This window comes from Aureimonas altamirensis (genome assembly GCF_001463885.1).
Taxonomy (GTDB): Bacteria; Pseudomonadota; Alphaproteobacteria; order Rhizobiales; family Rhizobiaceae; genus Aureimonas; species Aureimonas altamirensis.
Window position 1 is genome coordinate 1 of sequence record NZ_BBWQ01000012.1, and the last position, 110,450, is coordinate 110,450.

The 110,450-nt window shown below is 65.8% G+C and carries 120 protein-coding genes, 1 tRNA gene and 1 riboswitch (1 of these 122 running past the window's edge); of the genes, 62 read left to right on the forward strand and 59 right to left on the reverse strand.

Going from position 1 to position 110,450, the window contains the following annotated elements; all coding sequences use genetic code 11:
- Positions 1-1,513 (reverse strand): signal recognition particle protein (ffh, locus tag AUL31_RS10010; RefSeq protein ID WP_060605441.1); only part of this gene is annotated, 1,513 nt, incomplete at its 3' end.
- 272 nt (positions 1,514-1,785) lie between these two features.
- On the opposite strand from ffh, the gene AUL31_RS10015 reads away from it, so the two are divergent.
- From AUL31_RS10015 to AUL31_RS10060, 11 genes are all read left to right on the forward strand, one after another.
- Positions 1,786-2,874: an endonuclease/exonuclease/phosphatase family protein gene (locus tag AUL31_RS10015; RefSeq protein ID WP_060605444.1), complete on the forward strand. Its 1,089-nt coding sequence runs from the start codon at positions 1,786-1,788 to the stop codon at positions 2,872-2,874.
- Between the two features lie 47 nt (positions 2,875-2,921).
- Positions 2,922-3,806, forward strand: coding sequence for a diaminopimelate epimerase (dapF, locus tag AUL31_RS10020; protein WP_060605447.1), 885 nt, complete (start codon positions 2,922-2,924; stop codon positions 3,804-3,806).
- Positions 3,806-5,104 carry a tRNA (N(6)-L-threonylcarbamoyladenosine(37)-C(2))-methylthiotransferase MtaB gene (mtaB, locus tag AUL31_RS10025; protein ID WP_060605450.1) on the forward strand — a complete coding sequence of 433 codons (1,299 nt, stop codon included), beginning with the start codon at positions 3,806-3,808 and terminating at the stop codon, positions 5,102-5,104. The genes dapF and mtaB overlap by 1 nt, the downstream gene beginning before the upstream one ends.
- Before the next feature lie 22 nt (positions 5,105-5,126).
- On the forward strand, positions 5,127-6,599 hold the full coding sequence (gene ftsY / locus AUL31_RS10030) for a signal recognition particle-docking protein FtsY (protein WP_060605453.1): 1,473 nt from the start codon (positions 5,127-5,129) through the stop codon (positions 6,597-6,599).
- An 18-nt stretch (positions 6,600-6,617) separates the two neighbouring features.
- A complete protein-coding gene (locus AUL31_RS10035; protein WP_060605456.1) occupies positions 6,618-7,271 on the forward strand; it encodes a septation protein A in 654 nt (217 codons plus the stop codon).
- Between the two features lie 63 nt (positions 7,272-7,334).
- A complete protein-coding gene (locus tag AUL31_RS10040) occupies positions 7,335-8,135 on the forward strand; it encodes a tellurite resistance TerB family protein (protein WP_060605459.1) in 801 nt (266 codons plus the stop codon).
- Positions 8,136-8,211: 76 nt separating this feature from the next.
- Positions 8,212-9,429, forward strand: a complete 1,218-nt coding sequence (locus AUL31_RS10045) for an MFS transporter (RefSeq protein ID WP_060605462.1) — start codon at positions 8,212-8,214, stop codon at positions 9,427-9,429.
- A complete protein-coding gene (locus tag AUL31_RS20800) occupies positions 9,426-9,557 on the forward strand; it encodes a hypothetical protein (RefSeq protein WP_280137902.1) in 132 nt (43 codons plus the stop codon). The genes AUL31_RS10045 and AUL31_RS20800 overlap by 4 nt, the downstream gene beginning before the upstream one ends.
- A 58-nt stretch (positions 9,558-9,615) precedes the next feature.
- Complete coding sequence (locus tag AUL31_RS10050; protein ID WP_060605464.1) at positions 9,616-10,389, forward strand: amino acid ABC transporter substrate-binding protein; 774 nt, start codon at positions 9,616-9,618, stop codon at positions 10,387-10,389.
- Positions 10,390-10,423: 34 nt separating this feature from the next.
- Positions 10,424-11,104, forward strand: coding sequence for an amino acid ABC transporter permease (locus tag AUL31_RS10055; RefSeq protein ID WP_060605467.1), 681 nt, complete (start codon positions 10,424-10,426; stop codon positions 11,102-11,104).
- On the forward strand, positions 11,101-11,862 hold the full coding sequence (locus AUL31_RS10060) for an amino acid ABC transporter ATP-binding protein (protein WP_060605470.1): 762 nt from the start codon (positions 11,101-11,103) through the stop codon (positions 11,860-11,862). Before AUL31_RS10055 ends, AUL31_RS10060 begins: the two co-directional genes overlap by 4 nt.
- A 40-nt stretch (positions 11,863-11,902) precedes the next feature.
- Here AUL31_RS10060 and AUL31_RS10065 read toward each other — a convergent pair whose 3' ends face one another.
- From AUL31_RS10065 to ccmA, 6 genes are all read right to left on the reverse strand, one after another.
- Positions 11,903-12,487, reverse strand: coding sequence for a DsbE family thiol:disulfide interchange protein (locus AUL31_RS10065; RefSeq protein ID WP_060605472.1), 585 nt, complete (start codon positions 12,485-12,487; stop codon positions 11,903-11,905).
- A complete protein-coding gene (gene ccmD, locus AUL31_RS19990; RefSeq protein WP_073469129.1) occupies positions 12,484-12,624 on the reverse strand; it encodes a heme exporter protein CcmD in 141 nt (46 codons plus the stop codon). The genes AUL31_RS10065 and ccmD overlap by 4 nt, the downstream gene beginning before the upstream one ends.
- Positions 12,625-12,628: 4 nt before the next feature.
- Positions 12,629-13,384 (reverse strand): heme ABC transporter permease, encoded by a 756-nt coding sequence (locus tag AUL31_RS10070; RefSeq protein WP_060605476.1) that lies wholly within the window; start codon positions 13,382-13,384, stop codon positions 12,629-12,631.
- A gap of 69 nt (positions 13,385-13,453) precedes the next feature.
- On the reverse strand, positions 13,454-13,888 hold the full coding sequence (locus AUL31_RS10075) for a GNAT family N-acetyltransferase (RefSeq protein WP_060606033.1): 435 nt from the start codon (positions 13,886-13,888) through the stop codon (positions 13,454-13,456).
- A gap of 11 nt (positions 13,889-13,899) precedes the next feature.
- On the reverse strand, positions 13,900-14,556 hold the full coding sequence (gene ccmB / locus AUL31_RS10080; protein WP_060605479.1) for a heme exporter protein CcmB: 657 nt from the start codon (positions 14,554-14,556) through the stop codon (positions 13,900-13,902).
- The gene (gene ccmA / locus AUL31_RS10085; protein ID WP_060606036.1) at positions 14,550-15,206 is read right to left on the reverse strand and encodes a heme ABC exporter ATP-binding protein CcmA; all 657 of its coding nucleotides are present in this window, start codon (positions 15,204-15,206) and stop codon (positions 14,550-14,552) included. Before ccmA ends, ccmB begins: the two co-directional genes overlap by 7 nt.
- A gap of 324 nt (positions 15,207-15,530) precedes the next feature.
- Between ccmA and acnA the strand changes: the two genes are divergently transcribed.
- The 3 genes from acnA (at position 15,531) to AUL31_RS10100 (ending at position 19,669) form a co-directional block, all read left to right on the forward strand.
- Positions 15,531-18,287 (forward strand): aconitate hydratase AcnA, encoded by a 2,757-nt coding sequence (gene acnA / locus AUL31_RS10090; protein ID WP_060605481.1) that lies wholly within the window; start codon positions 15,531-15,533, stop codon positions 18,285-18,287.
- Positions 18,288-18,417: 130 nt separating this feature from the next.
- Positions 18,418-19,212: a DUF1223 domain-containing protein gene (locus tag AUL31_RS10095; protein WP_060605484.1), complete on the forward strand. Its 795-nt coding sequence runs from the start codon at positions 18,418-18,420 to the stop codon at positions 19,210-19,212.
- Between the two features lie 88 nt (positions 19,213-19,300).
- The gene (locus AUL31_RS10100; protein ID WP_060605488.1) at positions 19,301-19,669 is read left to right on the forward strand and encodes a DUF2794 domain-containing protein; all 369 of its coding nucleotides are present in this window, start codon (positions 19,301-19,303) and stop codon (positions 19,667-19,669) included.
- A 6-nt stretch (positions 19,670-19,675) separates the two neighbouring features.
- On the opposite strand, the gene AUL31_RS10105 is transcribed toward AUL31_RS10100, so the two are convergent.
- From AUL31_RS10105 to AUL31_RS10120, 4 genes are all read right to left on the reverse strand, one after another.
- The gene (locus AUL31_RS10105; RefSeq protein WP_060605491.1) at positions 19,676-20,230 is read right to left on the reverse strand and encodes a GNAT family N-acetyltransferase; all 555 of its coding nucleotides are present in this window, start codon (positions 20,228-20,230) and stop codon (positions 19,676-19,678) included.
- Positions 20,231-20,365: 135 nt separating this feature from the next.
- Positions 20,366-21,145 (reverse strand): Bax inhibitor-1/YccA family protein, encoded by a 780-nt coding sequence (locus tag AUL31_RS10110; RefSeq protein ID WP_060605494.1) that lies wholly within the window; start codon positions 21,143-21,145, stop codon positions 20,366-20,368.
- Positions 21,146-21,352: 207 nt separating this feature from the next.
- On the reverse strand, positions 21,353-23,941 hold the full coding sequence (locus AUL31_RS10115; protein ID WP_082646894.1) for an ABC transporter permease: 2,589 nt from the start codon (positions 23,939-23,941) through the stop codon (positions 21,353-21,355).
- A complete protein-coding gene (locus AUL31_RS10120) occupies positions 23,938-24,624 on the reverse strand; it encodes an ABC transporter ATP-binding protein (protein WP_409359960.1) in 687 nt (228 codons plus the stop codon). Before AUL31_RS10120 ends, AUL31_RS10115 begins: the two co-directional genes overlap by 4 nt.
- A gap of 88 nt (positions 24,625-24,712) precedes the next feature.
- On the opposite strand from AUL31_RS10120, the gene AUL31_RS10125 reads away from it, so the two are divergent.
- The 7 genes from AUL31_RS10125 to AUL31_RS10155 all read left to right on the forward strand — a co-directional run bounded on the left by AUL31_RS10125 (position 24,713) and on the right by AUL31_RS10155 (position 29,727).
- Positions 24,713-25,375, forward strand: coding sequence for an arylesterase (locus tag AUL31_RS10125; protein WP_060605500.1), 663 nt, complete (start codon positions 24,713-24,715; stop codon positions 25,373-25,375).
- An 87-nt stretch (positions 25,376-25,462) separates the two neighbouring features.
- On the forward strand, positions 25,463-26,041 hold the full coding sequence (thpR, locus tag AUL31_RS10130; RefSeq protein ID WP_060605503.1) for an RNA 2',3'-cyclic phosphodiesterase: 579 nt from the start codon (positions 25,463-25,465) through the stop codon (positions 26,039-26,041).
- A gap of 80 nt (positions 26,042-26,121) precedes the next feature.
- Positions 26,122-26,517, forward strand: a complete 396-nt coding sequence (locus AUL31_RS10135; protein ID WP_060606043.1) for a YkvA family protein — start codon at positions 26,122-26,124, stop codon at positions 26,515-26,517.
- A gap of 196 nt (positions 26,518-26,713) precedes the next feature.
- Positions 26,714-27,217: an invasion associated locus B family protein gene (locus AUL31_RS10140; protein WP_060606048.1), complete on the forward strand. Its 504-nt coding sequence runs from the start codon at positions 26,714-26,716 to the stop codon at positions 27,215-27,217.
- Between the two features lie 157 nt (positions 27,218-27,374).
- Positions 27,375-28,580, forward strand: a complete 1,206-nt coding sequence (gene rlmN / locus AUL31_RS10145; protein ID WP_060605506.1) for a 23S rRNA (adenine(2503)-C(2))-methyltransferase RlmN — start codon at positions 27,375-27,377, stop codon at positions 28,578-28,580.
- 6 nt (positions 28,581-28,586) lie between these two features.
- A complete protein-coding gene (locus AUL31_RS10150; protein WP_060605508.1) occupies positions 28,587-29,021 on the forward strand; it encodes a hypothetical protein in 435 nt (144 codons plus the stop codon).
- A 43-nt stretch (positions 29,022-29,064) separates the two neighbouring features.
- A complete protein-coding gene (locus AUL31_RS10155; RefSeq protein WP_060605510.1) occupies positions 29,065-29,727 on the forward strand; it encodes a glutathione S-transferase in 663 nt (220 codons plus the stop codon).
- 4 nt (positions 29,728-29,731) lie between these two features.
- Here AUL31_RS10155 and AUL31_RS10160 read toward each other — a convergent pair whose 3' ends face one another.
- A complete protein-coding gene (locus AUL31_RS10160; RefSeq protein ID WP_060606051.1) occupies positions 29,732-30,370 on the reverse strand; it encodes a LysE family translocator in 639 nt (212 codons plus the stop codon).
- Between the two features lie 134 nt (positions 30,371-30,504).
- Between AUL31_RS10160 and AUL31_RS10165 the strand changes: the two genes are divergently transcribed.
- Complete coding sequence (locus AUL31_RS10165; RefSeq protein WP_060605515.1) at positions 30,505-31,722, forward strand: argininosuccinate synthase; 1,218 nt, start codon at positions 30,505-30,507, stop codon at positions 31,720-31,722.
- Between the two features lie 62 nt (positions 31,723-31,784).
- Here the strand turns inward: AUL31_RS10165 and AUL31_RS10170 are convergent, their stop codons facing one another.
- A complete protein-coding gene (locus AUL31_RS10170) occupies positions 31,785-33,500 on the reverse strand; it encodes an L-lactate permease (RefSeq protein ID WP_060605520.1) in 1,716 nt (571 codons plus the stop codon).
- A 166-nt stretch (positions 33,501-33,666) separates the two neighbouring features.
- Between AUL31_RS10170 and AUL31_RS10175 the strand changes: the two genes are divergently transcribed.
- Positions 33,667-34,674, forward strand: coding sequence for an LLM class flavin-dependent oxidoreductase (locus AUL31_RS10175; protein ID WP_060605523.1), 1,008 nt, complete (start codon positions 33,667-33,669; stop codon positions 34,672-34,674).
- Here the strand turns inward: AUL31_RS10175 and AUL31_RS10180 are convergent.
- Positions 34,649-35,851 (reverse strand): multidrug effflux MFS transporter, encoded by a 1,203-nt coding sequence (locus AUL31_RS10180; protein ID WP_060605525.1) that lies wholly within the window; start codon positions 35,849-35,851, stop codon positions 34,649-34,651. The genes AUL31_RS10175 and AUL31_RS10180 overlap by 26 nt on opposite strands.
- A gap of 5 nt (positions 35,852-35,856) precedes the next feature.
- Positions 35,857-36,360: a MarR family winged helix-turn-helix transcriptional regulator gene (locus tag AUL31_RS10185; protein WP_060605528.1), complete on the reverse strand. Its 504-nt coding sequence runs from the start codon at positions 36,358-36,360 to the stop codon at positions 35,857-35,859.
- A 139-nt stretch (positions 36,361-36,499) separates the two neighbouring features.
- Here AUL31_RS10185 and AUL31_RS10190 point away from each other — a divergent pair, with 139 nt between their 5' ends.
- The 6 genes from AUL31_RS10190 to ppa all read left to right on the forward strand — a co-directional run bounded on the left by AUL31_RS10190 (position 36,500) and on the right by ppa (position 43,872).
- Positions 36,500-38,554 carry a M3 family metallopeptidase gene (locus tag AUL31_RS10190; protein WP_060605531.1) on the forward strand — a complete coding sequence of 685 codons (2,055 nt, stop codon included), beginning with the start codon at positions 36,500-36,502 and terminating at the stop codon, positions 38,552-38,554.
- 152 nt (positions 38,555-38,706) lie between these two features.
- Positions 38,707-40,539, forward strand: a complete 1,833-nt coding sequence (gene typA, locus AUL31_RS10195; RefSeq protein ID WP_060605534.1) for a translational GTPase TypA — start codon at positions 38,707-38,709, stop codon at positions 40,537-40,539.
- A 185-nt stretch (positions 40,540-40,724) separates the two neighbouring features.
- Positions 40,725-41,540, forward strand: a complete 816-nt coding sequence (locus AUL31_RS10200) for a MetQ/NlpA family ABC transporter substrate-binding protein (protein WP_060605537.1) — start codon at positions 40,725-40,727, stop codon at positions 41,538-41,540.
- The gene (locus AUL31_RS10205; protein ID WP_060605540.1) at positions 41,534-42,589 is read left to right on the forward strand and encodes a methionine ABC transporter ATP-binding protein; all 1,056 of its coding nucleotides are present in this window, start codon (positions 41,534-41,536) and stop codon (positions 42,587-42,589) included. The genes AUL31_RS10200 and AUL31_RS10205 overlap by 7 nt, the downstream gene beginning before the upstream one ends.
- Positions 42,586-43,245: a methionine ABC transporter permease gene (locus tag AUL31_RS10210; RefSeq protein WP_060605543.1), complete on the forward strand. Its 660-nt coding sequence runs from the start codon at positions 42,586-42,588 to the stop codon at positions 43,243-43,245. Before AUL31_RS10205 ends, AUL31_RS10210 begins: the two co-directional genes overlap by 4 nt.
- 90 nt (positions 43,246-43,335) lie before the next feature.
- Positions 43,336-43,872: an inorganic diphosphatase gene (ppa, locus tag AUL31_RS10215; RefSeq protein WP_060605547.1), complete on the forward strand. Its 537-nt coding sequence runs from the start codon at positions 43,336-43,338 to the stop codon at positions 43,870-43,872.
- A gap of 6 nt (positions 43,873-43,878) precedes the next feature.
- Here the strand turns inward: ppa and AUL31_RS10220 are convergent, their stop codons facing one another.
- Both AUL31_RS10220 and AUL31_RS10225 read right to left on the reverse strand, forming a co-directional pair.
- Positions 43,879-44,442, reverse strand: a complete 564-nt coding sequence (locus tag AUL31_RS10220; protein WP_060605551.1) for a hypothetical protein — start codon at positions 44,440-44,442, stop codon at positions 43,879-43,881.
- Positions 44,443-44,476: 34 nt separating this feature from the next.
- Positions 44,477-44,773, reverse strand: a complete 297-nt coding sequence (locus AUL31_RS10225) for a YggT family protein (protein ID WP_039188140.1) — start codon at positions 44,771-44,773, stop codon at positions 44,477-44,479.
- A 133-nt stretch (positions 44,774-44,906) separates the two neighbouring features.
- On the opposite strand from AUL31_RS10225, the gene AUL31_RS10230 reads away from it, so the two are divergent.
- The 4 genes from AUL31_RS10230 to AUL31_RS10245 all read left to right on the forward strand — a co-directional run bounded on the left by AUL31_RS10230 (position 44,907) and on the right by AUL31_RS10245 (position 46,505).
- Positions 44,907-44,982, forward strand: a tRNA-Ala gene (locus tag AUL31_RS10230).
- 270 nt (positions 44,983-45,252) lie between these two features.
- On the forward strand, positions 45,253-45,522 hold the full coding sequence (locus tag AUL31_RS10235; protein ID WP_060605554.1) for a type II toxin-antitoxin system ParD family antitoxin: 270 nt from the start codon (positions 45,253-45,255) through the stop codon (positions 45,520-45,522).
- Positions 45,515-45,805: a type II toxin-antitoxin system RelE/ParE family toxin gene (locus AUL31_RS10240; protein ID WP_060605559.1), complete on the forward strand. Its 291-nt coding sequence runs from the start codon at positions 45,515-45,517 to the stop codon at positions 45,803-45,805. The genes AUL31_RS10235 and AUL31_RS10240 overlap by 8 nt, the downstream gene beginning before the upstream one ends.
- A 181-nt stretch (positions 45,806-45,986) precedes the next feature.
- Complete coding sequence (locus AUL31_RS10245; protein ID WP_060605562.1) at positions 45,987-46,505, forward strand: YciE/YciF ferroxidase family protein; 519 nt, start codon at positions 45,987-45,989, stop codon at positions 46,503-46,505.
- Between the two features lie 66 nt (positions 46,506-46,571).
- Here AUL31_RS10245 and AUL31_RS10250 read toward each other — a convergent pair whose 3' ends face one another.
- A complete protein-coding gene (locus AUL31_RS10250; protein WP_060605566.1) occupies positions 46,572-46,817 on the reverse strand; it encodes a hypothetical protein in 246 nt (81 codons plus the stop codon).
- Between the two features lie 170 nt (positions 46,818-46,987).
- Between AUL31_RS10250 and AUL31_RS10255 the strand changes: the two genes are divergently transcribed.
- The 3 genes from AUL31_RS10255 to AUL31_RS10265 all read left to right on the forward strand — a co-directional run bounded on the left by AUL31_RS10255 (position 46,988) and on the right by AUL31_RS10265 (position 50,030).
- Positions 46,988-47,791, forward strand: a complete 804-nt coding sequence (locus tag AUL31_RS10255; protein ID WP_060605569.1) for a Crp/Fnr family transcriptional regulator — start codon at positions 46,988-46,990, stop codon at positions 47,789-47,791.
- Positions 47,792-47,936: 145 nt separating this feature from the next.
- Entirely contained in the window at positions 47,937-48,818 is an 882-nt protein-coding gene (locus AUL31_RS10260) for a manganese catalase family protein (RefSeq protein ID WP_060605572.1), read from the forward strand.
- A gap of 39 nt (positions 48,819-48,857) precedes the next feature.
- Complete coding sequence (locus tag AUL31_RS10265; protein ID WP_060605575.1) at positions 48,858-50,030, forward strand: zinc-dependent alcohol dehydrogenase; 1,173 nt, start codon at positions 48,858-48,860, stop codon at positions 50,028-50,030.
- Positions 50,031-50,092: 62 nt separating this feature from the next.
- On the opposite strand, the gene AUL31_RS10270 is transcribed toward AUL31_RS10265, so the two are convergent.
- The 7 genes from AUL31_RS10270 to hemC form a co-directional block, all read right to left on the reverse strand.
- Positions 50,093-50,848, reverse strand: coding sequence for an alpha/beta fold hydrolase (locus AUL31_RS10270; RefSeq protein WP_244489374.1), 756 nt, complete (start codon positions 50,846-50,848; stop codon positions 50,093-50,095).
- Between the two features lie 65 nt (positions 50,849-50,913).
- Complete coding sequence (locus AUL31_RS10275) at positions 50,914-51,696, reverse strand: glutamine amidotransferase (RefSeq protein ID WP_082646897.1); 783 nt, start codon at positions 51,694-51,696, stop codon at positions 50,914-50,916.
- Positions 51,689-52,153 carry a tellurite resistance TerB family protein gene (locus tag AUL31_RS10280; RefSeq protein ID WP_060605581.1) on the reverse strand — a complete coding sequence of 155 codons (465 nt, stop codon included), beginning with the start codon at positions 52,151-52,153 and terminating at the stop codon, positions 51,689-51,691. Before AUL31_RS10280 ends, AUL31_RS10275 begins: the two co-directional genes overlap by 8 nt.
- A 76-nt stretch (positions 52,154-52,229) precedes the next feature.
- Positions 52,230-53,714 (reverse strand): heme biosynthesis protein HemY, encoded by a 1,485-nt coding sequence (locus AUL31_RS10285; protein WP_060605584.1) that lies wholly within the window; start codon positions 53,712-53,714, stop codon positions 52,230-52,232.
- A 9-nt stretch (positions 53,715-53,723) separates the two neighbouring features.
- A complete protein-coding gene (locus AUL31_RS10290) occupies positions 53,724-55,328 on the reverse strand; it encodes a COG4223 family protein (RefSeq protein ID WP_060605586.1) in 1,605 nt (534 codons plus the stop codon).
- Positions 55,329-55,468: 140 nt separating this feature from the next.
- Positions 55,469-56,176, reverse strand: coding sequence for a uroporphyrinogen-III synthase (locus AUL31_RS10295; RefSeq protein ID WP_060605588.1), 708 nt, complete (start codon positions 56,174-56,176; stop codon positions 55,469-55,471).
- On the reverse strand, positions 56,176-57,111 hold the full coding sequence (hemC, locus tag AUL31_RS10300) for a hydroxymethylbilane synthase (RefSeq protein WP_060605591.1): 936 nt from the start codon (positions 57,109-57,111) through the stop codon (positions 56,176-56,178). The genes AUL31_RS10295 and hemC overlap by 1 nt, the downstream gene beginning before the upstream one ends.
- 198 nt (positions 57,112-57,309) lie before the next feature.
- Between hemC and tsaD the strand changes: the two genes are divergently transcribed.
- The 5 genes from tsaD (at position 57,310) to AUL31_RS10325 (ending at position 60,971) form a co-directional block, all read left to right on the forward strand.
- Positions 57,310-58,380 (forward strand): tRNA (adenosine(37)-N6)-threonylcarbamoyltransferase complex transferase subunit TsaD, encoded by a 1,071-nt coding sequence (gene tsaD, locus AUL31_RS10305; protein ID WP_060606058.1) that lies wholly within the window; start codon positions 57,310-57,312, stop codon positions 58,378-58,380.
- Entirely contained in the window at positions 58,377-59,366 is a 990-nt protein-coding gene (locus tag AUL31_RS10310) for an NAD(P)H-dependent glycerol-3-phosphate dehydrogenase (RefSeq protein ID WP_060605594.1), read from the forward strand. The genes tsaD and AUL31_RS10310 overlap by 4 nt, the downstream gene beginning before the upstream one ends.
- Before the next feature lie 27 nt (positions 59,367-59,393).
- Positions 59,394-59,681 carry a YciI family protein gene (locus tag AUL31_RS10315; protein ID WP_060605598.1) on the forward strand — a complete coding sequence of 96 codons (288 nt, stop codon included), beginning with the start codon at positions 59,394-59,396 and terminating at the stop codon, positions 59,679-59,681.
- Positions 59,681-60,118: an EVE domain-containing protein gene (locus tag AUL31_RS10320; RefSeq protein ID WP_060605602.1), complete on the forward strand. Its 438-nt coding sequence runs from the start codon at positions 59,681-59,683 to the stop codon at positions 60,116-60,118. The genes AUL31_RS10315 and AUL31_RS10320 overlap by 1 nt, the downstream gene beginning before the upstream one ends.
- Before the next feature lie 190 nt (positions 60,119-60,308).
- Positions 60,309-60,971, forward strand: a complete 663-nt coding sequence (locus AUL31_RS10325) for a class I SAM-dependent methyltransferase (RefSeq protein WP_060605606.1) — start codon at positions 60,309-60,311, stop codon at positions 60,969-60,971.
- Here the strand turns inward: AUL31_RS10325 and AUL31_RS10330 are convergent.
- Entirely contained in the window at positions 60,959-63,280 is a 2,322-nt protein-coding gene (locus tag AUL31_RS10330; RefSeq protein ID WP_060605610.1) for an FdhF/YdeP family oxidoreductase, read from the reverse strand. The two genes, AUL31_RS10325 and AUL31_RS10330, sit on opposite strands and share 13 nt — an antisense overlap.
- A gap of 66 nt (positions 63,281-63,346) precedes the next feature.
- The gene (locus tag AUL31_RS10335; protein ID WP_244489375.1) at positions 63,347-63,871 is read right to left on the reverse strand and encodes a L,D-transpeptidase family protein; all 525 of its coding nucleotides are present in this window, start codon (positions 63,869-63,871) and stop codon (positions 63,347-63,349) included.
- Positions 63,872-63,999: 128 nt separating this feature from the next.
- Here AUL31_RS10335 and AUL31_RS10340 point away from each other — a divergent pair, with 128 nt between their 5' ends.
- Together AUL31_RS10340 and AUL31_RS10345 are read left to right on the forward strand one after the other, a co-directional pair.
- Positions 64,000-64,683, forward strand: a complete 684-nt coding sequence (locus AUL31_RS10340) for a response regulator transcription factor (protein ID WP_060605616.1) — start codon at positions 64,000-64,002, stop codon at positions 64,681-64,683.
- A gap of 123 nt (positions 64,684-64,806) precedes the next feature.
- Positions 64,807-65,262, forward strand: coding sequence for a Crp/Fnr family transcriptional regulator (locus tag AUL31_RS10345; protein WP_060605619.1), 456 nt, complete (start codon positions 64,807-64,809; stop codon positions 65,260-65,262).
- A 41-nt stretch (positions 65,263-65,303) separates the two neighbouring features.
- Here the strand turns inward: AUL31_RS10345 and AUL31_RS10350 are convergent, their stop codons facing one another.
- The 7 genes from AUL31_RS10350 to AUL31_RS10380 form a co-directional block, all read right to left on the reverse strand.
- Complete coding sequence (locus tag AUL31_RS10350; RefSeq protein ID WP_060605622.1) at positions 65,304-66,926, reverse strand: FGGY-family carbohydrate kinase; 1,623 nt, start codon at positions 66,924-66,926, stop codon at positions 65,304-65,306.
- A gap of 4 nt (positions 66,927-66,930) precedes the next feature.
- A complete protein-coding gene (locus AUL31_RS10355) occupies positions 66,931-67,707 on the reverse strand; it encodes an SDR family NAD(P)-dependent oxidoreductase (RefSeq protein ID WP_060605625.1) in 777 nt (258 codons plus the stop codon).
- Between the two features lie 29 nt (positions 67,708-67,736).
- Positions 67,737-68,738 carry an ABC transporter ATP-binding protein gene (locus AUL31_RS10360; RefSeq protein WP_060605628.1) on the reverse strand — a complete coding sequence of 334 codons (1,002 nt, stop codon included), beginning with the start codon at positions 68,736-68,738 and terminating at the stop codon, positions 67,737-67,739.
- A 10-nt stretch (positions 68,739-68,748) separates the two neighbouring features.
- Entirely contained in the window at positions 68,749-69,579 is an 831-nt protein-coding gene (locus AUL31_RS10365; protein ID WP_060605631.1) for a carbohydrate ABC transporter permease, read from the reverse strand.
- A 5-nt stretch (positions 69,580-69,584) separates the two neighbouring features.
- The gene (locus tag AUL31_RS10370; RefSeq protein WP_060605634.1) at positions 69,585-70,457 is read right to left on the reverse strand and encodes a carbohydrate ABC transporter permease; all 873 of its coding nucleotides are present in this window, start codon (positions 70,455-70,457) and stop codon (positions 69,585-69,587) included.
- Between the two features lie 129 nt (positions 70,458-70,586).
- On the reverse strand, positions 70,587-71,903 hold the full coding sequence (locus tag AUL31_RS10375) for an ABC transporter substrate-binding protein (protein WP_060606062.1): 1,317 nt from the start codon (positions 71,901-71,903) through the stop codon (positions 70,587-70,589).
- Between the two features lie 120 nt (positions 71,904-72,023).
- Positions 72,024-72,980 (reverse strand): sugar-binding transcriptional regulator, encoded by a 957-nt coding sequence (locus tag AUL31_RS10380; RefSeq protein WP_060605637.1) that lies wholly within the window; start codon positions 72,978-72,980, stop codon positions 72,024-72,026.
- Positions 72,981-73,115: 135 nt separating this feature from the next.
- Positions 73,116-73,221, forward strand: a riboswitch (SAM-I-IV-variant riboswitch).
- 37 nt (positions 73,222-73,258) lie between these two features.
- On the opposite strand from AUL31_RS10380, the gene AUL31_RS10385 reads away from it, so the two are divergent.
- The gene (locus AUL31_RS10385; protein ID WP_143190171.1) at positions 73,259-73,567 is read left to right on the forward strand and encodes a hypothetical protein; all 309 of its coding nucleotides are present in this window, start codon (positions 73,259-73,261) and stop codon (positions 73,565-73,567) included.
- Between the two features lie 4 nt (positions 73,568-73,571).
- On the opposite strand, the gene AUL31_RS10390 is transcribed toward AUL31_RS10385, so the two are convergent.
- The gene (locus AUL31_RS10390; RefSeq protein WP_409359961.1) at positions 73,572-73,829 is read right to left on the reverse strand and encodes a hypothetical protein; all 258 of its coding nucleotides are present in this window, start codon (positions 73,827-73,829) and stop codon (positions 73,572-73,574) included.
- A 194-nt stretch (positions 73,830-74,023) separates the two neighbouring features.
- Between AUL31_RS10390 and hemF the strand changes: the two genes are divergently transcribed.
- Positions 74,024-74,932 (forward strand): oxygen-dependent coproporphyrinogen oxidase, encoded by a 909-nt coding sequence (gene hemF, locus AUL31_RS10395; RefSeq protein WP_060605644.1) that lies wholly within the window; start codon positions 74,024-74,026, stop codon positions 74,930-74,932.
- Here hemF and AUL31_RS20480 read toward each other — a convergent pair whose 3' ends face one another.
- From AUL31_RS20480 to AUL31_RS10425, 6 genes are read right to left on the reverse strand one after another with little or no spacing between them, the layout of a single operon-like run.
- Positions 74,933-75,208: a DUF1289 domain-containing protein gene (locus AUL31_RS20480; RefSeq protein ID WP_073469127.1), complete on the reverse strand. Its 276-nt coding sequence runs from the start codon at positions 75,206-75,208 to the stop codon at positions 74,933-74,935.
- A 38-nt stretch (positions 75,209-75,246) separates the two neighbouring features.
- Positions 75,247-75,519, reverse strand: coding sequence for a DUF1289 domain-containing protein (locus AUL31_RS10405; protein WP_060605651.1), 273 nt, complete (start codon positions 75,517-75,519; stop codon positions 75,247-75,249).
- Positions 75,520-75,524: 5 nt separating this feature from the next.
- Entirely contained in the window at positions 75,525-75,956 is a 432-nt protein-coding gene (locus tag AUL31_RS10410) for a DUF1178 family protein (protein ID WP_060605654.1), read from the reverse strand.
- Positions 75,953-76,807 carry a carbon-nitrogen hydrolase family protein gene (locus AUL31_RS10415; RefSeq protein ID WP_060605657.1) on the reverse strand — a complete coding sequence of 285 codons (855 nt, stop codon included), beginning with the start codon at positions 76,805-76,807 and terminating at the stop codon, positions 75,953-75,955. Before AUL31_RS10415 ends, AUL31_RS10410 begins: the two co-directional genes overlap by 4 nt.
- Positions 76,808-76,810: 3 nt before the next feature.
- Positions 76,811-77,077, reverse strand: coding sequence for a glutaredoxin 3 (gene grxC / locus AUL31_RS10420; protein WP_060605660.1), 267 nt, complete (start codon positions 77,075-77,077; stop codon positions 76,811-76,813).
- Positions 77,007-77,816: a ComF family protein gene (locus tag AUL31_RS10425; protein ID WP_073469125.1), complete on the reverse strand. Its 810-nt coding sequence runs from the start codon at positions 77,814-77,816 to the stop codon at positions 77,007-77,009. Before AUL31_RS10425 ends, grxC begins: the two co-directional genes overlap by 71 nt.
- Before the next feature lie 131 nt (positions 77,817-77,947).
- Here AUL31_RS10425 and AUL31_RS10430 point away from each other — a divergent pair, with 131 nt between their 5' ends.
- Complete coding sequence (locus AUL31_RS10430; protein ID WP_060606070.1) at positions 77,948-78,838, forward strand: class I SAM-dependent methyltransferase; 891 nt, start codon at positions 77,948-77,950, stop codon at positions 78,836-78,838.
- 40 nt (positions 78,839-78,878) lie between these two features.
- Here AUL31_RS10430 and AUL31_RS10435 read toward each other — a convergent pair whose 3' ends face one another.
- The 5 genes from AUL31_RS10435 to AUL31_RS10455 form a co-directional block, all read right to left on the reverse strand.
- Positions 78,879-79,169 (reverse strand): hypothetical protein, encoded by a 291-nt coding sequence (locus AUL31_RS10435; RefSeq protein ID WP_039188076.1) that lies wholly within the window; start codon positions 79,167-79,169, stop codon positions 78,879-78,881.
- A gap of 119 nt (positions 79,170-79,288) precedes the next feature.
- Entirely contained in the window at positions 79,289-79,696 is a 408-nt protein-coding gene (locus tag AUL31_RS10440; RefSeq protein WP_060605670.1) for a (deoxy)nucleoside triphosphate pyrophosphohydrolase, read from the reverse strand.
- Positions 79,693-80,475 (reverse strand): GNAT family N-acetyltransferase, encoded by a 783-nt coding sequence (locus AUL31_RS10445; protein ID WP_244489376.1) that lies wholly within the window; start codon positions 80,473-80,475, stop codon positions 79,693-79,695. The genes AUL31_RS10440 and AUL31_RS10445 overlap by 4 nt, the downstream gene beginning before the upstream one ends.
- Entirely contained in the window at positions 80,456-81,688 is a 1,233-nt protein-coding gene (gene argJ / locus AUL31_RS10450) for a bifunctional glutamate N-acetyltransferase/amino-acid acetyltransferase ArgJ (RefSeq protein ID WP_060605675.1), read from the reverse strand. The genes AUL31_RS10445 and argJ overlap by 20 nt, the downstream gene beginning before the upstream one ends.
- 155 nt (positions 81,689-81,843) lie before the next feature.
- Positions 81,844-82,815, reverse strand: coding sequence for a peptidylprolyl isomerase (locus tag AUL31_RS10455; protein WP_060605678.1), 972 nt, complete (start codon positions 82,813-82,815; stop codon positions 81,844-81,846).
- A 242-nt stretch (positions 82,816-83,057) separates the two neighbouring features.
- Between AUL31_RS10455 and secA the strand changes: the two genes are divergently transcribed.
- On the forward strand, positions 83,058-85,739 hold the full coding sequence (gene secA / locus AUL31_RS10460; RefSeq protein WP_060605681.1) for a preprotein translocase subunit SecA: 2,682 nt from the start codon (positions 83,058-83,060) through the stop codon (positions 85,737-85,739).
- A 339-nt stretch (positions 85,740-86,078) separates the two neighbouring features.
- Positions 86,079-86,450: a hypothetical protein gene (locus AUL31_RS10465; protein ID WP_060605683.1), complete on the forward strand. Its 372-nt coding sequence runs from the start codon at positions 86,079-86,081 to the stop codon at positions 86,448-86,450.
- Between the two features lie 9 nt (positions 86,451-86,459).
- Here AUL31_RS10465 and AUL31_RS10470 read toward each other — a convergent pair whose 3' ends face one another.
- The 5 genes from AUL31_RS10470 to AUL31_RS20485 form a co-directional block, all read right to left on the reverse strand.
- Positions 86,460-86,654, reverse strand: a complete 195-nt coding sequence (locus tag AUL31_RS10470) for a hypothetical protein (RefSeq protein WP_060605686.1) — start codon at positions 86,652-86,654, stop codon at positions 86,460-86,462.
- A gap of 286 nt (positions 86,655-86,940) precedes the next feature.
- Positions 86,941-87,945 carry a L,D-transpeptidase family protein gene (locus AUL31_RS10475; protein ID WP_073469120.1) on the reverse strand — a complete coding sequence of 335 codons (1,005 nt, stop codon included), beginning with the start codon at positions 87,943-87,945 and terminating at the stop codon, positions 86,941-86,943.
- A gap of 130 nt (positions 87,946-88,075) precedes the next feature.
- Positions 88,076-89,035 (reverse strand): acetyl-CoA carboxylase carboxyltransferase subunit alpha, encoded by a 960-nt coding sequence (locus AUL31_RS10480; RefSeq protein ID WP_060605692.1) that lies wholly within the window; start codon positions 89,033-89,035, stop codon positions 88,076-88,078.
- 143 nt (positions 89,036-89,178) lie between these two features.
- The gene (locus tag AUL31_RS10485; RefSeq protein ID WP_060605695.1) at positions 89,179-90,099 is read right to left on the reverse strand and encodes a site-specific tyrosine recombinase XerD; all 921 of its coding nucleotides are present in this window, start codon (positions 90,097-90,099) and stop codon (positions 89,179-89,181) included.
- On the reverse strand, positions 90,096-90,290 hold the full coding sequence (locus AUL31_RS20485) for a hypothetical protein (protein ID WP_060605698.1): 195 nt from the start codon (positions 90,288-90,290) through the stop codon (positions 90,096-90,098). The genes AUL31_RS10485 and AUL31_RS20485 overlap by 4 nt, the downstream gene beginning before the upstream one ends.
- A gap of 142 nt (positions 90,291-90,432) precedes the next feature.
- On the opposite strand from AUL31_RS20485, the gene AUL31_RS10495 reads away from it, so the two are divergent.
- Positions 90,433-91,017 (forward strand): shikimate kinase, encoded by a 585-nt coding sequence (locus tag AUL31_RS10495; protein WP_060605701.1) that lies wholly within the window; start codon positions 90,433-90,435, stop codon positions 91,015-91,017.
- Positions 91,014-92,153, forward strand: coding sequence for a 3-dehydroquinate synthase (aroB, locus tag AUL31_RS10500; RefSeq protein ID WP_060605704.1), 1,140 nt, complete (start codon positions 91,014-91,016; stop codon positions 92,151-92,153). The genes AUL31_RS10495 and aroB overlap by 4 nt, the downstream gene beginning before the upstream one ends.
- Here aroB and AUL31_RS10505 read toward each other — a convergent pair.
- Together AUL31_RS10505 and AUL31_RS10510 are read right to left on the reverse strand one after the other, a co-directional pair.
- Entirely contained in the window at positions 92,125-92,841 is a 717-nt protein-coding gene (locus AUL31_RS10505) for a YoaK family protein (RefSeq protein ID WP_073469119.1), read from the reverse strand. The genes aroB and AUL31_RS10505 overlap by 29 nt on opposite strands.
- Entirely contained in the window at positions 92,838-93,137 is a 300-nt protein-coding gene (locus tag AUL31_RS10510; RefSeq protein ID WP_060605707.1) for a BolA family protein, read from the reverse strand. Before AUL31_RS10510 ends, AUL31_RS10505 begins: the two co-directional genes overlap by 4 nt.
- Before the next feature lie 103 nt (positions 93,138-93,240).
- Here AUL31_RS10510 and AUL31_RS10515 point away from each other — a divergent pair, with 103 nt between their 5' ends.
- The 4 genes from AUL31_RS10515 (at position 93,241) to AUL31_RS10530 (ending at position 97,849) form a co-directional block, all read left to right on the forward strand.
- Complete coding sequence (locus AUL31_RS10515) at positions 93,241-93,846, forward strand: J domain-containing protein (RefSeq protein WP_060605710.1); 606 nt, start codon at positions 93,241-93,243, stop codon at positions 93,844-93,846.
- Positions 93,847-93,940: 94 nt separating this feature from the next.
- Positions 93,941-94,927, forward strand: coding sequence for a cobaltochelatase subunit CobS (cobS, locus tag AUL31_RS10520; RefSeq protein WP_060605713.1), 987 nt, complete (start codon positions 93,941-93,943; stop codon positions 94,925-94,927).
- A gap of 7 nt (positions 94,928-94,934) precedes the next feature.
- Positions 94,935-96,833: a cobaltochelatase subunit CobT gene (gene cobT, locus AUL31_RS10525; protein WP_060605716.1), complete on the forward strand. Its 1,899-nt coding sequence runs from the start codon at positions 94,935-94,937 to the stop codon at positions 96,831-96,833.
- A gap of 44 nt (positions 96,834-96,877) precedes the next feature.
- Positions 96,878-97,849 (forward strand): esterase-like activity of phytase family protein, encoded by a 972-nt coding sequence (locus AUL31_RS10530; RefSeq protein WP_159439793.1) that lies wholly within the window; start codon positions 96,878-96,880, stop codon positions 97,847-97,849.
- Here AUL31_RS10530 and AUL31_RS10535 read toward each other — a convergent pair.
- Positions 97,819-98,514, reverse strand: coding sequence for a queuosine precursor transporter (locus AUL31_RS10535; protein ID WP_060605720.1), 696 nt, complete (start codon positions 98,512-98,514; stop codon positions 97,819-97,821). The genes AUL31_RS10530 and AUL31_RS10535 overlap by 31 nt on opposite strands.
- Before the next feature lie 140 nt (positions 98,515-98,654).
- A complete protein-coding gene (gene rpmB, locus AUL31_RS10540; RefSeq protein ID WP_060605723.1) occupies positions 98,655-98,954 on the reverse strand; it encodes a 50S ribosomal protein L28 in 300 nt (99 codons plus the stop codon).
- Between the two features lie 250 nt (positions 98,955-99,204).
- On the opposite strand from rpmB, the gene AUL31_RS10545 reads away from it, so the two are divergent.
- Positions 99,205-99,981, forward strand: a complete 777-nt coding sequence (locus AUL31_RS10545) for a DUF3108 domain-containing protein (RefSeq protein ID WP_060605727.1) — start codon at positions 99,205-99,207, stop codon at positions 99,979-99,981.
- An 11-nt stretch (positions 99,982-99,992) separates the two neighbouring features.
- Here the strand turns inward: AUL31_RS10545 and gloB are convergent, their stop codons facing one another.
- Positions 99,993-100,763: a hydroxyacylglutathione hydrolase gene (gene gloB / locus AUL31_RS10550; protein ID WP_060605730.1), complete on the reverse strand. Its 771-nt coding sequence runs from the start codon at positions 100,761-100,763 to the stop codon at positions 99,993-99,995.
- 57 nt (positions 100,764-100,820) lie between these two features.
- Here gloB and AUL31_RS10555 point away from each other — a divergent pair, with 57 nt between their 5' ends.
- The gene (locus AUL31_RS10555) at positions 100,821-101,657 is read left to right on the forward strand and encodes a class I SAM-dependent methyltransferase (RefSeq protein WP_306302612.1); all 837 of its coding nucleotides are present in this window, start codon (positions 100,821-100,823) and stop codon (positions 101,655-101,657) included.
- Between the two features lie 63 nt (positions 101,658-101,720).
- A complete protein-coding gene (locus AUL31_RS10560) occupies positions 101,721-102,704 on the forward strand; it encodes an aldo/keto reductase (protein WP_060606082.1) in 984 nt (327 codons plus the stop codon).
- 35 nt (positions 102,705-102,739) lie between these two features.
- On the opposite strand, the gene metW is transcribed toward AUL31_RS10560, so the two are convergent.
- A complete protein-coding gene (gene metW, locus AUL31_RS10565) occupies positions 102,740-103,402 on the reverse strand; it encodes a methionine biosynthesis protein MetW (protein ID WP_143190169.1) in 663 nt (220 codons plus the stop codon).
- Positions 103,399-104,589 carry a homoserine O-acetyltransferase MetX gene (metX, locus tag AUL31_RS10570; protein WP_192842521.1) on the reverse strand — a complete coding sequence of 397 codons (1,191 nt, stop codon included), beginning with the start codon at positions 104,587-104,589 and terminating at the stop codon, positions 103,399-103,401. Before metX ends, metW begins: the two co-directional genes overlap by 4 nt.
- Positions 104,590-104,726: 137 nt before the next feature.
- On the opposite strand from metX, the gene AUL31_RS10575 reads away from it, so the two are divergent.
- The 4 genes from AUL31_RS10575 to AUL31_RS10590 are packed head-to-tail and all read left to right on the forward strand — an operon-like array spanning position 104,727 to position 108,812.
- Positions 104,727-105,497, forward strand: coding sequence for a chorismate mutase (locus AUL31_RS10575; protein WP_060605741.1), 771 nt, complete (start codon positions 104,727-104,729; stop codon positions 105,495-105,497).
- A gap of 28 nt (positions 105,498-105,525) precedes the next feature.
- Positions 105,526-106,629 carry a pyridoxal phosphate-dependent aminotransferase gene (locus AUL31_RS10580; RefSeq protein WP_060605744.1) on the forward strand — a complete coding sequence of 368 codons (1,104 nt, stop codon included), beginning with the start codon at positions 105,526-105,528 and terminating at the stop codon, positions 106,627-106,629.
- Entirely contained in the window at positions 106,626-107,591 is a 966-nt protein-coding gene (locus AUL31_RS10585; protein ID WP_060605747.1) for a prephenate/arogenate dehydrogenase family protein, read from the forward strand. Before AUL31_RS10580 ends, AUL31_RS10585 begins: the two co-directional genes overlap by 4 nt.
- Positions 107,592-107,618: 27 nt before the next feature.
- Positions 107,619-108,812, forward strand: coding sequence for an MFS transporter (locus AUL31_RS10590; RefSeq protein ID WP_060605750.1), 1,194 nt, complete (start codon positions 107,619-107,621; stop codon positions 108,810-108,812).
- A 3-nt stretch (positions 108,813-108,815) separates the two neighbouring features.
- On the opposite strand, the gene AUL31_RS10595 is transcribed toward AUL31_RS10590, so the two are convergent.
- Positions 108,816-109,886 (reverse strand): NAD/NADP octopine/nopaline dehydrogenase family protein, encoded by a 1,071-nt coding sequence (locus AUL31_RS10595; protein ID WP_060605753.1) that lies wholly within the window; start codon positions 109,884-109,886, stop codon positions 108,816-108,818.
- 112 nt (positions 109,887-109,998) lie between these two features.
- Here AUL31_RS10595 and AUL31_RS10600 point away from each other — a divergent pair, with 112 nt between their 5' ends.
- Positions 109,999-110,450, forward strand: partial view of an extracellular solute-binding protein gene (locus AUL31_RS10600; protein ID WP_060605756.1) — the start only. 655 nt of this gene lie beyond the right edge of the window; 452 of the gene's 1,107 nt are visible here — the first part of the coding sequence; it begins with the start codon at positions 109,999-110,001; the stop codon falls past the right edge of the window.

Sequence of the window (110,450 nt, forward strand, 5' to 3'; positions counted from 1 at the left end):
AGCCCGGGAAGCCGCTACCGAGGCCGGGCAATCCGCCGGCCCCGCCGAGGCCGGGTGGCAGGCCGCCCGGCCCGCCGCCCGCCTGCATGGCCTTGGCCATTTCCTCGAGTTGCTTGGGGTCCATCTTGGACAGGTCCGGCATGCCGCCGCCGCCCGGCATGCCCATCTTGGCGCCGAGGCCACCCATGAGCTTGCCCATCATGCCGCCGCCCTTGCCCTTGCCGACCGACTTCATCATGTCGGCCATCTGCCGGTGCATCTTGAGCAGCTTGTTGATGTCGGCCGAATCGGTGCCGGAGCCGAGCGCGATGCGCTTCTTGCGGCTGTGCTTGAGCAAATCGGGGTTGGCGCGCTCGGCAGCCGTCATCGACGAGATGATGGCAAGCTGGCGCTTGAGAAGCGTATCGTCCAGCCCCGCCGCCGCAACCTGATTCTTGATCTTGCCCATGCCGGGCATCAGGCCCATCAGCCCGCCCATGCCGCCCATCTTCTGCATCTGGCGGATCTGGTCGGACAGATCGTTGAGGTCGAACTTGCCCGAACGCATCTTCTTGGCCATCGCCGCGGCCTTTTCCGCGTCGATGTTTTCGGCTGCCTTCTCGACCAGGGAGACGATGTCGCCCATGCCGAGGATGCGGTCGGCGATGCGCCCCGGGTGGAACTCCTCCAGAGCGTCCATCTTTTCGCCGACGCCGATCAGCTTGATCGGCTTGCCGGTGACGGCGCGCATCGAGAGCGCGGCGCCGCCGCGGCCGTCGCCATCCACGCGCGTCAGGACGATACCGGATATGCCAACCCGCTCATCGAAGGAGCGGGCCAGGTTCACGGCATCCTGACCGGTGAGTGAATCGGCCACGAGAAGAATTTCATGCGGGTTCGAGCGCGCCTTGATCTCGGCCATCTCGACCATCAGCGGCTCGTCGATATGGGTGCGGCCGGCGGTATCCAGAATAAGGACGTCATAGCCGCCCAGGCGCGCCGCCTGCGAGGCGCGAGAGGCGATCTCGACCGGCCCCTGACCTGCGATGATCGGCAGGGTGGCGACACCTGTCTGCTCGCCGAGGATACGAAGCTGCTCCTGCGCGGCGGGCCGCCGCGTATCGAGCGAGGCCATCAGCACCTTCTTGCGCTGGCGCTCGGTCAGCCGCTTCGCCATCTTGCCGGTGGTGGTGGTCTTGCCCGAGCCCTGCAGGCCGACCATCATGATGGTCACCGGTGCGGGGGCGTTCAGATCGATCGCGACCTGCTCCGAACCCAGCATGGCGACAAGCTCGTCATGGACGATCTTGACCACCATCTGGCCGGGCTTGATCGATTTCACGATCTCGGCGCCGACGGCCTTCTGGCGTACATTGTCGGTGAAGTCGCGCACCACCTCGAGGGCGACGTCCGCTTCCAGCAAGGCACGGCGCACCTCGCGCAGCGCAGCCGACACGTCTTTGTCGGACAGGGCGCCGCGGCCGGTAAGGCCGTTCAGGATGGACCCAAGGCGGTCCTGGAGGGATTCGAACATCGATTTCCTTTCCATTCATCTCGTACGGCATGGTGCCGAACGCCAGAATGGGGATGGACGGCAACCTCTCCAACCGGTAGCAACCAAAACGAAACGCATCCGCGGGCGAAACTCGCTGGCGGATGGTGACCTCCACGTGGCTTCCGCAAGGAAGGGGCGTGGTCGGTTGCTCGCGGACGGAACTGTCGCGGATCGCGCAGCTTTAAGCCTGTCTTCGCGCTTATGTCAACCTGGGGGCCAGTCATGTCCGAACCTACCAACAGCAGGCCGCGATGAGCTGGGGCATCGTGCTCGCCTGCCTGACGATCGTGCTCGTCATCGCCACCGCCCTGTCGTTCCTGCGGGTGGCGCATGGCTTCGTCCGCGTCTTCTCGTTTCCCCGCCTGCAGATACTTCTGGCGACTCTGGTGCTTCTGGCCTTTTCCATCGTCCTGCCCGCCGATGGCTGGATAAGCCCGGTCGCGTCCGCCTCCCTGGTCGCGGTCGCCATAGCGCAGATCGTGCCCATCGTGCAGTTCACGCCGCTGAGGAAAGCGCAGTCGCTGGCGTTCGACGGGCCGGACGACGATCCGTCCGTCGTCTCGATCCTGTCCTTCAACGTCAAGCAGTCGAACCGGCACTACGACAAGGCCCTGGCCGTCGCCGCGGCCGCCGATGCCGACATCGCGCTCTTCATGGAGGTCGATTCCGGCTGGGCGAAGGGGCTGGAGCCCCTCGCCGACCGGTATGAGCATGTGGTTTCCCATCCGCTCGACAACAGCTACGGGATGATCCTCTATTCCCGCCTGCCGCTCGTCGATGTCGCGGTGCGCGATCTGGTGATGGACGACATCCCATCCATCACCGCCACGGTGAGCCTGCGCAACAAGGACCGCTTCCGCCTGTATTGCGTGCACCCGGAGCCCCCGGTCCCGGTCGTGGATTCCTACGGACGCGACGCCGAACTGGTGACGGTGGCCGGGCTCGTCCGCGAGGATACGTTGCCCTGCATCGTCACGGGCGATCTCAACGACGTTGCCTGGTCGCATACGACGCGGCTGTTCCAGCGCATTTCCCGGCTGCTCGATCCGCGCATCGGGCGCGGCTTCTATTCCACCTTCGACGCCCGTTTCTTCTTTATACGCTGGCCGCTGGACCACCTGTTCCACGATGCCCGCTTCCGCCTGGCCGGCATCAAGCGGCTGGACCGGGCAGGCTCCGACCATTTCCCCATCCTGTTCCGACTGGCGCTGGGCAAGGGCGACATCGCCGCGGAAGAGCCCGAACAGATGGACGAAGCGGACCGGCAGGAGGCACGCGAGCTGCGCCGGGAAGGCGTGAAACTCGAGCGTGACCCGGTCGGCACCGACTGGGAAGGCTGAACCCCCGGCGACTGGCAATCCAAGCAGAAAGACGGCATATAGCGGCCATGGCACTCGACGTCCCCTTTTCCCGCATGAACGGGCTCGGCAACGAAATCCTCGTCGCCGACCTGCGCGGGCGTTCGGACCGCATCACGCCGGCGGCAGCGGTGGCGCTGGCGGGCAAGGCCGAGACCCATTTCGATCAGATCATGGCGATCCACGATCCGAGAACCACCGGCACCGATGCCGACATCGTCATCCTGAACGCCGATGGCAGCGAGGCCGGGGCCTGCGGCAACGGCACGCGCTGCGTGGTCCTGTATCTCGGGCGGCAGACGGGTGCGCAGGAATACCTCCTGCAGACGCGGCGCGGCATACTGGAGGCCCGGGCCCTGCCCGGCGGCCTCATCAGTGTCGACATGGGCGTGCCGCTGTTCGACTGGCAGGATATCCCGCTTGCGCATGCCATCGACGACACGAACGACGCCCCGGTGGACAGCGGACCGGAGGGCGCGCCGGTCCTGTCGCGGCCCGCGCTGGCCTCGATGGGCAACCCCCATGCGGTCTTCTTCATCGACCGCGGCGTGCAAACCGTCGACTTGGCCCGGCACGGCGCAGAGGTGGAGCATCACCCGCTGTTTCCCGACCGGGTCAATGTCAGCATCGCCCAGGTGACCGGGCCGACGGCGTTGACCATGCGCACCTTCGAGCGCGGCGTCGGCCTGACGCAGGCCTGCGGCTCTGCCGCCTGCGCCGCAGCCGTGCTTGCCGCGCGCACCGGCCGCGCCGGCCGCCGCCTGACCGTGACCGTGCCCGGCGGCGACCTGATCGTCGAATGGCGAGACGATGGCCATGTGATGATGACCGGGCCCGCCGAACTGGAATGGGATGGTTTCCTGGATCCCGTCACGGGCGATCATCGCCGCGCCGCGCAGGAGAGCGCAGCCTGATGACCGGCAAGCCTGCGATCGACGTGATATCCTTCGGCTGCCGCCTCAACACCTTCGAGGCGGAGATCATGAAGCGCGAGGCGGCGGCGGCCGGCCTTGGCGCTGCCGACGCCGTTCCCGCCATCATCATCAACACCTGCGCCGTCACCGGCGAGGCGGTGCGCCAGGCGCGCCAGGCGGTGCGCCGCGCCCGCCGCGACAACCCGTCCGCACGCATCATCGTCACCGGCTGCGCCGCGCAGACCGAGGGCGAAACCTTCGCCCGGATGGACGAGGTGGATGCCGTCATCGGCAATGACGACAAGTTGAAGGCCGACAGCTACAGAAGCCTGCCCGATTTCGGCGTGTCCGCCGAAGAGAAGGTGCGCGTCAACGATATCATGAGCGTCCGCGAGACGGCGGGCCATATGGTGGACGCCATCGAAGGCCGTGCCCGCGCCATCGTGCAGGTCCAGAACGGCTGCGACCATCGCTGCACCTTCTGCATCATCCCCTTCGGACGCGGCAACTCCCGTTCGGTGCCCATGGGCGCCGCGGTGGCGCAGGTGCGCCGCCTGGTGGATGCCGGTTACCGCGAGGTGGTTTTGTCCGGCGTCGACATGACGAGCTGGGGTGCCGACCTGCCGGGCGCGCCGCGCCTGGGTACGCTGGTGCAGGCCATCCTTCGCCATGTGCCCGACCTGCCCCGCCTGCGCCTGTCGTCCATCGACTCCATCGAAGCCGACCCGGCCCTTCTGGACGCCATCGGCACGGAGATGCGGCTGATGCCGCATCTGCACCTGTCGCTGCAGGCCGGCGACAACATGATCCTGAAGCGCATGAAGCGCCGTCACAGCCGCGAAGACGCCATCGCCTTCTGTGTCGACATGCGGTCGCGCCGGCCCGACATCGTCTACGGCGCCGACATCATCGCAGGCTTTCCGACGGAAACGGACGCGATGTTCGAAAATTCGCTCCGCCTCGTGGAAGAGTGCGGGCTGACGCATCTTCACGTGTTTCCCTTTTCGCCGCGCAAGGGCACCCCTGCGGCCCGCATGCCGCAACTGCCCAAGGCCGTCGGCAAGGAGCGAGCCGCGCTTCTGCGTGCGCGGGGCGAGGCGGCGCACGCGGCACATCTGGCGCGGCTGGTGGGCACGCGGCAGCGCATCCTGGTCGAGCGCGAGGGCCTTGGCCGCGCCGAAGACTTCACCCTTGCCGACATCGCGGTCGGCGCCCCCGGCGAAATCGTCGAGGCCGAGATCATCGGCCAGACAGGCGAACGCCTGGTTGCGCGGCCTCTGATGGCCGCCGCCGCCTGACCCCTATCGAACTGGAGACTTCATGGCAGAGCAGAAAGGCTTCTTTCGCCGCATCTTCACTTTCGGCCAGGACGATTCCGCCGCTCCGGCAGAGTCTGCCCCGACGCAGGTGGTGCCGGCGGACGTTGCGCCGCGCGAAGCCGAGCCGATCGAGCCCCTGGTTGAAGAACCCCTGGTCGACGGGCCCCTGGTTGCCGACGCGCCTGCCCCGGCCGATGGCGACGATTTCGCCTTCCTGGAAGAGCCGGGCGTACCCGACACCGAGCCGGATGCCGACTTCGACTGGCTTAAGGAGGACGCGCCGGACGTCGAGGCCATCGAGGAAGCCGAAGCGACCCTGATCGAAGAGGATGGCGGCCTGCCCGCGCCCGAGCCGGTCGTGGAAGCTGCCGCCGAAAGCATCCCCGTCGAAGAGATCGAGCTGCCGCCGGAAGAAGAGGAAGACGACGATTCCTTCGCCTGGCTCGACGAGCCGGTCGAGCCGGAGCCGGACGCCGAGGAAACCGATCAGCCCGGCTGGCGTGTCGTCGAGGCCAAGCAGGCCGCTGCCGGCGCGGCATTGGCGGCCGAGCCCGCGCGAAGCTGGTTCCAGCGGCTGCGCGATGGTCTTTCGCGCTCGTCCGGGCAATTGTCGGGGCAGATCACCTCTCTCTTCACCAAGCGCCGCCTCGACGAAGAGACGCTGCAGGATTTCGAGGACGTGCTGATCCAGGCCGACCTTGGGGTAGAGACGGCAACCCGCATCACCGAACGTCTGTCCGAGGGGCGTTACGGCAAGGAGATTACCGGAGAGGCGGTGCGCGCCATCCTGGCCGAGGAGGTCGAGCGTTCGCTGGCGCCCGTCGCCCGGCCGCTGGAGCTCGATCTTTCGGTCAAGCCGCATGTGATCCTGGTGGTCGGCGTCAACGGCACCGGCAAGACGACCACGATCGGCAAGCTGGCCGCCAAGCTGACGCGCGGCGGCCTGAAGGTCACGCTGGCGGCCGGCGATACGTTCCGCGCCGCTGCGGTGGAGCAGTTGAAGATATGGGGCGAGCGCACCGGCTCGGCTGTCGTTGCCCGCGACATCGGCGCCGACGCGGCGGGACTGGCCTTCGAAGCCTATGACGAGGCATTGCGAAACGGCTCGGACGTGCTCATCATCGACACCGCCGGCCGGCTGCAGAACCGCACCGAACTGATGGCCGAGCTGGAAAAGATCGTGCGCGTGCTGCGCAAGCGCGCGCCCGATGCGCCGCATACCGTGCTGCAGACACTGGATGCCACGACGGGACAGAACGCCATGAGCCAGGTGGAGATATTCCGCAACGTCGCCGGAGTGAACGGACTGGTGATGACCAAGCTCGACGGTACGGCACGCGGCGGCATCCTGGTGGCCATCGCCACGCGTCACGCCTTGCCGGTCTATTTCATCGGCGTCGGTGAAGGCATAGACGATCTGGAACCGTTCAAGGCACGCGATTTCGCCGAGGCGATCGCCGGCCACGCGGCCTGAGCACCGAAGGAGCACGAGATGTCCGAACGCATCGTCGAGGAAGCCCCCAACAGGCCGGGTCGCAAGGAAATGAACCCCATCGTCAAGTTCGCGCTCGAACTTGGACCTCTGGTGGTCTTCTTCTTTGCCAACAACAGGGGTAAGGCCATTGCCGAGGCGGTGCCCGCGCTGGGCGCGCTCGGGGGACCGCTCTTCGTCGCAACGGCGCTCTTCATGCTGGCGACGGTGGTTTCGCTGACCGTGTCCTGGATCATGGTCCGGACGCTGCCGATCATGCCCATCGTATCGGGTGTCGTCGTCGTGGTGTTCGGCACGCTGACGCTGTGGCTGCAGGACGAAGTCTTCATCAAGATGAAGCCTACCATCGTCAACGGCCTGTTCGCCGCCGTTCTCTTAGGCGGGCTGGCTTTCGGCAAGCCGCTGCTTGGCTATGTCTTCGACCAGGCCTTCAAGCTCGACAACGAGGGCTGGCGCAAGCTGACGCTGCGCTGGGGGCTGTTCTTCGTTTTCCTTGCCGTGCTGAACGAAGTGGTCTGGCGCCTGTTCTCCACCGACTTCTGGGTGGCGTTCAAGGTCTGGGGTACGATGCCCATCACCATCGCCTTCATGCTGGCGCAGTTTCCCCTGTTGAAGCGCCACGCCACGGAGCCGCTCTTCGATACCAAGAAGTAGCGCGTTGCAAATCCTCTTCAGGCTCCCACCTTTCCCATCGAAGGTATTCAAGGAGCGCTGAGCATGATCGACGCACAAAAACTTCTCGACCAGTTTCTCGGCACGGGGCGCGGTGCGCCCAGGGCGGGTGCGGGCCAAGGTGGCATGCAGACGGGCCAAAGCGGGCTCGGCGCCGGCCTGCCGGGCGGGCTCGGAGACCTCGTGGGCAGCGTCCTCGGGGGCAGAAGCGGCGGTGGCCGGGGTGGCGGTATCGGTGGCGGCATGGGCGGCGCGCTCGGCCCCGTGATCGCCGGCGGCCTCGCCTCCTATCTCCTGCGCGGCAAGAATGCCAAGAAGCTCGGCGGCTCTGCCCTCAGGCTCGGCGGCCTGGCCCTGGTTGCCGGCCTCGGCTACAAGGCCTGGCAGAATTATCAGGCGCAGCAGGCCGGCAATACGGCCAATCGCATCGCCCCCGGCGAGATTCCGGACGCGTCGGATACTGCCTTCATCCCGCCCCCCGGCGAAGAGCAGGAATATGCCCGCCTGCTTCTGTCGGCCATGATTGCCGCCGCCAAGGCGGACGGCAGCATCGACAGCGGCGAAGAGGAAGCGATCTTCGGCAAGATGGACGGGCTCGAACTCGATGCCGAAGAAAAGTCGCTGGTGATGGACGAGCTGCGCCGCCCGATGCCGGTGGAAGATCTTGCCGCGCAGGCCCGCACACCCGAGGCCGGGGTTGAAGTGTATCTCGCCTCGCTGATGGCCATCGACGCCGATACGCCGGCCGAACGCGACTATCTGCAAAGGCTTGCCGCCGCGCTGCGCCTCCCCCCGGACCTCGTCGCAGAGATCCACGATGCGCATGAGAACGCCCTGCAGGCATGATACGGTGGCATTGACCGCGCGCCCGCCGCTCCCTTACTGAGGGTGTGCGCGGGGTCTCGCGCGGAGGAATGTCGACATGCGGACAGGGTCCCGTCTCGGATACGCAAGGCCGGCCATCGTGCTGGCCTGCGGCGCGGCGATCGTCACCATCTCCATGGGTCTGCGCCAGTCCTTCGGCCTCTATATGCGCCCGGTCGAGCTGGAGCTGGGCGTCAGCCGCGAAGCCTTCGGTCTTGCCATTGCCGTCCAGACACTGATTCTCGGCCTGGCTCAGCCCTTCGTCGGCGCGCTGGCGGACAAGCATGGGTCCGGCCGTGTCGCAGCCGTGGGCGGCCTCCTCTATGCGCTGTCGCTGGCGCTGGCCGGCATGGCCGGCAGCGCCCTCGGGTTGAACCTTTCGCTGGGTCTTCTGGCCGGCGTCGCCATGACGGGCATCACATTCGTGGTCATTCTGGGCGCCGTCGGCCGCGCCGTGCCCCCGGAAAAGCGCGGGACGGCCATCGGCATCGCGACGGCCGGCGGCTCTTTCGGACAGTTCATGGTGGTGCCGCTGACGCAGGGGCTGATCACCAGCTTCGGCTGGCGTGAAACCATGCTGCTCGGTGCGGCGCTGGCGCTTGCCATCGTCGTGCTGGCGCGCGGCATAGCCGGCCTTCCGGCCGGCGGGCCGACAAGCGCCGCCCGGCAGCAGAGCCTCAAGGAGGCGCTGGGCGAGGCATCCCGCCATCCGGGCTACTGGCTTCTGAACTTCGGCTTTTTCGTCTGCGGCTTCCACGTCGCCTTCATCTCCACCCACCTGCCTGCCTTCCTGGCCGATCAGGGACTGGACCCTGCCATCGGGGCGCGGGCGCTGGCGCTCATCGGCCTGTTCAATATTCTCGGCTCCTATGTCTTCGGCCTCAGCGCCGACAAGCTGCGCAAGAAGTATGTCCTGTCCGCGCTGTACTTCGCCCGGTCGGCGGTCATCGTCGCCTTTCTGGCGGTGCCGTTCACCCCGCTCAGCGCAACGCTCTTCGCCTGTGCCATCGGTTTCCTGTGGCTCGGCACCGTGCCGCTGACCAGCGGGCTCGTCAGCCAGATCTTCGGCGTGCGGTACCTGGCCACGCTGTTCGGCATCGTGTTCATGAGCCATCAGGTGGGCGGCTTCTTCGGGGCATGGCTGGCAGGCCGCTTTTTCGAGGGCACCGGCAGCTACGATCTTGCCTGGCAGGTATCCATCGCGCTCGGCCTTCTGGCCGGCGTGGTCAACCTGCCGATCCGCGACCGGCCCATCCTGCGGGCGCAGGCGGCATGAGCGGCAGGCTCGCCCTCAGGGCCGCGACGGCGGCCGGCATCCTCGTGGCGCTGGCGGGCGGATTATGGCTTTGGGAGGCGCATGGCCTTGCCATATGGACGGGCTCGGCCTTCATTTTCTGCCTCTAGGCATTACCTGTGCAGGCAAGGGAGCTCCGCCCCCGCACGACCAAGACAGGATTGTCCCATGAAGTGGTTCAGCACGATACTCGCCGCAACGCTGGTGGCCGCCGGCCTCGGCGCGCCTGCGCAGGCCCAGACAGACCTTGAGCGGATCAAGGCGGACGGCGTTATCCGCATCGGCACCGAAGGCACTTATGCCCCCTTCACCTTTCACGATGCCAGCGGCGCACTCGTGGGCTTCGATGTCGAGATCGGCCGCGCCGTCGCCGAGAAGATGGGCGTACGGGCCGAGTTCCTGGAAGGAAAATGGGACGGTCTCATCGCCGGGCTCGACGCCAACCGCTACGACGCCGTCATCAACCAGGTCGGCATCACCGAGGCGCGGCAGCGCAAATACAGCTTCTCGGACCCGTATATCGCATCCAAGGCCGTGCTGATCGTCAAGGCCGACAACGAAGCAGTCAAGGCGTTCGGCGACCTGAATGGCCTTCGTGCGGCACAGTCGCTGACCAGTAATTTCGGGCGTCTGGCACAGGAAAACGGCGCCGAGCTGGTTGCCACGGACGGTTTCGACCAGTCGATCCAGCTAGTCCTGCAGGGCCGGGCCGACGCGACGATCAACGACAGCCTGTCATTTCTGGATTTCCGCAAGAAGCAACCGAATGCACCCGTGCAGGTTGCCGCCGAACTTGAAGACGCGGAATATTCCGGCATCCTGATGCGTCAGGGGCAGGACGATCTCGTTGCCGCGGTCAACGCCGCCCTTGCAGACATCAAGACCGATGGCACCTACCAGGCCATCGCCGACAAATATTTCGGCGCGGACGTCTCGCAATAAATAGCGACGGCGAAGCCTGAAGGCGGAGTATGACATGCCCTTCTGGCTGCAACTCATGTGGGATTCGCTGGGGCCGCTGCTGTGGGCGGCCCTGAAATTCACGGCCCCGCTGACGTTGATATCCTTCGTACTGGGCCTGTCGCTCGGCCTCGTGACCGCGCTGGTGCGCATGTTCGCGCCAAAGCCTTTCGCGCTCATCGCGCGCTTCTATGTCTGGATCTTCCGCGGCACGCCGCTGCTGGTGCAGCTATTCCTGATCTTCTACGGCCTGCCCAGCGCCGGCATCGTGCTGGATGCCTTCACCGCGGCCGTAATCGGCTTCACGCTCAATGTCGGCGCCTATACGTCGGAGATCATCCGGGCGGTGATCGCTTCCGTCCCGCGCGGGCAGTGGGAGGCGTCCTATTCCATCAGCATGAGCTGGTTCCAGACCATGCGCCGCACGATCCTGCCCCAGGCCGCCCGCACCGCCGTACCGCCGCTGTCCAACACGTTCATCTCGCTGGTCAAGGATACGTCCCTGGCTGCCGCCATAACCGTGCCGGAACTGTTCCAGCAGGCACAACGGATCGTGGCGGTGACCTACGAGCCGCTCATCCTCTATGTCCAGGCGGCGTTGATCTATCTTCTGCTGTCGTCCGTCCTGTCATCGCTGCAGGCCTGGATGGAAAGGCGCCTGAACCGGTATGGCGGTTTCATGGAGACGCGGTCATGATCACCATGCAGGACCTCCACAAGAGCTTCGGGACGAACGAAGTGCTGAAAGGCATTTCGCTCAGCTTTGCGGAAGGCAGCGTCACCGCGCTGATCGGCCCTTCGGGCAGCGGCAAGAGCACGCTGCTGCGCTGTATCAACCTTTTGGAAATGCCGGATCGCGGTCACCTGCAGGTGGGCGACGCGGAGGTGGATTTCCAGCCGGGCCGAAAGCTGCCCTGGCGGCAGGTTCAGGCCGTGCGGCGCCAGACCGGAATGGTATTCCAGAATTTTCAGCTATTCCCGCATCGGACGGCCGTGCAAAACGTGATGGAATCCCTTGTGACGGTGCTGAAGTGGCCGCAGCCGAAGGCCCGCGAGCGGGCCATGCAGTTGCTGGACAGGGTCGGCCTTGCGGACAAGGCGGATGCCTGGCCCTCGACACTGTCGGGTGGGCAGCAGCAACGCGTCGCCATTGCAAGGGCACTGGCCCCCTCGCCCCGTGTCCTGCTCTGCGACGAGCCGACATCGGCGCTGGACCCGGAACTGTCCGACGAGGTGGTAGAGGTTCTGGCAGGGCTGGCGCGCGATGGCACGACGATGGTGATGGCCACCCACGATCTGCGCCTCGGCTCGCGCATTGCAGGGCATGCCGTTTTTCTGGATGCGGGCGTGGTTGTGGAGATGGGGCCCTCCGGCACGCTGTTCGGCGCACCGAGGGAAGAGCGCACCCGGCGCTTCCTGGCATCCCTGACGGCGGCGACCACCCCGGTTGCCTGACGCCAGCGGACGGCCCGGCCAGCGGTTTTGAACCGCCCGATCAGGAAAGCGGGCTGCCGGCCTCCAGCCGGGGCAGCAGCTCTTCCCGGATGATCGCCGGCGTCAGCGGGCCGGTCGCCTTCCAAAGCACCGTGCCCTCGGGCGACACCAGGAATGTTTCCGGCACGCCATAGACACCCCAGTCGATGCCGACGCGGCCGTCTTCGTCGGCCCCGATCTGGGCATAGGGGTTTCCGAGTTCTTCCAGGAATCCCGACGCCTGCTCGGGCTTGTCCTTGTAGTTGATGCCGATCAGATCGAAGCGCGGATCGGCCGCCAGCCGCATCAGCAACGGATGCTCGGCACGGCACGGCGCGCACCACGAGGCGAAGACGTTCACCAAAGCGGGCCGCCCCGTGCCCCCGGCCGGAAAGGTCAGCCCCGGAACAGGGCTCCCATCCGCCAGCCGCGCGCCTTCCAGCGGCGGCAGGCTGGTTGCCGGAGCTGCCCGGCCCTGGAGCGCCGATGGCAGGGCCTGCGGATCGCGGCCCGATTCCAGCGCAAAGAGAAAGATGCCGCCCATCCCCACGAACAGGATCAGCGGTATTGCCGCCAGCGCAAGACGGCGCGTTTTTCCCGGCGTCATCGGCGCTTGCCTTCCAATGCCTCGAGGCGCCGTGCGGCGGACCGTGCATCCAGCATTATGAACAGGCAGAGCGCCGCCAGGACGAGAGCCGATATGCCGTAGGCTGCGGCGATGTAGCCGAAATAGTCACCGGTCATGGCGTCAGGCCTCCATACGCGCGGCCGACCGCCGGCCCAGAGCCACGATGCGCCGGCGTCGTATCTCCGTGCGCATCGCCGTCAGATGCAGGGCGAAGAACAAGAGCGAGAAGCCCAGCGCCGACAGAAGCAGCGGCCAGAGATAGACCGCCGCCATGGACGGCCCGTCCACCCGCACCACGCTGGCCGGCTGATGCAGCGTGTTCCACCAGTCGACGGAGAATTTGATGATCGGGATGTTGATGAATCCAACCAGCACCAGGATGGCCGAGGGCTTGCCCGCCTTGCCCGGATCGTCGAAGGCGCGGGTCAGCGCGATAAGGCCGAGATACATGATGAACAGCACGAAGACGCTGGTCAGCCGGGCATCCCACACCCACCACGTGCCCCACATGGGGCGGCCCCAGACCGAGCCCGTCACCAGAGCCAGAAGGGTGAAGGCCGCGCCGATGGGCGCCGCCGCCTTGATGGACACCTCTGCGATCGGGTGCCGCCAGACCAGGGTGCCGAGCGCCGACACCGTCATCACGGTCCACACCATCATCGACAGCCAGGCAAAAGGTACGTGGATGAACATGATGCGCACCGTCGCGCCCTGCTGGTAATCGTCCGGCGCGGCAAAGCCGAGCCCAAGCCCCACGGCGATGCACGCGATGGCAGCCGCATAGACGTAAGGTTGCACCCTGCCGGAAAGCTGCAGGAAGCGCGTCGGGTTGGCCAGCGCCGAAAAGCGCGATTGTCTGACGGCGATGTCGTTCATGAGAGGCAATCTAAATGCGCGCCGCCGCCATCGCAAATGGGCGATGCGCTGCGATGCAACATGCGGCGCTCAAAGTCCTTTGGAGGGTCGCCCGCCGATCCATACCGCCATGCCGATCGACGCCGGCATGACCGGTTCGAAGCCGAATTTGGCATAGAGATGCTTGGCGTCGCCATCGGCGATCAGGCTGACATAGGCCGAGTCCGGAGCGCGCTCCGTGAGATCGTCCATCAGCCGGGCAAAGATGCGCTTGCCGAGACCGCGCCCCTGATGCTCCGGCTCTACTGCCATATCGCAGACCTGGAAGAAGCAGCCGCCATCGCCGATCACCCGGCCCATGGCCACGACGCGGCCTTCATGCCGCACGACAACCGCCGACCAGCTATTCGGCAGCCCGCGCTGCGCCGCCTCCTCGGTCTTGCCCGAAAGGCCGGCAACCGTGCGCAGGCGGCGGTAATCCTCGACGGTGGGTATCTCCATGGACAGGGTATAGGCTTCCTGCATCGTCACATCCTTCAATCGGCCAGCATCCGCAGCGCAAGGGCCGCCGCGACGGGCCCGAGCACGGCGAAGAAAAGCGACAATCCGCACAGCACAAGGAACGGCTCGCGGAAGGGGGCGGGGTCGTTGACGGCGCCATAGGCGGCCGTAACCCCGAAGATCAGGATCGGGACCGTCAGGGGCAGCACCAGAACCGACACCAGCACGCCGCCGCGCGGCAGCGAAATCGCGATGGCCGCGCCCACGGCCCCGACAAGCACGATTGCGGGCGAGCCGACCAGAAGGGTGGCGGCCACGGCCCCCAGTGCCGCCGGCTCCACCGCAAGGAACAGGCCCAGGATGGGCGCGGCCACCACCAGCGGCAGGATGGCCGCGCACCACAAGGCGGCGCATTTGGCCAGAACCACCAGCGGCATCGGAACCGGCCCGAGAATCAGCGCGTCGAGCGTCCCGTCCTCGCGGTCGGCCTGGAAAAGGCGGTCGAGCGACAGCAGCGTCGCCATGAGCACGCCGATCCACAGGATGGCCGGCCCGATCCGCGACAGAAGGGCAAGATCGGGCCCGATGCCGAAGGGAATGGTGACCACGAGGGCCAGGAAGAAGATAAGCCCCGTGGCAAAGCCGCCGCCCCGGGCAAACAAGGCCAGATCGCGCAGGAACAGGCTCACCATTGCCAGTCCTCCACCGGTTGGGCCTCGCCCGTGCCGGCCCGGGGCGCGGCCAGGACCAGTTCACGCACGGGACCGATCTCCAGCGGCTGGTGGGTTGCCGCGACCACCATGCCCCCCTTGGACAGGTGCGATGCCACCGCCCGCGCAAAAAGCGCCTGCGACGCGGTATCCAGCGCATTCGTCGGCTCGTCCAGCAGCCACAGGGGCCGCCATGCCGCCAGAAGACGGCACAGCGCCGCGCGCCGTTGCTGGCCGGCGGACAGGTAGCCGGCCGGTATGGCGGCCAGTGGCTGCAGGTCGAAGGCGGCCAGCGCCTCATCCACGCCGGTTCGGTCCCCGGCAAGGTAATCGCGCCAGAAGGCCACGTTGCGCGCAAGCGTCTCCAGCGGCTTCAGTCCGTTGCGATGGCCGATATAGTGGCACACCTGCCCCGGATGGGAGGCCGGCTCTCCATCGGGTGCGTTCAGCCCATGGATGCTGACACGGCCGGCAAGCGCGGGCGTCAGGCCCGCAAGCGTTCTCAGCAGTGTGGATTTTCCGGCTCCGTTGGGGCCGCTGACGACGAGCGCCTCGCCGCCGCGAAGCGCCAGGCTGAGCGGAGGGCCGAGCGCACGGGCCTGACGGCCGATCACCACGCCTTCGAGCCTCAGTTCACCCACATCGCCCCCGCCAAACCCGCTTATGCCTTGTCCTGTCCCGTGGCTGCCAACAATGCAAGGGGTGCTGCAAAAATAGCATCCGGACGCGTCTTGCCCCTTTATAGCGATTACAAACTTGCCTATAAGGGCGCCAACCACACCAGCGACCGGCGTGGATCAACAGCGCCGATCTCATGCTTCCTGCCGTTTCAGGCAGGCGCGGAGGCGGACGAGCGGAAATGGTCGTACCCGCAGTACCAAACGCGCTCAATTCCGCGGGCGCGACTGGCGTTCGCCTTTCGGACATCACTTTGGTTCGAGAAGGAACGAGAGCCCGTGTCCCATCCCGATACATTCAAAAGCCGCCGTACACTGACTGTCGACGGCAAGGACTATGTCTACTACGACCTCAAGGAAGCCGAAAAGAACGGCCTGGAGGGGGCGTCGCGACTGCCCTTCTCCATGAAGGTTCTGCTGGAAAACCTGCTGCGCAACGAAGACGGGCGTACCGTCAAGGCAGACGACGTCCGCGCCATCGTGAACTGGCTGGACGACCGCGGCAAGGCCGGCCATGAAATCGCCTACCGCCCGGCCCGCGTGCTGATGCAGGACTTTACCGGCGTTCCGGCCGTCGTCGATCTGGCGGCCATGCGCGACGCCACCGAGAAGCTCGGTGCCGACGCCAACAAGATCAACCCCCTGGTCCCAGTGGATCTCGTCATCGACCACTCGGTCATGGTGGATTTCTTCGGCAGCAAGGACGCCTTCGAAAAGAACGTGACGGTCGAGTACGACCGCAACGGCGAGCGCTACACCTTCCTGCGCTGGGGCTCCAAGGCGTTCCGCAATTTCCGCGTCGTGCCTCCCGGCACGGGCATCTGCCACCAGGTGAACCTCGAATACCTGTCGCAGACAGTCTGGACTCGTGAAGAGGACGGCGAAACCGTCGCCTATCCGGACACGCTCGTCGGCACCGATTCGCACACCACGATGGTCAACGGCCTTGCCGTCCTCGGCTGGGGCGTCGGCGGCATCGAGGCCGAGGCCGTGATGCTGGGACAGCCGATCTCCATGCTGATTCCCGAAGTCATCGGCTTCCGCCTGACGGGCAAGCTGCCCGAAGGCACCACGGCGACCGATCTGGTGCTGACCGTCACCGAGATGCTGCGCAAGAAGGGCGTCGTCGGCAAGTTCGTCGAGTTCTTCGGACCCGGCCTTGCCAACCTGACGCTGGAAGACCAGGCCACCATCGCCAACATGGCGCCGGAATACGGTGCGACCTGCGGCTTCTTCCCGATCGACAAGGACACCGTCGCCTATCTGGAGGCGACCGGCCGCGACAAGCACCGCATCGCGCTGGTGGAAGCCTATGCCAAGGCGCAGGGCATGTTCCATGGCCTGTCCGAGGGCGAGCCCGTCTTTACCGATACGCTCGAACTGGATCTTAGCACCGTCGTACCATCGCTTGCCGGGCCCAAGCGCCCGCAGGACCGCGTTGCGCTGACCGACGCCGCACGCAAGTTCGACATCGCGCTGACCGAAATCCATGGCGGCCGCAAGAAAAGCGACAAGCCCGAATCGGTGGGCGATGCCCGCTACATGGACGAGGGCGCCGGCCAGGCCGGCCAGACGCCGCAGACCGTGCGCCACCCCGTTGCCGGCACCGATCACGGCATCTCCGACGGCGACGTCGTGATCGCCGCGATCACCTCCTGCACCAACACCTCCAACCCCAACGTTCTCGTCGCGGCCGGCCTTCTGGCCCGCAAGGCGCATGCGAAGGGCCTGAAGGTGAAGCCGTGGGTCAAGACCTCGCTCGCCCCCGGCAGCCAGGTCGTGACCGAGTACCTCGAAAAGGCCGACCTGCAGAAGGATCTCGACGCGCTCGGCTTCAACCTCGTCGGCTATGGCTGCACCACCTGCATCGGCAATTCCGGCCCGCTGCCGGAAAACATCTCCGACGCCATCAACAAGCATGACCTCGTCGCCTGTTCGGTGCTTTCGGGCAACCGCAACTTCGAGGGCCGGGTCAATCCGGACGTGCGGGCCAACTACCTGGCCTCGCCGCCGCTGGTGGTGGCCTATGCGATTGCCGGCTCGCTCTTCGTCGACCTGACGAACGACCCGCTCGGCCAGGATGCCGACGGCAAAGACGTCTTCCTGAGGGACATCTGGCCGACGACGCAGGAGATCGCCGAAATCGTCCGCAAGACCGTCACGCGCGACCTGTTCGAGACGCGCTATTCGGACGTCTTCGCAGGCGACGAGCATTGGCAGAAGATCAACGTCTCGGGCGGGCTCACCTACGACTGGGACGACCGCTCGACCTATGTGCAGAACCCGCCTTACTTCGACGGCATGAGCATGACGCCGAAGCCGGTGGAAGATATCCAGGGTGCCCGCATCCTGGGCCTGTTCCTGGATTCGATCACCACCGACCACATCTCGCCGGCCGGCTCCATCAAGGCCAGCGGCCCGGCGGGCGAATATCTGGTCAGCTATCAGGTGCGCCCGGTGGACTTCAACTCCTATGGCGCGAGGCGCGGCAACCACCAGATCATGATGCGGGGCACCTTCGCCAACATCCGCATCAAGAACCAGATGGTGCCGGGCATCGAGGGCGGCATCACCAAGCACTACCCCTCGGGCGAAGACCTGCCGATCTACACGGCGGCGATGCGCTACAAGGACGAAGGCGTGCCGCTGGTGATCTTCGCCAACAAGGAATACGGCACCGGCTCCTCTCGCGACTGGGCGGCAAAGGGCACCGTCCTGCTGGGCGTCCGCGCCGTGATCGCGCAGAGCTTCGAGCGTATCCACCGGTCGAACCTTGTTGGCATGGGCGTCGTACCGTTCGTCTTCGCCAATGAGGGCGAGAGCTGGCAGACGCTCGGTCTGAGGGGCGACGAGAAGGTGACGATCACCGGTCTTGCCGACGTCAAGCCGCGCCAGATCATGGACGCCACCATCGAACGTGCCGACGGGTCCAAAGAGGTGGTCAAGCTTCTCTGCCGTATCGATACGCTGGACGAGCTGGAGTATTTCCGCAACGGCGGCATCCTGCACTACGTGCTGCGCCAGCTCGCCGCCTGACCCAGACGGCCCATCGACAGGAACGCGAAGGGGCGGCCTTGCGGCTGCCCCTTTTCTTGTTATGCGAGGGTCAGGGCGTTTCACCCCGATTTGACTGGTGGGTGTCGCCGCCCACCAGTAGGTTTCGCGCATGAAGACGACATTTCGGCCCTCCTTACGGACGCTACTGGCGGCTGCCGGCCTTGCGGGAACGCTGGGTACGGGCCCGGCCCTGGCGCAAAGCGCGTCCTCCGACGATTTTCGCGGGGTGGTCGAGTTGTTCACCAGCCAGGGCTGCGCCTCCTGCCCGCCGGCCGACGATGTCCTGGCGCGGCTGTCCGACGAAAGCGGGATCGTCGCCCTGTCCTACAATGTCGACTACTGGGACTATATCGGCTGGAAGGACCAGCTAGCGACGCGGCAGAACACCGAACGCCAGCGCTCCTATGCCAAGGCGTTCCGCACGAGCTCGGTCTATACGCCGCAGATCGTCGTCAACGGCACGGGCGACTTCATCGGCTCGCACCACAAGGAAATCTCCCAGGCGTTGGACGAGTCGCCCTTCGCTACGGGGCCGGACGCGCTCGCGCGGGTCGCGATGGACGTCGTCGACGAGACACTCCAGGTCCGCGCGAAACTGCTCAGCCCCGTTGCGGAGCATCCACCGATCCTGGTTCTCGTGACCTATCAGGACCGGATCGAGACGCCGGTCCTGAAGGGCGAGAACAGCGGCCACCATATCGTGAACCGGCATGCCGTATCCGACTTCAAAGTGGTAGGGACGGTCTCGGCCACGAAGCCGCTGGAAATCGATATCCCCGTTTCCATGCTGCAGGAGGGCGCACGCGGGGCCATCGGCGCCGCTGTCCTGCTGCAGGCCGTCGACGCCTCCGGTACGCCGGGCCGCATCTTGGCGGCCGCGCAACTGGAGTTTGACGACAACTGACGATTGCCGGTTTGCATCGTGCGTCTTTTGGTGAGACGATCACCCTTCGGGCCGGTCGCAGGGTTTTGCGATGGCCCCTCGACAGGGGATGATTTTGGACGATCAGACGTCACGGCACTCCGCGGACCTTCTGACATTTCCGATGGCCCGGCCCGCCAGCACGCTTCCAGTGGTTTCCTTCGACCGGCGTGAGCTTTCCGAGATCCTGCGTATCTACGGCCGCATGGTCGCTGCGGGCGAATGGCGCGACTATGCCATCGACACCCTCAAGGACCGGGCCGTCTTCTCGATCTTCCGCCGCACCAGCGAGATGCCTTTGTTCCGCGTCGAAAAAGACCCGCGCCTGGCGCGTCGCCAGGGCGCCTACAGCGTCATCGGCGCAGGCGGCACGGTGCTGAAGCGGGGGCACGAACTGTCCAACGTGCTGCGCGTCTTCGACAAGGCATCGAAGGGCTGAAAGGCGCTACATCGTGCCGGGATAGCGGTGCTCGTCGGGCAGGGAATGCCGGCCATCGCCAAGGCGCATCTGCATGAAGACGGTATCGATCCAGCGACCGAACTTGAAGCCGGACCCTTCGAACACGCCGATCATGGCGAAGCCGGCCCGCTCGTGCAGGCGGATGGACGGTGCATGGTCCGAACCGCCGATCACGGCGATCATCTGGCGGAAGCCCTTTTCGGTGCACAGTTCCAGAAGACGGGTCAGCAAGGCGCGCCCGATGCCTTTGCCGTGGTGGCCGGGGTCTATGTAGATGGAGTCTTCCACCGACCAGCGATAGGCCGGGCGCGTCCGGAATGGGCCGGCATAGGCATAGGCGACGACCTCTCCGGCCGCCGAAACCGCGACGATGTATGGATAGCCCTGTGTCAGGAGCGTCTGCATCCGTGTGGCCATCTCCGCCTCGTCCGGCGGCGTCACCTCGAAAGTCGCCGTGCCGTGCAGAACCGCATGGCGGTAGATCGCGGTGATGGCCGGTATGTCGGCCGGGCCGGCGTCGCGGAGGGTAAAGGCGCTCATCGATCGAATCCCCATCGGTGTCGCCACGCTTCTACGCCCGCGCGCACCGGCCTTTCAATCTGCATCCCTTGCCTCGGCACGAAAAAGGGCGGCCCTTGCGGGCCGCCCCTCGATCGAGCCGTGATGCGCGCTGCGTTATTCGCGGTTGCCGAAAAGCTGCAGCAGCATCATGAACATGTTGATGAAGTTGAGGTACAGGCTGAGCGCGCCCATGACGGCCTTGCGGCCACCGGCCAGCACGTCGTCACCCTCGTAGTACATCTCCTTGATGCGCTGCGTGTCGTAGGCCGTCAGACCCGCGAACACCAGCACGCCGATCACCGACACGGCGAAGCCGAGTGCCGACGAGGCAAGGAAGATGTTGACGACCATGGCGATGACCACGCCGATGAGGCCCATGAACAGGAAGGAGCCCCAGCCGGAGATGTCACGCTTGGTGGTGTAGCCCCACAACGAAAGCGCACCGAAAGTCGCCGCCGTGATGAAGAAGACCTGGACGATCGACTCCTGCGTGAAGACGAGGAAGATCGTCGACAGCGACAGGCCGACAAGCGCCGCATAAGCCCAGAAGGTCGCCTGCGCCGCGCCAACCGACATGCGGTGGACACGGAACGACAGGAAGAAGACCAGCGCCAGCGGTGCCAGCATCAGCACCCAGCGCAGCGGCGAGGTGAAGACGGCGACGCCGAGCGGCGTCAGCCAGAGATCGGGGCGCACCTGCGCGCCGCCCTCGACGGGCGCGCCGCTGGTGGCCATCATGAACAGGCCGTAGGCCGCCACACCCGTGATCGCCAGACCCATCGCCATAAGGTTGTAAACCTTGAGCATGTAGGCGCGCAGGCCCGGGTCGATCGTGGCATCGGCGCGGCTACCGGCAGCGGGAACGCGTGCCCCGTAATTCCGATAATCAGCCATGGGTTTCCTAATTCCTTTCTGCGTGTTCCGTCCGGTGTCGGGCGCGAAACGCGTTCGCACACCGAGGCGCCGCTGGCGGAACCCCCAGCAGTCCTGCGTGAAATATGCGGAACCTTGCTTCTCTATACAAGGGTATCCAAGGTTGCAGACGGGCTGCCGGGCCCCTCCGGGCGATTAAATTTACGTTATCTAGGGCTTTCGCCGGTCCTACAGCGTCCGCAACACGGGGGCGGCCTTGCGTCCCAGCACCCGCCATGTGCCCGCAAGGCCAAGACCGATCGTCAGGAGAAGCGAGACCAGAAGCGTTGCAAGTCCCACGCCCCAGTCGAAACGGTAAGGCAACTGCATGATGGTGGAGACCACGAAGGACGAGGCGAGCGCGCCGGCCCCGATGGCGAAGACCGCCGTGCCGACACCCAGCAGCAGATACTCCGTGACATAGGCGCGGATGAGCGTTGCGCGCGTCGCGCCCAGCGTCTTCAGCACGACGGCGTCGTGCACCCTGCCGCGATTGCCGGCGGCCAGCGCCCCGGCCAGCACGAAGATCGAGGCCACCAGCGCCACCGCCGCAGCCGCACGGATGGCGAGGGCAAGTTGCGCGATGATCTGGTTGACGGCATCCAGGGCGTCGCGCACGCGCACTGCGGTCACCGCCGGGAAATCGTCACCCAGCCCGCGCAGCACCGCCTGCTCGGCCTCGGGCGTATCTTCGCCCATGCGCAATGTCGCCAGTGCGGTGTGCGGTGCACCGGCAAACGTATTGGGCGAGAAGACCATGACGAAATTGATCGACAGGCTTTGCCACTCGACACGGCGCAGATTGGCAATGCGTGCGGTGACGTTGCGGCCGAGCACGTTGACGGTGACCGTATCGCCGATCGTCAGGCCCAGTTGCCCGGCCTCCTCGGCCGCGAAGGACACGAGGTTTTCACCGGCATAGTCGGCCGGCCACCACTCGCCCTGCGTCAGGGTGGAGGCTGGCGGCATCTGCGTGGAATAGGTCAGGCCCCTGTCGCCGCGCAGCACCCAGGCGCCCTCCGCCGGCACGACCATGTCCCGGACATTGGTGCCGTTCAACTCCACGATGCGCCCGCGCAGCATCGGCACGGATTCCAGCTCGCTTCCGGGCGCCAACGCCAGCACCGCATCGCCGAAACGGTCCGCATCGGCCGACTGGATATCGAAGAAGAAGAAATTGGGGGCGCGTTCGGCCAAATTGGTGCTGATTTCGTTGCGCAGATTATTGTCGATGGTTGCCAGCGTGACCAGCAGCGTCAACCCGAGCCCCAGGGACAGCACCACCGAGGATGTCAGCGCCCCCGGGCGATGGATGTTGCCGATGGCAAGCCGCAGCGCGGTCGAGCGTACGCGCGGTGCGGCGCGGGCCAGCCACTGGATCGCCAGCGCCACCACGCGCAGGATGACGAAGGCGACGGCCGTGGATGCCAAAAAGACGCCGGCGATCCGCCTGTCGTCGGCCATGAACAGCGCGATGGCGGAAACCAGCAGGGCAAGGCCCACCGCCCCGGCCAGAAACGGCCAGTGCATCCGCAGCCCGCCACCGGCGCCGCTATCGCGGAACAGGGCGGCAGCGCCGACGTCGCGCGTGCGGCCAAGCGGCAGGAGAGCGAAGGCAAGGGCCGTCATGTAGCCGAACGCCGCCGCAACCAGAAGCGCCACCGGATAGACTTCCGGCCGCGTCTCGACCGGAATGGCCGCCTCCAGGAAGCCGGCGGCGACGAAGGGAGCGATCGCGCCCAGGACAAGGCCGAGACCGACGCCGATACTGGCCAGGGCCATGACCTGGATGAGGTAGATGGATACGACGAAATTGCCGCCGCCGCCGAGGCTCTTGAACGTGGCAATGACGGTGCGCTTGGAGTCCAGATAGGCGTTGACGGCGTTGGCAATGCCGACACCACCGACGATCAGGGCCGTTAGCCCCACCAGCGTCAGGAATTGCGAGAAACGCTCGATATTGCGCTGCAGGGCGGGTGCGGCACGGTCGTAGGGCCGAATGCTCCATCCCGCTTCCGGAAACTGCGCCTCGGCCTGCTCCGTCACCTGTGCGGCGTTGAGGTTTTCGGGAAGCCTGACCTTGTAGTCGTACTCCACGAGGCTGCCGGGCTGCACGAGGCCGGTGCGCTGCAGGGCATCGAGGCCGATCATCAGACGCGGTGCGAAGACGAAGCCGTCCGAGAGCTGATCCGGCTCCGTCACAAGGCGGGCGCGCAGCTCGAATTCCTGCGACCCGACGCGTATGCGCGCTCCCGGAGCCACGTCCAGCCGCGTGAACAGCTCGGGTGCAGCCACCGCGCCGGCGATGCCGTCCCGGTCGGCCAGAAGCTCGGCAAGCGAAGCATCGGAATCGGTCTCGACCGCGCCGTAGAGGGGATAGGCGCCATCGACTGCCTTGACCTCGCTGATGGTCTGGTCGCTGCCATCGGCCAGCCGCGCCATGGACCGCAGTTGCGCACTTTCGCCCACCGGCCCGGTCGCTTCCAGGTAGGCCCGCTCTTCTTCATTTGCCTGGCGCTGCGGCAGGCTGAAACGGATATCGCCGCCGAGGATGATGCGGCCCTCGCGCTCGATGGCCTCGGTCATCATGCGGGAAACGGAATTGACGGCGGCGATGGAGGCGACGCCCAGCGTCAGGCAGGCCAGAAAGATGATGAAGCCCGACAGGCCACCGCGCATTTCCCGCAGGGCGAAGCGCAGCGCCAGCCGAAGATTTCCCGCCGGGCGCGCCGGTGGACGGACGGCCCCTGCCGCTTCGTTGCCGGCCAGCGCGCTCATGCCGCTTCTACCGGCATTTCCGTGGCCTGGATGCGCCCGTCGCGGACCGAGACCTGCCGGGCACAGCGCGCTGCCAGCGCGGCATCATGCGTGACGAGAACCATCGTCATGTGTCGTCGCCTGACTTCGGAGAACAGAAGGTCCGCCACGAGGCGGCCGGTTTCCGCGTCCAGATTGCCGGTCGGCTCGTCGGCGATCAGGATGGCCGGCTCCGGCGCAAGGGCCCGGGCCAGCGCCACGCGCTGTTGCTCGCCGCCCGAAAGCGCCCCCGGATAATGATCGAGGCGATGGCCGAGGCCGACAGCCTCCAGTTCCTGCGCCGCCCGGGTGAAGGCATCCGCCGCGCCCGCCAGCTCCAGCGGTACGGCGACGTTTTCGATGGCCGTCATGTTGGGAATGAGGTGAAACGACTGGAAGACGATGCCGATATTGCGTCCGCGAAAAGCTGCCAGCCTGTCTTCGGAAAGGCCTTCGAGCGACTGGCCGGCCACTTCGACAAGGCCCGAATCGGCGCGCTCCAGCCCGGCCAGGACCATCAGAAGCGTCGATTTACCGGAGCCCGAAGGGCCAACGACGCCAAGCGATTCGCCCCGCCCGACCGTCAGCTCCATTCCCTTGAGTACATGGACGGCGCTGCCGCCGGCGCCCAAGGTCAGTTGAACATTTCGTAACCGGATCGCCATTTCAGCCAAGACGCCGTCATCCTATATGCCTGCGGACCATGGGGGATAACGCCAGCAAGGCGCCTCGAAAACGGGATATGGGCATCGAATGCGGCAAAAACACTTCCTGATCCCCGTGCTGGCCGCCCTTTTGCTGCTGCCCGCTCACTTTTTCGCGACTGCGAAGGCGCAGGAGCCGGGCCCGGTGGAGATCGTCGCCTTCGGCGACAGTCTTTCGGCGGGCTACGGCGTGGGCCCGGGCGAGGCATTTCCGGACCAGCTCGAGGCGGCCTTGCGGGAAAAGGGATACGACGTGCGGGTGGCCAATGCCGGCGTATCGGGCGACACCACCACCGGCGGCCTCGCCCGGCTGGATTGGTCGGTGCCGGACAGCGCCGACATCGTCATCGTGGAGCTGGGGGCCAATGACGCGTTGCGCGGCATCCAGCCGGACATCACCCGGGCGAACCTTTCGGACATCGTCGAGCGCCTGAAGGCGCGTGCCGATACGAGCGTGCTGCTGACCGGCATGCTGGCGCCGCCGAACATGGGCGAAGAGTTCGCCAGCGCCTTCAACCCGATCTTTCCGGATATCGCGCGGCAGTACGATGTGCCGTTCTATCCGTTCTTTCTGGATGGGGTGGCGGGCGTCACGCGGCTGAACCAGGCCGACTACATGCACCCGACCGGCGAAGGCATAGCCGAAATCGTGCGGCGTATTTTGCCGAGCGTCGAACCGCTGGTGGAAGAGCATCGCAGGATTTCCCCATGATATCGCAGTGCGGTGCTTGCGGTGAAACCGATTGAGTGATTCCCTCCCGATAGTGCGAGACATGCTCGAAGCAGAAGGAACCACTTCATGCCGCGACTGTTCACTGCCATCGAGATCCCGCGGGATGCGGCGCTATGTCTATCCTTCCTGCGGGGCGGGCTGCCGTCCGCCCGCTGGATCGATACCGAAAACTACCATCTGACCCTGCGCTTCATCGGCGACGTCGATTGCCACACCGCCGACGAGGTGGTCGCCGAACTCGACCGCGTCGCTCGGCCAGGCTTCGAGCTGACCTTGCGCGGGGTCGGCGCCTTCGGGTCCAAGAAGCCGCACTCCATCTACGCCGGGGCTGTCCCCTCGCCCGGGCTCGAGGCGCTGCAGGCCGACGTCGACAGGGCATGCCGGCGGGCCGGCATCGCGCCGAACCCACAGAAATTCGTACCGCATGTGACACTTGCGCGGCTGCGCCATCCGAAGGGCGAGGACGTCGCGCATTACCTGTCCGGACGCGGCAATTTCCGCTCGCCATCCTTCCATGTGGGTCGCTTCGTGCTCTACTCGTCGCGTGATTCCGTCGGTGGCGGCCCCTATCTCCTGGAAGAGGCCTTCACGCTGAGGGAATCGGTCTCGCGCCGTACGCCGGAGCATATTGCCGTTCCGGCATGATAGGGGCATCGGCTCTTGGTCGGCGCCCGGCACTTCCTATCTAACGTCTCATGAAACGACCGAGCCTTCCCGCCCTGCCGCTGAACCGGCAGAAGATCGCAGAAATCCTGCGTCCGGCCGATGCCGGGCAACAGGCGCGGCAGAAGCGGCGCGTGATGCGCTCGTTTCTGTCGACCGTGCGCCGTGCCGCAGGCGCGATCCCCTTCACCCGGGATCTTGCCGCCTCCTATTACTGCGCGATCGACCCGAATACGCCGCTTGCCTCGCGCGGCATCCTCCTGGCGGCTTTGGCCTACTTCGTCATGCCGGCCGATCTGGTGCCCGACCTGATGCCCTTGATCGGCTTCACCGACGACGCCGCGGTGCTGATGGCCGCGATCACGGCTGTGCGCGCCAACATCCAGCCCGAGCATTACGACCGCGCCCGCGCACTGCTGGACAGCGAGGCGGACAAGGCCGACGCCAGAACACCTTGATGCGAGGCCATGATCTGGACACGGTCTCGCCGCTTTCTTCGGTTTCGTGCGTCCCGATGCCCCGGAGATTCCAATGGCCGCCGAACCGATGTTTACGGTCCGGAAAGGCTCTTGGAATTAATTTCCGGGCAGATCGCGTTACGACGCGGAGTCGCGCCTCGGCGCGAGCCAATCGAAATTGATCATGCGGGGAACCATGTCCTTGAAGAAAGTCTTGACGGCAGCCAGCGCCCTTGTCGTCCTTTCCACCGCCGCCGTTGCCCAGACTCCGAACCGCCTGGAGCAGTTCAACGACTGGGGCACCTATTCCTACACGGCCGGCGGCAACAAGGTGTGCTACGTCCTGTCGACGCCGAAGACGAAGGAGCCGGCCAGCGTCAACCATGGCGACATCTTCTTCCTCGTCTCCCAGAAGCCGGGCCAGGCCACCGCGTACGAGCCGCAGGTCGTCATGGGCTATCCCATGCGCGAAGGCTCCAAGGTCACCGTGACGGTCGATGCGCGCAAGTTCACCCTGTTCACGCGGGGCGAGTCGGCCTGGGTCGAGAACCCGTCCGAGGAGCCGCAGCTCGTGGCGGCAATGCGCAATGGCCGCTCCATGTCGGTGGACGCGACCTCGGCCCGCGGAACCAGCACCAAGTACAGCTATTCGCTGTCCGGCATCACCGCCGCGATCAACTCCATCGGCAACTGCCGCTGACGGCAGTCGGCGGACGGCAAACCCGTTGGAGCGCAAAGGAATTTTGCGCTCCTTCTTGCGAAATTGTGCCAAAACGCGCATGTGAGTGTCCATTCGTTAGACACTAGAGACCGATGAAGGCGTGGCTGGCCACAGGCCGACGCCCGAAAGCGAGCCCATGAGCGTGAGCATCGACCTGGCCGGGCACAATCGTCCGACACCGGAAAAAGCGCCCGAACGCCAGTCCCTGCTGGGCCTGTCGCGCGACAGCCTGGCCGAGCGCCTGCGCGGCATCGGCGTGCCGGAAAAGCAGCTCCGCATGCGGGCAGGCCAGCTCTGGCATTGGCTCTATGTCCGCGGCGTCGACGATTTTTCCGCCATGGCCAACATCTCGAAGGATCTGCGCACGGCGCTGGCCGACAATTTCGAGATCGCCCGTCCGGAAATCGTGGAAGAGCAGATTTCCGTCGACGGCACCCGCAAATGGCTGTTCCGCTTTCCGGCGCGCGGCGCAGGACGCCCTGTCGAGATCGAAACCGTCTATATCCCCGAAGAGGGGCGCGGCACGCTGTGCGTATCGTCCCAGGTCGGCTGCACCCTCACCTGCACCTTCTGCCATACGGGCACGCAGCGCCTCGTGCGCAACCTGACCGAGGGCGAGATCGTCGGGCAGATCCTGACCGCGCGAGAGCGGTTGGGCGACCTGCCGGAAGCCGACACGCCGATGGGCGCCATCGTACCGTCCGATGGGCGGCTCGTGTCGAACATCGTGATGATGGGCATGGGCGAACCGCTCTACAATTTCGACAACGTCAAGCAGGCGCTGGCCGTCGCGTCCGACGGTGACGGCCTGGCGCTGTCCAGGCGCCGCATCACCCTGTCCACCTCCGGCGTCGTTCCGATGATCGGGCGGACCGGTGAAGAGATGGGCGTGATGCTGGCCATCTCGCTTCATGCCGTGCGCGACGATCTGCGCGATGTCCTTGTGCCGATCAACAAGAAGTACCCGCTGGACGAACTGCTGGCCGCCTGCCGGGCCTATCCCGGCCTGTCCAATGCACGGCGCATCACCTTCGAGTACGTGATGTTGAAGGGCGTCAACGACAGCCTTGCCGATGCGCGCGAACTCGTGCGCCTTCTGCGGGGCATTCCGGCCAAGATCAATCTGATACCGTTCAATCCCTGGCCGGGCACGGACTACGAGTGCTCCGACTGGGACCAGATCGAGCGGTTCGCCGATCTCGTCAACGATGCGGGCTATGCCTCTCCCATCCGCACACCGCGTGGCCGGGATATCTTCGCCGCCTGCGGCCAGCTCAAATCGGAGTCGGAGCGGATGAAGAAAGCCGACAGGCTAGCCTTGGCAGCGGCGGTGGCCGGCTGACGATCCATGCGGGCGGTGCTACGCTTCCTGTTCGTCATTCCGCTCGGCTTCGTCTTCGCCTGCTACGGCGCGGCCTTCGCGCTTCTCTGGCCGTTCATCGAGGTTCCGGCGACCATCGGCGACGATCCCTTCCGCATGGTCGAGATGTTCTTCGTCTTCACGGCGCAGGCCGCCCAGGTGGGCTCCGCGGCACTGCTGCCCTGGGCCATCTTCATGCTGGTCACCGAGATCATGGGGTGGCGCTCGCTTCTGCTGCATGCCGCAATCGGGCTCGCATCCGGCTTCGTCGCCCTGCGCCTGGCCTATGAGGGGGCAATGCCGCCCATCTCCATCCAGACGGCCATCTTTCTGGCAGGCCTGGCGTTCGGCATGATCTACTGGATCATCGCCGGACGGGCGGCCGGACTCTGGCGACGCAGGGCCAGCCCACCCGTCGATTGACCTGCCTCTTGCCGATCGGGCGACGCGCCCGATCTTCATCGTCATGTTGACAATCCATCACCTGAACAATTCCCGCTCGCAGCGGGTCCTGTGGCTTCTGGAGGAGCTCGAGCTCCCCTACGAAATCCGCCATTACCAGCGCGGCGCGGACATGCAGGCGCCTGCGGAGCTGCGCCAGTTGCACCCGCTAGGCAAGTCGCCCATCCTGACGGAGGGGGCCTTCACGCTGGCGGAGACGGGCGCCATCGTCACCTACATCCTGGAAACGCACGCACGCGGGCGCATGATTCCGGCGCAAGGCAGCCCCGATTACTGGCGCTACCAGCATTTCCTGCACCATGCGGAAGGAACGGCCATGCCGCCGCTGCTTCTGAAACTCGTTCTGGCGACGGTGACGAAGAAGACGCCGGCCCTGGTGCGGCCGGTGGTGGGCAAGGCGATGCAGGCGACGGACGAGGGCTTCGTGACGCCGCAGATCGAAAGAAACCTCGCCTACTGGGAAAAGTCCCTTGCCGATACGGGCTGGTTTGCCGGGCCGGATCTCAGCGCCGCCGATATCATGATGAGCTTTCCGGTGGAGGCATCCGCCTCGCGCGCCGACCTGTCCGGCTACGGCAACCTGACGGGCTTCCTGTCGCGGATCCACGCCCGCCCCGCCTATCGCGCGGCGCTGGACAAGGGCGGTCCCTACGCCTTCGCCGAGTAAGGCTTCAGGCGCGCGCCAGCATGAGCTTGACGGCGAATGCCGAGAACACCGAGGCAAAGAGCCAATCGAGCGCACGGGACGCCTTGGGGCTGCGGCGCAGCAGCAGCGCCACGCGGTCGGCCATCAGGATGACGCCGATGCAGACGCACAGTCCGATGGCAACGAACATGAGGCCGAGAAAGGCCAGCTTCGCGGCGGCGTGCGGATCGCTGGCAGCGACGAACTGCGGCAGGAATGTCAGGAAGAACAGGATGACCTTCGGGTTGAGAAGGTTGACCGCAAGGCCGGCACGCCAGTTGCGGCTGAAGCCCAGATAGGTCGATCTGCCCGATGCGATGGCCGGAGCCGATCCGTTGCGCACGGCCTGTACCGCCAGGAAGATCAGATAGGCGACGCCCGCCAGCTTCAGCACGGCAAACGCCTTGGGCGAGGCCGCCAGCAGGGCCGCAAGGCCCAGCGCCACAAGGGCCGTATGGATCATGATTCCGGTGAGGGCGCCGAACATGCAGGCGAAGCCGGCCTTGCGCCCCTGTGCGATGGTGCGCGACAGGAACAGGACCATGTCCGGGCCGGGCGTAACGGCCAGCACGAAAGAGGCGACGGCAAAGCTGGCAAGCGCGGTTGCATCGGGAATGAAGGTCATGACGGCGTGGTCCATCGGCTGTGACGGCGCCCTTGTAGACCCTTCATCGCCCGCACTCCACGGCTTTCCTCCGGCCCGCATCTCCTGTAGAGCGCATGGCCATGATCTGCGACGACACAAGGAAAGTGAGCAGCATGGCCGCGCATCGCGATGTCAAGAAAGTCGTTCTCGCCTATTCCGGCGGTCTCGACACCTCCATCATCCTGAAATGGCTGCAGACGGAATACGGTGCGGAGGTCGTCACCTTCACCGCGGATCTCGGCCAGGGCGAGGAACTGGAACCGGCCCGCAAGAAGGCCGAGCTGATGGGTATCAAGGATATCCGCATCGAGGACGTGCGAGAGGAATTCGTCCGCGACTTCGTCTTTCCGATGTTTCGCGCCAACGCCCTGTATGAAGGCACCTACCTTTTGGGAACCTCCATCGCCCGCCCGCTGATTTCCAAGCGGCTGGTGGAGATCGCGGAGGAAACCGGCGCCGACGCCATCGCCCACGGCGCCACCGGCAAGGGCAACGACCAGGTCCGCTTCGAGCTGTCGGCCTACGCCTTGAACCCGGATATCAAGGTGATCGCGCCGTGGCGCGAATGGGAATTGAAGTCCCGCACGCAACTCATCGACTTTGCCGAAAAGCACCAGATCCCCGTGCCGAAGGACAAGCGCGGTGAAGCGCCCTTCTCGGTGGATGCGAATCTTCTGCACTCCTCGTCCGAGGGCAAGGTGCTGGAAGACCCGAACGAAGAGCCGCCGGCCTATGTCTTCCAGCGGACGGTGAGCCCGGAAGAGGCGCCCGACACGCCCACCGTCGTCAAGATCGGTTTCAAGCGCGGCGATGCCGTGTCGATCGACGGCAAGGCGCTGCCGCCGCATGAAATTCTTGCCGCTCTCAACGATCTTGGCCGCGACAACGGAATCGGCCGTCTGGATCTCGTGGAAAACCGCTTCGTCGGCATGAAGTCGCGCGGCATCTACGAGACGCCGGGCGGCACCATTCTCATCGCGGCGCATCGGGCCATCGAAAGCCTGACGCTGGACCGCGGAGCGGCGCACCTGAAGGACGAGTTGATGCCCCGCTATGCGGAGCTGATCTATAACGGCTTCTGGTTCTCGCCCGAGCGCGAGATGCTGCAGGCGCTGATCGACAAGAGCCAGGAGCATGTCGAGGGCACCGTGACGCTGAAGCTGTACAAGGGCAACGTCATCGTCATCGGCCGGGAAAGCGACAAATCGCTCTATTCCGACGCGCTCGTCACCTTCGAGGACGATCACGGCGCCTACGACCAGAAGGACGCCGCCGGCTTCATCCGCCTCAACGCCCTGCGCCTGCGCACCCTGGCCAAGCGCGACCGCTGAACGGCATAAGCCCCTTATGCGATGGGCCCGGCGCCAGCCGGGCCCATCGACAGCACGGCCGGTCAGTGAGCCGGCGCCGCCTCGATGATAACGTCCGGCACCAGCGCGGTGAACGGCGGCACATAGGCCTGCAACGTCACCAGAAGCCCCACAAGCACGGCCAGCACGATCGAGTGCATGAAGACGTAGCGCAGGATGGGCCCTTCGCCGTTCTTCCAGCCGGTAGCGGTCGACGCGACGACGATGGACTGGGCATCGATCATCTTGCCCATGACGCCGCCCGACGAATTGGCCGAGGCCATCAGGACGGGGTTGAGGCCAAGCTGCTCCGCCGTGATGCGCTGCAGCCCGCCGAACAGCACGTTGGATGCCGTGTCGGACCCTGTCAGCGCCACGCCCAGCCAGCCGAGCATGGTGCCGAACAGCGGATAGAAGACGCCCGTATGCGCGAAGGCCAGGCCCATCGTGGCGTCGAGGCCCGAATAGCGGGTCAGGTATCCGAGCGCGAGCATGATGGCGATGGTCAGAAGCGAAAAGCGCACGCGCCAGATCGTCTGGAAATAGATGCCCACCAGCCGCGCCGGTGAGAAGCCCATCGCGAAGCCGCCGACGATGGCAGCAAGTAGAATGCCCGTTCCCGTCATCGACAGATAATTGAGGTTGAAGATTGCCGGCTCGATCACCGGGGCCGCCACGACCGGCGGAACCTTCTGGATGGTATTGTGCAGGCCCTCGAACGGCACCTTCACGATATGCATGCCATCGAGGGCGGCCTTGACCGACGGGATGCCCCACAGAAAAACGAAGACGGTCAGGACGGCCCAGGGCATCCAGGCGCGCAGGACGGCCGGGCGGTCGTAGCTTTTCGTCGTGTCGATGGCCGCTTCCGGGCCGATGCCGGCCGCGACGCGTGCATCTTCCTCGGCCTTGGCATGGCCGAGAAGCGCCGTCGACGTCCAGATGCGCTTCGGCTTCCAGACCCGCAAAAACAGCACCAGCGCAACCATGGAGCAGATGGCCGCCACGATATCGACCAGCCAGGGGCCATGGAAATTGGAAACGAGATATTGCGGTACGGCGAAGGAAACGCCGCAGACCAGGATGGCGGGCCAGATCTCCATCATGCCGCGCCAGCCGGCAAAGGCCCAGATGAGCCAGAACGGAACGAGCAGCGAAAAGAAGGGAAGCTGCCGCCCAATCATGGCCGACAGCTCCAGGAGATCGAGCCCGGTGACGGCCGACAAGGCGATCACGGGCGTCCCGAGTGCGCCGAAAGCCACCGGGGCGGTATTGGCGATCAGCGATAGGCCCGAGGCCGCAAGCGGCGAAAAGCCGAGGCCGATCAGCAGCGCGGCGGTAACGGCGACCGGTGTGCCGAAGCCGGCCGCGCCCTCGAAGAAGGCGCCGAACGAGAATGCGATCAGCAAGAGCTGCAGCCGCCGGTCATCGCTGACACTGGCGATGGAATTCTGCAGCACCACCGACGACCCGTTCTCGACCGTCAGGCGGTGGAGGAAGATGATGTTGAGGACAATCCAGCCGATGGGCATCAGGCCGTAGGCGGCGCCGAAGCCGGCGGCCAGCGCGGCCTTCTCGGCCGGCATGCCGAATGCCAGTATCGAAATGGCCAGGGCGGCGATCAGGCCGCACCCTGCCGCGATATGGGCGCGCAGATGAAAGACGCCGAGCCCGACGAGCATCACGACGACCGGTATGGCCGCCAGTATGAAAGAAATCGGCAGGCTGCCGAACGGATCGTAGTTCTGATCCCAGATCATGTCCCCTCCCCAAGGTTGCGGCAAAAACCACCGCCACAATTTGGTGGAATGGAATGACGTTTTAGTCAACGGGCCGTGACCGACATGTCATCCCGTTCGCGACCCCGCTTCAAACCGGCGGCCGGCATGCCCACATATCGGGAAAGATAAATCCAAGGTTGAAGCGATGACTGTCTACTCGATGCTGGATCTGGCGCCCGTGCCGGAGGGCTCAACCGTTGCGCAGGCGCTGGGGCGCTCGGCCCGCCTGGCGCAGCATGCGGAAGCCCATGGCTACCATCGGTTCTGGCTGGCCGAGCACCACAACATGCCCGGCATCGCCAGCGCGGCGACTGCGGTGGTTATCGGCCATGTCGCGGCCCATACGAAGACGATCCGCGTCGGTTCGGGCGGGATCATGCTGCCGAACCATGCGCCCCTGGTGATCGCCGAGCAGTTCGGCACGCTGGCCGAGTTGTATCCGGGCCGCATCGACCTGGGGCTCGGGCGGGCGCCCGGCACCGACATGCTGACGGCACGCGCCCTGCGGCGCAATCTGGAGTCCTCCGACAACTTCCCGCAGGATGTGGTGGAACTGCTGCACTATCTGGACGACGCGGACGAGGGGCAGAAGCTGCGCGCCATTCCAGGCGCCGGGACTCATGTTCCGGTATGGATCCTCGGGTCCAGCCTGTTCGGCGCGCAACTGGCGGCGCATCTGGGCCTACCCTATGCCTTCGCATCGCATTTCGCGCCGGCCGCGCTGGACGATGCGGCGGAAGTCTATCGCCAGACCTTCCGCCCCTCTGCCTTCCTGGACAAGCCCTATTTCATGCTGGCCGCCAATCTGTTTGCCGCAGCGACAGATGCCGAGGGCAGGAAACTGAAGACATCCATGCAGCTTGCATTTGCCCAGCTACGCACCGGCAAGCCCGGCAAGCTGCCGCGGCCCATCGACGATATCGACGCCGCGCTGGAGCCGCCCGCCCGCGCCATGGTGGACGAGGCGCTGCGCATCTCCGCCACGGGCAGCCCGCAATCGGTGCGGGATCAGTTGGCCGGGCTGATCGCGCGCTACCAGCCGGACGAGATCATGTTGAACGGCCAGATCCACGACGAGGCCGCACGGCTGGAATCGTTCCGCATCGGCGCGAAGGCGATGCAGGCGCTCAACGCCGAACGGCAGGCGGCGTAGCCGAGGGACTGCGCAGGGCAAGATAGGCGGCGATGGCCACGCAGGCGAAGGCCGGGATGATGGTGCGCACGGCCAGGACAGGGTCGGGTATGGCGGCCGCGATCAGGCCGCCGAGCAGCCCTGCGCCCATCTGCATGAAGCCCATCATGGCGGCGGCGGAGCCGGCGATCCCCGGAAACGGGGCCAGCGCCGCCGTCGTCATGGCGGGCATCACGAAGCCGATGCCGAAGGCATAGAGGCCGATGGGTATCATCACCTCGATGTAACCCGGCGCGCGCAGCGACAGGACCAGCAGCAGCAGCAACCCGCCGAGGCCGATGGCGAAGAGACCGGGCGCAACGAGCCGCTCCGCCGGCATCCAGCGCATCGACAGCCGCGTCAGCGACGAGCCGAGGAAGAACATTCCGGATTGGGCCAGCATGCCGATACCGAACTGCTGCGGCGTCAACCCCGCATGGTCGATCAGCACGAAGGGCAGGATCGTCGCCCAGGTGTAGAGCGCCCCGACAGATCCGCCGAGGACGAGGCAGCAGCACAGGAAGGTGCGGCTGCTTATCAGCTCGCCATAGGCAGACAGGATGGCGCGGGGCTGCAGCATGGCGGGGTTGGGCGTTGTCGTCTCGCGCATGGCGCCGAGCACGATGCCGATGACGGCAATGCCGAAGAACAGCATGACCACGAAGATGGCGTGCCAGCCCGCCAGCGCCAGGGTAAAGCCGCCGATGGTGGGCGCGATGGCGGGGCCCAGCGCCAGGATCATGCCGATGGTGCTCATGATGCGCGAAGACGCCTCGCCGGTGAACTGGTCGCGCACGATGGCACGCGCCGTCGCAACCCCGACGGATGCCCCCACCCCCTGCAGCAGACGCGCCGCAAGCAACCATCCGATGGTGGGCGCCAGTACGGCGACGAGCGCTCCGGCGATATAGAGGATCATGAAGATGACGGTTGTCCGGCGGCGCCCCAGCGCATCGGACAGCGGCCCGCAGACAAGCTGGGTGACGGCGAAGCCGGCGAAATACAGCGTCAGGGACAGCTTCACCAGGGCCGGGTCGGTGCCGAAGGCGCGCACCAGCTCCGGCATGGCGGGCGTATAGAGCGCCATGGAAATGGGGCCGATGGCTACCAGAAGCGCGCCGATGACACTCGTCCGCGCCTCGGACATGCGGCCTTTCATGCTGGTCAGGCGTCCGGGCGTCCGGTCAGGTCTTCCGGTTTCGACAGGTCGAGGCTGCCCAGCAGATCCGGGTCGCTCGTCAGGTTCGAGCGAATGCCGATCAGCGCCTTGACGCAGGCGCGCATGGTTTCTTCGTCGATATCGCGGGTCGCTTCGTCGTACACCCTCTGAAACAGCGGGCTCAGTTGCTCCATCAGCCGGGCCGCCTCATCCGTCGGATGGATGATCTTGGCGCGCCGGTCGGTGCGGTCGACCTCGCGGCGGATCAGGCCGCGCGCCTCCAGCCTGTCGAGATAGGCCGACAGCGTCATCGGCTCTATGCCCATCCGCTCCGCCAGCACCGCCTGCCTGGACCCGCAATACCGCAGCGCGTGGCCCAACGTGCGCACTTCCCCCGGCGTCAGCCCGCTGCCGCTTTCGGCGATGGTGCGTTCGAACGCCTGCCGATAAAGCCGCGCACCATCCGATAGAAGGAAGGCTAGGGTGTTGCCGGAGGTAAAATGAGTCACGAGCGACCTTTCCTGTGTTTGCCCGACCGGCCCGTCGAACCACCGGCCGATCGCCGGCAGGTCTTTCCACTATCCATGGCCATCCCTAACTGATAGCGCAAATGCAGCCTGTGCAGGAACTATCATTTCGAGGCCACCCTTGAACACACCACACGCCTTAAGTCCATTCGACGCGTCCGCCTTCGATTTCGATGGGGCAGCCGGCCTCCCGGACTTCTCGAAGCTTGCCGCCGATCGCTTCGAACCGGCCTTTGAAGCTGCCATGGCCCGCCATGCCGACGAGATTTCCGCCATCGCCGATGCGGACGCACCGGCCAGCTTCGACAATACCGTCGCGGCCATGGAGCGCGCCGGCGGTCTCTTGCGGCGCGTATCGGCCACCTTCCATGCGCTGGCCGGCGCCAATACCGACGATGCACTGCAGGCGGTGGAGCGCGCCGTGTCGCCCCGCCTCTCGCGCCATTTCTCGGCCATCTCGCTGAACGCGGCGCTGTTTGCGCGGATCGACGCGCTTTACGAGGCACGCGATACGCTGGGCCTCGACGCGGAGTCGCTGCGGCTGCTGGAGCGGATGCATCTTAGCTTCGTGCGCAGCGGCGCGCGGCTGGTCGGCGGCGACCGCGACCGGCTGGCCGCCATCAACGCACGGCTGTCGGAGCTCGGCACCGCCTTTTCGCAGAACGTCCTTGCCGACGAGAAATCCTACGCCTTGCCCGTACCGGACGCGGCGCTGGACGGCCTGCCGGCCTGGCTGGTGGCCGCGATGGCCGAGGCCGCCGAAGAGCGCGGGACCACCGGTCACGTCGTGACGCTGTCCCGCTCCCTGATCGTGCCCTTCCTGACCTATTGCCGCGACCGCGCCTTGCGCGAAACGGCCTTCGCCGCCTGGACGGCCCGGGGCGCGCATGACGGCCCGCACGACAACCGGCCGATCATGGCCGAGACGCTGCGCCTGCGCGCCGAAAAGGCGCATCTGCTGGGCTATGACAGCTTTGCGGCCTTCAAGCTGGCGGACAGCATGGCCAAAACGCCGGATGCCGTGCGCACGCTGCTGACGAGCGTGTGGGACAAGGCGCGCGTCCGCGCGCAAGCGGATGCGCAGGCACTGGCCGCGCTGGCGGCGGCGGAGGGCGACAACGCCGCCCTCGCCCCATCCGACTGGCGCTATTATGCGGAGCGGCGGCGACAGGCGGAATTCTCCTTCGACGAGGGCGCGTTGAAGCCCTACTTCCAGCTCGACCGGATGATCGAGGCGTCGTTCGACGTTGCCAACCGGCTGTTCGGCCTGACATTCGAGCGCGTCGAGGATGCGCAAGCATGGCACCCCGACGCGCGCGTCTGGCGGGTGCTGCGCGCCGATGGCTCGACGCTCGGCATCTTCATCGGCGACTACTTCGCCCGTTCCTCCAAGCGGTCCGGCGCCTGGATGAGCGCGCTGCGCGGCCAGGACAAGCTGGATGGCGGGCATACGCCCATCATCTACAACATCTGCAACTTCGCCAAACCGGCGAAGGGCCAGCCGGCGCTTCTGTCGATGGACGACGCGCGCACCCTGTTCCACGAATTCGGCCATGCGCTGCACGGCCTCCTTTCCGACGTGACATGGCCATCGCTGGCTGGAACGGCCGTCTCCCGCGATTTCGTAGAACTGCCTTCGCAACTCTACGAGCATTGGCTGGGCGTGCCGCAGGTGCTGGAAAAGCATGCCCTGCATGTCGACACCGGTCAGCCGCTGCCCGCCGACCTGTTGAGCCGCATGGAGGAAACGCGCAATTTCGACGCCGGCTTCGACACGGTGGAGTTCACCGCCTCGGCGCTGGTGGACCTTGCGCTCCACGAATTGCCGGAGGCCCCGCAGGACGCGGTCGCGGCCGAGGCCGAGGTGCTGGCACGGATCGGCATGCCGGACGCCATCGTGATGCGCCACCGGTCGCCGCATTTCGCGCATGTCTTCTCGGGCGACGGCTACGCGTCGGGCTATTATTCCTACATGTGGTCGGAAGTGCTCGACGCCGACGCCTTCGAGGCGTTCACCGAAACGGGCGACCCATTCGACCCCGAAATGGCGCAAAGCCTGCTGCGGAACATCTACTCGGCCGGCAACAGCCGCCCGGCGGACGTGCTGTATCAGGCCTTCCGGGGGCGCATGCCGGATGCCGGCGCGCTGATGCGCAAGCGGGGCCTTGCGGCCTGACAGCATCTCCTTGGCGGCGACCCTTTCGCGGCTGCGAAAGATAGTGTATAGGGACCGCCAAAGAATAGCGGCACAGTCTTGTCGAGGGTGCTTTCCCAGTGCGGGGAAGTGCCTTTGGTGTGCTTGAACCCCTTTTATCCGAGCGAGATCACATGAAGCTCCGCAATATCGCGATCATCGCGCACGTCGACCATGGAAAAACCACCCTCGTCGACAAGTTGCTCGCACAGTCCGGCTCCGTCCGCGAGAACCAGCGCGTCGAAGAGCGTGCGATGGACTCCAACGACCTCGAAAAAGAGCGCGGCATCACCATTCTCGCCAAGGCGACCTCGGTGGAGTGGAAAGACACGCGCATCAACATCGTCGACACGCCGGGCCACGCCGATTTCGGCGGCGAGGTCGAGCGTATCCTGAACATGGTGGACGGCGCGGTCATCCTGGTCGACGCATCGGAAGGCCCGATGCCGCAGACCAAGTTCGTGCTGTCCAAGGCGCTCAAGGTCGGTCTCAAGCCCATCGTGGCGATCAACAAGATCGACCGTCCGGACGAGCGCCACGAAGAAGTGCTGAACGAAATCTTCGACCTGTTCGTCAATCTCGACGCAACGGAAGAGCAGCTCGACTTCCCCGTCCTTTACGGCTCGGGCCGCGGCGGCTGGATGGCCGATGCGCCCACCGGCCCGCAGGACCAGGGCTTGGCGCCGCTGTTCGACCTGATCCTCAAGCATGTTCCGGAGCCCAGCACGGCCGGCAAGGACGAGCCCTTCGAGATGATCGGCACCATCCTCGAGGCCAACCCGTTCCTCGGCCGCCTCATCACCGGGCGCATCCAGTCCGGTTCGATCCGCCCCAACCAGGCCGTCAAGGTTCTGGACCGCGAAGGCAAGCAGCTTGAAAGCGGCCGCATCTCCAAGATCCTGGCCTTCCGCGGCCTCGACCGCCAGCCCGTCGATTACGCCGAGGCAGGCGACATCGTCGCCATTGCCGGCCTGCAGAAGGGCACCGTCGCGGACACGTTCTGCGACCCGTCCGTGACCACCGCCCTGGAAGCCCAGCCGATCGACCCGCCGACCGTGACGATGTCGTTCATCGTCAACGACAGCCCGCTGGCCGGCACGGAAGGCGACAAGGTCACCAGCCGCGTCATCCGCGACCGCCTGTTGAAGGAGGCCGAGGGCAACGTGGCCCTGAAGATCGAAGAGTCGGAAGACAAGGACTCGTTCTTCGTGTCCGGCCGCGGCGAGCTGCAGCTCGCGGTGCTGATCGAGACGATGCGCCGCGAAGGCTTCGAGATCGGCGTTTCGCGCCCGCGCGTCGTGATGCAGAAGGACGAGGCCACGGGCGAGACGCTGGAGCCGATCGAGGAAGTCGTCATCGACGTCGACGAAGAGCATTCCGGCATCGTCGTGCAGAAGATGAGCGAGCGGAAGGCCGAGATGGTCGAGCTGCGCCCCTCGGGCGGCGGCCGCCAGCGTCTGGTGTTCCACGCGCCGACGCGCGGCCTGATCGGCTATCAGTCGGAGCTGCTGACCGATACGCGCGGCACCGCGATCATGAACCGCCTGTTCCACTCCTATCAGCCGTACAAGGGCCCGCTGCCGGGCCGCACGAATGGCGTGCTGATCGCCAACGAGGCGGGCGAGGCCGTGGCCTACGCCATGTTCAACCTCGAGGATCGCGGCCCGATGGTGATCGACCCGGGCGTCAAGGTCTATGAGGGGATGATCATCGGCATCCACTCGCGCGATAACGACCTCGAGGTCAACGTGCTGAAGGGCAAGAAGCTCACCAACATCCGCGCCGCCGGCAAGGATGAAGCCGTGAAGCTGACCCCGCCCATCCGCATGACGCTGGACCGCGCCTTGTCCTGGATCCAGGACGACGAGCTGGTTGAAGTGACGCCGAAGAACATCCGCCTGCGCAAGCTGTATCTCGACCCGAACGAGCGCAAGCGCTTCGAGAAGAGCCGCAAGGCCGCTGCCTGACATCCCAACGGCCCGGCTGCCTGAACGCAGCCGGGCCCTTTCGGCCTTGTGATCGCAATTCAGGCATCCGGAGCCTGTTTTTTGCGCAGAATTTCGCAAATGCGAAATGCCATGCTTTGCGTTGCGAATGCGCCATCGTCAGATTGGCCCGGAACGCAGACGCAACGGCAACCCGGAATCACCAGATGACCGCACTCTCCCTGACCCGCCGCACCCTTTTCGCCACTTTGGCCGCGCTGTCGGCCGCCGCGGCCATGCCGCTGTCCGCCGCGCAGGCGCAGGACGCCATCCGCATCGGCGTCATGGCAGGCGAGACCGAAGAGGTGTTCAAGACCGTCGCCGAGCAAGCTGCCAAGCAGGGCCTGACGCTGACGATCGTACCCTTCTCGGACTATATCCAGCCCAACGAGGCGCTGGCCAATGGCGAAATCGACGCCAATGCCTTCCAGCACGGCCCCTATCTGGAAGCGCAGATCCAGCAGCATGGCTATGCCATCGAGCCGGTCGGCTACACGCTGATCCAGCCCATCGGCCTCTACACCCGCAAATACGGCAGCGTTGCCGAAATTCCGGACGGTGCGCAGATCGGCATCCCGAACGATCCGTCAAATGGCGGGCGGGCGCTGAAGCTGCTGGAACATGAAGGTCTCATCAAGCTGCGGCCCGATGCCGGCGTTCTGGCAACGGCCATCGACGTGGAAGAGAACCCGAAGAACATCCGGATCCAGGAGCTGGACGCCGGTATCGTCGGGCGCGCCATCGACGATCTCGACGCCGCCGTGGTCAACACCGACTGGGCCTTCAAGGCCGGCCTGACCGCCGAAGGCGACCGGATCGCCATCGAGCCGCTGGAAGACAATCCCTACCGCAACTTCATTGCCGTGCGCAGCGAGGACAAGGACAAGCCCTGGGTGAAGACGCTCGTCTCCTCGTTCCAGAACCAGCCCGTCGCCGATGCGCTGGAAACGGTCTACAAGGGCACCACGCTTCCCGCATGGTGAGCCCGGGTCACTCCGACCAGACATCGCACGCCCGGCCGATCCTGCGATTGGCCGGCGTCTCCAAGCGTTTCGGCACCCATGCCGCCATCAGCGATATCGACCTGGCGGTCGGCAAAGGCGAGATCGTCGGGATCATCGGTCGCTCCGGCGCCGGAAAATCGACCTTGATCCGCTGCATCAACGGGCTCGAGAAGCCCGACAGCGGCACGGTCGAGGTTGAGGGCCGCGCCATCGAAGGCCTGTCGGAAACGGGGCTGCAGCCGGTGCGCCGGCGTATCGGCATGATCTTTCAGCACTTCAACCTGCTTGCCAACAAGACGGTCGCCGAGAATGTTGCCCTGCCTTTGAAGATCGGCGGCCACGGCCGCGCCGCCCGCCGGCAGCGCGTGGCCGAGCTTCTGGACCTCGTCGGCCTGACCGGCCGTGAAGACCGCTACCCGGCGCAGCTTTCCGGCGGGCAGAAGCAGCGTGTCGGCATTGCCCGCGCGCTCGCGGCAGACCCTGTACTGCTTCTGTCGGACGAGGCGACTTCGGCCCTCGACCCGGAGACGACCGAGCAGATCCTGAGGCTTCTGGCCGACATCAACCGGCGGCTCGGCCTGACGATCGCGCTGATCACGCACGAGATGGATGTCATCCGCCGCATAGCCGGCCGTGTCGTCGTGCTGGATGGCGGGCGTATCGTGGAACAGGGCGAGACCTGGCGTGTCTTCGCGGCGCCGACCGCGCCCGAAACCGTCGCGCTGTTGTCGTCCGTCATGCCGGAAGCACCACTTGGCGACGGCGGCGCCTTGCCTGCGCTGACCGAGGGAGAAACGCTTCTGCGGCTGGACCTCGGCGGCGAGAATGCCCGAAAGCCCTTCCTGTCGGAAATCGCGTTGCGCCATGGCGCCTCGGCGCGCATTCTTGGCGGCGGCGTGGAAGACGTTCAGGGCCAGCCCGTGGGGCGGCTCTTCATCGGCGTGACGCCGCGTGCGGCGGCCGAGCTGCCGGACGTCATCGCTTCCCTGTCCGCCTATGCCCTGCGGGTCGAGGTGATCGCGCGATGAACCAGGCGCTGTACGACCTGTTCCTGCGTGCGACATGGGAAACGCTGCTGATGACCGGCGCTTCCGGCGCGGCATCGCTGGTGGTCGGCCTGCCCATCGCCCTGGTGCTGACGCTGACGGCGCGGGGCGGCATCATGCAGAACCGCGGCGTCAACTGGGTGCTGGGCGGCATCGTGAATGCGCTGCGCTCGGTGCCCTTCATCATACTTCTGGTGGCGCTGATTCCCTTCACGCGCTTTGTCGTCGGCACGTCCATCGGCACGTGGGCGGCCATCGTGCCGCTGTCCATCGCCGCCATTCCCTATTACGCCCGCATGGCCGAGGTTTCGCTGCGGGAGGTGGACCCGAACCTCGTCGAGGCGGCGCGCGCCATGGGTGCGACACGCTGGACCATCGTCCGCGAGGTCCTGGTGCCGGAGGCCCTGCCGGGCCTTGTCGCCGGCTTCGTGGTTACCCTGGTCACGCTGATCGGCGCGACGGCCATCGCCGGGGCCATAGGCGCCGGCGGGCTGGGCGACCTTGCCATTCGCTATGGCTACCAGAGGTTCGAGACGAACGTCATGATCGCGGTCGTGCTGGTTCTGGTGGCCATGGTGTGGCTGCTCCAATGGGGTGGCGACCGGCTCGTGGCGCGGCTCGACCATCGCAAGTCGTAAGCCGGGCGCGCTGTTGGCGATTTCCCTTCGTCGCGAAATGCGCTAGTGGCCAAGGCCGAGAAACAGTTTCCAATTTCAAGGATGTGCCCAATGAAGATCGAGGCGATCCCGCGCGGCAAGAACCCGCCGGAAGACATCAACGTCATCATCGAAGTTCCGGTAGGCGGCCAGCCCATCAAGTACGAGATGGACAAGGCGTCAGGCGCGCTCTTCGTCGACCGCTTCCTCTATACGCCGATGGTCTATCCCGGCAATTACGGCTTCATGCCGCATACGCTGTCGGACGACGGAGACCCGATCGACGTGGTCGTCTGCAACACGCGCCCGCTGCTGCCGGGCTGCGTCATCGCCGTGCGCCCCATCGGCGTTCTGGTGATGGAAGACAACAAGGGCCAGGACGAGAAGGTGATCGCGGTTCCTTCGGCCGACATGACCCTGCGCTACGAGAAGGTGCGCGAGCACACCGACCTTCCGGAAATCACCCTGAAGCAGATCGAGCACTTCTTCCAGCACTACAAGGATCTGGAGCCCGGCAAATGGGTGAAGATCGGCGAATGGGGCGGCTCCGAGCATGCACGCCGGCTGATCCTCGAGGCTATCGAGCGCTACGAGGCTTCGAGCAAGTAACCGGCCTCACTTGAGGGCGGGCATCAATTCGTCGCGTGTCCGGGCGGACACGCGGCCGACCGCCTCCAGCGTATCGACGCCACAGCGAAAGCGCGGGGCCACCGCATCGGCGGCCTCGCGCGCCAGTTCCATCGCCGCGCTGTTGGCTGCGACATCCACGAAGGCGGCCAGGCACCCCGGACCGGCAACGCCGCCGGCTTTCACCACTGCCAGAAGATCATCCGTACCGCTGCCCGAAGGCCTCGGAAAACGATAGCGCACGATGCCGGCCAGCGGCCGGTTGCCGGCGATGCGCCATTCCATGGTGCGGCCCAGAATATGCGGCAGACGGAATGTCGGCGATCTGCCTTCCGGGACACCCACCGCGACGCGCCAGCTCCCCTTCTCTTCCTCGGACACGAAGACATCCGTACCCGGCAGCCCGGCGCATCGCCATGCCGCTTCCGAAAGGGCCTCGCACCGGTTCAGGAACAGGGGCGTGGCGGCGGTGGTGATGCTGTCCCGCGCGGGAGGCGCCTGCCCGCCGGCTGCCGTCATGGCCAGAAGCGGGACAAGCAGCCAGTGCATCATCGCAAACGCCTCCTATGCGCCCATGGCGCCAGGGTCACATGCCGAGCAGGACCGGCGCAATGGAGTATATGATCAGTTGCTGCAGGAAGAAGATGCCCAGAAGGACGACGAGGGGCGACAGGTCGATACCGCCGAGATCGGGCAGCACGCGACGGATGGGCCGGTAGATCGGCTCGGTGACGCGATACAGGAATTCACCGATCATGCCCACGAACTGGTTACGCGGATTGACGATATTGAAGGCGAAGAGCCAGGACAGCACGGCGGACGCGATGATGATCCACCAGAGGATATTGAGGATAAGCAGTACGAGCTGAATGACTGCGAGCATGGGGATGTAAGCCTCGTGGAAACGACGGCTCTCCTGTAGCGCATCGGGACCCGTGTCGGAAAGCACCGCTTCGTGACATCGCGCTTGACAGCCGGCGGGCCAGCGCACTAGAAGCCCACTCGAACAGGTGGACGGGGCTGTAGCTCAGTTGGGAGAGCGCGTCGTTCGCAATGACGAGGTCAGCGGTTCGATCCCGCTCAGCTCCACCAGTTCCTCCCCATGACAATGCTCTCCGAATCTTCCGATTTTGCGGTTCGACCCTCGTTGGTCCGGTGAGATCGAATCCGCCTGCAAAGGCCTGCCGAAACACGATCCTCCTATCCTTCAGTCGAACATAACTCCGAAACGCGTGAGGGCTTGCGAGGAAGTCGAACTCCGTTCGATGCCTGCCCTCGGCCTGCAACCGACCGGTCTTTGTGATAAGAATATTTGTGAAATATTCTTATCTTCGCTATGATCGCGGGAGACAGGAGGCTGCGATGGCAACCATGACTATCTCCCTGCCCGATCCGATGAAGGACTGGATCGAGGCTCAGATCAAACAAGGTGAATATGCCAGCACGAGCGATTACGTGCGCGATCTGGTCCGAAGGGACCGTGAGCGCCGTTCACATCCCGAGCTGACGCTGAACGATCTCAAACGCATCGTGATGGAATCCCGTGAGAGTGGTGTCAGCGATCAATCAGTATCGAGCATCATCGCCGACGCCAGGAAAGCGGCGCGGGAAAAAGGCTTGCTGAGTGAGTAATTATGGCCTCACCAAACGGGCCAGAGATGATCTCTTCGACATCTTTCTCTTCGGGTACGGAAAATTCGGCGAGCGGCAGGCCGAAGCATATGCCGCCGACCTCGAGCATGTTTTCCAGCTCCTTGCCGAGAATCCCCGACTGGGGCGCAATGCCGACGTTATCGCAGCAGGCGTTCGCCGTTACGAGCATCAGTCCCACATCCTCCTGTACCAGGAGATGCCGTCCGGCGTGCTGATCCTCGCCGTCGTACACAAGAGCAGCGTCCGACGGCTCTCACTGTAGACTCTCCGTACAACCACCGCAGTACCAAGCCCGGCGGTTTCCAACCGTATTGCCATGGGCCGCACAGTCGCAGCCGAAATTGCTAGCCTCGACCGTTAATTTTGCCGGAACCTGCGTCTGTCCGCGCACTTTCTCTCGCATGGATCGGCCACCCGGCCGGATCAGGTGAAGGGATCATCACATGGCTACGGAAAAGACGCTCGCGGATGCGTTCCACGAGACCTTGAAGGACGTCTACTACGCCGAGAAGCAGTCGGTGAAGGCGCTGAAGAAGTCGGCCAAGGCCGCCGAGGCGCAGGAGCTGAAGGACGCATTCACCAAGCACGGCGAAGAAAGCGCCGAACAGGTCGAGCGGCTCGTTCAGGTGTTCGAGATCATCGGCAAGACGCCACGGGCAAAAACCTGCGAAGCGATGCAGGGCATCACCTCCGAGATGGAGGAAGACCTGGAGGATTTCGCCGGAACGGACGCCGCCGATCAGGTGCTGATCGGCTGCGCACAGGCGGTCGAGCATTACGAGATCGCCCGCTACGGCCTTCTTAAGACCTGGGCCGAGAAACTCGGCTACACCGACGCCGTGCCGCTTCTGGAGCAGACGCTCGAAGAAGAGAAGGCAACGGATGCACTGCTGAGCGAGATTGCCGACGGCCTGTCCTACGGAGACACCGAAAAGCCGGCCGCCAAGCGCAAGTCGGCCTGACGGCAGTTCAGACAGGATATGCTGCAAGCGGGAGGGGCCTTTGGCCCCTCCTTTCATGTATGCGTTCTATTTTCTGGGCGTCGGCGACAGCGGCGTGATGCCGCCTTCGTCCGACGCGCGCGGATCCGCGCCGGCCTCCGTATCCGTATCGGTAGAAGCGGCCGCAGGATGATGTGCATCGTTGTCGGGAGAGCCTTGCGTCCTGGCGCCGATATCGGGCGCTGCCACAAGATCCTCCTTCTCGGCACGGCGGTCCGCCTCGGGCGACTGGCCGAATGAGAAGATACGATTGAGTAAGCTTCGCTTGGCCATCGGCTATGTCGATCCAATCTTGTCGGTTGCTGATGAAGCGGGAGCCACTGGACCACGCCGTCTCACAGTTCATATACGACCACCTTACCCGATCGTTCCCGAAACGCTCGGGCGCTCCCAGGTGGAGCGAAGGCCCGGCAACCGAAGAGCCTGTAAACAGGGAGGCAGAATTGGTTTCACCAGTCGTCGCAAAACTCCTTCGTGGAAACACGCTGCCTCAGGCGGATTGCGATCTTCTCCACGCCGTCGTCGGTGCGGGACGCCGCCTGCCCCCCGGCACCGAGATCATCAACCAGGGCGATGCGGCCGAGTTCGTGCATCTCGTGCTCGAAGGCCTCGCATATCGCTACAAGCTGCTGCCGAACGGCAAACGGCAGATCATCGGGTACCTCGTGCCGGGTGATTTCTGCGATCTCTACACCTTCGTCCTGGAGCGGATGGACCACAGCATCGCGGCACGCAGCGAATGCGTCGTGGTCAGGCTGAAGGAAGCGGACATAGCGATGCTGACGGAGCGGCCGGCACTGGCGCGGGCTTTGTGGTGGTCGTCGCTTGTCGATGAAGCGATCCTGCGGGAATGGCTTTTGAACGTCGGGCGCCGCGAGCCCGACCGCCGGGTGGCGCATATCGTCTGCGAACTGTTCTTCCGGCTGCAGGCCGTGGGCCATGCCAGCGGCAACAGTTTCCAACTGCCCGTGACGCAATCCGAACTCGCCGATACGGTGGGGCTGACGACGGTATCGGTCAATCGCGCGCTGCAGATGATGCGCCGAGCCAACCTGATCACCCAGGTGGGCCGTATCATTACGATCCCCGACATTCCGGCGCTGACGGCCTTTGCCGATTTCGACCCGGCCTACCTGCATTTCAAGACCGCCGGAAAGCGGCTGGAGAATCCCTCTCAGGGCCGTTCGCTGGCGACGGCCGGGCTCGGAGAAACCCCCGCCCGCAACCGGGAACATAAAGCGGTATAACGGAATTTGCCCGGTACCGGCGGTATTTTGCCTTTGGTGGCGATTACCCGCCGCGAAGGCGGAACGGCCCATCCGTGACGACGTAGCCCCTTGTAAGGCGCTCCTGCAAAACGCGGGCGGGCGCCCCCATCCGAAGGGGATTTTCATGTTCTACACTGACGGTAAACTTCAGTTTCCGGTACGCGTCGAGAAGCCGAACCCGCTCTTCGCCAAGGCGCTCCAGCAGGCGATCGGCGGCGTTGAAGGCGAAATCCGCGTCGCCATGCAGTACATGTTCCAGGCGTTCGGCGCCCGGGGCCCGGCCAAGTACCGCGACATGCTTCTGAATACGGCCACTGAGGAACTCGGCCACATCGAGATGCTGGCGACCGCGGTTGCGCTCAACCTCGAGAAGGCGCCGCTGTCGCTGCAGGAAGACGTTTCGGCGGATGTCGCCGGCGGCGCGGTGCTGAACGGCATGGACATGCGCCATATCCTGTCAGCGGGCCTTGCCGCGATGCCGGTAGATGCGAACGGCATTCCGTTCGACATGTCGCATGTCTACGCCTCGGGTAATATCGCCGCCGATATGTATGCCAATGTCACGGCGGAAAGCTCGGGCCGCGCCCTTGCGGTGCGCCTCTACAACATGACCGACGATCCCGGGATGAAGGAGATGCTCTCCTTCATGATCGCGCGGGACACGATGCACCAGCAGCAATGGCTGGCAGCCCTTGAGGATATGGGCGGCGAGACGGCAAACCTGCCGATCCCGAACTCCTTCCCGCAGTCGGAAGAGAACCAGAAATACTCCTACGCCTATTTCGGCCACATGGTCGACGGCTCCATCCCGGAAGGGCGCTGGACATCCGGACCTGCGATGGACGGCAAGGGCGAGTTCTCGGCCATGCAGTCCGAGGCGATGGGCGGCAAGCCTTCGCTTGCACCGGCCCGCCCGGACGGAGGAGCGCAGACCGGCCAAACCTCGAAGTCGGGCACCGAGGGCATCATCGGAAGGGTCGAAGGCGCGATCGAACGGAACTTTTAAGGCGGCGACGCCGAGCAAACGAAGACAAGGAGGCTTCCTATGAAAGCTTTATGCTGGCACGGAACCAACGACATACGTTGCGACACGGTCGACGACCCTTCGATCGAAGATGCGCGTGACGTGATCATCAAGGTCACGAGTTGCGCCATCTGCGGCTCGGACCTGCATCTGATGGACGGGCTCATGCCCGAAATGCACAGCGGCGACATTCTCGGGCACGAATTCATGGGCGAGGTGGTCGAGGTCGGCTCGCCTAACCATCCGCTGAAGAAGGGCGATCGCATCGTCGTCCCCTTCAACATCAACTGCGGCGAATGCCGCATGTGCAAGATGGGCCTCTACTCCTGCTGCCAGCGGTCGAACCGCAATGGCGACAAGGCGGCCGAGATGTTCGGCTACCCGATCGCCGGGCTGTTTGGCTACTCGCATATTCTCGGTGGCTACTCCGGCGGACAGGCCGAGTATGTCCGGGTGCCGATGGCCGACTTCGCACCGATCACGGTGCCGGAGGGGATGAGCGACGACGACGTTCTGTTTCTCACCGACATCTTCCCGACCGGCTACCAGGGCGCGGAACAATGTGACCTGAAGGGCGGCGAAACGGTTGCCGTGTGGGGCTGTGGCCCGGTTGGCTTCTTCGCGATCCAGTCGGCCAGGCTTCTGGGCGCCGAACGGGTGATTGCGATCGAGACGGTGCCGGAGCGTATCCAGCTTGCGCGACGGGCCGGGGCGACCGACATCATCGACTTCGAGAAGGAGGATGTCTTCGAACGGATTAGGGAGATCACCCGCGGCGAAGGCGCCGACGCGGTGATCGACTGCGTGGGCATGGAGGCCGATGCCGGCCATGGGCAAGGCGGCATCCTGTCGACCATCAAGGAGAAGGTCGCACCCGCCGAGCGGCAGTTCGCGCTGTCCCAGGCGATCCAGTCCGTGCGTCCCGGTGGCGTGGTGTCGATACCCGGTGTCTACGGTGGTCCGCTGTCGATCAATATGGGCCAGGTGGTCCAGAAAAGCCTGACGCTCCGCAGCGGACAGACGCATGTCAAACGCTACCTGGAGCCGCTGACGAAGCTGATCCGGGAGGGCAAGGTCGACATGACCTCTTTGATCAGCCACCGAAGCGCCGATCTGGCCGACGGTCCGGACCTCTACAAGGCGTTCAAGGAAAAGCGCGACGGCTGCACCAAGGTCGTCTTCAACCTCAGTTGAACGATGGGGGCGCCGGCAACGGCGCCCCCTCGGACGCTTGATACCGAACTGTCCGCAACGGCTCAGGCGATCCTGTTCAACACCGCCGCCACGATGGCCTCGGGCCGGTCTTCCTGCACGAGATGGCCGGCACCCGGTATCGGAATGCAGGGTCCATCCGAAATGAGGCCGGCCAGCGCCTCGCCCTGCGCAAGGGGGAGCCATGCATCCTCCTCGCCCCACAGCACCGTGACGGGGCAATCCATCCGCGCATAGGTTGCCTGAACCGCGTCCGTGAACGACTGATCCATCTGCGCGATCTGGCGGTAGAATGCCGGCTGCCCGACCGGACCCAACCAGGGCGCGCAGTAGATGTCCATTACTTCGCCCGCCAGCGGCAGATGCGCGGCCGTCTGGAGGTACGCTTCCAGCAAAGCGCGGTGCATATAGGTGGGCATGGTTGCGAAGGCGGTCTCATGCCGACGCACATGCTGCACGAAGGGCGAGCCCCAGGGCGCGAGAGCGACCGCGTCGAAGATCGTTAGCGAGGCATAGCGCAACCCATCGAGATAATATGCGCGCAAACTGGTGGCGCCGCCGAAATCATGCGCCAGCATGTCCGGACGATCCAATCCCCACTCGTGGAACAGGCTCGCCAGAACCAGGTTCTGAACGCCGAGGGAGACATCCTGCCCGTCACGCATGTCCGATTGGCCGTAACCCACCAGGTCGAAATAGTAGGTGGTGCGATGGGCGGCGAGATGCGGCACGATCCGCCGCCAGACCTGCGATGAAAAGGGCGTGCCATGGACGGCGACAAGGGGTGGCCCGCTACCCATCCGGCCCCATCGTACCGCGTTCCCGGTGATGAACGATGTATGTGGCAACGGTAGCGGAGCGCATGTCATGTCCGCACCGGGCCACCGAAGATCATTGCCAGCATCTGTTCAAGCCAGCGGCGGACGGGCGCATCGTAGATGGCACGGCCAGTGAAATGCGCACCGCGTGCCTGTGCGCCCGGCAGCGTCAACCGTTCATGACCATGCGTCGTCCAGCGATGCATCATCGCCAGCGTCAGCTCTGCATGGAACTGCACGCCGAAGGCCTTGCCGCCATAGCTGAAGGCCTGGTTGGGAAAGGTATCGCCCTCCGCCAGCAGACGGGCCCCCGCCGGCAGGTCGAACCCCTCCCGGTGCCACTGGTAGACCATGCCCGGCCAGTGCGGCAGCAGGCTGCGCCCCTCGAATGTCGAGCGCACCGGATAATATCCCACCTCGACCAGCCCGTCCGGATGCGGGCCGACCCTGGCACCAAGATGCTTGGCAAGCATCTGTGCGCCGAGGCAGATGCCGAGAAACGGCCTTTCCTCACGCAGGGGAACCGACATCCAGTCCACCTCCGCCCGCAAATGCGGCTCGGCGTCGTTGGCGCTGGGCGGACCGCCGAAAACGATGGCCCCGCGATGCTCGTCCAGCGTCGGTGGGAGAGCTTCTCCCATAACGGGGCGGCGGATATCGAGGCCGACGCCGGCCGCGTCCAGCAACTGCCCCACACGGCCCGGCGTCGAGGTTTCCTGATGCAGCACGACAAGGATGGGGCGTGGATCGTCGATCGCGTCCAACGCGTAACGCCGCTCGGCATCCGCCTCGATGCCGACCAGGCCGCGCGGTTCGCCGCCGTCAGCCATCGCCCTTGAGCCGCCCTGCGGCATAGTGCTTGGCTTCCATGCGCTGGCGGGTGGAGATGCCCAGAAGGTCAGAGATACGCCAGATAAGATTATCCTCCAGCTCGCCAAGCTGGCCATCCACAAGGCTGACCTCCCACAGAGCCCGCACGAAGCGCAGGCGGGAATCCTCGTCCAGATGACGCATCAGGACGCTGGTGAAGGCGAACAGGTCCACGGCCTCCTCGTCGGCCTCGCGCCCCGCCTCTATGATGCGGGATGCCTCGGCCGGTCCGATGGCGAACTTGTCGGCGATCAGCTCATGGATGCGGTCCGACTCGTCCGGGGTAACCACCCCGTCGGCGGCACAGAGATGGTAGAGCAGCGCAGCTATGGCCACACGGGGATCGTCGACGCCCGGCCGCGCGCGGTCCACCGGCATGGCGAACCCCTCCAGAAATTCCTTCAGGCGGTCGAGCATGTCTGCCTGCCGTCTCCATCACCGTGGATTCGATCCACAATACTGCAATGCAGCATCGCGTGTTCCCCCGGCGAAATCAATTGAACCGTGCTTCCTTGCGCGCTTCGTAAGTCTCGCCGTCCTTTGCCACAGCCGGCGGGGCATCCACATCGTTGGCGGCGGCCGGCTCCACGACAGGCCCGTCATCGACGGTCTCGACCGTTACCGGCCGTTGCTCGATTTCGTGGCGCGGCGGCAGGGGAACCTCTTCCAGCAACGCACCCTCCCCGGCCTCGGCCTCCATCGGCGCTTTCCATGTGAAGGCGTCGATCTTGCCCGTCACGGGCGAGAATGGCCGCCACTCGCGCGAGACGACGCCATCGGCCGTCCAGGCCGGATCTTTCGGCGCGCGCAGGGCCCTTTGCATATAGGCGCGCACGCGCCCTTCCGGGCCACCCTCGGCCTCTTCGATATCGGCGAGCAGCAGATAGACGCTTTCGCGGGGGGTTTTGGCGGCGACGGCTTCCGCCTCGGTCCGCGCCAGCGGATAATGCCGCGCCTCGAAGGCGGCATGCGCCACCGCAAGATGCGATTCCGGATGGTCGGGGTGGTAGCCGGCCAGGCGCTGCGCCCGCCGAAGGCGCTCTTCGGCGCTGTCGCCGGCATTCAGATGAACATAGGCAGCGGCCACATCGGGATGCGGCTCGGCCCGCCAGGAGGATTCCAGGATCTTCTGCGCCTTGCGGCTGTCTTCGAGGCGCACCAGCGCCTTTGCCGCGACCAGGGCCGCGGGGGTGAAATCGGGCTGCAGCTTCTGCGCCTCGCGCGCTGCGGTGCGCGCGGCTGCCGGGTCCGAATCCGACAGGGCGATGGCCTTGCCCGTCAGAAGGACGGCGCGCTGGCGATGGCTTTCCGACCGCTCGATCAACCGCGAATTGCGTTGCGCCTCCAATATGGCGAGCGCCCCGTCATAATCCCCTTCCGCAGCCTTCAGCTCCAGCACTGCGTTACCCGCCCATGGCACATGCGGCGCAATGCGCACCGCCTGCTCGGCGTAGTGGCGCGCGGCCGTCATGTCGCTTGCGCGTTCCGCCTCCAGGTACAGGCCGCGCAGCGCCAGAAGCCGCGTGTCGGAATCGCTTTCCATGGTTTCGAACACGCGCCGGGCGCGGGCATGGTCGCCCTCGATCATCGCGGTCTGCGCGTCGAGAAAGCGCAGCAACGGTTCCTTTTCAGCGGACAGGAGCTTCTGCCCCTGCCGTTCCATGCGGCGCGCCGTTACGGCATCGCCCGCGCCGGCGGCCAGGATGCCGTTGGACAGGGCGCGGTAGCCACGGTCGCGGCGGCGCATATCGAAGAAGCGGCCGATCCTGTCCGGCGCGCCGAAGAGCGCCTGGAACAGCCAGAACAGAAGCACGGCGCCCAGTACCACCAGGCCCAGCGCGATGACGAGCACCATGAAGCTGGTGCGCAGCTCCTGCCCCTGCCAGACGATGCTGACCGTGCCGGGATTATCGGCAAGCCAGGCGAAGCCGAGGCCGGCGGCAAGGACAAGAAGAAAAAACGCGAGAATACGCAGCATATCTTGGCCTCACTCCGCCGTCGGGGTGGTTGCGTTCAGGGCATTGGTCAAAGCGCCATCGACCAGCTCGCCGGCCTGCAGGCGCGCCTCGACCCTGGCGGCAAAATCGGCGCTCGCCTGTTGTGCGGGTTCCGGCAGGGTCTGGCGCTCGGACAGGAACGTGGACAGATCGCCCTGCCGCAGGGCCGAATCCATGCGCGCCACCGCGCCTTCCGGGCCCTCTGCCGTCTCGCTGGCCGCACCCTCGGGACGCACCGTGACGAGCGAGCGGAGCCCGGCCATGAACTGGTCTCCAACCGGCGCGTTCGCCGTTTCCGGACGAACCGCCAGAAGCAAAGTCCGCTCCAGCTCCGGCCAGTCGGCCTGTAGCTGCGCCAAGGTCGTCACGCCGCTGGCGGCACTGTCGCGCAGGGCGTCCACCGCCTCGCCGCCGCCGCTGGCCTGCGCATAGGCTTCCAGCTCCGGCATGAAGCCGCCGCCCCGGTCGATCGCTGCCTTCAACGCGGCGGCGGACAAAGCGATGGCGGCGTTGCGGTTGGCCGATTCGATGGCATCGACGCGGCTGCCGATGGACGCCACCTGCTGCCCGGCCTGTTGCGCATCGCCGCGCGCAGCGGTTGACGCCTCATTGGCGCTGTTGGCCGTGTCGGCTGCACTGGTAGCGGCCTGTTGCGCCGCATCGGCCGCCTGGCGCACCTGATCGATCTGCGAGCGGACATCGTCGAGCGCGGTCGCGAGATCGCCCGAAGCGGACGTGCCGCTTTGCAACGTCCGCTCCGCCGCCGCGACGCGATCCGACAGAGCCGAGAAATCCGTTGCCGACACAGGCGAGGTCGTCGCACCGCCGGCGGCCTGGGCGGACTGGATCTGCTCCACCACCTCGCGCATGGCGGAGACGTCTCCGGACAGGCGCTGGACCTCTCCGGCCGAGGCATACTGCGATGCTGCGGGCTGGGCCACGGGCAGCCCCGGCAGGAGGCCGCCATAAAGCAGGATACCGCCACCGACGAGCGCGATCACCGCCCCGCCGACGGCTGCCCCGACGAGGGAGCCGGTCGTGGGCGGCGCGGGATGGATTTCCGGCTCGGCATAGGGGGCGGCTTCGGGCGCGGCGGCGGCATTCGGCGCAGCGGCCGACAGCACCGTCTCGTCATCCTCGAATTCGGAAAGGTCGGCCTCGGACAGGGGCCGGGTGAAGCCTTCCTCGGCGGCAAAGGCGTCGGTAGCGCTGTCCGGGTGCGCGTCGGCGGCCGTATCCGCCTTGGCCGCAGCCGCGCTTTCGGGCTTTGGCGTCGCACGGGACCGGTCCTGCGATGCCGCCTGCTCGGCCACGCCGTCCCCGGCGGTGGCCGAGGGCTGCTGGCTGGGCGCCGGCAGCCGGCTTTCGGGCTTGGGCGCAGGCTGCGACGCTGGCGTAGGCTCCGAGGCAGATGCAGTGCCTGGCTCCGGCGCAGCGCCTGGCGCAGAAGCCGGTTCTGGCAGTGGCTCTCCGGCCGGATCCGGCCCTTCGACCTGCGGTGCACCTTCGGCGGGGATTTTGCCCTCCGCCGTCAGGTCGATGGTCTTGGGGGCGGTCGTGTCGCTCGCCTTCGACCGCCGCGGACGATTCGCCATGCGCTTGCTCCGTTCCCTTGTCGGACCGGCTGCCGCCGGCCCCAAATCTCGATTCTCGGTCAAGGGTCGGCATCGACCCCTGCGCCGTCAACCCGGCACGCCATCGGGGCCGGGCATTCGCGTTCCTGCATGTAGCGCCGTCACGGCAGAGTGCAACGATACCGAAGCATCGCATCGATCAGGCTGTCCATGGCCGGTATGGGAGAAACGATGCAATTGTGCCGAAGGCTGGGCAGAACCGCCGCCGCGATGCGCTCCGACAGACAGAAAAGCGGCCCTGCGCCCACCACATCGCCAAACCGGGCGTGAAGCTGCCCATAGGCTTCGGCCTGCCCGGCAGACAGAAGCATCACGCAATCCGCCGGCCAATCGCCCAGCGCGGCTTCCACCTCTTCCGGCGAGGGCTGACGGCTGACGACGCGGTAGACATCCGCCGTGGTGAAGCTCAGCCCGGCCCGTGCCAAAGCCGTTTCCAGATCGGGGCGGCGGGGCAGACCGGCTGCATAAAGGATGCGCCGCCCTGCGGCCCACTTGGTCAGCAGGCCGGCCAGCGAGGCGGCATCGCCGTCTGCCGCCGTGACATCGTCATAGCCGAATCGCTTTGCTGCGGCTGCGGTGGCAGGCCCGACGGCGAAAAGCGCGCGCCCGTCTGGAGGGTAATGGCGTTGCAGCCATGGCAAAGCGTGGGCGCTCGTTACTGCCAGGATGCCGAAGCCATCGGAATCGAGCCTCGGTGACAGCATCTCCACCGTTTCCAGAGGCAACAGAAGCGGCGTCAGCCCATGCGCGCGCAGCTCCGTGGCAGTGTCCGCCGCACGCGTTACCTCGCGTAGCAGCAGAACCCGCATCAACCGCCCCAGCCGGTGAAGAAATCGGGGCCGGCGCGGTCCAGCAGCGCGGCGCCGAGCGCGTCGCCAAGCAGCGCCGCCTCGGCCGCCGGCCCTGCCAACCGGTCCTCGAACATGCGCGTGCCGTCCGGCGTCAGGATCATGCCATGGAGGCTTAGCCCGTCGCCCTCCAACTGCGCCAAAGCCGCAATGGGCGTGCGGCAGGAGCCGTCCAGCCGCCGCAGGAAGGCGCGCTCCGCCGTCAAAGCCGCATGCGTCGGTGCGTGGTCGAGCGGCGCGATGAGGCGCTCTATCCGCTCGTCCGCGATACGGCACTCGATGCAGATTGCGCCCTGCCCCGGCGCCGGCGGGAACGTTTCCGGGTCCAGAACCTGTGTAGCCACATCCGCCATGCCGAGGCGATTGAGCCCGGCCATGGCCAGAAGCGTGCCATCGGCCGCGCCATTTTCCAGCTTCGCCAGACGCGTCTGCACATTGCCACGGAAGATGATGACGTCGAGATCGGGCCGCATGCGGCGGATCAAGGCCTGCCGCCGCAGCGAGGCCGAGCCGACCACCGCACCGGGCGGCAGTTCCTGCAGGCTCGGCGCAAGCCGCCCGATGAAGACATCGCGCACGTCCTCCCGCTGCAGGTAGGCCCCGATGTGGAGCCCGTGCGGCAGCGTCGTCGCCATATCCTTGGAAGAGTGGACGGCGATGTCCAGCCTGCCGTCGCTGAGACCATCCTCGATCTCCTGCGTGAACAGGCCCTTGCCCCCCACTTCGGACAGCGCCCTGTCCTGGATGCGGTCGCCGGCGGTGGACATGATCTCGATGGAGAAGGCATCCTGCGGCAGCGCATGGGCCTTCATGAGCCGGGCACGGACCTCCTGCGCCTGCGCCAGGGCCAGCTTGCTGCCACGCGTACCGATGCGGATGGGATAAGCCTCTGTCATGCGGCCCGGAATGCCGCACCTTGCCTGCCGAATGCAAGCAAAATGGCGGCCGGCCCATCGGTGCTTCGCGCAGCGGTGGCGCTTTGCGCTGCAAGACGCTATGTCGGCAACTGACCAAAAGGGATCGTTTCATTGCCGCATGCTGCCGCATCACCCGGGATAACCGGCCACACCGCCCGCGCGGCCGGTGGGCGCTGGGTGCTGGGTATCGAGACGAGCTGCGACGAAACGGCCGCCAGCATAACCGGCCGCGATGCCGACGGCGCCTGCCGCATCCTGTCCAACGTCGTCTACAGCCAGGTGGACGACCATGCCGCCTATGGCGGCGTCGTGCCGGAGATCGCCGCGCGCGCCCATGTGGAGGCGATCGACGGCATCGTGCGGGCGGCGCTGGCCGAGGCCGGGCTCAGGCTCGGTGACGTCAGCGCGGTGGCAGCCACCACGGGCCCCGGGCTGATCGGCGGGCTGATCGTGGGCGCCATGACGGGGCGCTCCATCGCTGCCGCTGCGGGCCTGCCCTTCATCGGCATCAACCATCTGGAAGGCCATGCGCTGACGCCGCGCCTGACCGATGGCCTGTCCTATCCCTATCTCCTGCTGCTGGTATCCGGCGGCCACACGCAGATTTTGCTGGTGCGCGGCCTCGGCGCCTATGAGCGGTGGGGCACCACCATCGACGACGCGCTCGGCGAAGCCTTCGACAAGACGGCCAAGCTGCTCGGCCTGCCGCATCCCGGCGGCCCCGCAGTGGAAAGAATGGCACTTCAAGGCGATGCTGCGCGCTTCCGCCTGCCGCGCCCAATGAAGGGCGAAAGCCGGCTCGATTTCAGCTTTTCCGGCCTCAAGACGGCGTTGCGCCTTGCGGCGGAAGCGGCAAGCCCCCTGTCCGACGGTGACGTCGCGGATCTGTGCGCCGGCTTCCAGCAGGCGGCGGCCGAAAGCCTGGGCGACCGGGTGGAGCGTGCACTGGCCCGTTTCCGAGCGGAATGGCCAGGCCTCGCCGACCCCGTGCTGGCGGTCGCGGGGGGCGTCGCGGCCAATGGCGCCATCCGCGCCGTACTGGACGCGGCCGCGCGGCGCCACGGAGTGCGGCTCGTTGCGCCGCCACCGGCGCTGTGCACCGACAATGCCGCGATGATCGCCTATGCCGGGCTGGAGCGGATCGAGGCCGGCCTTTCGGGCGATACGGGGGCCATCCGGCCGCGCTGGCCGCTGGACAAGGACGCCGCGCCCGTGCTGGGCTTCGGCAAGAGGGGAGCGAAGGCATGACGGAACGCCGGAGGATCGCGGTGATCGGCGGAGGAGCGTGGGGTACCGCGCTGGCTACCGTTGCGTCCCGCAACGGGCACGACGTGACGCTGTATGCCCGCGAGCGGCAGACGGTGGACGCCGTCAACGAGACGCATGAAAACCCGGCCTACCTGCCGGGGGTTGGACTGCCGGTGGAATTGACCGCAACGGACAACCTCGAAAGCGCCTTCGACGGCGCCGAGATGGCCCTGATCGTCGTACCGGCCCAGACGCTACGCATCCTGGCGCGGGAGTTGAAGTCCTTCCTGCCGGCCGGGCTGCCGCTGGTTTTGTGCAGCAAGGGCATCGAAAAGAGCACCGGGCGCTTTGCCTCGCAGGTCGTGGCCGACGAACTGCCCGACCAGCCGCTTGCGGTGCTGTCCGGCCCCAGCTTCGCGCATGACGTTGCGCGCGGCCTACCCACCGCGGTCACGCTGGCCGCCGAGGACGTGGACCTGTCCGACAGGCTTGCCGCGGTGCTGTCGGGCGATACGCTGCGCATCTATGCCTCCAGCGACATCGTCGGCGTCGAGGCCGGCGGCGCCCTGAAGAACGTGCTTGCGCTGGCGGCGGGCGCCATTGCCGGACGGCACATGGGGCCGTCCGCCGGGGCAGCCATCATCACACGCGGCTTCGTGGAACTGCGCCGCCTTGGCGAGGCGCTCGGCGCGCGGACCGAAACGCTGATGGGCCTGTCCGGCCTCGGCGACCTCGTCCTGACCTGCTCCAGCGACCAGTCGCGCAATTTCGCCTATGGCGCCGCCCTCGGGCGCGGCGAGGATCTGACCACGCTGAAGCTGGCGGAGGGGGTCCATTCCGCCAGCATCGCGGCGCGGCTTGCCCGCCAGCACGGCATCGAGGCCCCCATCATCCAGACCGTCGCCGACGTGCTGGAAGGGTCGGTCTCGCTGGACGACGCCATCCGGGCGCTTCTGTCGCGCCCCCTGAAGCGCGAGACGGACTGACAGTTCAAAACCGAAAGAGGATCGATCATGCTTTATGCCCTGCTCTGTGAAGACCGCCCGGATGCCGGCAACCTGCGGGCCGAAACGCGGGCCGCGCATCTGGAGTATCTCAAGGGCCTCGGCCCGGTGCTGAAGTTCGCCGGCCCCTTCCTGGCCGAAGAGAAGCCGAACGGCAGCCTCGTCGTGGTGGAAGCGGCCAGCCACGACGAAGCGCGCAGCATCGCCGATGCCGATCCCTATGCCAAAGCCGGCCTGTTTTCGGGCGTCACCATCCGCCGCTGGAACTGGTCGGTGAACAATCCGGAGCAGCAGTGATGGCCTTCTGGCTGTTCAAGTCAGAGCCGTTCAAATGGTCGTTCGAGATGCAGAAGGCGAAGGGCGACAAGGGGCAGGAATGGGATGGCGTGCGCAACTACCAGGCGCGCAACTTCATGCGTGAGATGAAGGTGGGGGAGCGCGGCTTCTTCTACCATTCCAACGAAGGCAAGGCCGTCGTCGGCATCGTCGAGGTGGTGGCCGAGGCGCATCCCGATTCCACCACCGACGATGCCCGCTGGGAGTGCGTCGACCTGAAGGCCGTCATGGACATGCCGCGCCCGGTGACGCTGGATGAAATCAAGGAAGAGCCGAAGCTGAAGGACATGGTCCTCGTAACCAACTCCCGGCTGTCGGTGCAGCCGGTCGGCAAGGCCGAGTTCGAGGCGATCTGCCGGATGGGCGGCCTCGACCCGGCCAAGGCCATGTCGGCCTGAAACGACGTCGCCCCGGCCTTTTGCGGACCGGGGCGAGGCTTATTCTACGACAGGAAGCCGAAGAGCCAGAGAATGATGATGATCGGGATGGGAATTCCGATCAACCACAGCAAACCACCCTTCATCATAACTCATTCTCCTCGTATGGATGCGTCATGCGGAAAAGTGCCGGAACGAGGTTCGGGTTCCAATGATCACGCCCTATTCGCCTGATCGTGCACGGCGCTTCATCGAGGCCAACACGGCAGTTGCGTCTCCGCCGCACGTGCCGGAGCTGCGCCTGCACCTTGCCGACGATGCGCATGCGTTGTGGCACTCGACCGAGGAAGAGCTGGCGGCCATGGGGCTGCCGCCGCCCTTCTGGGCCTTCGCGTGGGCCGGCGGGCAGGGCCTGGCCCGCTACATCCTCGACAATCGTGCAGAGGTGGCGGGGCGCAGGATCGTCGATTTTGCCAGCGGCTCCGGCCTCGTCGCCATCGCTGCCATGAAAGCCGGCGCCGCGCATGCCACGGCGGTCGATATCGACCCGTTCGCCGAGGCCGCCATCGGCCTCAACACGCGGCTGAACAAGGTTGCCGCGGAGTGCGTCTCGCGGAATGTCGTCGGAAGCAGCCTCGATGCGGATTGCCTGCTGGCGGGCGACGTCTTCTATGACAAGGGCTTCGCCGACGCGATCATACCCTGGTTCGATACCCTGCTGCGGCAGGGTATCGACATCCTCGTCGGCGATCCCGGGCGCGCCTACCTGCCCCGGGACAGGCTCCGCCACCTCGCCACCTACCGCGTGCCGGTGACGCGGGCGCTGGAGGATGCGGAGGTCAAGCGCGTCGACATATACCGCTATGCGGGCTGAGGCGCCCCCGCCTTGAAAATGCGCACCGGTACGCTCTTGGCGGCCGGCACGTGGCTTTCCGTCGCGTGGTGCCATAGCGGGATCAGGCAGTTCAACTCCGGATAATATCCGGCGACATCACCCTGCGGCACGTCAAAGGCATGAACGCGCAGATTGCCGACGCGCCGCTCCACCCCGTCGTCGGCGTGGGTTTGCAGGGTCACGAAATCCTGGTCGTTCAGCGCCAGCCGCTCCATGTCGGACCGGTTCATGAGGATGACGCGGCGCGTGCCGCTGATGCCGCGCAGGCGGTCGTCCATGCCGTAGACCGTGGTGTTGAACTGGTCGTTGGAGCGCACGGTCATCAGGTTGAAGACGTCGTATCCTGTCGTATCGATGTTCGGGTCCACGTCCAGCGTTTCCGGCACATAGAAATTGGCCTTGCCGGTTTCGGTGTTCCATTCCCGGCGGCACGCGGCGATGTCCCGGTGGAAGCCGCCCGGCTGCCGGAACCGGGCGTTGAAATCGTGGAAATCCTTCGGATAGGCGCGTGCGATCTCGTCGCGGACGATTCCGTAATCCGCAACCCATCCGTCCCAGTCGATGCTGCTTCGGCCTGGCACCGTCGCCTTGGCCAGCTCGGCCACGATCTTCGGCTCGGAAAGAAGCACCGGCGAAGCCGGCGGGCGACGTCCGAAGGACGCGTGGACGCAGGCGGTCGAATCCTCCACCGACACGGTCTGGTCGCCGCTTGCCTGGGTGTCGCGCTCGATCCGACCCAGGCATGGCAGGAGATAGGTGACCTCTCCCGGCAGCAGATGGTTCCGGTTCAGCTTGGTGGCGATCTGCACATGCAGCCGCAGGCCGCGCCATTTTTCCTCCACCAGGGCCGTTTCCGGCACCGCGCGCGAGAAGTTTCCGCCGAGGCCGATAAAGGCCTTAACGCTACCGTCGATGATGCCCTCGCAGGCTCCGATCGTATCCAGCCCCTTGTCCCGTGGCGGCTCGAAGCCATAAAATTCCGCGAACGCGTCCAGCGGCGCCAGCTCCGGTTTTTCCGTCATGCCCACGGTCCGCTGTCCCTGCACGTTGGAATGGCCGCGAATGGGCGATATGCCCGCCCCCGGCTTGCCAATCTGCCCGCGCATCAACAGAAGGTTGGCCAGCATCCGCACATTGCCGACACCGTGCCGGTGCTGCGTCAGCCCCATGCCGTAATTGGCGATGACGCGCTCGGCCCGGGCGTACCGGCGCGCGACATCTTCCAGCGCATCCTGCGCAAGTCCGGAGCGGCTGGTGATCTCGTCCCAGCCGGTGGCGCGCACGAACGCCTCGAAGGCTTCGAAGCCATGGCCGTGCTGTGCGATGAAGGCGCGGTCCACGGCCTTAGCCCCGGCTTCGCCGCCGGCGTCCTCGATGGCGAAGAGCGCCTTGGCGATGCCCGTCATGGCGGCCATGTCGCCGCCGCCCCGGAGCTGGAGATAGTCCGAGCTCATGCGGGTGCCTTCGCCGGGCGACAGCATCTCCGCCGGGGATTGCGGGTTCTTGAAGCGGATGAGGCCGCGTTCCAGCAGCGGGTTGAAGGCGATCACCGGCACCCCGCGCTTGCGCGCTTCCTGGATCGGGTGCAGCAAACGCGGTGCGTTGGTGCCGGTATTATGGCCGAAGAAGAAGATCATGTCGGCCTTTTCGAAATCCTCGATGGTCACGGTACCGACCGGTGATCCGATGGATTTCGGCAGGCCCACCGACGTGGATTCGTGGCACATGTTGGACGAGTCCGGCAGGTTCTGCGAGCCGTAGACACGCGCGAAAAGCTGGTACATGTAGGTGGCTTCCAGCGAAGCCCGGCCCGACGCGTAGAAAACGACCGACCGTGGGTCCAGCGCCGCCAGTTCCCGCCCGATGGCGGTGAAGGCGTCTTCCCAGCTGACAGGTACATACTGGTCCAGCGAGGCGTCGTAGCGCAGCGGGTGAGTCAGCCGGCCCTGGCGCTCCAGATCGTGATCGGACCAGTCCCGCAGGGCGCTGACCCTGTGGCTGGCGAAAAAGTCCCGGTCGGTGCGGTGATGGGTCTGCTCCCAGATCGTCGCCTTTGCGCCGTTCTCGCAAAATTCGAATCGGTGGGGCGTCGCGGGTTTTGCCCAGGAGCAGGAAACGCAGGCGAAGCCGGTCGGCTTGTTCTGGCGATAGAGGCTTGCCCACAAGGCCGGGCTGCTTATGCCCTCGCGCGCGCTGTAGTTCGCCAGAGACCCGACCGAGCCCCAGCCGCCTGTGGGGCTGTCGTACTGCTCGACCTCGACCTTGTCGGCTTTGCGTTGACCGTCCATCGTTTCTTACCCCGCAATGCGTGTCGCCTTAGACAGCAATGGGCGGCAGGGACAGCGGTTCCGGCGTCAGCCCCGGACGATCAGTCGCGTGCCGCGCCGCAGCCATGGGCGAAGACGCATCATGTCGGCCGGCGAGACGGCGACGCAGCCTTCCGTGGGCGCATAACCCGCGCGGGCGATGTGCAGGAATATGGCGCTGCCGCCGGCCCGCTTGCGCCGCGTCATGTTGAAATCGGTCACCACACCGAAATCGTAGAGCCGGTCGGCGCGCTGCAGGGTCTCCGCGCTGGCCGGAAAGGGCAGCCGCACCGGGCGGTTGTAGGCGGCGTGTGCCGGGGCGTCGCACCAGCCGTCGAAAGGCCGCGTCCAGTGCTGCGGCAGCGCCGGATGCAGGCCTGCGAGGCGGCCCTTGCGCCGGAAGGCGGACAGAAGGCGCATGGACGCAAGCGGCGTCGCGCCGTCTCCTTCGCGCTTGCGGGTGGTGATGCCGGTTCGGCCGAGAGCGCACCGAATGGCCAGCGGTCCGGCGGCCAGGATGCCGCGCGTCGGCGCACCCGGAGCCCGGCGCACGATGATAACCTTGTCAATCAAGCGTTTTTGCATTGCCTTGGCTGGAAAAATGCCCTGTCTGCACACACATAATATGGAGTAAGCCGTGATCGAACCCCGATCGCAAGCATAGTCATGCAACCTGACATCATCCTGACCGACGAGTATTCATGAACGCACGCAGTATCCTGATAGTCGACGACGACGACGACCTGAGGCAGACCCTGGCAGAGCAATTGTCGCTCTACGAGGAGTTCAACGTCCTTCAAGAGCCGACCGCCGCCAAGGGTATCGCGACGGCGCGTGCCGGCCTCATCGATCTCGTGGTCATGGATGTCGGCCTTCCCGACATGGACGGGCGCGAGGCGGTCAAGCTGCTGCGCAAGTCCGGCTTCAAGGCTCCGGTGATCATCCTGACGGCGCAGGACGCCGATGCGGATACGATCCTTGGTCTGGAGGCCGGCGCCAACGACTATGTCACCAAGCCCTTCCGCTTCGCGGTGCTTCTGGCGCGCATCCGCGCCCAGTTGCGCCAGCACGAGCAGAGCGAGGATGCGACCTTCCAGGTGGGGCCCTACATCTTCAAGCCAAGCCAGAAAATGCTGATGGACGACAAGGGTGGCAAGATCCGCCTGACCGAGAAGGAAACGGCGATCATACGATATCTGTATCGGGCCGACCGCCGCGTCGTCACACGCGACATCCTGCTTGAGGAAGTGTGGGGCTACAATTCCGGCGTCACCACGCACACGCTGGAAACGCACGTCTATCGCCTTCGCCAGAAGATCGAGCCCGAGCCATCCGCCGCCCGGCTGATCGTCACCGAGGCCGGCGGCTACAAGCTGATGCCCTGAAGATTCAGGCCCGCCCACCCGGCGGGCCTTTTGCCGTCCTGCCATCTTGACGCTTTGGAAGGACATTGCGACTAGGCTGCCGAGTCGGACACGCAAGAACCGACCGGAGTTGGCCCCGCATCGATGGGACTGGAAAGCGACATCGCCCTTCTCGGCACCGTGCCCCTGTTCGCGAACATGACGCGCGAGCAGTTGCGGCTGCTTGCCTTCGGGGCGGAGCACCGCTGGCTGTCCGCGCAGGAAACCCTGTTTAGGGAAGAGGCCCGCGCCGATGGTGGCTTCGTGATCGTATCGGGGGAAATCTCGCTCATGTCGCGCGACAAGCGCGATCTGTTCGGCACCGTCGGCCCAGGCACGCTGATCGGCGAATTGTCCCTGATCGCCGAGACGCGCCGCCACTCGACGGCGGTCGCGACGCAGGATAGCGAAGTCATCCGGATCGGGCGGCAGCTATTCCGCCGCCTGCTGGAGGAATATCCGGAGGTCGCCATCGCCATCCAGACCCAGCTTGCCGCCGAACTGGCCGAGCTGACGGACCGGATCGACGGCCTGTCGCACCATTTCTCCGACGACGACTGAACGGCCGCGGGCGGCCTGGCCGCTGCGCTGGCGTTGAACAGTCACCTGCCCAAGGCGCGAACCTCTCTCTCCGCCCGCCGGAGGATGTCGTAGGCTGCGCGCTTGCGGGCGTGGAACTCCGCAAGATCCGGGTTGGGCACGGTCTCGTCCCCGATGCCGCACATATGGGCGGCGGCCGCCGACAGATCCGGAAAGGCACGGGCAGCCACGGCGCCGATGATGGCGCTGCCCAGAAGCACCGGCTCGGCCGTCTTCGGCAGAACGACCCGCATGCCGGTGGCATCCGACAGGATGCGCCGCAGAAGGGGCGAGCGCGCGGCACCGCCCGACACCACGATGGCATCCAGCGCCACACCCTTTTCGGCCATGGCCCGGACGATGTCGCCGGTGCCGTAGGACAGGCCGCACAGGCCGGCCACGAACAGGCGCACCAGCGCGTTTTCGCTGGCATCCAGCGTCAGCCCGGTAATGGCGGCGGTGGCGGCCGGGTCCGCCTCGGGCGAGCGGTTGCCCAGGAATTCGGGCACCACATGCAGGCTGCGCGCCAACCGCGCCGCCTCTTCAACCGAACCGGCGGCCTCGATGGCCCGGCGCTCGAGTTCGCTGAGCAGCGACAGGCCGCGCGCTTCGGCCGCCTGTCGCACGGCGGCGTGGGCGGGATGCAGCGATACCAGGAAGTCCAGCCCGGCGCCGTAGGCGGATTGCCCCCCTTCCAGCAGCCAGTAGCCCGGCAGGAGCGAGTCCCTATACGGGCCCCACACGCCGTCGACGAAAGCGGCCTCCCGGGTGACGGCCATGGCGCAGGAGGACGTGCCCATGATGAAGGCGAGTTCGGATGCCGGCTCCGCCGCGACGCCGTCCCGGCTTGCGCCAAGCGTGCCGATGCCGCCCGCATGGGCGTCGATGGCCGGCGCACCGACGGCCGTGCCGGGCAGCAACCCCAGCTCATCAGCGGCTGCCGGCGTCAGGCCGCCGCTGATCGGCTCGCCGATGTCGACGACATCGGTGCCAATGCGCTTGAACCCTTCGTCGGCCAGTTCGCCGAGGCCGATCGTGTGGAAATAGTCCGGGTCCCACCGCCGCTCATGCGCAAGGTAGGTCCATTTGCAGGTGAGCGTGCAGACGGAGCGCGTCAGGCTGCCGGTGGCGCGGAAGGTGAGATAGTCCGCAAGGTCGAAGAAATGCTCCGCATCGGCAAAGACCGCCGGCCGGTTCTCTTTCAGCCAGAGAAGCTTGGGCGTCTCCATCTCGGGCGAGATGACACCGCCGACATAACGCAGCACCTTGTGGCCCGTCGCGTTGATGCGGGCGGCCTGCTCCAGCGCCCGGTGGTCCATCCAGACGATGATGTCGCGCGCGGCATCCTCGCTGGGCCCGACGGGCAGGCCCTTGCCGCCCGGCCCCACCACCACGAGAGAGCAGGTGGCATCGAAGCCGAGGCCGCGCACGGCCGACGGCTCGACGCCAGACAGCGCCATGGCCTCGCGCACCGAGGCCACGACCGCCGCCCAGATATCCTGCGAAGACTGCTCGACGATATCGTGCTCGCCCCGCCAGATGCGGATTTCCCGCTTGGCGGTGCCGAGCAGGTTGCCCTTCTCGTCGAAAACCCCTGCCCGCGCACTCCCCGTGCCGACATCGACCCCAATGAATGCGTCCATCATTCCCTTACCAGCAGGTGTAGCCTCCGTCGGCAACGACGATGGAGCCCGTCAAAAGGCTGGAAGCATCGGAAGCCAGGAAATGCACGACAGACGCGATCTCCTCCGGCTGACCGACCCTCCCCATCGGCGTCATGTCCAACCACACCTTATACATTTCGGGGCTCTCTTCCATACCAAAGCGTGTGAGCGGCGTTTCGATATAGGTCGGCGCCACCGCGTTGACGCGCACGCCGCGCTGGCCCCACTCCGCCGCCAGGGATTTCGTCAGATGGTGCACGGCGGCCTTCGACGCATTGTAGAAGGCCTGCGGTTGCGGCTTGTTGACGATGAAGCCCGACATCGAGCCGATATTGACGATGGCGCCCGAACCGCCCTCCAGCATCTTGCGGCCGAACTCGCGGCAGCACCAGAACAGCCCGTCCACATTGACGTCCATGTGGAATCGCCAATGCTCGTCGCTCGTGTCTTCGGCGCGCACGTCCGATTTCGCCACGCCGGCATTGTTGACCAGAATGTCGACGCGGCCATGATCGGCCACCACCTTGTCGGCCAGCGCGGCCACGTCGGCGGATTTCGTCACGTCCAGCGTCGCGCCGAAGGCTTTGGCGCCCTTTGCGGTCAGCCGCTCGACGGCGCCCTTTACCCGCTCGCCGTCCATGTCGGCGACGATCACCGTCGCGCCGGCCTCGGCAAGGGCGTTGGCGCATGCTTCCCCGATGCCCTGGCCGGCGCCCGTCACGACGGCAACCTTGCCGTCCAGTTTCAGCTTTTCGAGATACATGATGCGTGTCCTAGACTGTTCGGGTTTGCTCAGCCGGCGGAGCGGCCTTCGGCATCGAAGCGATGCAGATTGTTCTGTTCCGGCGTCAGCCAGACCGGGTCGCCATGCGCCACCCGATACTCGCCGATCGAGCGGGCGGTGATCTGCTCGCCGCTGTCCAGCCGGATGTGGATGAACGTGTCCGACCCCAGATGCTCGGCGACGCCCGCCGTACCCCTGATGTCGCCCCCGGTGGTGGAAATCGACATATGCTCCGGCCGCACGCCGACGGTGGCGGCACCGTTTCTGGCGGCATACTCGCCCTTCAGGAAGTTCATGCGGGGCGAGCCGATGAAGCCGGCGACGAAAAGGTTGGCCGGCTTGCGGTAGAGCTCCAGTGGCGAGCCCACCTGCTCGACGCGCCCCTTGTTCAGGACGACGATCTTGTCGGCCATCGTCATGGCTTCCACCTGGTCGTGCGTCACGTAGATCATGGTGGTGCCGAGCTGCTGGTGGAGTTCCGACAGCTCGAGGCGCATGTTGACCCGCAAAGCGGCGTCCAGGTTGGACAGCGGTTCGTCGAACAGGAAGCCGTTCGGCTCGCGTACGATGGCGCGGCCGATGGCGACGCGCTGGCGCTGGCCGCCCGACAGTTCGCGCGGGCGGCGTTCCAGATAGTCGGTCAGGTTCAGCGTGGCCGCCGCCGCCTCAACCTTGCGGGCAATGTCGGCTTTGGAAACGCCCGCCATCTTCAGCGGAAAGCCGATATTGGCCCGCACGCTCATATGCGGGTAGAGCGCATAGGACTGGAACACCATGGCAAGGCCGCGCCGCGCCGGTGACACGTTGGTGACGTCCTGCCCGTCGATCTCGATCTTGCCGCCGGACACGTCCTCCAGCCCGGCGATCAGCCGCAGCAGGGTGGATTTTCCGCAGCCGGACGGGCCGACGAAGACGACGAACTTGCCGTCCTCGATGGTCAGATCGAGCCCGGGAATGATGGTCACGTCCCCGAAGCGCTTCTGGACGTTGGTCAACTGGATCGCACTCATGCCGGGTTCCTCACTTGACGGCGCCGAAGGTCAGGCCGCGCACAAGCTGCTTCTGCGAGAACCACCCGATGATCAGGATGGGCGCGATGGCGAGCGTCGATGCGGCCGACAGCTTGGCGTAGAAATTGCCCTGCGGACTGGAAAAGGATGCAATGAAGGCCGACAGGGGCGCGGCGTTGGTGGTGGTCAGGTTGAGCGTCCAGAACGCCTCGTTCCAGGCCAGGATCACCGACAGGAGCACCGTGGAGGCGATGCCCGGCACCGCCATCGGCGCCAGCACGTGCAGAATCTCGTGCCGCAGCGAGGCGCCGTCCATGCGGGCGGCCTCCAGGATCTCGCCCGGTATCTCCTTGAAGTAGGTGTAGAGCATCCACACCATGATCGGCAGGTTGATCAGGAACAGCACGCCGATCAGCCCGGCCCGCGTATCCAGAAGGTTGAAGTCGCGGAACAGAAGATAGATCGGCACCAGCACGCCCACGGCCGGCAACATCTTGGTGGACAGCATCCACAACAGGATGTCCTTGGTGCGCTTGCCGGGCGAGAAGGCCATGGCCCACGCCGCCGGCACCGCGAAGAGCAGGCCGATGAATGTGGAGCCGAGCGACAGGTACACGGAATTCATCATGAAGCGGAAGTAGTTCGACCGCTCGTTCACCTCGCGGTAGTTTTCCAGCGTCCAGTCAAAGAACACATATTTCGGCGGAATGGCGATGGCGTCCAGCTCCGACTTGAACGAAGTCAGAACGGTCCAGAGCACCGGAAAGAAGATCATCAGGCCGACAAGCCAGCCGATGACGGTGAAGGTCAGCTTGCGGCGGGTGGAGACTGCGCGCGCCATGGGTCTCAGGCCTCCAGGTTCTTGCCGATGATGCGGATCAGGAAGATCGCGACGATGTTCGCCAGCACCACGGCCACGATGCCGCCGGCCGATGCGCCGCCCACGTCGAACTGCAGCAAGGCCTGGCTGTAGACGAGATAGGGAATATTGGTCGTCTGCAGGCCCGGACCGCCGCTGGTGGTCACGTAGATTTCGGCGAAGATGGACAGAAGGAAGATCGTCTGGATCAGCACGACCACCGTTATGGCGCGGGCCATGTGCGGCAGCGTGATGTACCAGAAGATCGACAGGGCGCCGGCGCCGTCCATCTCGGCCGCCTCGCGCTGGTCTTCCGACAGCGACTGGAGCGAGGTCAGAAGGATAAGGGTGGAAAAGGGCAGCCATTGCCAGGCGACGATGATGATGACCGCCGTCAGCGGCGCGACCGAGAACCAGTCTATGGCACCGATGCCGACGGCGTTGAGCGCCTGCCCGATCACGCCGTAGACCGGGTTCATCATCATGTTCTTCCACACCAGCGCGGCAACGGTGGGCATCACGAAGAAGGGCGCGATCACCAGCAGCCGCACGATGTTGACGCCAAAAAAGGCCTGATCGAGCAGCAAGGCCAGCAATATGCCGCCGCAGACGGTGATGAGAAGCACCCCGGCAACGAGGGCCAGCGTGTTGCGCAGCGCCGTGAAGAAGGCCGGGTCCGACAGGAAGAACTTGTAGTTCGTGAGCCCGATGAAGGGCGTCTCGGCCGGATTGAACAGATTGTAGTTCAGGGTCGAGAAATACAGCGTCAGCGACAGCGGCACGATCATCCAGATCAGAAGCGCGATCACCGAGGGCGCCAGCATCAGCCGGGCGGCCGTATGTGTCTGTGCGGTAGCCATGGCGGTTCGTCCGGCGGTTCGGCGTCGCGGCCGCGCTGAAGCGCAAACGCTTCGCCCTTGCTGAAGCAGGAGACGGCGTAGGTGCGGCCGCTGCGGGACTTGCCCGCAGCGGCCGCTGGTCTTCAGGTGTTACTTGATGTACCCGCCGCGGGTCATTTCACGCACCGCCGTCTGCTGGGCCGCGCTGAGGGCCTGCTCCACAGGCATGGAGCCGGAGACCGCCGCCGCCATCTGCTGCCCGACCGCCGTGCCGAGCCCCTGGAATTCGGGGATGGCGGCAAACTGCAGGCCTACATAGGGCTTGTCCGACGTGATGGACGGGTCGGCGTTGTTGATCGCCTGCAGCGTTGCGGCGGCAAAGGGCGCGGCGCTGGTGTACTCGCTGTTCTCGTACAGCGAGGTGCGCGTGCCGGGAGGCACGTTGGCCCAGCCTTCCTTCTGTGCGACGAGGTCCAGATAAGCCTTGGACGTCGCCCAGGAGATGAAGGTTTCGGCCGCCTCGGCCTTCTGCGATCCGGCCGGGATAGCCAGCGACCACGCCCAAAGCCAGTTGGCGCCGTTGTTGGGGCAGTTCTCGATGCCGCACGGGAAGGGCGCGAAGCCGACCTTGTCGGCCACCTGGCTTTCCTTCGGGTTGGTGACGAAGGAGGCCGCCACCGTCGCATCCATCCACATGGCGCAGCGACCCTGGTTGAAGAGCGACAGGTTTTCGTTGAAGCCGTTCGACGCAGCGCCCGGAGGGCCGTATTTCGTCATCAGGTCCACATACATGGCGACGGCCGTCTTCCAGCCTTCGCTTTCGAACTGCGGCTGCCAGTTGGCATCGAAGTAGTCGGCGCCGAAGGCCCGCGCCATCGAGCCAAGGAAGGCCATGTTCTCGCCCCAGCCGGGCTTGCCGCGCAGGCAGATGCCGTAGACGTCGGGGTTGGACGCCTTGATCTTCTCGGCCGCCTCCGCGATGAACTGCCAGGTCGGCGCCTCCGGCATGGTCAGGCCGGCCGCCTCGAACAGGTCCTTGCGGTACAGCGTCATCGCGCTTTCGGCGTAGAAGGGCGCGGCATACAGCGTGCCGTCCTGCGACAGGGCCTCGCGGATGGGCGGCAGGATGTCGTCGACATCGTAATCGGCGCCCAGATTGTTCAACGGCAGGAGCCACTGGTTCTTCGCCCAGATCGGCACTTCGTAGGTGCCGATGGTCATGACGTCGAACTGGCCACCCTTGGTGGCGATGTCGGTCGTCACGCGCTGACGAAGCACGTTTTCTTCCAGCGTCACCCAGTTGACCTGGATGTCGGGGTGCTGGGCGGTGAATTCCTGGGTCAGACCCTGCATGCGGATCATGTCGCCATTGTTGACCGTCGCTACGGTCAGGGTCTGTTGAGCGGCCGCCGGCCCTGCAAGGGCAAGAAGCGACGCTGCGCCAGCCAGAAGCGCCTGTCTGAACATGAGGATGAGGGCCTCCCAACCCAAGAGTGAGCAAATGTCCGTTCCATGGGCAAATTCTCACCGACCATCCCCGGTGTCAAATCAATTTGGTTGCGCAACGCACAATTTCATTCGGGGCGGCTAGGGCAACAAGGCGCGGGCGGTTTCCTCGTCGGTTATCAGCCCGCTCACCAGACCGCCGACCACGGCGGCTCGTATGGCCGGCAGCTTGGAACGCCCCATGGCGAGTGCGATGACATCGCCCTGTCCGGTCGCCGGAAGCGGCGCGCTCGCCACGCGCTCATTGTAGGGACAGTCGAGGAAACGGCCGCGGCCGTCGAAGACCCAGCCGACGATCTCCCCGGTGCCGCCGAGGCGGACGAGTTCGTCGCATTCCTCCGGCGATATGAAGCGATCCTTCATCAGCGGCGCATTCGGGCCGATCTCGCCGATGCCGACAAAGGTCACGTCCGCCTGCGCCGCAAGCGACAGGGTGCGCTCGACGACCTTCTGCTCATGCAGGAGGGCCCGCTCCTGCGGTGAGGATACGACCACCGGCAGCGGCATCGGGTAAAGCGATGCCTCTTCGATCCGGTCGGCCATCGAGAAGATGACGTTGAAGACGGAGGCCGAACCGTCGAGCGTGATATTGCCGGTCAGCGATACGATGCGGTGCATCGGCGCGCGCAGCAGGGGTAGCTGCTCCACCGCGGCCTTCAGGGTGCGGCCGGTGCCCATGGCCAGGATCGAGGGCGCCGGTTCGGCAAGGCGGCGCTGGATTTCCGCCGCGCCGGCCAGCGCCACGCCGAGCGTGGTGGAGCTGGACGACGCATCCGATGGCACCACCTCCACCGAGCGCAGTCCATGGGCCTGGCGCAGCGATTCGGCCAGATCCAGGCAGGCGGCGATGGGATGGTCGATGCGCACCTTGACGAGGCCGGCGCTGATGGACAGCGAGACGAGGCGCTGGGCGCTCTGGCGCGAGATGCCAAGTTGCCGGGCGATTTCGTCCTGCGTGCGGCCGGCGACATAATACAGCCAGCCGGCCCTTGCGGCGTCGTCCAGTCTCTGCACGTCGTCCTGCCGGATCTTCACCATGATGCCGAATGCCCTCCCCCCGGCCGCTCCGGCCTGCACCGGACGCCCCCCTATGTGATGACCTTCAAGCGGCCAGCCTGTCAAACGTCGCTGCGCCCAAGGGCTTGAACGGCCCGCCACGGCATGGCACTATGCGCCCCGCATCAAGAGTTGGGCGCGCCCAACGCCAACCTGCCGATCCGGGCAAGGTGGTGCTTCCGCAAGGAAGGATGTGGCCTTTCCGGCAACCAAACGGACAAGCCCCATCGTCGCGCTGCTCACAGCAGGGACATGGCATGATGGGTAACAGTTCGAACTTCGATCCGATCTCCAGGCTTCATCTGGGCAAGGCCGACACCGCCATGCTCATCGGCCATGCCATGACCATGCCGGGCCGCAACAAGGGCGCCTGCGCGGTCTGTTGCGTCGTCCATCGCGGTTCCGCAAGCCCGTTCACCCATGTCTATCTGGTGCCGGTCGACAGCAACCATCGCGGCGAGGTCTTCCTGGCGAAGGTGCTGGATGGGGAGCGGGTCGCCGAAGCCTTGAACTGGTCTGCCCGCAACCTCGCCTTCGTGCTGGATGACGGCGCGCGCCGCGCCGCGTGACCGCTCAGTCGGCACTCGGCAGGCGGCGCATCGTAAACTCGACGCTGCCGTCCGGCAGCAGCCGCCAGCTTTCGACCGACGTCCAGTAGGCCGCTTTCGGATATCGGTCGAACCACTCCCGCGCCTTCACGCGGGCTTCCGGACGAGGCAGCGTGTAGGTTTCCCGCACGAAGGTATCGCGCGGCGGGCCGGGCCGTACGCGCTTTCTGGCAAGCTGGCGCTTCAAACCGTCCAGCGGTGGCTTCTGCGTGTGTGCCATCACCAAACCCATGGCTTTCGCGGATAGGCGGGCCTTGCTCCTTCTGGAAGATAGGGCAGGCTTGCGCCGAAGTGGAACCTGAATCGGCGGAAATGGCAAAGCCTTCCACCAGCAAGGTAAACGCACTAGTTTGCTTGTCTGTTGGGTAGCGGCGTCGCGCGTTGTGAGTGTACTGGCGCGCGCTACTGGAGGACGACATGGAAAGACCGGATCTGCCGCAGGGGCTCCCCGAAGGGCTCGACGAAAAGAAGACGATCGCGCGCGAATGGTTCGAAACCCTGCGCGACAGGATATGCGAGACCTTCGAGGCCATCGAGGACGAGATGGAGGAAGACGGCGGCACGCCGGCCGGACGCTTCGTTCGCACGCCCTGGTCGCGCGACAAGGATGGCGGCGGCGGCGTCATGTCGATGATGCACGGCCGGGTCTTCGAGAAGGTCGGCGTCCACGTATCGACGGTGCACGGGCAATTCAGCGCGGACTTCGCCAAGCAGATTCCCGGCGCCGGCGACGACCCGAATTTCTGGGCCTCGGGCATTTCCCTGATCGCCCATATGCGCAATCCCAACGTGCCGGCCGTGCACATGAACACACGCATGGTCGTCACGACCGGGCAATGGTTCGGCGGCGGAGCAGACCTGACACCGACGCTGGCGCGCCGGCGCAGCCAGAGCGACCCGGATACGCTGGCCTTCCACAAGGCGATGAAGTTCGTCTGCGACCGGCATGCCGGCGTCGCCAACTACGATCGCTTCAAGCAATGGTGCGACGAGTATTTCTTCCTGCCCCACCGCAACGAGGCGCGCGGCATCGGCGGCATCTTCTACGATTGGCTGCACTCGCCGATAGAAAGCGGCGGCTGGGATGCCGATTTCGCCTTCACGCGCGATGTCGGCAAGGCCTTCATGGTGGTCTATCCGCACCTCGTGCGCCAGAACATGCGCAAAAGCTACACCGAGGCCGACCGCGAGGAACAGCTCATCCAGCGCGGACGCTATGTGGAGTACAATCTGCTCTACGACCGGGGCACGCTGTTCGGGCTGAAGACCGGGGGCAACGTCAACTCGATCCTGTCGTCCATGCCACCCGTGGTGAAGTGGCCCTGATCAACGGTCGTCTTCGCCCAGCGTATCCAGCGGGCATGGCACCCCGGCGCGGTCGCATTTCCGGCGATAGGCGATAGCCCAGAAAGCCGGATTGCGCTCTTTCGAGACGCGCTCGATCAACCCCATGATGAAGGCTTTTTTCATGGGCCCGCTGCCGGACTGCGGGAACGCGTCCTTCTCGGCCTTCGTCATGGTGCAGCCGACACAGCGCCCCTGGCGCTTGTACTTGCACACATCGACGCAGGGGGATGGGGCATCGGCCCAGGGGTCGGACACGGCACTCTCCTGATTGGAATGCCTCCAATATAGGTGGCTCAGTCGCGGCCTTCCAGCTTGTCGAGCGGACAGGGCCGGTCCTTCTTCTCGCAGCGGCGCCGATACATGCGCGCCCAATAGGCGTAGCGACCGGCCTGCTGCAGCCGCTCGCTCAATTCCACGAAGAAGGCGCGCTTCCTGGACTTGCCCTCGAGCCGCTTGAAGCGCTTCTTTTCGGGCTTGGTCATACGGCAGCCGACACAATGGCCGGCATCGCGGAACTTGCAGACACCGATGCAGGGAGACGGCGCCTTGCGCCACAAGCCGGCCATGCGCGTCAGTTCCGGTCTTCGGGCAGCGGCGGCAACGGAAGCGCCGGCACGCCATCTTCCAGAAGCGACCGCACGTCATCGGCCGTCGCTTCGCCATAGATGCCGCGTTTTTCGCTTTCGCCGAAATGGATGCGGCGGGCTTCCTCGGCGAATTTCGGGCCGACATAATCCGAATTGGCCCGAACCTCGCGGGCCAGTTCCTGCAGCCTGGCCATGGCCGCCTCCATGCGGTCGCCGCCCATCGCCATCGACGCCGGCGCAGCTTCAGGTGTGGTGGCGACGGCCGGCGCCATCAATGCCTTTTCGACGCGCGGCGCATCGCAGACGGGACATTGCAGCAGGCCGCCGGTCGACTGGCGATCGAAATCCGCGCCCGAGCGGAACCAGCCGTCGAAGCCATGGCTGCAGGATGTGCAACGAAGCGAATAGCGGATCATGACGCCTTGGCGGAAAACTCGGTGGCAAACGGGCGTCGGTTGCGCAAATTGGGGATCTTGCCCCGCGCGGTGTCCACTGCCGTCAGGTCCAGCCGCGCCACAGCGATGCCGGGCTCGTCTCCATCGACCTCCGCCAGCACCCGGCCCCAGGGATCGATGATGATCGAATGACCGTAGGTTTCGCGCCCGTCTTCATGCCGCCCGCCCTGGGCAGCGGCAATCATGAAAGCGTTGTTCTCGATGGCTCTGGCCCGCAGCAGCACATGCCAATGCGCCTCGCCGGTCTGCCGCGTGAAGGCGGCGGGCGCGGTCAGCACATTGGCGCCGGCCAGAGCTTCGGCGCGGAACAGCTCCGGAAAGCGCATGTCGTAGCACACCGCAAAGCCCAGCCGCACATCCGCTCCGCCTACGGAAAACCGGGCCAGGGCCGCACGCTCTCCCGGCACATAAGTGCGGGACTCGCGCCAGCTTTCGCCATTGTCGAGATCGACGTCGAACATGTGGATCTTGTCGTAGGTTTCCACCTGGTTGCCATCGGGGCCGAACAGGAACGCCCGGTTGGCCGCCATGCCGCCCGGCGCCGCGATGGCGGTGGAGCCAATATGCAGGTAGATGCCATGGCGTCGGGCCAGCTCGGATGCCGCGGCGACCACCGGGTCGTCAGCGGCCGGCCGGAGGCTGGCCAGCAGCGCTTCCCTGTCGCGGCAGATGGCGCCCGTCATTTCCGGCGTCTGCACATAAACGGCGCCTTGGGTGGCGGCCTGTCCGACCAGCGCTTCCAGCGATGCTATGTTGTCTTCCGGCTTGGTGGTGGAGCGCATCTGCACCACTGCCGCGACGAGCTCGGCCATGCGTCAGCCCTCCTGCCCGGTCAGCATCGGATCGAGCCGGCCGGCCGCATCGAGCGCATAGAGATCGTCGCAACCGCCGACATGCACGTCGCCGATGAAGATCTGCGGAAACGTCGTGCGGCCGTTGGCGCGCGACAGCATTTCCTGCCGGAAGGCGGGGTTGATGGTCGCGTCCTTCTCGTCAAAGGAAACACCCTTTCTATCCAGCAGCGCCTTTGCGCTTGTGCAGAAACCGCAAAGCTGCCGCGTATAAACCGTAACCTGCACCATCAGTCCGTGGCCTTTCCGAGAAGTCCTGCCACATATGCGGCGGCGCGGCGCCGGCCGCAACCCTCGAGAAGGTCAGGACGAACACGTGCGATGCGCCGGCCGCCTTCAGGGCACGGGTGGCGGCGCCGACAGTCGCCCCCGTCGTATAGACATCGTCGACCAGCAGGACGGCCCTGCCCTTCAGCACGGCGCGCTTGCGCCGGGGCACGGCGAAGGCACCCGCCACATTGGCGGCACGTTCGGCACGGCCGAGCCCGACCTGGCTGCGCGTCGCCTTTCTGCGCACCAATGCGTCCTGCCGGAGCGGCATGCCGGACAGGGCAGACACCTGGGCTGCCAGTTCGGATGCCTGGTTGAACCGTCGTTTCAACAGCCGCAGGCGATGCAGCGGCACCGGAACGACGAGGTCGCAGAATGGCAGGAGATCGGCCCCGGCCCTGACCATCCACTGCGCCATGGGACGGGCAAGATCGGCGCGGTCGCCATATTTCAGGCGCGACGCCAGCTTGAGACCGAGCCCATGGTGGACGACGGCCGAGCGCGCCATATCGAAAGGCGGCGGATCGGCCAGCGCCGCCGCGCTGACCTGGCCCTCGCCGAAATCGAACTCCATAGGCGTGCCGAGAATGAAGCAGTATGGCTTGTCGATGAAGGCCAGAAGCGGCCAGCAAGCCGGGCAAAGGCCGCCATGCAGCGTCGTCGCCGCACTACAGCCGATGCAGATGGGCGGGAAGGCCATGTCCAGGCATGCGCCGGCCAGGCCGGACGGCCAAGCTCGCCAAGGCGGCTTCGCCGCGCTATTCACCCCATTGCCGCATACGCACCCCCGTATGCGACACCATGCCGCATACAGCACGAGGCAGCAATATCATGGCAATCGATAGCAAGCAGGCCGAGGCCCCGTTCGACCGGGATCGACAAGCAAACCTTCGATTGCGTTGGGCCGGGCACGGCATGGCCGGGGCGAGCTTCCTCTACGATGCCGTCGCGGCCGAACTGTCCGAACGCCTTTCCCTTGTCCAGCGCCGCTTCGAGATCGGCCTGGAGATCGGCGGCTATGACGGGCGGCTCGCGCGATCGGCTTCATCGCAGGTTGAAACCATGATTCGCATGGCGCCGGAACCGCGATGGCTGGCCGAAGCACCACTTGCGGTTGCCGGTGACGATGAATGGCTTCCCTTCCGGGACGACAGCCTGGACCTGGTCCTGGCGCCGCTGACCCTGCACCAGACCAACGATACGCCCGGCGCGATTGCGCAGATCCGGCGCGCATTGCGGCCGGACGGCCTGTTTCTGGCGGCCCTGATGGGCGGCGAGACGCTGTCGGAGCTGCGCGCCAGCCTGATTGCCGCCGAGGCCGAAATCTATGGCGGCGCATCGCCGCGCGTGCAGCCCTTCATCGAATTGCGCGATGCCGGCGCGCTTTTGCAGCGCACCGGTTTCGCGCTGCCGGTCATCGACCAGGAGCGGCAGGTGGTGCGCTACGATACGATGTTCGGCCTGATGGCCGATCTGAGGGCGATGGGCATGGCGAACAGCCTGTTGGCGCGCAGCCGCAAGCCGGTCGGCCGACGGCTTTTCCTGCGTGCGGCAGAGCTTTACGCACAACGTTTCTCCGACGCAGACGGGCGCATTCGCGCCACGTTCGACATCATCTTCCTGTCGGGCTGGAAACCGCATGAAAGCCAGCAGAAGCCTTTGGCCCCGGGCAGCGCGAAGGCAAGCCTTGCGGATGCGCTGAAGGATCGGTCTGGCGGCTAGCGCCGTTCAGGCAAGATCGAAACGTGCCGGCGCCGATGCCTCAGCAGCTACCCCGGCGGCTGCCGTCGGGCAGCTCCAGGCAGGGTGCCGGGCCGCGGCCGGTGTCCAGGCGGATCGCGCCGGCGGGCTGCTGCAGGCCGATGGACCCGGTCTCCATCCGATCGACGCCGGACGGCAGGGTCGCATACCTGGGTTCGGAGCGCAGATTGCCCGGCTGGATGGCAAGTGCGGCCACGACGGCCACCGCACCGAACACGATCGTGGCGCGGCAGAGCGCCATCGCCGTATCGCGCCGCGTGCAACGCCTGCCCTGGTAGCTTACCCTGCTCATCGCGCCTTCACGCCCCTCAGCCATCCTGCCAATCAAGAGCTACCATCTGCCAAGCGGCAGGTTAATAAACCCTGAATAGTCATTACGCCCGTCAGGGGATGGTTAACGACGCGACGGGGTCAGAGAAGGTCGATCAGAGGCGCGATCAAAGGCAGGTCGGCCGGCGGCATGGGATAATCGCGCATGTCGCGCGGGCGCACCCATTTCAGAGCCTGTCCCTCCAGCCCGCGCGGAATGCCCTCGAAACGGCGGCAGACATACAGCGGCATCAGCAGGTGGAAATCGTCGTAGGCGTGGCTGGCGAAGGTCAGCGGCGCAAGGCAGCTTTCCCATGTCTCGATGCCCAGCTCTTCGCGCAGCTCGCGGATCAGGCAGGCCTCGGGCCGCTCGCCCGGCTCCACCTTGCCGCCGGGAAACTCCCACAGGCCGGCCAGTTGCTTGCCCTCGGGGCGCTGGGCCAGCAGCACCCGCCGGTCCGCGTCGACAAGGGCGCAGGCGGCCACCAGCAACATCCGCACGCCACTCATGCCATGCCCTTGCGGCGATAGACGTAACGATAGGCCTCGCTGAAACCGAGCCGGCTATACAAGGCGACGCCGGCCAGATTGTCGGCTTCCACCTGCAGCCAGCCCGTGCGCGCACCCTTGTGCAGCGTGTGGCGAAGGGCAGTCACGATGAGGTCGCGGCCGATGCCCTTTCGGCGCTCATCCGGCAGCACGGCCACGTCGAGGATGCCGGCAAGGTCGTTGTCGGTGATCGCAAGCGCGGTGGCCAGGGGCCGGCCATCGCGATCCTCGCGGACGAAATAGGCCGCCGGCGGGCGGATGGACGCCAGCACCTCGGCAAGGCCGGTGCGCAGCTCTTCCGGCCGCTCGTGGACGCGCAGGCTGGCGTCCAGATAGCGCTCCGCATCGCGGATGGGGATCCGGTCGAGCGCATCCGAAAGGTCGAGCGTGGCCAGATCCGCCGTAAACACGACGGACTCCCCGAAGCTTTCCCAACCCTCTGCATCCAGATGCGCCTTCAGCGCGGGTGGCGCCAGTGGCGACTGGCGGAAGATCAGCTCCCGCCCGGCGGCGGCGAAATGCGCCCGCGCCCGGGCAATCCGCCCCTCGATGTCGCGGTCGTCCGAAGGGTCCAGCGGGTTCACCGAGTTCAGCCGCTTGGCCGGAAAGCTCGTCGTCAGCCGCACCGCCCAGGTGCCGTCATAGTGGGTGGAGGTTGCCGGCCAGGCGCGGAACCCCGCGGCCTCCAGCCGCCGCGTGATGGCGAACTGGCGCAACCTGTCAGCTTCTGTAGTCGCCATTGATCGCAACATATTCCTTGGTCAGGTCGCATCCATACACGGTCCACGCGCCGTCGCCGAGCCCGATATCCACGAGGATGCGGATGACATCCTCCTTCATTGCCTCGCTGGCCTCGGCCTCGCTGTAGGCCGGGTCGCGCTCGCCGTCCACGGCCACGCGCACCGATCCGAACGAGATCGCCAGCCTGTCGCGGTCGGCCGGCTCGCCGGCCTTGCCGACGGCCATCACCACGCGGCCCCAATTGGCATCCTCGCCGGCGATGGCGGTCTTGACCAGCGGCGAGTTGGCGATGGACAGGGCGATGCGACGGGCCGAGGCGCCGTCGACCGCACCTTCCACGCGCACCTGGATCTCCTTGCGGGCCCCCTCCCCGTCGCGCGCCACCTGCCGCGCAAGGTCGGTCAGGAGTTCTCGAAGCGCGGCTCGGAAGGCGCCCAGGCGCGCATCGTCGGCGTCCGTTACAGGTGCGTTGCCGGCGCGCCCGGTGGCGAACATCAGCAGCGTGTCGGAGGTCGACGTGTCGCTGTCGACCGTCACCGAGTTGAAGCTCGGCGCCACCGCCTCGGCCAAAAGGCCCTGCAGGACCGGCGCCGCGATGGCGGCATCCGTGGCGACGAAGGACAGCATCGTGGCCATGTCGGGCGCGATCATGCCCGCACCCTTGGCAATTCCGTTGATACTGACGCTCACGCCGCCGAAATCCACCGTGGACGTGGCCATCTTGGGATAGGTGTCGGTGGTCATGATGGCCTCGGCCGCATGCCGCCAGGCACTGTCCGTCGCCGTCTGTGCCAGCTCCGGCAGAACATGCGTGAACCGCCCGGCATCGAGCGGCTCGCCGATGACGCCGGTGGAGGCCAGGAACACCTCCGATACCGAGCAGCCCACGGCCGCTGCCGCAGCCTCGGCCGTCGCGTGCGTCGTCTCGCGGCCGCGCCGCCCGGTAAAGGCGTTGGCATTGCCCGAATTGACGACGACGGCCCGTGCCGCGCCGCCGGGCAGGTTGGCGCGGCAGAAATCCACCGGTGCCGAGGGGCACCGCGAGGTCGTGAAGACGCCCGCGACGCTGGTGCCCTCATCCAGCACCATCATCATGACGTCCGTCCTGCCGCGATACTTGATACCGGCGGCGGCCGTCGCGATTCGCACGCCCGCGATGGAGGGCATGTCGGGATAGGTCGACGGGGCAAGCGGTGAAACGGCGTCGGACATCTGCGGTCAGCCTCGGCTCTGTGGCCGGCGGACGCATCCGGGCCGGAGCGGACGCCGAGCGGCGACGATAAACGAAGACGGCCCACCATCGGCGGGCCGTCGAAGGGTTCAGTGCCTTTGCATCAAGGCGCGCCCGGGCGCAAGAGCCGAAAGGCTTACTGCGCCGGTTGCGGTGCGGCCTCGCCCTGGTTGGCGCCCTCGGGCATCTCGCCCTGGTTGAGCCCCTGCTCCAGCGCTTCCACCTGCGCCTTCAGCTCGGGGTCGACATATTCGACGTCCAGTTCCTGACGGGCGGCTTCCAGCATCTCGATATACTTGTCGCGCAGCACCACCTGGCGGGCCTGCTCGCGCACCTGCTCGAACGGCGGGAACTGCGTCTGGCGCTTTTCCACGGCCTGGATGACGTGCCAGCCGAACTGCGTTTCCACCGGCTCCTGCGTATAGCTGCCCGGCTCCAGCGCAAAGGCCGCTTCCTCGAAGGCCGGGACCATGCGTCCCTTGGTGAAGAAGCCGAGGTCGCCCCCGTTCTGGGCCGACGGATCGCGCGAGGCTTCGCGGGCGAGGTCTTCGAACTTCTCTCCGGCGCCGAGACGCTCGATCAGCTTGTCCGCCTCGTCCTTCGTCTCCACCAGGATGTGGCGCGCATGCACCTCGTCCTGCGGCACGAAGCGTTCCTTTTCGGCATCGTAGCGGGCGCGCAGCTCATCCTCGGTGATCGCCTCGGCGCCGTGCTTGTCGAAATAGGCATTGTGCAGGGCGCGCTCGCGCAGGAAGGCGATCTGCCGTGCGACGGTGTCCTCGTCCTGCAGACCCTCGGCTTCGGCCTTGGTGGCCAGCGCCTTGACGTCGATGAGGGCCGAGATCGTCGCCAGCCGGCGCTGCTGCGGCGGCAACTGGGCGAATTGCTGGGACAGGTCTTCGGCGGCGGCGTCCAGGTCGGCCTGGGTGATCTCCGCACCACCGACCTTTGCGACGACCGTCTCGGGCGAAACGGCGGGCGCGGCCTCGACCGGCGCTTCGGCCGCCGGTGCGGCAGGGGCCGCGGCGTCCTGCGCCTGGGCCTGGGTGGCAAGGGTGCCGAGGGCCAGCGCGGAGGCGAGCAGGCGGGCTTTCAAGCTGAGGATCATGGGTTCAGGTTCCTTCCCGATGGGGCGGGCCCGGGCTTTTGCCGAGGCATGTGGCTTTTTCAGGACAGGTCGGCGAACCGCTCCCGCCGCAAACGGCGTGCCAGCGTTGACATCGCCAAGGGCCCCTCTTATCTCTCGCACGTTCTTAAAGTCCAGCCGGTTCCGGTCAAGTCAAGCGGCGACCCGCCGGCGGCGGCGGGCGGTGAAAAACCCCACCGCCAATTCTCTTGGAAGGACCCTTCATGGTCAGTTTCGGTGGCCTAGCCCGCTTGTTGTTCGGTTCGGCCAACGGCCGGCGCGTCCGGCGCTTCGATCCGACGGTTCGCGCGATCAACGCGCTTGAGCCAGAGCTGGAAGCCTTGTCAGACGAAGAGCTCGTCGCTCGCACGCAGCGTTTCCGCGAGGAAATCGCCGGCGGCAAGACGATCGACGATCTTCTGGTGCCGGCCTTCGCCACCGTACGCGAAGCCGCCAGGCGCGCGCTCGGCATGCGCCACTTCGATGTCCAGATGATCGGCGGCATGGTGCTGGCCAGCGGCGCCATCGCCGAGATGCGCACCGGCGAGGGCAAGACGCTGGTGGGCACCCTGCCCGTCTATCTGGCCGCGCTGGAAGGCAAGGGCGTGCATGTCGTTACCGTCAACGACTATCTCGCCACGCGCGACTCGGGCTGGATGGGGCGGGTCTACAAGTTTCTCGGGCTCAGCGTCGGCGTGATTACGCATGGGCTGTCCGACGACGAACGGCGCGCGGCCTATGCCTGCGACATAACCTACGCCACCAACAACGAGCTCGGCTTCGACTACCTGCGCGACAATATGAAGTACGATCGCGGGCAGATGGTGCAGCGCGGCCATCACTTCGCGATCATCGACGAGGTCGATTCGATCCTGATCGACGAGGCGCGCACGCCGCTCATCATCTCCGGCCCGCTGGACGACCGCTCCGACCTCTACAAGACCATCGACGCCTTCATCCCGCTTCTGAAGCCGGAGGATTACGAGCTCGACGAAAAGCAGCGCCAGGTTTCCTTCACCGAGGAAGGCACCGAAAAGCTGGAAGGCCTGCTGCGCGATGCCGGGCACCTTCAGGGCGAATCGCTCTACGATATCGAGAACGTGGCCATCGTCCACCACGTGAACAACGCGCTGAAGGCGCATACGCTGTTCCAGCGCGACAAGGACTACATCGTCCGTAACGACGAAATCGTCATCATCGACGAGTTCACCGGCCGCATGATGCCCGGCCGCCGCTTCTCCGAAGGGCTGCACCAGGCGCTGGAAGCCAAGGAAGGTGTGACCATCCAGCCGGAAAACCAGACGCTGGCCTCGATCACCTTCCAGAACTACTTCCGCATGTACAAGCGGCTGGCCGGCATGACGGGCACCGCCTCGACCGAGGCGAGCGAGTTTGCCGACATCTACGGGCTCGACGTCATCGAGATTCCGACGAACCTGCCGGTGCAGCGCATCGACGAGGATGACGAGGTCTACCGGACGGCGGAAGAAAAATACGCGGCCATCGTCGAGGAGATCAAGGCTGCGGCCGAGCGGCGCCAGCCGATTCTGGTGGGCACCACCTCCATCGAGAAATCCGAGTATCTCGCAGACCGCCTGCGCAAGAGCGGCCTTCAGGATTTCCAGGTTCTGAACGCCCGCTACCACGAGCAGGAAGCCTATATCGTGGCGCAGGCCGGCGTGCCCGGCGCCGTCACGATCGCCACCAACATGGCGGGTCGCGGAACCGACATCCAGCTCGGCGGCAACGCCGAAATGCGGATCGACGCCGAATTGCAGGATATGCCGGAGGGTCCGGAGCGCGACGCTCGCGCTGCCGAGATCGTCGCCGACATCAAGCGGCTCAAGCAACAGGCGCTGGAGTCCGGCGGCCTGTACGTGCTGGCCACCGAGCGGCACGAAAGCCGGCGCATCGACAACCAGCTGCGCGGCCGCTCCGGCCGTCAGGGCGATCCCGGCCGTTCCAAGTTCTATCTGTCGTTGCAGGACGACCTGATGCGCATCTTCGGGTCCGAGCGCATGGACACGATGCTGACGCGGCTTGGCCTCAAGGAAGGCGAGGCCATCGTCCATCCCTGGATCAACAAGGCGCTTGAAAAGGCCCAGAAGAAGGTCGAGGCGCGCAACTTCGACATCCGCAAGAACCTTCTGAAATACGACGACGTCATGAACGACCAGCGCCGCGTCATCTTCGACCAGCGGCTGGAACTGATGGATGCCGCGGGGCTGACCGAGACGGTCGACGACATGCGTGGCGAAACCATCGACATGCTGATCTCCAAGCATATCCCGGAGCGCGCCTATCCCGAGCAATGGGAAAGCCGGCAGCTTGCCGAGGATATCCGCGAAATCGTCAATCTCGACCTGCCCATCGAGGAATGGGCGGCCGAGGAAGGCATCGACGACAGCGACATCCGCAAGCGCGTTCACGAGGCCGCCGATGCGGCTGCCGCCGAAAAGACGGAGCGCTTCGGACCCGAAGTCACGGCTTACGTGCAACGCTCCATCGTCCTGCAGACCATCGACGGCCTGTGGCGCGAGCATCTGGTGAACCTGGATCACCTGCGCTCGGTCGTCGGCTTCCGCGGCTATGCCCAGCGCGACCCGCTGAACGAGTACAAGTCCGAAGCGTTCGAGCTCTTCCAGTCGATGCTCGACAATCTGCGCGAGCGTGTGACGCAGCAATTGTCGCGCGTGGAGATCCAGCAGCGGCCTCCGGAGCCCGAGCCGCAGGACCTGCCGCCGATGCAGGCGCATCATGTCGACGCCACCACCGGCGAAGACGAGGTCGACAACTCCGGCCGCGACCCGTCGGACCCGTCGACATGGGGCCATGTCGCGCGCAACGAGCCCTGCCCGTGCGGATCCGGCAAGAAGTTCAAGCACTGCCACGGCGTTTTCGCCTGACAACGGGCAATTCCGGTGTGCGGCAATCTGCCGCATGCCGGCACAACTTCTGAATTCTTGAGCGCGATGGCGCGCGGCAATCATCCTTCCATTCGGAACGCTCGGACCATGCGGTCCGGGATCAGGGATGGAAAGTCGATCTCATGCCCGCCCGCTTCTCTGCCACTGCCCTTGCCGCGTGCATTCTTGCGCCGACATTTCCGGCGGCTGCGCCTTTCGGCCTGCATGCCGGCGACAGGCCGCCATCTTTCACGATCATGCGGGATAATGGGGACGGCACTGTGGTTGTCGGGGATCTCCCCGCGGCCTATCCCGGCCTCGTCCAGTTCTATGCACGGTATGACGAGGCGAACGGCCTGCTCGATTGCAGGCGTAACGGCGCCGTTCGATGGCGACGTCGAGGGCATCGCGGCCCGATCCTATTTCGATGCGCTCGCCTCCCGCCTGTCCGGCCGCTACGGCGAGGCGAAGTTCTATTCCTTTGCTATCCCCGCCGGCACCGACCATGCCGGCTGGACGGCCGAGATCGCGGCAGGCAGACGCTATCATTACGCCTTCTGGCATGGCGCGCTGGATGATGAAGCGCGATCCGTAGCGCTCAGCGTCGGCGCCGGCAGTGACGGGCGCCCCTTCGTGCTGCTGACCTATGATTTCGTCAACTTCGATCGCTGCGTGGAAACGCGCGCTTTGGCGGAGACCCCGGCGCTCTAAACCCGCGCTTCAGGCCACCGATGCGCGCTGCTGCCGCAACTTCGGCGGCTGCCGATTCAACCAGGCATGCGAGCCGTTCTGCGGGGAAGCGATGCCACGCGAGGCGGCATACATGGTCGTCGCCCAATCGTCGTTGGACATGTCGATTGGTTGCCGGCTGTTGTCGGCGGTCGGTGCGGTGAGATCGGCAGATAGATACGACATGACCGGTTTCCTCCCGATGGGTGACGGCCTGCACTTGCGGCCGTTCTCATCTGCACAACCTGAAGGAGGCTTCAGTCGTTCCGCGCCCATGGCGCAAGAAGGGGCAGAATGCCTGAAATGTGATCAGCGAAAGAAAAAAGCCCGCACCGGGGGAGGACCGGGCGGGCTTTGAAAATGGCGGGCTATTTGGGAGGAGGAAGCCCGCTAAGTGTTTTTATATCGATTTAAACGGTCGGATACCAGCGCTGCGTCTGCATGGCAGCCATGCATTGCTGCATGGCCGGCCTTATCGGTTAAGCAGGGAACCGAACATCGATGTCTTGGCCGGCGTGACGCGATTGCCGAGACGGTCATACCCCTGGCGGCGGTTCTGTTCCCGCGCATAGGCTTCCGCTGTGATCGGATCGCCCGTGCGATAGGTAAAGGTGGACTGCATGGCAAAATCGCTCGGGTTCATCTTGGCGACAAGCGAAGCGATCTCGGCATCGTCGGAAATGCGGCGCGCGGCAATGGCCGGGCTTTCCTGCACCGTCGGGCAGGCGCCGGCCGCATCCAGCTCCGTCCCCTCGGGAAGCGCGGCATTGAAAAGGTAGCGCCGTTCGCAGACATCGACCTTCACAGGGCGCTTCGTCACCTCGAAGCTGTCATACCCCTGCTTGAGCATGGACCAGAAGGCATAGTGTTCGGAATTCTTGTGCCGCGCCATGTTCTTCGGCGTCATCCGGAACGGATAGGCCTGGAACTGGAAGTTACGCTGCCCGCCTGTAAAGGATTCCCGGGCAAGGGCGTAGATTTCCTCGATCTGCTCGTTATCCATCGCGTAGCAGCCCGACGAGTTGCACGAGCCGTGCACCATCAGGTGCTGGCCGGTGAACCCATTGGAGGCATCGTAGCGGTTGGGATAGCCGATATTGATGGACAGATGATGCTGCGAGCGCGGGTTCAGCGAACCGCGCGTGATGTTGTAGAACCCTTCGGGAGCCTGCCGGTCGCCCTCGGCGCGCTTCGGCCCGAGTTTTCCGGACCAGGCACAGATGGGGTAGGTCTTCAGCAGCGCATAGGTGCCGCTGTCGGTCTGCTTCCAGACCTCGAGCTCAGACTCTTCCTTGAACAGGCGCACCAGCATGGGTGAATGCTGCCCCATGCCCTTGGCGCGCATATCCTTGACGAGCGCTGCCGGCAGGGGCGCTTCCGAACCCATGAGGTCGTCGATGCTTCCCGGCTGGCAGGCCGCGAGCACCATCATTCCGGCTCCCATCAGGGCGGCAGTAGCAAGGCGTCTGGCGAACATTCCCCGTTCCCCTCTGCGGCCGGACGTTTCGCCACGTCCCTGGCCGTATCGATCCAACTTTCTCGCCGAATTATGACTCCGTCAACCTTGCAGGCGGGTTAACGAAACGAAAAGCATTCTACCGAAGGGCTCAAACCTTGAGGTCGCGACCCATGGTCAGGAACTTCTGGCGGCGCTCGCGGCGCAGTTCATCTCCGTCCAGCCCGGCGAGCGAGGCGAAGGCATTGCGTATCGCGGCGCCTGCGCGCTGGATAGTGGCGTCCTTGTCGCGGTGCGCCCCGCCGATCGGCTCTTCGATGATCTCGTCGATGATGCCGAAGCCCTTGAGGTCCTGCGCGGTGATCTTCATCGCCTGCGCGACGTCCTTGGCGCGTGTGGCGTCACGCCACAGGATGGACGCCCCCGCCTCCGGAGAAATGACACTGTAGATTGCATGCTCCAGCATCAGTACGCGGTTGGCCGCGGCGATGGCGATGGCACCGCCGGAGCCGCCCTCGCCGATGACGAGCGATACCAGCGGCACTTTCAGGTTAAGGCAGGTTTCCGTCGACCGGGCGATCGCTTCCGCCTGTCCGCGCTCTTCGGCGCCGATGCCGGGATAGGCGCCGGCCGTATCCACCAGCGTCAGCACGGGCACGCCAAAACGCTCGGCCAGGTCCATCAGCCGCACGGCCTTGCGGTAGCCTTCCGGACGCGCCATGCCGAAATTGTGCTTCAGTCGCGTCTGGGTGTCGGAGCCCTTTTCCTGCCCGATGACCGCGACGGGCTGGCCGTCGAAGCGGCCGAAGCCGGAAATGATCGCAAGATCCTCGGCGAAATAGCGGTCGCCCGCCAGCGGCGTGAAATCGGTGATCAGCGCGTTGACATAGTCGAGGCAGTGCGGCCTGTCGGGGTGACGCGCAACCTGTGTCTTCTGCCAGGGCGAAAGCTTGCGATAGAGATCCAGCAGCGCGTCCTGCGAACGCTTTTCGAGCCGCGCGATATCGTCGCCGACATCGAGGCTGCCTTCGTCATTGCTGATCCGCTTCAACTCCAGGATCTGGCTGTCGAGATCGGCGACCGGTTTTTCGAAGTCGAGGTAGTTGTGCATCCGTCAGCGGCGGGGCCGTCCTTTTGCCAGCCGGACTTCCGCAAGACACGGGAAAGGCCGGGAGGCCGATGATTTTGCGCGCAAACTGACGACAAGCCCCTGCCTTGTCAAGGAAGCCACCCGTTGCGCCCGGCCTCGGCGTTTCAACCATCCTCGAAGGCGTCCGACAGGGGATGATGCGCGGTCACGAGATCCACCAGCCGGTTTTCGAGGACATGCGTATAGATTTCGGTGGTCGAGATATCGGCATGGCCGAGAAGCTCCTGAACCACGCGCAGGTCCGCGCCGTTCTGCAAAAGGTGGCTGGCAAAGGCGTGGCGCAGCACATGCGGCGACACGATGGACGGCGGCAGCCCGGCGCGCGCCGCCAACCCCTTCAGCTCCCGCGCCACGGCCTGCCGGGTCACGTGGCCGCTGGCGGACAAAGCGGGGAACAACCATTGGGAACCGCCCTTCGCGGTCTCGGCCGATGCCGAAAAGATGGTCAGCGCTTCGGCCGCGCGCTCGCCCAGCGGCACCAGCCTGTCCTTGCCGCCCTTGCCGCGCACCAGGATGGCCGCGCCTCCGGCGCGCAGGACCGAGCGCGGCAGGCCGATCAGTTCCGATATGCGCATGCCCGATGCGTAGAGCGTCTCGGCAAAGGCATGCAGCCGCAGGGCCCGCAGCCGCCGTGCCGGCGACAGGTCCGTGTCGGCGGCCTCGGCCTCGGCCCGGTCCAGCAGGCGGCCGGCCTGGTCTTCCGACAGGGATTTCGGCAGCGTCCTGGCCTTGCGGGGTGCGTCGAGCGACCCGGTCGGATCGTCCGGCCGCCGGCCCTCCGTATAGAGAAAGCGAAAGAACTGCCGCATCGCCGCCATGCGGCGCCGGCGCGTGGCCGGGGCAAGCCCCGCTTTGGCGAGTTCGTTCATCAGGGCAGACAGATCGTCGGGGCCCGCGGCTTCCAGCCGGACGGTCAGCCGCTCCGAAATGTCGGTCAGATCGCGACGATAGGCCGCCAGCGTGTGGGGCGACGCGCCGCGCTCCACGGCAAGCGCCTCGAGGAATTCGTCGATGGCGCGGCTCATGGCTGGCTGGACGCGGACCCGTCGACCTCTTCCGCCGGGGTCTGCCCGCCCTGCCCCAGGCTGCGCAGCGGCACCGTTTCCATGACTTCGCTCTGGTTCGGTTCGACATACAGCACCAGCAGCGCCATGGACGCGATGACCACGGCGGCGATGACGATCAGGGCGGACAGGAGTCGAACGAGTGTAGGCATGTCGCTTTCGGGCTTCGGACCGTTCAGAGCAGCGATTGTCCCTCGGCAAGGGTTAACACTTCCATTGCCCCCGCGCCAAGCTTGACGCGGACGGCGCTTTCCTGTTTTCGAGGCGGATCACAATGAAGGGCACGCCCCCCGTATGACGTCCACCGCCGACAAGACACGGCTCAAGGCCGCGCCGCTGGAGCTGCATGGCCGCTCCATCGCGCTTGTCGGGCTGATGGGCGCCGGCAAGACGACCATCGGCCGCAAGCTGGCGCAGATCCTGGGCCTGCCCTTCGTGGATTCCGACGCGGAGATCGAACGCGTGTCGCGCATGACGGTATCGGAACTCTTCGCCGCCTATGGCGAGCCCGAGTTCCGGGCGCTGGAAGCCCGCGTCGTCGCGCGCATCGCCGAAGAAGAGCCCCGCGTGATCGGCACGGGCGGCGGCGCCTACATGAACGAGGCGACCCGGGAGCTGCTGCGCGAGCGCGCCTATACCGTCTGGCTGAAAGCCGACCTCGACCTTCTGATGGAACGCGTCTCGAAGCGCCCGACGCGGCCTTTGCTGCAGGCGGCCGATCCGCGCGCCGTGATGCGCGAGCTGATGGACCATCGCTACCCCATCTACGCACAGGCGGATTTGACCGTGCAAAGCCGCAATGCGCGGCGCGAGACGATCGCAGCGGAGATCGTTTCGGCGCTGCGCCAAAAGATCGAAAAGGACAGGCAAGCGCGATGATCGTTTCCGACGCAGGCGCCGATACGCGCACGGTGCATGTGGACCTCGGCGCACGCTCCTACGACATCCTCGTCGGCGGCGGGCTGGTGGCCCGCGCCGGACAGGAGATCGCCGCGCGGCTGCCCGGCATCCGCGCCGCCATCGTGACCGACGCCAATGTCGCGCCGCTGCATCTGGACCGCCTGTCCGCAGCCTTGGACGAAGCCGGGATCGGCCACGTGCCCATCGTTCTGCCTGCGGGCGAAACCACCAAGAGCTTCGACCACCTGATGCAGCTTGTCGATGCGCTTCTCGGCGCGCGGCTGGAACGCGGCGATGCCGTCATTGCGCTGGGCGGCGGCGTGATCGGCGACCTGTCGGGCTTTGCGGCCGGCATCGTGCGGCGGGGCATGCGTTTCGTCCAGCTACCGACCAGCCTTCTGGCACAGGTGGACTCTTCCGTCGGTGGCAAGACGGGCATCAACTCCCCGCGCGGAAAAAACCTGATCGGCGTCTTCCACCAGCCGGCGCTGGTGCTGGCCGATACGGACATCCTCTCCACCCTCTCCAGGCGGGAATTCGCCGCCGGCTATGCCGAGGTGGTCAAGTACGGCCTGATCGACAGGCCGGACTTCTTCGAATGGCTGGAAGCCAATCATGCCGCGATCTTCGCGGGGGGGCCGGCACGCGTCGAGGCCGTGGCACGGTGCTGCGAGGCCAAGGCCGCCGTCGTTGCCGACGACGAGCGCGAAGACGGCAACCGCGCGCTGCTCAACCTCGGCCATACATTCGGGCATGCGCTGGAATCGGCCGTCCGCTACGACCCGGAGCGCCTGGTGCATGGCGAGGGCGTGGCCATCGGCATGGCGCTGGCGCACCGCTTTTCGCACCGGCTGGGCCTGATCGACGGGCAGGATGTCACGCGGGTGGAACGCCATCTGCAGGCCGTGGGCCTGCCCACCCGCATCGACGCCATACCGGGGCCTGCCCTGGACGTCGATACGTTGATGGACAGGATCGCACAGGACAAGAAGGTTTCCCGGGGGCAGCTCACCTTCATCCTGACGCGCGGCATCGGCCAGTCGTTCATCGCCAAAGAAGTCGTGCCCGACGACGTCCGCGCCTTCCTCAGCGCGGAGACGGCTGCGGCCGCCTGACGCGCTGCGGCGATACGTAGCTGCGCCGCCAGCGATCCGGGATCACCAATGTCGCAATGCCGAGCGCCAGGCTGAACACGGCGGGCGCCGCAAGGCTTGTCTCCGGCATGGTGCGGTAAGCCAGCGCGCCGGCCGTCGCGCCGACGAGCATGCCGACGAAGGGCACGATCTGCAGCGGCCATCCGCCACCCGTCTCCCCCATCAGCCGGCGGCCGATGCCGCGTCCGAAGCGTGACAGCGCCCCGGTGACGAAGGTGATGCCGAAGGCCTGCCCCTCCACCTGCTCGATGCCCGAATTCAGCATGCCCATCGCAAGCACCGCCGCCAGCATCGGCCAGATCGCGCCCGGTAGCGCCATCGGCACGGCGATCAGCACCGCCGTGACGAACAGGAGCGGCACATGGTTGCGCCGGGTCAGGCGTATGAAGATCTCACCCAGGGCATTGCCGGCCACGAAGACGAAGAGGATGGCCGCCAGCATGGCCGCGTGCTGGTACTGCCCGCGCACCAGCGCTGCGGCGAACTCGGTGGTGTTGCCGCTCATGAACGAGACGTAGCTTCCGATCATCATCAGGCCGATCGCATCCGTCATGCCGGCGAGCGCCGACAGGCAGACCGTCAGGAACAGGCCGGCGCCCAGCCTCCCGCGCCGCAGCCTGCGATGCCGCCGCCTGTGCGGCGTCGTCACCGGCGTGCGGCCTCTGACGGTGCGCGCGCCTCGATGGCCAAAGCATGGATGCCGCCGGCAAGCTCGCCCGCCAGCGCCGCGTTTACGGCACGGTGCCGCTCGAGCCGGCTCATCGGCGCGAAGGCGTCGGCCACGATACGGACACGGAAATGGGTTTCTCCGGTACCGTCGAAGGGCGCGTGATGGCTTGTATCGTGATGGTGGCCCGCATGAAGGTGGCTCTCGTTCACGACCTCGAGGCTGTCCGGCCTGAAGGCGGCGGCAAGCTTTTCTTCGATGGCGGACTGGATGCTCATGGCGTGCCCCGGATTCGCTGCGACGTAAAGTTTCCGTTTCGCGCGGCTTTTCGCGTCTGTCAATTCTTGTTAGCGCGCGCGCTGGAACCCATAATTGTCCGTGATGAAGCTCGATTCCAAATATTTCGACCGTATCCGCGTCAAGGCAGGCACCAAGCCCGAGCCGCTGACCCCGGAATGCGCCTGGGAAGGCTGCTGCGAACCCGGCACGCACCGGGCGCCGCGCGGCCGCGACCAGGAGGGGCAGTATTATTTCTTCTGCTTCGAGCACGTCCGCCAGTACAACAAGAGCTACAATTATTTCTCCGGCCTTGCCGACAACGACATCCAGGCCTTCCTGAAGGATTCCATGACCGGGCATCGGCCCACCTGGAAGATGGGCGCCAACTCCAGCGGCGGCGCGCAGCCGCAAGGCGAGGCCGCCCCCGGCAAGCGATGGAGCCGCCATACCCACGCCTACAATCTGTTCCGCGACGGGGAATTGCCGCGGCGCGATGGGCCCCGGCGGCGGGCAAGGCCCCTGGAAGTCAAGGCGATGGCCACGCTTGGCGTGCGTCAGGATGCCGATGGCGAGACCATCCGTTTGCGCTACAAGGCGCTGGTCAAACAGTACCACCCCGACGCCAATGGCGGGGACCGTGGCAGCGAGGATAGGTTGCGCGAGGTTATCCAAGCCTACAAGTTGCTTAAGCAGGCCGGTTTCTGCTGAACCGGCTTCAAATGGCGGCTGAAAGGTTCTACAGCTTCGGGCGCAAGAAAACGATCGATCGGCGCGTCTGGCGATGCCGATCCATGGAGGTGTGATGAGTGCAGCGGAACTGGAAGTGGCCGGGTTGCCCGACGCCATAGTCTCCGTCCGCGAAACCTTCGGTTTCGACAGCGATCTGAAAGTCCCGGCCTATTCCGTGGCCGACCCGCATGTGCCGGAGATCGACCCGGATTACCTCTTCGACAAGCAGACCACACTGGCCATCCTGGCCGGTTTTGCGAAGAATCGTCGCGTGATGGTTTCGGGCTTTCACGGCACGGGCAAATCCACCCATATCGAGCAGGTGGCCGCCCGGCTGAACTGGCCTTGCGTCCGCGTCAACCTCGACAGCCATGTCAGCCGCATCGACCTTGTCGGCAAGGATGCGATCACCCTGCGCGAGGGACAGCAGGTCACCGAATTCCGCGACGGAATTCTGCCCTGGGCCTACCAGAACAATGTCGCGCTGGTCTTCGACGAGTACGACGCCGGCCGTCCGGACGTGATGTTCGTCATCCAGCGCGTGCTGGAATCGAGCGGCCGACTGACGCTTCTGGACCAGAGCCGCGTCATCCGCCCGCATCCGGCCTTCCGTCTGTTCGCCACCGCCAACACCGTCGGCCTCGGCGATACGACGGGCCTCTATCATGGCACGCAGCAGATCAACCAGGCGCAGATGGACCGCTGGTCCATCGTCACGGTGCTGAACTACCTGCCGCATGACAACGAGGTCGGCATCGTGATGGCCAAGGCGCGCCATTTCGACAGCAAGGAAGGCCGGCAGACCGTTTCGCGCATGGTGCGTGTCGCCGACCTGACGCGCTCGGCCTTCGTCAACGGCGACCTGTCGACCGTGATGAGCCCGCGCACCGTCATCACCTGGGCCGAGAATGCCGAGATCTTCGGCGATGTCGGCTTTGCGTTCCGCCTGACATTCCTCAACAAATGCGACGAGCTGGAGCGGCCGCTGGTCGCCGAGTTCTATCAGCGCGCTTTCGGTGAGGAACTGCCGGAATCCGCTTCCAACCTCGTTCTCGACTGAGCGGCTCATGGCGCGTCCGGGCGACAATTCCAGGCCGGGCAAGCTGCCGGCATTCGACCGGGAGCCGTTCCGGCGCGCCATAACCGGCTGCATGCGCGCCATCGCCGGCGAGGCCGAGCTGGACGTTACCTTCGGCAACGAGCGGCCCGGACTATCGGGCTCCAAGGCGCGCCTGCCCGACCTGCCGAAGCGGCCGGATGTCTCCGATATCGCGGTCACGCGCGGGCTGGCCGATGCCATGGCCCTGCGCCGCGCCCGGCATGACACCAAGGTTCATGCCAACCTGTCGCCCGAAGGGCGCAACGCCCGCGCCGTCTTCGATGCTGCCGAGCAGGCGCGGTGCGAGGCGATCGGCGCAAACGCCATGCAGGGTGTAGGCGACAATCTGTCGGCCATGCTGGAAGACAAGTACCAGCGTTCCAACCTGTCCGCCGTCACCGACAAGGCAGAGGCGCCGTTGGAAGACGCAGTGGCGTTGATGATCCGCGAGCAGCTCACCGGCCGGCCGGCGCCCGAAAGCGCCCGGGCCGTCGTCGACGTCTGGCGCGACTGGATCGCCGAGCGGACCGGAGAGCGATTCGGGCGGCTGAACGAGTTGATCGAGGATCAGCGCGCCTTTTCCCGCGCCATGCGTGACGTTCTCGTGGCGATGGAGATGGCCGAGGAACTGGCCAACGAAGAGCCCGAAGAAAGCGGCGACGACGAGGAGGCCGGCGACAACCAGGCGCGCGACTCCGAGGAATCGGGCGCGGAAAAAGAAGCCGGGCAGGAAGACTCCCAGCCGCAGGAAACCGATGTCGAAGGCGAGACCGACGAGGCAGCCGAGGCCGAGGCTTCCGACGCATCCGCCGACGACCCTTCGGAGGATGATTCCGCCGATACCGAAGCGCCGGGCGATACGCGCCGTCCCAACCAGCCGCTGACGTTGCAGGCGGGCGACAGCGACTACAAGATCTTCTCCACCCAGTTCGACGAAATCGTCGGCGCCGAAGACCTGTGCGACGAAGAGGAGCTGGAGCGCCTGCGCTCGTTCCTCGACAAGCAGCTCGCGGCCCTGCAGGGCGTGGTCGGGCGGCTGGCCAACCGTCTGCAACGCCGGCTGATGGCGCAGCAGAACCGATCATGGGACTTCGACCTCGAAGAGGGCTATCTCGATACGGCGCGGCTGATCCGCCTTGTCACCGATCCCATGCAGCCGCTGTCCTACAAGATGGAGCGGGACACCGAGTTCCGCGACACGATCGTGACGCTGCTCATCGACAATTCCGGATCGATGCGTGGACGCCCGATCACCGTTGCAGCCACCTGCGCCGATATCCTTGCCCGGACGCTGGAGCGATGCGGCGTGAAGGTGGAAGTTCTGGGCTTCACGACCCGCGCGTGGAAGGGTGGCCAGTCCCAGGAGCAATGGCGCAAGGAAGGCAAGCCGCCTCGCCCCGGCCGGCTCAACGACATACGCCACATCGTCTACAAGTCGGCCGACGCGCCCTGGCGGCGCGCAAAGCGCAATCTGGGCCTGATGATGCGCGAGGGGTTGCTGAAGGAAAATATCGACGGCGAGGCGCTGATCTGGGCTCATAATCGCCTTCTGGCGCGCTCGGAACAGCGGCGTATCCTGATGGTCATTTCCGACGGAGCACCGGTGGACGACTCCACCTCCTCCGCAAACCCCGGCAATTACCTGGAGCGGCACCTGCGCTCCGTCATCGACGAGATCGAGCAGCGTTCGCCCGTGGAGTTGCTGGCCATCGGCATCGGCCATGACGTGACGCGCTACTATCGCCGCGCCGTCACCATCGTCGATGCGGAAGAGCTGGCCGGCGCCATGACGGAACAGCTTGCTTCCCTGTTCGACCTGGAGGGTGAAGGCGGAGGAAGTCGACGTCGGGCCGCGTCCCGTCGTTGAAGCTCGCAAGGCGGATTTATAGCCGGCTCGCCTGTTGCTGGCTTGTGCTTGCGGTCGCCACGGCCGCGCAGGCGCAGACAGCGGTTACGCTGACGCCCACCGCCATCGACACCTTCCTGCCCGGCAGCACGACGACGCGCTTCGGCGCGCTGGAGTATCGCGCCGGCTTCAGCTTCCGCCCGTCCGAGCGGCGCCTGCAGGGCATTTCGGGCTGGCGGTTTACCGATGCCGGCGGCGGCCGCTTCCTGGCCGTGACCGACACCGGCCTGTGGTTTGCCGGAACCATCCTTCGCAATTCAGACGGTTTGCCCATCGGCATCGCCGACGGGCAGGTTGCCCCCATATTGGATGGCAGCGGCCGGCCGCAGCCGCGCAAGGGCGATGCCGACGCCGAGGGGCTGACGATCTCAGAGGGGCGGGTACTCGTATCCTTCGAGCGGGATCATCGCGTCGTCGCCTATGGGGTCGCCGGCCCCATCCCAGGCGCTGCGCTGGCCGAGCTGGATTTCCATATCCCCAGCCGCGAGCTTCGCCGCAACCAGGGGCTGGAGGCCATCGCCACCGCCCCGGACGGCAGAACCATCGTCGTCAGCGAACAATCCCTGGATGCGGACGGCAATCTGTTCGCGGCGGTGCTTGGCCCCGCCGGCGGCGTCTTCAAGGTTGCCAGAAACCCGCCATGGCATGTCACCGACGCGGCTTTCCTGCCCTTTGGCGATCTCGTGCTGCTGGAACGCCGCTACGAAGGCTTCGGACGCATCGGCATGCGGCTGCGCCGAATCGCCGGCGGCGACATCGAGCCCGGCGCGCTGGTGGATGGCGACATCCTGATGGAAGCCGACGGCCGCTTCGAGATCGACAATATGGAAGCTTTGGACATCTTCCGCGACGCGGCGGGGGACATCGTCTTCGCCATCGCCTCCGACGACAACGGCTCTTTCTTCCAGCGCAACCTTTACCTTGAATTTCGGCTCGTGGCCGAGGATCAGGCGCGCGCTCCCGGCGCTTCCCGGTAGGGCAGCACCATGTTGATGATCACCCGGTAGGGCACCAGGCCGAAAACGGCCACAGCCAGCTTGACGGCGAAATCTCCGAGTGCCCAAGACAGCCAGCGCGGCGCATCCGTACCGGTGAAGACACCCAGAAGCGGCGCCCCCTCCAGTGCGAAGCCATCATTCGGGCCGAGAATCACGAAGAGCGGCGCGAAGGCGATGGAAAAGAACAGCAGCGTATCGATGATGGTGCCGGCAACGCCGGAGGCCATCGGCGCCTTCCACCAGCTCTGGCGGCGCAGGCGGTTGAACACCAGGATATCGACAAGCTGCGCCACCAGAAAGGCCATCCCGCTGGCCAATGCGATGCGCACCAGGCGTCCGGCCTCCAGCCCGAATGGGATCACGCCAAGCTGGAACAGCAGCGGCGGCAGTACGATCGACGCGGCGATGGCCGTCGCGAACCCGCCATAGACAACACGGCGCGCCATGACCGGGCCGTAGAGCCGATTGTTGATGTCGGTGACGATGAAGGCGAAGGGGTAGACGAAGGCACCCCAGGTCAGGATGTCGCCCAGCGACAACGCCCCGACCGTGCCCTGTACCGGAAACTGCACGGCGATATTGGACGCCAGGACGATCAACGTCATGGCCAGGACCGGAAGGACGTAGTGACGGGGAAGCGACATGCGCGTGTTCCATTTTTTTAGGCTGGGGTATGGCACCAGCGTTCCACGGATATCGCGCTTGGATGTCCGCACGCGAAAAGGCCCCGCCGCCGGCGAGGCCCATCAGTTCAGTGCGCCGGCCGAACCGGCGAAACGCCAGTTCAGGCGGCTGCGTCGGCCGAAGCGACCTTCTTGGCGATCTGACGCTTCAGCAGCCGGGCGCGCTGCGACAGATCGTCTTCGGAAGCCTTCAGAAGGAAAGCGTCCAGACCGCCGCGATGCTCTACCGTCCGCAGCGCGTTGGCGCTGATGCGGAGCCGGTAACGCTGACCGAGCGAGTCGGAAATCAGCGTGACGCTGCACAGGTTCGGCAGGAAGCGGCGACGCGTCTTGTTGTTCGCGTGGCTGACATTGTTGCCAGACTGGACGGCCTTGCCAGTCAGTTCGCAAGCGCGCGACATAGGATCACCTTTCAAAAGTCCAAGAGCCCCGGCCGGTCGCGCCACCGCAACAAGCACGGCGCGATCATCAGCCAACGGGCATGATCGGGATTGGCGGTTCCTATAGTCGGCTTGGCAGGCGAGGTCAAGAAGCGGAGGACAATAGCGCCCACAACGCGAAATCCGCCTTTCCGAGAAGATTGATCCTGGACGCGCGAGCTGTCTGGTATACAGGCTTTCGTACCGCACTCCGTCCAGGTCTTCCGTCCCGATGCCGTTCAAGCGAATCGCAGCTACACTCTTCCTTTGCATCCTTGCGCTGCCGGGTGGCCCGGCGCGCGCCGAAACGCTGCAGACACGCTACAGCATTTCGATTCTGGGCGTCACGGTCGGCCGGGCCGACTTCACCACCGAGTTCGCCGGCAGCCGCTATTCGGTTTCCGGCAATCTGCGGTCCGCCGGCCTCGGCGCCCTCGTCTCCAGCACGCAGGGGACGAGCTCGTCCGATGGGCAGGTGCGCGCCGACAGGGTGCAGTCCAACCGATACGCGTTGAACTACACCAGCGACGGCAAGAGCTGGTCCAGCACGGTGCGGATGCGCGGTGGGCGCGTCGTCGGCACGGAAGTGTCGCCGCCGCAGCGCAAGACGCATCCGTCCGACTATGTGCCGGTGACGCCGGGGCAGCTTGCCAATGTCGTGGACCCGCTCGCCAGCATGATGATCAAGGCGCGGGCCGACCGCATCTGCAGCCGCACCCTGCCCATCTTCGACGGCTGGTCGCGCCTCGACCTGAAGCTGTCGGCGGGTGGCACGGCTGAGTTCGAAGCCGACGGCTTTTCGGGCAAGGCCGTCGTATGCAATGCGCGCATCGAGCCCATCGGCGGGTTTCGCCGCGGTTCGTCCGGCCTTCAGTACCTGATGGGCCAGACGATCAAGATCTGGTTCGCGCCCATAGGCGACAGCGGCATCCACGCGCCGGTCTATGTCCGCATCCCGACGAAGATCGGCCCCCTGACGCTGAACGCATCGACCTTCGCACGGTCATGACACCCTTGGGGTCAGAACGCATCCTTGCGGCTGCGCAGCGCCGCAAAGACGCTCTCCGGCGGCTGGCCTGATAGGCCGATCTCCTCGGCAAGGGTCGCATCGTCGGCGCGCAGGAAGGGATTGGTCTTCTTCTCGCGCCCCAGCATCACGGGCAGGGTCGGTTCACCGGCCACCCGCAGATGCTCGACCTCGGTCGCGCGCTCGTGCAGCAGAAGGTTCTTCGGATCGACCGACAGCGCAAAGCGGGCGTTGGAGCCCGTATATTCGTGGCCGCAATACAGCATCGTCTCGTCCGGCAGGGCACGCAGCCGCTGCAGCGATTCCCAAAGCATCGGGGCGGTGCCCTCGAGCAGCCGGCCACAGCCGAGGGAAAACAGCGCGTCACCGGCGAAGACGGCCGATATCCCGGGCATATGGTAGGAGATGCTCCCCAGCGTGTGCCCCGGTGTGTCCAGCACCTCCACCGCAATGTCACCGATCGCGAAAGTGTCGCCGCCGGCGACCTTCCGGTCGATACCGGGAATGCGGTCTGCCTCTCCGGCCGGGCCGACGATGGTGGCGCCGAAGCGTGCCTTCAGGGCCTCATTGGCCGCAACATGATCGCCGTGATGGTGCGTCGTCAGGATGTGCGTCAGCGTCCAGCCCTCCTGATCCAGCACCTTGAGGATCGGCGCCTCTTCCGGCGCATCGATGGCGATGGTGGATCCGCTGTCGGCATCATGCAGCAGCACGCCGAAATTGTCGGTGCGGCAGATGAACTGCCTGATTTCAACCGTGCCCATGATTATTTCCTTCTTGCATGTCGTCCCTCCCAAGCTGAGATAGAATGGAAAGACGCCTTGCAAGAGGCGAATGTCCTTTCGGAGGGATGCGCCATCAGCATCACGCAGCAGATGAACGCCGATATCGTGGACCTGCGCGATTTCTATGCCAGCCGGCTGGGCCAGGCCACGGCCCGGGCCATCGCCATGGCCTTGGCCCCGCTTTGGCAGTCCATTTCGCAGGAGCGCCTGCTCGGCCTCGGCTACACCCTGCCCTATCTGGACCGGCTTTCGGCAGATTCGGACCGCACGCTGGCCTTCATGCCGGCGGCGCAGGGCGCCATACGCTGGCCGGCGGCCGGCTCTTCCACCAGCGCCATGGTGGACGAATCGTGCCTGCCGCTGGGCGACGCCTCGGTGGACCGCGTGCTGATGGTGCATGCCCTGGAATTTGCCGAAAACCCCTCGCAGCTTCTGTGCGAGGTGTGGCGCACCCTGGCGCCCGGCGGCCGGCTGGTGATCGTCATTCCCAACCGGGCCGGGGTCTGGGCGCGATTCGACCGAACGCCCTTCGGCTCGGGGCGCCCCTGGTCGAGGGGGCAGGCACAGCGCCTGCTGCACGGCGCCATGTTTTCGCCTTCGGGCGTCAACCAGGCGCTGTTCTTTCCGCCGTTCCGCCGCGCCGGCTTTGTCAACCTCGCCAATCCGCTGGAGCGCGCCGGCCGCAGGGCCTGGCCGCTGTTTGCCGGCGTCTTCATCATCGAGGCGACGAAGCTCGTCTATCGCGGCCTCCCCGTAACCCGCAACGAACGGGCGCGGCTGCGCCTCGTCAAACCGGTGCTGGTGCCCCAGGGCGCCTCGGCACGGCAGGACGGCGCGCCGAAAAGCGCAGGCGGACTGCCCCGCGCATCTTAAACTCGGACGTACCCCTTCCCACATTGCGGCTCCGACGCTGCAACTGACTTGGGGGACAAGACGATGCAACAGCGCAAATTGGGACCGGACCTGACCGTCTCGACCATGGGCCTCGGCTGCATGGGCATGTCGGAATTCTACGGCACGTCCGACGATGCGGAGTCCATCGCGACCATCCATCGCGCACTCGACCTCGGCGTGACCTTCCTCGACACGGCCGACATGTACGGCGTGGGCCGGAACGAGGAACTGGTGGGACGCGCGCTGCGCGGCCGGCGCAACGAGGTGGTGCTGGCGACGAAGTTCGGCAACGTGCGCGGCCCGGCCGGCGAGCGGCTCGGCATCGACGGCCGGCCCGACTATGTGAAGGCGGCCTGCGACGCCAGCCTGAAGCGGCTGGGCGTCGAGGTGATCGACCTCTATTACCAGCACCGCGTGGATCCGAACGTTCCCATCGAAGAGACCGTCGGGGCGATGGGCCGTCTGGTAGAGCAGGGCAAGGTCCGTTATCTCGGCCTTTCGGAAGCCGCGCCGCAGACCATCCGCCGCGCCCATGCAGAGCACCCCATCGCTGCCTTGCAGACCGAATATTCGCTCTGGAGCCGCGAGCCGGAACACGAGATCCTGCCGCTTCTGCGGGAACTGGGCATCGGCTTCGTACCCTACTCACCCCTCGGACGCGGCTTTCTGACAGGGCGTTTCCGCACCGCGGCCGACCTGCCCGAAAACGATTTCCGGCGCGATTCGCCACGATTCTCGCCCGAGAATTTCGGTCGCAACCTGAAGCTGGTGGACGCGGTGGAAGGCATCGCCCGCCGCAAGGGGGTCAAGGCTTCGCAGATCGCACTGGCCTGGGTTCTGGCGCAGGGCGAGGATATCGTGCCGATACCGGGCACGCGTCGCATTCCGTATCTGGAAGAGAACATCGGCGCCGAATCCATCGTGCTCACCCGCGAGGAAGTGGAGGAGATCGACGACATCTTCCCCGCCGACGCCGCGGCCGGCGCGCGCTATGCCGATGCCGGCATGAAGACGGTCAACCTCTGACAGCAAAGTTGGGCCGGCGCGCCAGGCGCGCCGGTCTACTTGCCGCGGCGCTTCAACAGGAAGACAGCCTGCTGGCCGAACAGGTTCCAGAACGCCCATGGCAGGCGCATGCCCATGCGCTGCCCGGTGGAATCGAGGGCTATGGCCGATTCCACCTCCGCGTCCACCTCGCGCGTCAGATCGACGAAGTCGCGGATGGTGCAGAAATGGATGTTGGGCGTGTCGTACCAGCTATAGGCCAGGTTGCGCGTGACGGGCATGCGTCCCTTGGCCATCAGCGACAGGCGCACCGACCAATGTCCGAAATTGGGAAAGGACACGACGGCGCGCCGACCGATCCTGAGAAGCTCGCTCAACACGGCTTTCGGGTTTTGCGTCGCCTGGATGGTCTGCGACAGGATGACGTAGTCGAAGGCGTCGTCCGGATAGTGGATGAGATCGCGGTCGGCATCGCCCTGCACGACGGACAGCCCGCGCGCCACCGCCTCGTTGACGCCCTGCTGGCTGATTTCCATGCCACGCGCGTCCACGCCGCGCTGGCGCTCCAGCAGCGCCAGAAGGCTGCCGTCGCCGCAGCCGACATCCAGTACGCGGCCGCCGCGCTGCACGAGGTCCGCGATCAGCGCAAGGTCGACGCGGACATTGGCGTCGGCCGCCACGATCTGGCTTGTCGCCTGGGGTAATTCCGTGTCGCTCATAGCTGTCCCTGTCGCAGCCCCCTGGCCCGTGCGGCGGACGACAGGAACCCATCGACCGCGGCGTAGAAGACGGGCTCGTCCAGAAGGAAGGCATCGTGGCCCTTGTCGGTCTCTACCTCGACAAAGGAGACCGAGGCCGCGGCCGCGTTCAACGCATGCACGACGGCGCGGCTTTCCTCCGTGGGGAAGAGCCAGTCCGACGAAAACGACACCAGGCAGAACCTTGTGCGCGTACGTGCGAAGGCATCGGCCAGCCGGCCGCCGTAATCGGCGGCGATGTCGAAATAGTCCATGGCGCGGGTAAGGTACAGATAGGCATTGGCGTCGAACCGGTCGACGAAGCTGGTGCCCTGATGGCGCAGATAGCTTTCGATCTGGAAGTCGGCCTCGAAGCCGAAGCCGAGCGAGTCCCTGTCCTGCAGGTTCCGGCCGAACTTGCGCTGCAGCGCCGCCTCGGAAAGGTAGGTCACATGGGCGGCCATGCGCGCCACGGCCAGCCCCTTGTGCGGCCGCACGCCGCCCTCGATGTAACGCCCGCTCTGCCAGTCCGGATCGGCCATGACGGCCTGTCGCCCGACCTCGTGGAAGGCGATGTTCTGCGAGGAATGGCGTGCGCCGGTAGCGATGGGCAGCGCGCAGAAGACCCGCTCCGGGTAGGCCACCGTCCACTGCAGGCACTGCATGCCGCCCATGGAGCCGCCGATGACGGCGAATAGCTGGTCGATGCCGAGCCGGTCGATCAGCATCGCCTGTGCACGCACCATGTCGGCGATCGTCAGCACCGGCAGGTCCAGCGCATAGGGCAGGCCCGTGGTCGGATCGATGCTGGCAGGGCCCGTGGAGCCCATGCAGGAGCCGATGACATTGGAGCAGACGACGAAATAGCGGTCCGTGTCGATGGGCTTGCCCGGCCCGATCAAGGACGACCACCAGCCCGGCTTGCCGGTGACCGGATTGCGGCTCGCCGCATACTGGTCACCCGTCAGCGCATGGCAGACATAGATGGCGTTCGATTTGTCGGCGTTGAGCTGGCCCCACGTCTCGTAAGCGATATCGAAGGGCGACAGCACCTGCCCGGCATCCAGCGTCAGGGGCTGGTCGGCCCCGAAATGCGCCACTTTGCTGGAGGGCTGGCGTGCCTCCCGCAAGCTGAGGCTGGCCACCTCGGTCATGGAGGGAGCGTTCATCGCATGTCGTACCCGACTTGATCAGGCCCCTCTGCTACCGACATGGCCCGGATAGATCAACGCTTCTTTGCAACCGTTGCGGCAGCTGTGTAGGACTTTCGCCAGACGAAGGACAGTCAGGCGCGGGAAGGGCAGACATGGCGAACGGGCAGGCCGGCGATGCGACGAAGCTTTCGGAACTGAGGGCCAAGATCGACGCCATAGACGAATCCATCCACCATCTCCTGATGCAGCGGGCAACCGTGATCGACGAGTTGATCGCCGCCAAGGGCACGCAGAAACACGGCGCGGCCTTCCGCCCCGGCCGCGAGGCGGACATGATGCACCGCCTGGTTGCCCGGCATCGCGGGCACCTGCCGATCACCGCCGTCGAGCATCTCTGGCGCGAGATCATCTCCACCTTCACGGCACTGCAGGCGCCCTTCGAGGTTGCCGTATCGACGGCAGGCGACATCGCCGCCGCCGTGGATACGGCGCGGTTCACCTGCGGGTTCTCGGTGCCCATGCACCTCGTGGACAATGCTTCGGCCGCCATCGACCGCGTGGAAAAGGGCGACGACTGGCTCGGTATCGTCATGCTGAAGGAGAATTCCGGTGCATGGTGGCAGAGGCTCGGTCGCGCCTCCATCGTCGCGCGCCTTCCCTTCATCGAGCAGGATGGCCGCCCCGCCGGCGAGCCTGCCTTGGTGCTGGCGCCACCGCTGGCCGACCCCGTCCCCTTCGAGATCGAGTGCCATGTGATCGAAGGCGACGGCACGGAGCTGGCAGAGGGGTTCACCGTCCTGGCCAGCGCCGAAGGCAGTTGCCTGGTTGCCGGCCCGCGCGGCGTGCGGCCGGTTTCGGCCGACCGCTTGGAAACGCTCGACATTCGCCCGGTCGGGGGCTATGCCGCTCCCTTGCGGGCATAGCCTGTGCGACGATTGTAAGGATAAGACGATGCAGGGCCTGACGAAGGCGCCGGCGCCACGGCCGGGAGTGTTGGACATCGAAGCCTATGTGCCCGGCAAGAGCCACGCGCCGGCCGGTGTCCGCCTGCACAAGCTGTCATCCAACGAAACGCCGCTCGGGCCCTCCCCGGAGGTCGCCGCCGCGATCGCCGAGGCGAGCCGCCACCTGGAACTGTATCCCGATCCGCAGGCTACCGCCTTGAAGGCGGCGCTGGCCGAGCGCTATGGCCTGAACCCGCAGCGCATCGTCTGCGGCAACGGTTCCGACGAGGTGCTGAGCCTTCTCGCGCAGACCTATCTGCACGATGGCGACGAAGGCATCTACACCGAGCACGGCTTCCTTCTGCACCGGACGGCCATCCTGGCCACCGGGGCAACCGCCGTCATGGCGCCCGAACGCGATGCCCATGTCGACGTGGATGCGATCCTGGAACGTGTCACCGCCCGCACGCGCATGGTCTACATCGCCAATCCCGGCAACCCGACGGGCACCTATGTCCCGTTCGACGAAATCCGCCGCCTGCATGCCGGCCTGCCGGCCGACTGCGTGCTGGTGCTGGATGCCGCCTATGCCGAATATGTCCGCCGCAACGACTACGAAGCCGGGATCGAGCTCGTGTCGAGCGCCGACAATGTGGTGATGACGCGCACCTTCTCGAAGATTCATGGCCTCGCCTCGCTGCGCGTCGGCTGGATGTACGTGCCGGAAGGCATCGCCGATGCCGTCGAGCGCATTCGCGGACCGTTCAATCTCAACGCACTCGGCATTGCCGCCGCCGCGGCCGCCATCCGCGACCGCGCCCATGTGGAGCGCACCATTGCCCACAACAATGGCTGGATCGTGCGGCTGACCGAGGCCCTGGAAGGGCTCGGCCTTCGCGTCTCCCCCAGCGTCACCAACTTCGTGCTGATCCACTTTCCGCAAACGCCGGGCAAGAGCGCGGCCGAGGCCGACGCCTTCCTGACGCAGCGCGGCTACATCCTGCGCCGTGTCGGCGGCTATGGGTTCCCCAACGCGCTCCGTATGACGATCGGCAGCGACGAAGCCAATGACGGTGTCGTCGCGGCTTTGACAGAGTTCCTGGGCCGATGAGCGAACCTCTTTTCGAACGCGTCGCGCTGATCGGCATCGGGCTGATCGGCTCTTCCATCGCCATCAACGCCAAAAAGCGCGGACTGGCGCGGCATGTGGCCATTGCCACCCGCCGCCCGGAAACGCTGGCGCGCGCCGAAGAGCTTGAGCTGGGCGACAGCTATCACGCCGACTTCGCCGAAGCGGTGTCGGGTGCCGACCTCGTCATTCTGTGCGTGCCGGTGGGCGCCTGCGGCGCGGTATCCGCGCTTATTGCCCCCAGCCTTGCCAAGGGCGCCATCGTCAGCGATGTCGGCTCAGTGAAGGGCTCCGTCGTGGAAGCGATGCGTCCCAACCTGCCGGCGCATGTGCATTTCGTGCCAGGTCACCCGATCGCGGGCACGGAGCAGTCCGGCCCGGATGCCGGCTTCCTCGAACTCTTCGAAAACCGCTGGACGATCCTGACCCCGGTCGAGGGCACGGACGAGGCGGCGGTGCAGCGGCTGCGGGCCTTCTGGGAGGGCATGGGCTCCATGGTGGAGACGATGACGCCCGAGCACCACGATCTGGTGCTGGCCATCGTCAGCCACGTGCCGCACCTCATCGCCTTCAACATCGTCGGCACGGCGGCGGACCTCGAAACGGTGACGCAATCCGAAGTCATCAAGTTTTCGGCCTCCGGCTTCCGCGATTTCACGCGTATCGCAGCCTCCGACCCGACCATGTGGCGCGATGTCTTCCTGACCAATCGCGACGCGGTGCTGGAGATGCTGGCCCGGTTTTCGGAAGACCTCGCATCGCTGCAGCGCGCCATCCGCTGGGGCGACGGGGATGCCCTCTTCGACCTGTTCACCCGCACGCGCGCCATCCGGCGATCGATCATCGCGGCCGGACAGGATACGGCCGACGCCGATTTCGGCCGTCAGCCGCATCGCCGCGACGGCTGGAACGAGGCAGCGGGGGCGGACGGCAAGATTCGCTGACCAGGTGCGGTCGGCGTGGAGAAAGCAATGACGACGACAACCGGAATCAAGGGTACCACGCAGACATTGCCGATCATCGTGGCGGTCAGTCTCTGCCACATGCTCAACGACATCATGCAATCGCTGCTTCCGGCGATCTATCCGCTGCTGAAGGTCGAGTTCGACCTGACCTTCGCGCAGATCGGCTTTCTGACGCTGGCCTTCCAGATCACCGCCTCGCTGCTGCAGCCCGCCATCGGCATCATCACCGACAAGCGCCCGATGCCCTACTCGCTGCCCTTCGGCATGGGATCGACGCTGATCGGCCTGATCCTCCTGTCGCAGGCGCACACCTATCCGATGCTGGTGTTCGGCGCCTGCCTGATCGGCTTCGGCTCGGCCATCTTCCATCCGGAGGCGTCGCGCGTCGCACGCCTTGCCTCGGGCGGGCGCTTCGGCTTCGCGCAATCCTTCTTCCAGGTGGGCGGCAATGCCGGCTCCGCGGCCGGCCCCCTGCTTGCCGCCTTCATCGTGGTGCCGAACGGCCAGAAAAGCGTTGCGCTGTTCGCCATCGTCGCGTTGCTCGGGATGCTGATCCTGTCATGGACGGCGCGCTGGTACGCGGCGCAGCAAAGGGCCATGCGTGGCCGCCCGGCCGCATCCCAGGCGCTGCCGCTGCCTCGCAACACGGTGGTGATGGCCATCATCATCCTTGTGGCGCTGACCCTGGTCAAGAACGTCTACATGGCCAGCTTCTCGAGCTATTTCACCTTCTACGTCATCGACCGCTTCGGTCTCGGCATTCAAAGTGCGCAGTTGATGCTGTTCCTGTTCCTGGCGTCGGCCGCGGTGGGCACGCTGGTCGGCGGCCCCTTCGGCGACCGGTTCGGCGCGCGCTTCGTGATCTGGTTCTCGATCCTCGGCGTCATACCGTTTGCGCTGCTGCTGCCCTACGCCAACCTGTTCTTCACGGGCGTTTTGGCGGTCATCATCGGTCTCGTGCTGGCGTCGGCGTTCCCCGCCATCGTGGTATTCGCCCAGGAATTGCTGCCCGGCCGCATCGGCTTCGTGGCCGGGCTTTTCTTCGGCTTCGCATTCGGCGCCGGCGGGCTGGGCGCGGCCATGCTGGGCGGGCTGGCGGACAGCCAGGGCATCGAAACGGTCTACACCCTGACGTCCTATCTGCCGCTGCTGGGCCTCGTCACCATCCTGCTGCCAAGGGTGGAGCGGCCGGCCGAGTAAGCCTCAGTAGCCGGATCGCGCCAGCGCCTCCAGCCGGTCGCGATCCAGCGTTGCGAAGTCCAGTGCCGGCAAAAGGTCGTTGTCGGCAGTCAGGTCGCGCCCGGCGGCTGCCGAGAAGATGGCGATCCCGGCTTCATGCAGCGTTGCCGGACGGCCGACCACGCGGCCCAGAAGCGCCGTCGGATACAGGCCGAAGGGTACATCCTCGTAGATGTAGCGGCTGTCCATAGTCGACGGGCCGGACGTTACATGGCCGTTACGGAACATTTCCTGGTTCATGGTCGAAACGTCGTTTTCCGGCACGTGGAATGACAGCGAGAAGTGCTGGCGCACGGTGCGTACGGAAAGGCCGAAGCTTTCCGCGATGGCCAGCCGCTCCGCGTCCAGCGCCTCGATGAAGCGGCCGACCGCCGGAGTCACGTGCTCGGCCTGCCCCCAGGTCTCACCCTTTTCCATGCGCGTCAGGTTGAGCAGCGCGATGCCAAGGTGGTTCTGCGGGTTCAGGTTGGACAGCGCGATGGCCATCAGCCCGTCGCGCGGCACGAAGCGGTCGCCGAACAGCTCCGTCAACAAGCGGATAGCCGAATCGCCATCCCAGGCGCCAAGCGTCGCGTAGTCGATCTTCTTGCGGAGCGTGGAGACGTTTACCGTCTCGTCGCCCGCCATCCGGCCCGTCGTCAATGTCGTGCCCCAGACGATCATCGGCACCGATACGCCGCGGGCCGCAAGCAGCCTGGAAAGATAGAGCGCGCCGAACGAGGCGTGCGAGCTGAAGATCACGGGTTGACCATTGCTCAGATACGGCGCCACCGCGTCGAGTACCATGCGGTGGCCATAGGCCGGCAAGGCCACCAGCACGGCATCCTTGCCGGAAACGGCCTCCTCGGCATTAGCCGCCACGGACACCGTGAACGAGCCTTCGACAGCGCCCTTCGCCGTCAGCGGTATACCCTCTCCCAACCTGCCCAGTCGGCGGCCCGAGGGCGACCAGAGGGTCGGCTCGTGGCCGTTCTGCGCAAGATACGCCGCAGCTCCGCCGGCGATTGCGCCCGCACCCAGAATTCCGATCTTCATGATTAACCCTTAATGCCGTTTTTGACATGGCTGCCCATTGCTGGGTGCACATTGTGCAACTAAAGGTTTGTGCATAATCTGGGCAACAGAATTTCGATCAGGAGATGTTGGGATGAATTTCGAACGGCCGAGCAGGCGCACCACCCTGAAGCTTTTGGGCGGCGCCGCGGGCGTCCTGGCGACCCCCTACATAATCCGCCCCCGTCCGTCCTGGGCCCAGTCGAATACGCTGAACATCACCACCTACGACAAGTTCATCCCGCAGGATTTCCTGGACCGGTTCCAGAGCGAAACCGGCATCAATGTGCAGATCCGGCTGACCGACGACCAGGGCAAGCAGTACAACCTGCTGGCGGCCGAGGGCGCCAACCCGACGACCGACATCGTCACCGTGGTCGGCCATCGCTATTCGCAATTCCTGAGCAGCAACCTCCTGGCGCCCATCGATACGGGCCGCATCGCAAGCTGGCAGAACCTGATCCCGTCCTACCAGGACGCACCGTGGCTGCGCATCGACGGCTCGATCTGGGGCCTGCCCATTCTGGCCGGTTTCGAGTGCCTGGC

Coding starts and splice junctions, on each gene's coding strand:
- AUL31_RS10100 (WP_060605488.1), top strand. CDS start 19,301: ATGATTTTGGACGATCAGACGTCACGGCACTCCGCGGACCTTCTGACA.
- AUL31_RS10275 (WP_082646897.1), bottom strand. CDS start 51,696: ATGGCTGACGGCGGCGAACCGCGCGGCCTGGTCGGCATCGAGGCGGAT.
- AUL31_RS10385 (WP_143190171.1), top strand. CDS start 73,259: ATGGGTAACAGTTCGAACTTCGATCCGATCTCCAGGCTTCATCTGGGC.
- AUL31_RS20485 (WP_060605698.1), bottom strand. CDS start 90,290: ATGCCTACACTCGTTCGACTCCTGTCCGCCCTGATCGTCATCGCCGCC.
- ftsY (WP_060605453.1), top strand. CDS start 5,127: ATGGCAGAGCAGAAAGGCTTCTTTCGCCGCATCTTCACTTTCGGCCAG.
- AUL31_RS10165 (WP_060605515.1), top strand. CDS start 30,505: ATGGCCGCGCATCGCGATGTCAAGAAAGTCGTTCTCGCCTATTCCGGC.
- AUL31_RS10590 (WP_060605750.1), top strand. CDS start 107,619: ATGACGACGACAACCGGAATCAAGGGTACCACGCAGACATTGCCGATC.
- AUL31_RS10170 (WP_060605520.1), bottom strand. CDS start 33,500: ATGATCTGGGATCAGAACTACGATCCGTTCGGCAGCCTGCCGATTTCT.
- AUL31_RS10015 (WP_060605444.1), top strand. CDS start 1,786: ATGAGCTGGGGCATCGTGCTCGCCTGCCTGACGATCGTGCTCGTCATC.
- AUL31_RS10125 (WP_060605500.1), top strand. CDS start 24,713: ATGCGGCAAAAACACTTCCTGATCCCCGTGCTGGCCGCCCTTTTGCTG.
- AUL31_RS10105 (WP_060605491.1), bottom strand. CDS start 20,230: ATGAGCGCCTTTACCCTCCGCGACGCCGGCCCGGCCGACATACCGGCC.
- rpmB (WP_060605723.1), bottom strand. CDS start 98,954: ATGTCGCGCGCTTGCGAACTGACTGGCAAGGCCGTCCAGTCTGGCAAC.
- AUL31_RS10205 (WP_060605540.1), top strand. CDS start 41,534: ATGGTGAGCCCGGGTCACTCCGACCAGACATCGCACGCCCGGCCGATC.
- AUL31_RS10220 (WP_060605551.1), bottom strand. CDS start 44,442: ATGATGCACTGGCTGCTTGTCCCGCTTCTGGCCATGACGGCAGCCGGC.
- AUL31_RS10280 (WP_060605581.1), bottom strand. CDS start 52,153: ATGCTCGACCGCCTGAAGGAATTTCTGGAGGGGTTCGCCATGCCGGTG.
- AUL31_RS10110 (WP_060605494.1), bottom strand. CDS start 21,145: ATGGCTGATTATCGGAATTACGGGGCACGCGTTCCCGCTGCCGGTAGC.
- AUL31_RS10140 (WP_060606048.1), top strand. CDS start 26,714: ATGTCCTTGAAGAAAGTCTTGACGGCAGCCAGCGCCCTTGTCGTCCTT.
- AUL31_RS10410 (WP_060605654.1), bottom strand. CDS start 75,956: ATGATCCGCTATTCGCTTCGTTGCACATCCTGCAGCCATGGCTTCGAC.
- AUL31_RS10465 (WP_060605683.1), top strand. CDS start 86,079: ATGACGAGGCGAACGGCCTGCTCGATTGCAGGCGTAACGGCGCCGTTC.
- AUL31_RS10315 (WP_060605598.1), top strand. CDS start 59,394: ATGCTTTATGCCCTGCTCTGTGAAGACCGCCCGGATGCCGGCAACCTG.
- AUL31_RS10180 (WP_060605525.1), bottom strand. CDS start 35,851: ATGAAAGGCCGCATGTCCGAGGCGCGGACGAGTGTCATCGGCGCGCTT.
- AUL31_RS10160 (WP_060606051.1), bottom strand. CDS start 30,370: ATGACCTTCATTCCCGATGCAACCGCGCTTGCCAGCTTTGCCGTCGCC.
- AUL31_RS10200 (WP_060605537.1), top strand. CDS start 40,725: ATGACCGCACTCTCCCTGACCCGCCGCACCCTTTTCGCCACTTTGGCC.
- AUL31_RS10350 (WP_060605622.1), bottom strand. CDS start 66,926: ATGATGGACGCATTCATTGGGGTCGATGTCGGCACGGGGAGTGCGCGG.
- AUL31_RS10040 (WP_060605459.1), top strand. CDS start 7,335: ATGATCGACGCACAAAAACTTCTCGACCAGTTTCTCGGCACGGGGCGC.
- AUL31_RS10470 (WP_060605686.1), bottom strand. CDS start 86,654: ATGTCGTATCTATCTGCCGATCTCACCGCACCGACCGCCGACAACAGC.
- typA (WP_060605534.1), top strand. CDS start 38,707: ATGAAGCTCCGCAATATCGCGATCATCGCGCACGTCGACCATGGAAAA.
- AUL31_RS10225 (WP_039188140.1), bottom strand. CDS start 44,773: ATGCTCGCAGTCATTCAGCTCGTACTGCTTATCCTCAATATCCTCTGG.
- aroB (WP_060605704.1), top strand. CDS start 91,014: ATGATCGTTTCCGACGCAGGCGCCGATACGCGCACGGTGCATGTGGAC.
- AUL31_RS10065 (WP_060605472.1), bottom strand. CDS start 12,487: ATGACGCCGGGAAAAACGCGCCGTCTTGCGCTGGCGGCAATACCGCTG.
- AUL31_RS10285 (WP_060605584.1), bottom strand. CDS start 53,714: ATGCTGCGTATTCTCGCGTTTTTTCTTCTTGTCCTTGCCGCCGGCCTC.
- ccmB (WP_060605479.1), bottom strand. CDS start 14,556: ATGGTGAGCCTGTTCCTGCGCGATCTGGCCTTGTTTGCCCGGGGCGGC.
- AUL31_RS10560 (WP_060606082.1), top strand. CDS start 101,721: ATGCAACAGCGCAAATTGGGACCGGACCTGACCGTCTCGACCATGGGC.
- AUL31_RS10235 (WP_060605554.1), top strand. CDS start 45,253: ATGGCAACCATGACTATCTCCCTGCCCGATCCGATGAAGGACTGGATC.
- AUL31_RS10435 (WP_039188076.1), bottom strand. CDS start 79,169: ATGAGCAGGGTAAGCTACCAGGGCAGGCGTTGCACGCGGCGCGATACG.
- AUL31_RS10355 (WP_060605625.1), bottom strand. CDS start 67,707: ATGTATCTCGAAAAGCTGAAACTGGACGGCAAGGTTGCCGTCGTGACG.
- AUL31_RS10485 (WP_060605695.1), bottom strand. CDS start 90,099: ATGAGCCGCGCCATCGACGAATTCCTCGAGGCGCTTGCCGTGGAGCGC.
- mtaB (WP_060605450.1), top strand. CDS start 3,806: ATGACCGGCAAGCCTGCGATCGACGTGATATCCTTCGGCTGCCGCCTC.
- AUL31_RS10050 (WP_060605464.1), top strand. CDS start 9,616: ATGAAGTGGTTCAGCACGATACTCGCCGCAACGCTGGTGGCCGCCGGC.
- AUL31_RS10580 (WP_060605744.1), top strand. CDS start 105,526: ATGCAGGGCCTGACGAAGGCGCCGGCGCCACGGCCGGGAGTGTTGGAC.
- AUL31_RS10045 (WP_060605462.1), top strand. CDS start 8,212: ATGCGGACAGGGTCCCGTCTCGGATACGCAAGGCCGGCCATCGTGCTG.
- AUL31_RS10340 (WP_060605616.1), top strand. CDS start 64,000: ATGAACGCACGCAGTATCCTGATAGTCGACGACGACGACGACCTGAGG.
- cobT (WP_060605716.1), top strand. CDS start 94,935: ATGGCGCGTCCGGGCGACAATTCCAGGCCGGGCAAGCTGCCGGCATTC.
- AUL31_RS10115 (WP_082646894.1), bottom strand. CDS start 23,941: ATGAGCGCGCTGGCCGGCAACGAAGCGGCAGGGGCCGTCCGTCCACCG.
- AUL31_RS10250 (WP_060605566.1), bottom strand. CDS start 46,817: ATGGCCAAGCGAAGCTTACTCAATCGTATCTTCTCATTCGGCCAGTCG.
- grxC (WP_060605660.1), bottom strand. CDS start 77,077: ATGGTGCAGGTTACGGTTTATACGCGGCAGCTTTGCGGTTTCTGCACA.
- rlmN (WP_060605506.1), top strand. CDS start 27,375: ATGAGCGTGAGCATCGACCTGGCCGGGCACAATCGTCCGACACCGGAA.
- AUL31_RS10440 (WP_060605670.1), bottom strand. CDS start 79,696: ATGAGTGGCGTGCGGATGTTGCTGGTGGCCGCCTGCGCCCTTGTCGAC.
- AUL31_RS10035 (WP_060605456.1), top strand. CDS start 6,618: ATGTCCGAACGCATCGTCGAGGAAGCCCCCAACAGGCCGGGTCGCAAG.
- AUL31_RS10175 (WP_060605523.1), top strand. CDS start 33,667: ATGACTGTCTACTCGATGCTGGATCTGGCGCCCGTGCCGGAGGGCTCA.
- AUL31_RS10345 (WP_060605619.1), top strand. CDS start 64,807: ATGGGACTGGAAAGCGACATCGCCCTTCTCGGCACCGTGCCCCTGTTC.
- AUL31_RS10155 (WP_060605510.1), top strand. CDS start 29,065: ATGTTGACAATCCATCACCTGAACAATTCCCGCTCGCAGCGGGTCCTG.
- AUL31_RS10325 (WP_060605606.1), top strand. CDS start 60,309: ATGATCACGCCCTATTCGCCTGATCGTGCACGGCGCTTCATCGAGGCC.
- AUL31_RS10585 (WP_060605747.1), top strand. CDS start 106,626: ATGAGCGAACCTCTTTTCGAACGCGTCGCGCTGATCGGCATCGGGCTG.
- AUL31_RS10330 (WP_060605610.1), bottom strand. CDS start 63,280: ATGGACGGTCAACGCAAAGCCGACAAGGTCGAGGTCGAGCAGTACGAC.
- thpR (WP_060605503.1), top strand. CDS start 25,463: ATGCCGCGACTGTTCACTGCCATCGAGATCCCGCGGGATGCGGCGCTA.
- AUL31_RS10475 (WP_073469120.1), bottom strand. CDS start 87,945: ATGTTCGCCAGACGCCTTGCTACTGCCGCCCTGATGGGAGCCGGAATG.
- AUL31_RS10320 (WP_060605602.1), top strand. CDS start 59,681: ATGGCCTTCTGGCTGTTCAAGTCAGAGCCGTTCAAATGGTCGTTCGAG.
- AUL31_RS10370 (WP_060605634.1), bottom strand. CDS start 70,457: ATGGCTACCGCACAGACACATACGGCCGCCCGGCTGATGCTGGCGCCC.
- secA (WP_060605681.1), top strand. CDS start 83,058: ATGGTCAGTTTCGGTGGCCTAGCCCGCTTGTTGTTCGGTTCGGCCAAC.
- AUL31_RS10425 (WP_073469125.1), bottom strand. CDS start 77,816: ATGGCCTTCCCGCCCATCTGCATCGGCTGTAGTGCGGCGACGACGCTG.
- AUL31_RS10310 (WP_060605594.1), top strand. CDS start 58,377: ATGACGGAACGCCGGAGGATCGCGGTGATCGGCGGAGGAGCGTGGGGT.
- ccmD (WP_073469129.1), bottom strand. CDS start 12,624: ATGACCGGTGACTATTTCGGCTACATCGCCGCAGCCTACGGCATATCG.
- AUL31_RS10380 (WP_060605637.1), bottom strand. CDS start 72,980: ATGGTGAAGATCCGGCAGGACGACGTGCAGAGACTGGACGACGCCGCA.
- AUL31_RS20800 (WP_280137902.1), top strand. CDS start 9,426: ATGAGCGGCAGGCTCGCCCTCAGGGCCGCGACGGCGGCCGGCATCCTC.
- dapF (WP_060605447.1), top strand. CDS start 2,922: ATGGCACTCGACGTCCCCTTTTCCCGCATGAACGGGCTCGGCAACGAA.
- AUL31_RS10415 (WP_060605657.1), bottom strand. CDS start 76,807: ATGGCCGAGCTCGTCGCGGCAGTGGTGCAGATGCGCTCCACCACCAAG.
- hemF (WP_060605644.1), top strand. CDS start 74,024: ATGGAAAGACCGGATCTGCCGCAGGGGCTCCCCGAAGGGCTCGACGAA.
- AUL31_RS10075 (WP_060606033.1), bottom strand. CDS start 13,888: ATGCAGGAAGCCTATACCCTGTCCATGGAGATACCCACCGTCGAGGAT.
- AUL31_RS10360 (WP_060605628.1), bottom strand. CDS start 68,738: ATGAGTGCGATCCAGTTGACCAACGTCCAGAAGCGCTTCGGGGACGTG.
- AUL31_RS10210 (WP_060605543.1), top strand. CDS start 42,586: ATGAACCAGGCGCTGTACGACCTGTTCCTGCGTGCGACATGGGAAACG.
- AUL31_RS10295 (WP_060605588.1), bottom strand. CDS start 56,176: ATGCGGGTTCTGCTGCTACGCGAGGTAACGCGTGCGGCGGACACTGCC.
- AUL31_RS10265 (WP_060605575.1), top strand. CDS start 48,858: ATGAAAGCTTTATGCTGGCACGGAACCAACGACATACGTTGCGACACG.
- AUL31_RS10455 (WP_060605678.1), bottom strand. CDS start 82,815: ATGATCCTCAGCTTGAAAGCCCGCCTGCTCGCCTCCGCGCTGGCCCTC.
- AUL31_RS10405 (WP_060605651.1), bottom strand. CDS start 75,519: ATGGCCGGCTTGTGGCGCAAGGCGCCGTCTCCCTGCATCGGTGTCTGC.
- metW (WP_143190169.1), bottom strand. CDS start 103,402: ATGAGCGACACGGAATTACCCCAGGCGACAAGCCAGATCGTGGCGGCC.
- AUL31_RS10365 (WP_060605631.1), bottom strand. CDS start 69,579: ATGGCGCGCGCAGTCTCCACCCGCCGCAAGCTGACCTTCACCGTCATC.
- AUL31_RS10055 (WP_060605467.1), top strand. CDS start 10,424: ATGCCCTTCTGGCTGCAACTCATGTGGGATTCGCTGGGGCCGCTGCTG.
- hemC (WP_060605591.1), bottom strand. CDS start 57,111: ATGACAGAGGCTTATCCCATCCGCATCGGTACGCGTGGCAGCAAGCTG.
- cobS (WP_060605713.1), top strand. CDS start 93,941: ATGAGTGCAGCGGAACTGGAAGTGGCCGGGTTGCCCGACGCCATAGTC.
- AUL31_RS10480 (WP_060605692.1), bottom strand. CDS start 89,035: ATGCACAACTACCTCGACTTCGAAAAACCGGTCGCCGATCTCGACAGC.
- AUL31_RS10120 (WP_409359960.1), bottom strand. CDS start 24,624: ATGGCGATCCGGTTACGAAATGTTCAACTGACCTTGGGCGCCGGCGGC.
- AUL31_RS10445 (WP_244489376.1), bottom strand. CDS start 80,475: ATGGCGACTACAGAAGCTGACAGGTTGCGCCAGTTCGCCATCACGCGG.
- argJ (WP_060605675.1), bottom strand. CDS start 81,688: ATGTCCGACGCCGTTTCACCGCTTGCCCCGTCGACCTATCCCGACATG.
- AUL31_RS10495 (WP_060605701.1), top strand. CDS start 90,433: ATGACGTCCACCGCCGACAAGACACGGCTCAAGGCCGCGCCGCTGGAG.
- AUL31_RS10515 (WP_060605710.1), top strand. CDS start 93,241: ATGAAGCTCGATTCCAAATATTTCGACCGTATCCGCGTCAAGGCAGGC.
- AUL31_RS10575 (WP_060605741.1), top strand. CDS start 104,727: ATGGCGAACGGGCAGGCCGGCGATGCGACGAAGCTTTCGGAACTGAGG.
- ppa (WP_060605547.1), top strand. CDS start 43,336: ATGAAGATCGAGGCGATCCCGCGCGGCAAGAACCCGCCGGAAGACATC.
- AUL31_RS10595 (WP_060605753.1), bottom strand. CDS start 109,886: ATGAAGATCGGAATTCTGGGTGCGGGCGCAATCGCCGGCGGAGCTGCG.
- AUL31_RS10245 (WP_060605562.1), top strand. CDS start 45,987: ATGGCTACGGAAAAGACGCTCGCGGATGCGTTCCACGAGACCTTGAAG.
- AUL31_RS10060 (WP_060605470.1), top strand. CDS start 11,101: ATGATCACCATGCAGGACCTCCACAAGAGCTTCGGGACGAACGAAGTG.
- AUL31_RS10430 (WP_060606070.1), top strand. CDS start 77,948: ATGGCAATCGATAGCAAGCAGGCCGAGGCCCCGTTCGACCGGGATCGA.
- AUL31_RS10510 (WP_060605707.1), bottom strand. CDS start 93,137: ATGAGCATCCAGTCCGCCATCGAAGAAAAGCTTGCCGCCGCCTTCAGG.
- AUL31_RS10150 (WP_060605508.1), top strand. CDS start 28,587: ATGCGGGCGGTGCTACGCTTCCTGTTCGTCATTCCGCTCGGCTTCGTC.
- AUL31_RS10535 (WP_060605720.1), bottom strand. CDS start 98,514: ATGTCGCTTCCCCGTCACTACGTCCTTCCGGTCCTGGCCATGACGTTG.
- AUL31_RS10375 (WP_060606062.1), bottom strand. CDS start 71,903: ATGTTCAGACAGGCGCTTCTGGCTGGCGCAGCGTCGCTTCTTGCCCTT.
- AUL31_RS10270 (WP_244489374.1), bottom strand. CDS start 50,848: ATGGGTAGCGGGCCACCCCTTGTCGCCGTCCATGGCACGCCCTTTTCA.
- AUL31_RS10260 (WP_060605572.1), top strand. CDS start 47,937: ATGTTCTACACTGACGGTAAACTTCAGTTTCCGGTACGCGTCGAGAAG.
- AUL31_RS10290 (WP_060605586.1), bottom strand. CDS start 55,328: ATGGCGAATCGTCCGCGGCGGTCGAAGGCGAGCGACACGACCGCCCCC.
- AUL31_RS10070 (WP_060605476.1), bottom strand. CDS start 13,384: ATGAACGACATCGCCGTCAGACAATCGCGCTTTTCGGCGCTGGCCAAC.
- metX (WP_192842521.1), bottom strand. CDS start 104,589: ATGAACGCTCCCTCCATGACCGAGGTGGCCAGCCTCAGCTTGCGGGAG.
- AUL31_RS10545 (WP_060605727.1), top strand. CDS start 99,205: ATGCCGTTCAAGCGAATCGCAGCTACACTCTTCCTTTGCATCCTTGCG.
- gloB (WP_060605730.1), bottom strand. CDS start 100,763: ATGGGCACGGTTGAAATCAGGCAGTTCATCTGCCGCACCGACAATTTC.
- AUL31_RS10095 (WP_060605484.1), top strand. CDS start 18,418: ATGAAGACGACATTTCGGCCCTCCTTACGGACGCTACTGGCGGCTGCC.